The sequence below is a fragment of the Bacillus sp. D386 genome (assembly GCF_006346415.1).
Map to the genome: position 1 here is coordinate 57,672 of NZ_VEMV01000007.1, position 115,343 is coordinate 173,014.

Annotated in this window: 98 protein-coding genes and 1 other annotated feature (2 of these 99 cut by a window edge); of the genes, 75 read left to right on the forward strand and 23 right to left on the reverse strand. The window is 37.9% G+C overall.

Annotated elements, in window-relative coordinates:
• Nucleotides 1-1,587 carry the 3' portion of a type I pullulanase gene (gene pulA / locus FHY45_RS19040; protein ID WP_180350022.1) on the forward strand. 549 nt of this gene lie to the left of the window's left edge, so only the last 1,587 of its 2,136 coding nucleotides appear in the window; its start codon lies off the left edge, out of view; the stop codon is at nt 1,585-1,587.
• A 142-nt stretch (nt 1,588-1,729) separates the two neighbouring features.
• The gene (locus tag FHY45_RS19045; protein ID WP_066109102.1) at nt 1,730-2,506 is read left to right on the forward strand and encodes a phosphotransferase family protein; all 777 of its coding nucleotides are present in this window, start codon (nt 1,730-1,732) and stop codon (nt 2,504-2,506) included.
• Here the strand turns inward: FHY45_RS19045 and FHY45_RS19050 are convergent.
• The gene (locus tag FHY45_RS19050; protein WP_257469191.1) at nt 2,494-2,772 is read right to left on the reverse strand and encodes a YtzH-like family protein; all 279 of its coding nucleotides are present in this window, start codon (nt 2,770-2,772) and stop codon (nt 2,494-2,496) included. The genes FHY45_RS19045 and FHY45_RS19050 overlap by 13 nt on opposite strands.
• A 173-nt stretch (nt 2,773-2,945) precedes the next feature.
• Here FHY45_RS19050 and trmB point away from each other — a divergent pair, with 173 nt between their 5' ends.
• On the forward strand, nt 2,946-3,581 hold the full coding sequence (gene trmB, locus FHY45_RS19055; RefSeq protein WP_066109099.1) for a tRNA (guanosine(46)-N7)-methyltransferase TrmB: 636 nt from the start codon (nt 2,946-2,948) through the stop codon (nt 3,579-3,581).
• Between the two features lie 52 nt (nt 3,582-3,633).
• Nucleotides 3,634-4,485 (forward strand): YtnP family quorum-quenching lactonase, encoded by an 852-nt coding sequence (locus tag FHY45_RS19060; RefSeq protein ID WP_066109096.1) that lies wholly within the window; start codon nt 3,634-3,636, stop codon nt 4,483-4,485.
• 293 nt (nt 4,486-4,778) lie between these two features.
• Here FHY45_RS19060 and FHY45_RS19065 read toward each other — a convergent pair whose 3' ends face one another.
• A complete protein-coding gene (locus FHY45_RS19065; RefSeq protein ID WP_139892783.1) occupies nt 4,779-5,099 on the reverse strand; it encodes a hypothetical protein in 321 nt (106 codons plus the stop codon).
• A gap of 198 nt (nt 5,100-5,297) precedes the next feature.
• On the opposite strand from FHY45_RS19065, the gene FHY45_RS19070 reads away from it, so the two are divergent.
• Complete coding sequence (locus FHY45_RS19070; protein WP_066109090.1) at nt 5,298-6,374, forward strand: M42 family metallopeptidase; 1,077 nt, start codon at nt 5,298-5,300, stop codon at nt 6,372-6,374.
• Nucleotides 6,375-6,437: 63 nt separating this feature from the next.
• Entirely contained in the window at nt 6,438-6,962 is a 525-nt protein-coding gene (locus tag FHY45_RS19075) for a DUF84 family protein (protein WP_066109087.1), read from the forward strand.
• A 502-nt stretch (nt 6,963-7,464) separates the two neighbouring features.
• Here FHY45_RS19075 and FHY45_RS21045 read toward each other — a convergent pair.
• Nucleotides 7,465-8,853 (reverse strand): class I SAM-dependent methyltransferase, encoded by a 1,389-nt coding sequence (locus FHY45_RS21045; protein WP_306821567.1) that lies wholly within the window; start codon nt 8,851-8,853, stop codon nt 7,465-7,467.
• Between the two features lie 6 nt (nt 8,854-8,859).
• Nucleotides 8,860-9,546 carry a class I SAM-dependent methyltransferase gene (locus tag FHY45_RS21050; protein WP_257469193.1) on the reverse strand — a complete coding sequence of 229 codons (687 nt, stop codon included), beginning with the start codon at nt 9,544-9,546 and terminating at the stop codon, nt 8,860-8,862.
• Between the two features lie 849 nt (nt 9,547-10,395).
• Here FHY45_RS21050 and FHY45_RS19090 point away from each other — a divergent pair.
• The 5 genes from FHY45_RS19090 to murC all read left to right on the forward strand — a co-directional run bounded on the left by FHY45_RS19090 (nt 10,396) and on the right by murC (nt 17,805).
• The gene (locus tag FHY45_RS19090; RefSeq protein ID WP_139892784.1) at nt 10,396-11,598 is read left to right on the forward strand and encodes an MFS transporter; all 1,203 of its coding nucleotides are present in this window, start codon (nt 10,396-10,398) and stop codon (nt 11,596-11,598) included.
• Between the two features lie 64 nt (nt 11,599-11,662).
• Complete coding sequence (locus FHY45_RS19095) at nt 11,663-11,974, forward strand: thioredoxin family protein (protein ID WP_066109075.1); 312 nt, start codon at nt 11,663-11,665, stop codon at nt 11,972-11,974.
• A 217-nt stretch (nt 11,975-12,191) separates the two neighbouring features.
• The gene (locus tag FHY45_RS19100; RefSeq protein WP_066109073.1) at nt 12,192-13,001 is read left to right on the forward strand and encodes a DUF1444 domain-containing protein; all 810 of its coding nucleotides are present in this window, start codon (nt 12,192-12,194) and stop codon (nt 12,999-13,001) included.
• 116 nt (nt 13,002-13,117) lie between these two features.
• Nucleotides 13,118-16,186, forward strand: a complete 3,069-nt coding sequence (locus FHY45_RS19105; protein WP_139892785.1) for a DNA translocase FtsK — start codon at nt 13,118-13,120, stop codon at nt 16,184-16,186.
• Between the two features lie 317 nt (nt 16,187-16,503).
• The gene (gene murC, locus FHY45_RS19110; protein WP_066109068.1) at nt 16,504-17,805 is read left to right on the forward strand and encodes a UDP-N-acetylmuramate--L-alanine ligase; all 1,302 of its coding nucleotides are present in this window, start codon (nt 16,504-16,506) and stop codon (nt 17,803-17,805) included.
• A gap of 56 nt (nt 17,806-17,861) precedes the next feature.
• On the opposite strand, the gene FHY45_RS19115 is transcribed toward murC, so the two are convergent.
• Entirely contained in the window at nt 17,862-18,977 is a 1,116-nt protein-coding gene (locus FHY45_RS19115) for an aminopeptidase (RefSeq protein WP_066109065.1), read from the reverse strand.
• A gap of 164 nt (nt 18,978-19,141) precedes the next feature.
• Between FHY45_RS19115 and FHY45_RS19120 the strand changes: the two genes are divergently transcribed.
• Genes FHY45_RS19120 through ytxJ form a run of 3 tightly spaced genes read left to right on the forward strand, consistent with a single transcriptional unit; the run spans nt 19,142 to nt 20,741 of the window.
• The gene (locus FHY45_RS19120; protein WP_066109062.1) at nt 19,142-19,645 is read left to right on the forward strand and encodes a DUF948 domain-containing protein; all 504 of its coding nucleotides are present in this window, start codon (nt 19,142-19,144) and stop codon (nt 19,643-19,645) included.
• A gap of 28 nt (nt 19,646-19,673) precedes the next feature.
• On the forward strand, nt 19,674-20,378 hold the full coding sequence (locus FHY45_RS19125; RefSeq protein WP_066109059.1) for a YtxH domain-containing protein: 705 nt from the start codon (nt 19,674-19,676) through the stop codon (nt 20,376-20,378).
• A 36-nt stretch (nt 20,379-20,414) separates the two neighbouring features.
• Complete coding sequence (ytxJ, locus tag FHY45_RS19130) at nt 20,415-20,741, forward strand: bacillithiol system redox-active protein YtxJ (protein ID WP_066109056.1); 327 nt, start codon at nt 20,415-20,417, stop codon at nt 20,739-20,741.
• A 27-nt stretch (nt 20,742-20,768) separates the two neighbouring features.
• On the opposite strand, the gene FHY45_RS19135 is transcribed toward ytxJ, so the two are convergent.
• Nucleotides 20,769-22,877 carry a cell division protein FtsA gene (locus FHY45_RS19135; RefSeq protein WP_139892838.1) on the reverse strand — a complete coding sequence of 703 codons (2,109 nt, stop codon included), beginning with the start codon at nt 22,875-22,877 and terminating at the stop codon, nt 20,769-20,771.
• 266 nt (nt 22,878-23,143) lie between these two features.
• Between FHY45_RS19135 and FHY45_RS19140 the strand changes: the two genes are divergently transcribed.
• Both FHY45_RS19140 and ccpA read left to right on the forward strand, forming a co-directional pair.
• On the forward strand, nt 23,144-24,229 hold the full coding sequence (locus FHY45_RS19140; protein WP_066109050.1) for a bifunctional 3-deoxy-7-phosphoheptulonate synthase/chorismate mutase: 1,086 nt from the start codon (nt 23,144-23,146) through the stop codon (nt 24,227-24,229).
• Between the two features lie 301 nt (nt 24,230-24,530).
• Nucleotides 24,531-25,529: a catabolite control protein A gene (gene ccpA / locus FHY45_RS19145; RefSeq protein WP_066109047.1), complete on the forward strand. Its 999-nt coding sequence runs from the start codon at nt 24,531-24,533 to the stop codon at nt 25,527-25,529.
• A 184-nt stretch (nt 25,530-25,713) separates the two neighbouring features.
• Here the strand turns inward: ccpA and FHY45_RS19150 are convergent, their stop codons facing one another.
• From FHY45_RS19150 to FHY45_RS19160, 3 genes are read right to left on the reverse strand one after another with little or no spacing between them, the layout of a single operon-like run.
• On the reverse strand, nt 25,714-26,862 hold the full coding sequence (locus tag FHY45_RS19150) for an acetoin utilization protein AcuC (protein WP_139892786.1): 1,149 nt from the start codon (nt 26,860-26,862) through the stop codon (nt 25,714-25,716).
• Nucleotides 26,859-27,506 carry an acetoin utilization AcuB family protein gene (locus FHY45_RS19155; RefSeq protein WP_139892787.1) on the reverse strand — a complete coding sequence of 216 codons (648 nt, stop codon included), beginning with the start codon at nt 27,504-27,506 and terminating at the stop codon, nt 26,859-26,861. Before FHY45_RS19155 ends, FHY45_RS19150 begins: the two co-directional genes overlap by 4 nt.
• A 28-nt stretch (nt 27,507-27,534) precedes the next feature.
• The gene (locus tag FHY45_RS19160; RefSeq protein WP_066109036.1) at nt 27,535-28,167 is read right to left on the reverse strand and encodes a GNAT family N-acetyltransferase; all 633 of its coding nucleotides are present in this window, start codon (nt 28,165-28,167) and stop codon (nt 27,535-27,537) included.
• A 276-nt stretch (nt 28,168-28,443) separates the two neighbouring features.
• Between FHY45_RS19160 and acsA the strand changes: the two genes are divergently transcribed.
• The 4 genes from acsA (at nt 28,444) to FHY45_RS19175 (ending at nt 31,481) form a co-directional block, all read left to right on the forward strand.
• Entirely contained in the window at nt 28,444-30,162 is a 1,719-nt protein-coding gene (gene acsA, locus FHY45_RS19165; RefSeq protein WP_066109033.1) for an acetate--CoA ligase, read from the forward strand.
• A 116-nt stretch (nt 30,163-30,278) separates the two neighbouring features.
• On the forward strand, nt 30,279-30,764 hold the full coding sequence (locus FHY45_RS19170) for a GNAT family N-acetyltransferase (protein WP_139892788.1): 486 nt from the start codon (nt 30,279-30,281) through the stop codon (nt 30,762-30,764).
• Nucleotides 30,765-30,999: 235 nt separating this feature from the next.
• On the forward strand, nt 31,000-31,122 hold the full coding sequence (locus tag FHY45_RS21055; protein ID WP_257469196.1) for a hypothetical protein: 123 nt from the start codon (nt 31,000-31,002) through the stop codon (nt 31,120-31,122).
• A 23-nt stretch (nt 31,123-31,145) separates the two neighbouring features.
• Complete coding sequence (locus tag FHY45_RS19175; RefSeq protein WP_257469202.1) at nt 31,146-31,481, forward strand: NUDIX hydrolase; 336 nt, start codon at nt 31,146-31,148, stop codon at nt 31,479-31,481.
• 34 nt (nt 31,482-31,515) lie between these two features.
• On the opposite strand, the gene FHY45_RS19180 is transcribed toward FHY45_RS19175, so the two are convergent.
• Complete coding sequence (locus tag FHY45_RS19180; RefSeq protein WP_139892789.1) at nt 31,516-34,401, reverse strand: transglycosylase domain-containing protein; 2,886 nt, start codon at nt 34,399-34,401, stop codon at nt 31,516-31,518.
• A 150-nt stretch (nt 34,402-34,551) separates the two neighbouring features.
• Nucleotides 34,552-34,782 (forward strand) — a binding site (T-box leader).
• A gap of 59 nt (nt 34,783-34,841) precedes the next feature.
• Between FHY45_RS19180 and tyrS the strand changes: the two genes are divergently transcribed.
• Nucleotides 34,842-36,104 (forward strand): tyrosine--tRNA ligase, encoded by a 1,263-nt coding sequence (gene tyrS, locus FHY45_RS19185; protein WP_139892790.1) that lies wholly within the window; start codon nt 34,842-34,844, stop codon nt 36,102-36,104.
• A 126-nt stretch (nt 36,105-36,230) separates the two neighbouring features.
• Here tyrS and FHY45_RS21155 read toward each other — a convergent pair whose 3' ends face one another.
• Together FHY45_RS21155 and rpsD are read right to left on the reverse strand one after the other, a co-directional pair.
• Nucleotides 36,231-37,325, reverse strand: a complete 1,095-nt coding sequence (locus FHY45_RS21155; protein WP_139892791.1) for a CAP domain-containing protein — start codon at nt 37,323-37,325, stop codon at nt 36,231-36,233.
• Between the two features lie 768 nt (nt 37,326-38,093).
• Nucleotides 38,094-38,696 (reverse strand): 30S ribosomal protein S4, encoded by a 603-nt coding sequence (rpsD, locus tag FHY45_RS19195; protein ID WP_066109019.1) that lies wholly within the window; start codon nt 38,694-38,696, stop codon nt 38,094-38,096.
• A 418-nt stretch (nt 38,697-39,114) separates the two neighbouring features.
• Between rpsD and FHY45_RS19200 the strand changes: the two genes are divergently transcribed.
• The gene (locus tag FHY45_RS19200) at nt 39,115-40,986 is read left to right on the forward strand and encodes a sensor domain-containing diguanylate cyclase (RefSeq protein ID WP_066109259.1); all 1,872 of its coding nucleotides are present in this window, start codon (nt 39,115-39,117) and stop codon (nt 40,984-40,986) included.
• A gap of 42 nt (nt 40,987-41,028) precedes the next feature.
• Here the strand turns inward: FHY45_RS19200 and FHY45_RS19205 are convergent, their stop codons facing one another.
• Nucleotides 41,029-41,508 (reverse strand): GAF domain-containing protein, encoded by a 480-nt coding sequence (locus tag FHY45_RS19205; RefSeq protein ID WP_066109018.1) that lies wholly within the window; start codon nt 41,506-41,508, stop codon nt 41,029-41,031.
• A 352-nt stretch (nt 41,509-41,860) separates the two neighbouring features.
• On the opposite strand from FHY45_RS19205, the gene refZ reads away from it, so the two are divergent.
• Nucleotides 41,861-42,493, forward strand: a complete 633-nt coding sequence (refZ, locus tag FHY45_RS19210) for a forespore capture DNA-binding protein RefZ (RefSeq protein WP_066109013.1) — start codon at nt 41,861-41,863, stop codon at nt 42,491-42,493.
• A gap of 15 nt (nt 42,494-42,508) precedes the next feature.
• On the opposite strand, the gene hisJ is transcribed toward refZ, so the two are convergent.
• On the reverse strand, nt 42,509-43,321 hold the full coding sequence (hisJ, locus tag FHY45_RS19215; RefSeq protein WP_139892792.1) for a histidinol-phosphatase HisJ: 813 nt from the start codon (nt 43,319-43,321) through the stop codon (nt 42,509-42,511).
• Between the two features lie 195 nt (nt 43,322-43,516).
• Between hisJ and ezrA the strand changes: the two genes are divergently transcribed.
• The 5 genes from ezrA to mbcS all read left to right on the forward strand — a co-directional run bounded on the left by ezrA (nt 43,517) and on the right by mbcS (nt 49,731).
• Entirely contained in the window at nt 43,517-45,211 is a 1,695-nt protein-coding gene (gene ezrA, locus FHY45_RS19220; protein ID WP_139892793.1) for a septation ring formation regulator EzrA, read from the forward strand.
• Between the two features lie 131 nt (nt 45,212-45,342).
• Entirely contained in the window at nt 45,343-46,488 is a 1,146-nt protein-coding gene (locus FHY45_RS19225; RefSeq protein WP_139892794.1) for a cysteine desulfurase family protein, read from the forward strand.
• Nucleotides 46,488-47,690, forward strand: a complete 1,203-nt coding sequence (gene thiI, locus FHY45_RS19230; RefSeq protein WP_066109256.1) for a tRNA uracil 4-sulfurtransferase ThiI — start codon at nt 46,488-46,490, stop codon at nt 47,688-47,690. Before FHY45_RS19225 ends, thiI begins: the two co-directional genes overlap by 1 nt.
• Before the next feature lie 87 nt (nt 47,691-47,777).
• Nucleotides 47,778-47,978, forward strand: coding sequence for an alpha/beta-type small acid-soluble spore protein (locus FHY45_RS19235; RefSeq protein ID WP_066109002.1), 201 nt, complete (start codon nt 47,778-47,780; stop codon nt 47,976-47,978).
• Nucleotides 47,979-48,147: 169 nt separating this feature from the next.
• Entirely contained in the window at nt 48,148-49,731 is a 1,584-nt protein-coding gene (gene mbcS / locus FHY45_RS19240; RefSeq protein ID WP_066108997.1) for an acyl-CoA synthetase MbcS, read from the forward strand.
• Between the two features lie 75 nt (nt 49,732-49,806).
• Here mbcS and FHY45_RS19245 read toward each other — a convergent pair whose 3' ends face one another.
• On the reverse strand, nt 49,807-50,607 hold the full coding sequence (locus tag FHY45_RS19245; RefSeq protein WP_066108994.1) for an NAD kinase: 801 nt from the start codon (nt 50,605-50,607) through the stop codon (nt 49,807-49,809).
• A gap of 131 nt (nt 50,608-50,738) precedes the next feature.
• On the opposite strand from FHY45_RS19245, the gene sppA reads away from it, so the two are divergent.
• The 9 genes from sppA (at nt 50,739) to FHY45_RS19290 (ending at nt 58,025) form a co-directional block, all read left to right on the forward strand.
• Entirely contained in the window at nt 50,739-51,740 is a 1,002-nt protein-coding gene (gene sppA / locus FHY45_RS19250; RefSeq protein WP_066108993.1) for a signal peptide peptidase SppA, read from the forward strand.
• Between the two features lie 12 nt (nt 51,741-51,752).
• Nucleotides 51,753-52,238, forward strand: a complete 486-nt coding sequence (locus FHY45_RS19255) for an RDD family protein (protein ID WP_077248180.1) — start codon at nt 51,753-51,755, stop codon at nt 52,236-52,238.
• A 138-nt stretch (nt 52,239-52,376) separates the two neighbouring features.
• On the forward strand, nt 52,377-53,015 hold the full coding sequence (locus FHY45_RS19260) for a DUF2953 domain-containing protein (protein ID WP_139892795.1): 639 nt from the start codon (nt 52,377-52,379) through the stop codon (nt 53,013-53,015).
• 45 nt (nt 53,016-53,060) lie between these two features.
• Entirely contained in the window at nt 53,061-53,534 is a 474-nt protein-coding gene (gene ytfJ / locus FHY45_RS19265; protein ID WP_066108985.1) for a GerW family sporulation protein, read from the forward strand.
• Between the two features lie 122 nt (nt 53,535-53,656).
• Entirely contained in the window at nt 53,657-54,157 is a 501-nt protein-coding gene (tpx, locus tag FHY45_RS19270) for a thiol peroxidase (RefSeq protein ID WP_066108980.1), read from the forward strand.
• Between the two features lie 165 nt (nt 54,158-54,322).
• A complete protein-coding gene (locus FHY45_RS19275) occupies nt 54,323-55,309 on the forward strand; it encodes a class I SAM-dependent methyltransferase (RefSeq protein ID WP_139892796.1) in 987 nt (328 codons plus the stop codon).
• 203 nt (nt 55,310-55,512) lie between these two features.
• The gene (locus FHY45_RS19280) at nt 55,513-56,700 is read left to right on the forward strand and encodes an acetate kinase (RefSeq protein WP_066108974.1); all 1,188 of its coding nucleotides are present in this window, start codon (nt 55,513-55,515) and stop codon (nt 56,698-56,700) included.
• Between the two features lie 252 nt (nt 56,701-56,952).
• Complete coding sequence (locus FHY45_RS19285) at nt 56,953-57,786, forward strand: EcsC family protein (RefSeq protein WP_139892797.1); 834 nt, start codon at nt 56,953-56,955, stop codon at nt 57,784-57,786.
• A 47-nt stretch (nt 57,787-57,833) separates the two neighbouring features.
• Nucleotides 57,834-58,025, forward strand: a complete 192-nt coding sequence (locus FHY45_RS19290; protein WP_139892798.1) for a hypothetical protein — start codon at nt 57,834-57,836, stop codon at nt 58,023-58,025.
• A 30-nt stretch (nt 58,026-58,055) separates the two neighbouring features.
• Here FHY45_RS19290 and FHY45_RS19295 read toward each other — a convergent pair whose 3' ends face one another.
• Nucleotides 58,056-58,370, reverse strand: coding sequence for a hypothetical protein (locus FHY45_RS19295; protein WP_066108968.1), 315 nt, complete (start codon nt 58,368-58,370; stop codon nt 58,056-58,058).
• A 227-nt stretch (nt 58,371-58,597) separates the two neighbouring features.
• Between FHY45_RS19295 and FHY45_RS19300 the strand changes: the two genes are divergently transcribed.
• Nucleotides 58,598-59,806 carry an argininosuccinate synthase gene (locus tag FHY45_RS19300; RefSeq protein ID WP_066108966.1) on the forward strand — a complete coding sequence of 403 codons (1,209 nt, stop codon included), beginning with the start codon at nt 58,598-58,600 and terminating at the stop codon, nt 59,804-59,806.
• Entirely contained in the window at nt 59,803-61,176 is a 1,374-nt protein-coding gene (gene argH, locus FHY45_RS19305; protein WP_139892799.1) for an argininosuccinate lyase, read from the forward strand. The genes FHY45_RS19300 and argH overlap by 4 nt, the downstream gene beginning before the upstream one ends.
• Nucleotides 61,177-61,241: 65 nt before the next feature.
• Here argH and FHY45_RS19310 read toward each other — a convergent pair whose 3' ends face one another.
• Both FHY45_RS19310 and FHY45_RS19315 read right to left on the reverse strand, forming a co-directional pair.
• The gene (locus tag FHY45_RS19310) at nt 61,242-61,712 is read right to left on the reverse strand and encodes a universal stress protein (protein ID WP_066108961.1); all 471 of its coding nucleotides are present in this window, start codon (nt 61,710-61,712) and stop codon (nt 61,242-61,244) included.
• A gap of 260 nt (nt 61,713-61,972) precedes the next feature.
• On the reverse strand, nt 61,973-63,064 hold the full coding sequence (locus FHY45_RS19315; protein WP_066108958.1) for a M24 family metallopeptidase: 1,092 nt from the start codon (nt 63,062-63,064) through the stop codon (nt 61,973-61,975).
• Between the two features lie 132 nt (nt 63,065-63,196).
• Here FHY45_RS19315 and FHY45_RS19320 point away from each other — a divergent pair, with 132 nt between their 5' ends.
• Nucleotides 63,197-63,874, forward strand: a complete 678-nt coding sequence (locus FHY45_RS19320) for a metal-dependent hydrolase (protein ID WP_066108955.1) — start codon at nt 63,197-63,199, stop codon at nt 63,872-63,874.
• Between the two features lie 155 nt (nt 63,875-64,029).
• On the opposite strand, the gene FHY45_RS19325 is transcribed toward FHY45_RS19320, so the two are convergent.
• The gene (locus FHY45_RS19325; RefSeq protein WP_066108952.1) at nt 64,030-64,479 is read right to left on the reverse strand and encodes a hypothetical protein; all 450 of its coding nucleotides are present in this window, start codon (nt 64,477-64,479) and stop codon (nt 64,030-64,032) included.
• A gap of 251 nt (nt 64,480-64,730) precedes the next feature.
• Between FHY45_RS19325 and FHY45_RS19330 the strand changes: the two genes are divergently transcribed.
• Both FHY45_RS19330 and FHY45_RS19335 read left to right on the forward strand, forming a co-directional pair.
• Nucleotides 64,731-64,979, forward strand: a complete 249-nt coding sequence (locus tag FHY45_RS19330; protein WP_066108949.1) for a hypothetical protein — start codon at nt 64,731-64,733, stop codon at nt 64,977-64,979.
• 59 nt (nt 64,980-65,038) lie between these two features.
• On the forward strand, nt 65,039-66,346 hold the full coding sequence (locus tag FHY45_RS19335; protein WP_066108946.1) for a CBS domain-containing protein: 1,308 nt from the start codon (nt 65,039-65,041) through the stop codon (nt 66,344-66,346).
• A 69-nt stretch (nt 66,347-66,415) separates the two neighbouring features.
• Here the strand turns inward: FHY45_RS19335 and FHY45_RS19340 are convergent, their stop codons facing one another.
• Nucleotides 66,416-66,718 carry a YtpI family protein gene (locus tag FHY45_RS19340; protein ID WP_066108943.1) on the reverse strand — a complete coding sequence of 101 codons (303 nt, stop codon included), beginning with the start codon at nt 66,716-66,718 and terminating at the stop codon, nt 66,416-66,418.
• A gap of 147 nt (nt 66,719-66,865) precedes the next feature.
• On the opposite strand from FHY45_RS19340, the gene FHY45_RS19345 reads away from it, so the two are divergent.
• Nucleotides 66,866-67,813: a DHH family phosphoesterase gene (locus FHY45_RS19345; protein WP_139892800.1), complete on the forward strand. Its 948-nt coding sequence runs from the start codon at nt 66,866-66,868 to the stop codon at nt 67,811-67,813.
• A 43-nt stretch (nt 67,814-67,856) separates the two neighbouring features.
• Here the strand turns inward: FHY45_RS19345 and ytrI are convergent, their stop codons facing one another.
• Entirely contained in the window at nt 67,857-68,384 is a 528-nt protein-coding gene (gene ytrI / locus FHY45_RS19350; protein WP_373925506.1) for a sporulation membrane protein YtrI, read from the reverse strand.
• Complete coding sequence (ytrH, locus tag FHY45_RS19355) at nt 68,354-68,689, reverse strand: sporulation membrane protein YtrH (RefSeq protein ID WP_066108934.1); 336 nt, start codon at nt 68,687-68,689, stop codon at nt 68,354-68,356. Before ytrH ends, ytrI begins: the two co-directional genes overlap by 31 nt.
• Before the next feature lie 182 nt (nt 68,690-68,871).
• On the opposite strand from ytrH, the gene dnaE reads away from it, so the two are divergent.
• The 8 genes from dnaE (at nt 68,872) to FHY45_RS19395 (ending at nt 79,988) form a co-directional block, all read left to right on the forward strand.
• Nucleotides 68,872-72,228 carry a DNA polymerase III subunit alpha gene (dnaE, locus tag FHY45_RS19360; RefSeq protein ID WP_139892801.1) on the forward strand — a complete coding sequence of 1,119 codons (3,357 nt, stop codon included), beginning with the start codon at nt 68,872-68,874 and terminating at the stop codon, nt 72,226-72,228.
• A 102-nt stretch (nt 72,229-72,330) separates the two neighbouring features.
• A complete protein-coding gene (gene ystJ, locus FHY45_RS19365) occupies nt 72,331-73,569 on the forward strand; it encodes an NADP-dependent malic enzyme (protein ID WP_066108928.1) in 1,239 nt (412 codons plus the stop codon).
• Nucleotides 73,570-73,575: 6 nt separating this feature from the next.
• Nucleotides 73,576-74,214: a FadR/GntR family transcriptional regulator gene (locus FHY45_RS19370; RefSeq protein ID WP_066108923.1), complete on the forward strand. Its 639-nt coding sequence runs from the start codon at nt 73,576-73,578 to the stop codon at nt 74,212-74,214.
• Between the two features lie 373 nt (nt 74,215-74,587).
• The gene (accD, locus tag FHY45_RS19375; RefSeq protein ID WP_066108920.1) at nt 74,588-75,451 is read left to right on the forward strand and encodes an acetyl-CoA carboxylase, carboxyltransferase subunit beta; all 864 of its coding nucleotides are present in this window, start codon (nt 74,588-74,590) and stop codon (nt 75,449-75,451) included.
• Entirely contained in the window at nt 75,451-76,428 is a 978-nt protein-coding gene (gene accA, locus FHY45_RS19380) for an acetyl-CoA carboxylase carboxyl transferase subunit alpha (protein WP_066108919.1), read from the forward strand. The genes accD and accA overlap by 1 nt, the downstream gene beginning before the upstream one ends.
• A gap of 293 nt (nt 76,429-76,721) precedes the next feature.
• The gene (gene pfkA, locus FHY45_RS19385) at nt 76,722-77,681 is read left to right on the forward strand and encodes a 6-phosphofructokinase (protein ID WP_066108917.1); all 960 of its coding nucleotides are present in this window, start codon (nt 76,722-76,724) and stop codon (nt 77,679-77,681) included.
• A 29-nt stretch (nt 77,682-77,710) separates the two neighbouring features.
• Nucleotides 77,711-79,471 (forward strand): pyruvate kinase, encoded by a 1,761-nt coding sequence (gene pyk, locus FHY45_RS19390; RefSeq protein ID WP_066108914.1) that lies wholly within the window; start codon nt 77,711-77,713, stop codon nt 79,469-79,471.
• A gap of 124 nt (nt 79,472-79,595) precedes the next feature.
• Entirely contained in the window at nt 79,596-79,988 is a 393-nt protein-coding gene (locus FHY45_RS19395) for an FxsA family protein (protein ID WP_139892802.1), read from the forward strand.
• 52 nt (nt 79,989-80,040) lie between these two features.
• Here FHY45_RS19395 and ytvI read toward each other — a convergent pair whose 3' ends face one another.
• Nucleotides 80,041-81,168 (reverse strand): sporulation integral membrane protein YtvI, encoded by a 1,128-nt coding sequence (gene ytvI, locus FHY45_RS19400; protein ID WP_066108908.1) that lies wholly within the window; start codon nt 81,166-81,168, stop codon nt 80,041-80,043.
• Nucleotides 81,169-81,317: 149 nt separating this feature from the next.
• Here ytvI and FHY45_RS19405 point away from each other — a divergent pair, with 149 nt between their 5' ends.
• The 24 genes from FHY45_RS19405 to FHY45_RS19520 all read left to right on the forward strand — a co-directional run.
• The gene (locus FHY45_RS19405) at nt 81,318-81,776 is read left to right on the forward strand and encodes a DUF441 domain-containing protein (protein ID WP_066108905.1); all 459 of its coding nucleotides are present in this window, start codon (nt 81,318-81,320) and stop codon (nt 81,774-81,776) included.
• Nucleotides 81,777-82,100: 324 nt separating this feature from the next.
• Nucleotides 82,101-83,216 carry a citrate synthase gene (gene citZ, locus FHY45_RS19410; RefSeq protein WP_139892803.1) on the forward strand — a complete coding sequence of 372 codons (1,116 nt, stop codon included), beginning with the start codon at nt 82,101-82,103 and terminating at the stop codon, nt 83,214-83,216.
• Between the two features lie 149 nt (nt 83,217-83,365).
• A complete protein-coding gene (gene icd / locus FHY45_RS19415) occupies nt 83,366-84,637 on the forward strand; it encodes an NADP-dependent isocitrate dehydrogenase (RefSeq protein WP_066108900.1) in 1,272 nt (423 codons plus the stop codon).
• Nucleotides 84,638-84,700: 63 nt separating this feature from the next.
• Nucleotides 84,701-85,639 carry a malate dehydrogenase gene (mdh, locus tag FHY45_RS19420; protein WP_066108897.1) on the forward strand — a complete coding sequence of 313 codons (939 nt, stop codon included), beginning with the start codon at nt 84,701-84,703 and terminating at the stop codon, nt 85,637-85,639.
• Between the two features lie 177 nt (nt 85,640-85,816).
• Nucleotides 85,817-86,536, forward strand: coding sequence for a response regulator transcription factor (locus FHY45_RS19425; RefSeq protein ID WP_066108894.1), 720 nt, complete (start codon nt 85,817-85,819; stop codon nt 86,534-86,536).
• The gene (gene pnpS / locus FHY45_RS19430; RefSeq protein ID WP_066108890.1) at nt 86,533-88,302 is read left to right on the forward strand and encodes a two-component system histidine kinase PnpS; all 1,770 of its coding nucleotides are present in this window, start codon (nt 86,533-86,535) and stop codon (nt 88,300-88,302) included. Before FHY45_RS19425 ends, pnpS begins: the two co-directional genes overlap by 4 nt.
• Nucleotides 88,303-88,580: 278 nt before the next feature.
• Nucleotides 88,581-91,208 (forward strand): DNA polymerase I, encoded by a 2,628-nt coding sequence (gene polA, locus FHY45_RS19435; RefSeq protein ID WP_139892804.1) that lies wholly within the window; start codon nt 88,581-88,583, stop codon nt 91,206-91,208.
• A gap of 21 nt (nt 91,209-91,229) precedes the next feature.
• On the forward strand, nt 91,230-92,060 hold the full coding sequence (gene mutM, locus FHY45_RS19440) for a DNA-formamidopyrimidine glycosylase (RefSeq protein ID WP_066108883.1): 831 nt from the start codon (nt 91,230-91,232) through the stop codon (nt 92,058-92,060).
• Between the two features lie 70 nt (nt 92,061-92,130).
• A complete protein-coding gene (ytaF, locus tag FHY45_RS19445; protein WP_066108879.1) occupies nt 92,131-92,769 on the forward strand; it encodes a sporulation membrane protein YtaF in 639 nt (212 codons plus the stop codon).
• 16 nt (nt 92,770-92,785) lie between these two features.
• Nucleotides 92,786-93,382, forward strand: coding sequence for a dephospho-CoA kinase (coaE, locus tag FHY45_RS19450; protein ID WP_139892805.1), 597 nt, complete (start codon nt 92,786-92,788; stop codon nt 93,380-93,382).
• 172 nt (nt 93,383-93,554) lie between these two features.
• Nucleotides 93,555-94,583, forward strand: a complete 1,029-nt coding sequence (locus FHY45_RS19455; protein ID WP_066108875.1) for a glyceraldehyde-3-phosphate dehydrogenase — start codon at nt 93,555-93,557, stop codon at nt 94,581-94,583.
• A 313-nt stretch (nt 94,584-94,896) separates the two neighbouring features.
• The gene (gene speD, locus FHY45_RS19460) at nt 94,897-95,277 is read left to right on the forward strand and encodes an adenosylmethionine decarboxylase (RefSeq protein WP_066108871.1); all 381 of its coding nucleotides are present in this window, start codon (nt 94,897-94,899) and stop codon (nt 95,275-95,277) included.
• 249 nt (nt 95,278-95,526) lie between these two features.
• A complete protein-coding gene (nrdR, locus tag FHY45_RS19465) occupies nt 95,527-95,985 on the forward strand; it encodes a transcriptional regulator NrdR (RefSeq protein WP_066108869.1) in 459 nt (152 codons plus the stop codon).
• 72 nt (nt 95,986-96,057) lie between these two features.
• On the forward strand, nt 96,058-97,434 hold the full coding sequence (locus FHY45_RS19470; RefSeq protein ID WP_066108866.1) for a replication initiation and membrane attachment family protein: 1,377 nt from the start codon (nt 96,058-96,060) through the stop codon (nt 97,432-97,434).
• Nucleotides 97,435-97,451: 17 nt separating this feature from the next.
• Nucleotides 97,452-98,393: a primosomal protein DnaI gene (dnaI, locus tag FHY45_RS19475; RefSeq protein WP_066108861.1), complete on the forward strand. Its 942-nt coding sequence runs from the start codon at nt 97,452-97,454 to the stop codon at nt 98,391-98,393.
• A 271-nt stretch (nt 98,394-98,664) separates the two neighbouring features.
• Nucleotides 98,665-99,519: a putative sporulation protein YtxC gene (locus FHY45_RS19480; protein ID WP_254654738.1), complete on the forward strand. Its 855-nt coding sequence runs from the start codon at nt 98,665-98,667 to the stop codon at nt 99,517-99,519.
• Nucleotides 99,520-99,890: 371 nt separating this feature from the next.
• Nucleotides 99,891-101,819 carry a threonine--tRNA ligase gene (thrS, locus tag FHY45_RS19485; protein WP_066108853.1) on the forward strand — a complete coding sequence of 643 codons (1,929 nt, stop codon included), beginning with the start codon at nt 99,891-99,893 and terminating at the stop codon, nt 101,817-101,819.
• Nucleotides 101,820-102,390: 571 nt separating this feature from the next.
• Complete coding sequence (gene yicI / locus FHY45_RS19490; protein WP_139892806.1) at nt 102,391-104,703, forward strand: alpha-xylosidase; 2,313 nt, start codon at nt 102,391-102,393, stop codon at nt 104,701-104,703.
• Entirely contained in the window at nt 104,700-106,730 is a 2,031-nt protein-coding gene (locus FHY45_RS19495; RefSeq protein ID WP_066108847.1) for a beta-galactosidase, read from the forward strand. Before yicI ends, FHY45_RS19495 begins: the two co-directional genes overlap by 4 nt.
• A gap of 53 nt (nt 106,731-106,783) precedes the next feature.
• Nucleotides 106,784-109,117 carry a glycosyl hydrolase family 95 catalytic domain-containing protein gene (locus tag FHY45_RS19500; protein ID WP_139892807.1) on the forward strand — a complete coding sequence of 778 codons (2,334 nt, stop codon included), beginning with the start codon at nt 106,784-106,786 and terminating at the stop codon, nt 109,115-109,117.
• A gap of 13 nt (nt 109,118-109,130) precedes the next feature.
• Nucleotides 109,131-109,856, forward strand: coding sequence for a YesL family protein (locus FHY45_RS19505; RefSeq protein ID WP_066108846.1), 726 nt, complete (start codon nt 109,131-109,133; stop codon nt 109,854-109,856).
• Between the two features lie 75 nt (nt 109,857-109,931).
• The gene (locus FHY45_RS19510; RefSeq protein WP_139892808.1) at nt 109,932-112,727 is read left to right on the forward strand and encodes a glycoside hydrolase family 3 C-terminal domain-containing protein; all 2,796 of its coding nucleotides are present in this window, start codon (nt 109,932-109,934) and stop codon (nt 112,725-112,727) included.
• A gap of 245 nt (nt 112,728-112,972) precedes the next feature.
• A complete protein-coding gene (locus FHY45_RS19515) occupies nt 112,973-114,763 on the forward strand; it encodes a sensor histidine kinase (RefSeq protein ID WP_066108840.1) in 1,791 nt (596 codons plus the stop codon).
• A protein-coding gene (locus FHY45_RS19520; protein ID WP_066108837.1) for a response regulator transcription factor crosses the window boundary here: on the forward strand, nt 114,756-115,343 show its start. The gene runs 939 nt beyond the window's last position; 588 of the gene's 1,527 nt are visible here — the first part of the coding sequence; the start codon lies at nt 114,756-114,758; its stop codon lies off the right edge, out of view. The genes FHY45_RS19515 and FHY45_RS19520 overlap by 8 nt, the downstream gene beginning before the upstream one ends.

Consider the following 115,343-nt stretch of genomic DNA (forward strand, 5'->3'; position numbering starts at 1 on the left):
AAGGCTGTTTCTGTAAATGGCCAATACAGCGCTATTATAGATCCCGAAAAAATCGAAAGACATTCCTATAAAATTCCCACGTTAGACAGCCATGTCGATGCAATTATCTATGAAACACATGTACGCGACTTTTCTCATCATAACAACAGCGGCATGGATGCCAAGGGGAAATACTTGGCGTTTACAGAAGAAAATACGAAAACAAACAAAGGATATTCAACCGGGATCAGTTATTTAAAGGAACTTGGAGTTACTCATATTGAACTCTTGCCGGTTAATGATTTCTCAGGGGTTGATGAAACAGTCATTGGTAAGGAGTATAATTGGGGTTATAATCCGCGTCATTTTAATTCTCCAGTAGGAGTCTACAGTACAAATCCGCATCTGCCGTTCAATCGAATAGAAGAATTAAAGGAATTGATTAAGAGTCTTCATAAAAATGGACTTGGCGTTATTTTGGATGTTGTTTATAATCATGTATTTCAAAAGGAATTGTCTAACTTTGAGAAAATCGTACCTGGCTATTATTTCCGCTATGATTCAAACGGAATGCCTTCAAATGGCAGCGGCTGTGGAAATGATGTAGCATCAGAACGATTTATGGTCCGAAAATTCATTATAGCCTCCATTAAATATTGGTTGGAGTATTTTCAGGTTGATGGATTTAGATTTGATTTAATGGGCTTACTAGACTTGGATACGATGAAGGAAATAGAACGTGTGGTAAGAGAAATAAGACCGGATGCCATTCTCATCGGAGAAGGCTGGGATTTACACACAGCACTCCCTGCTGAGCAAAAATCAACGATTGCAAATGCTCATAAATTAACGGGTATTGGATTCTTTAATGATCGCTTTAGAGATACGATTAAAGGAAGTAATTTTGATTTAAAAGATAATGGCTATATTTCCGGTAAAAGAGTAGAGCCGCATGATTTCTTTGAGCTTGTGACCAATACAGGTACCGAATATCCATTGACACCGGTACAATCAGTCAATTTTGTGGAATGTCATGATAATCACACATTATGGGATCGCCTTCAGGTGGCTAATGGGTTGGAGTCAAATGAATTAAGGCAGCGCCGTCATCGTTTTGCTACAAGTATTGTCTTGCTTTCACAAGGTATTCCATTTTTGCATAGTGGACAGGAATTTTTTAGAACAAAACAAGGAATCGAAAATAGTTATTGTTCACCGGATTGGATAAATGAACTTAATTGGGATCTAAGAGAGCAACATGATGAAACAATATCTTATTTAAAATGCTTGATACAAATTCGAAAAAGCCATGGTGCATTCCGTTTTCGAACACGTGAAGAAATAGAAAGACATATGAAAATTGTCGATATTCATGTTAATTGTCATGCCCTGATGTATGAAAATGTCGGTGAATATGGAAGCTGGAAAAATATTTTAGTAATCTTCCACCATGCTGAAAAGGAAACAGCAATCACTCTGCCAAATGATACTGAATGGGATATTCTTTGTGATAGTTGTGCTGATGGACAAGGAGACCGTATAATCAGGAAAAGCATAAGAGATTATACCCTTGAACCTTTGCGAACATATGTGTTTGTTCAGGAATAATAGTCAGGAACACTTGACGAATGTGTCCCTAACCTACTAAAATTTAATAAGATGGCTATTGGAAAAAAGCAGTCAATGGCTGTCTTTTTTATTTTTACATACAACCATGCCAGAATAGATTAGATTATTGAAGGTGAATACCATGGATTATTTAGGGCAAGAGTGGGAGATAACCCCTGCCGGAGGAGCAACAGGTGAAGCGTTTATTGCCAGGCATGATGAGCAAAGACTATTTTTAAAAAGGAATTCGTCTCCTTTTTTAGCTGTGCTTTCCGCTGAAGGAATAGTGCCAAAACTGATTTGGACCAAGAGGCTTGAAAATGGAGACGTGATTACTGCTCAGGAATGGATGAATGGTAGAGAATTACATCCTACTGAGATGAGTGAAGAAGCGGTTGCTGAATTGCTTCAGAAAATCCATCTTTCTAAACCTTTATTAAACATGCTTCGACGCCTAGGTAAGACAGCCCAAACACCTACACAAATCCTAATGTCCGTAAAAAATTCCCTTGATAAGGAATTAGAAAATCATCCAAGTATTCAAAATACGATTGAATTTATGGAAAGACATATACAGGATGTCAACAGTGACCAGCAAGTTGTATGCCATGGTGATATTAATCATAATAATCTCCTTATTTCTGACAATGGTGATCTATATTTGATTGATTGGGACGGTGCAATTATCGCAGATCCGGCTATGGATATCGGTATGCTATTATATTCCTATGTTAAACAAGAGCATTGGAAGGAATGGCTATCCAAATACGGATTAGAGCTCACTGAAGACCTTAAGTTAAGGATGAAATGGCATGTGCTTGCACAGGTTATACAAAATATAGTCTTGCACAAACGAAAAAACCGGTTGCATGAAATGAACCGGTATATCGAATATTTAAAATTTGCTCAGGAATATTGATCAATGTCTCGAACCCAGCCAGAGAGTTGCTGCTGGTGTGCTTCTATATGACTTTCTAGGTTGGCGGCATGTATACCGCTTTGGCTGTATTGGTAAATCTCATCAAGTACAGCTTTTGTATTTACATCAAGACCGGGTTGAACCATCAGGGATTTAACAGTTCTCTCAAGCTGTTCAACTTCTGATTGTGAACCGCAGCAATCTTCTTGATGATTATTTAAAATATCTTTTACTAACATCCAATGATGATTTTGTGATAATGGCAAATTATCCACAACCCTTCTCTTCATATTCAATTTTAGGTTGTGAAAGTTTAGCCAAATTTATTCATATTTAACCGGCATATGCCGGTTTTTATTATGTTTTAACTAATAAGCATGGTATTTTATGAAATGTTATGCTACTCTTTTTTTACGTATTTTAGCGGAGGTGCACAAATTTGAGACAACGTTATAAACCATGGGCTAAGGATAAGCTAATGGCCAATCCTTATTATTGCATTCAGGAGCCGACTACTAAAAAGGGTTCATGGAATGAAGTGTTTGGGAATAATAATCCGATTCATATAGAAGTAGGTACTGGTAAAGGACAATTTATTAATGGTATGGCTGCACAAAATCCGGATATTAATTATATCGGTATTGAATTGGCAGAGCGTGTGATTGTTACAGCACTTGATCGATTGCTGGAATCTAATCTTCCAAATGTGAAGTTGCTGAATGTGAATGCCGAAGAGCTTCCAAATATTTTTGCAGAGGGAGAAGTTTCCCGTGTTTATCTGAATTTCTCTGATCCATGGCCTAAGAAACGTCATGAAAAGAGAAGATTGACGTATAAGACATTCCTTGATCTATATAAAGGAATTTTGCCGGAGCATGGCGAAATTCATTTTAAGACAGATAACAGAGGATTATTTGAATACTCACTTGTAAGCTTCTCGCATTATGGGATGACATTAAATGAAGTGAGCTTGGATTTACACAACAGTGATATGGAAGGCAATATTATGACTGAATATGAACAAAAATTTTCAGCAAAGGGCAATCCAATTTATCGTTGTGAAGTCTCCTTTTAATCCTATGGTTTTTTGATCTGTCAACACACTTATAAAAAGGGGCTTATAGATTATGGAAACTTTGCAATTTGGTAAGTTTACATTAACCTGGTTGAATGGCGGAGATACTCATATGGATGGTGGAGCCATGTTTGGAGTGGTTCCGAAACCATTATGGTCAAAACGTTATCCTGTTAATGAATTGAACCAAATAGAGTTAAGGTCGGACCCCATCTTAGTACAGACAGATCATAAAAATTATTTAATCGAAGCTGGCCTCGGCAAAGGGAAGCTGTCGGAAAAACAAATTAGAAATTATGGTGTCAGTGAAGAGTCCAAGCTCGAGGAATCCTTGAGCAGGCTCGGAATGACCTATTCGGATATCGATGCAATTCTGATGACTCATATGCATTTTGATCATGCCTGTGGGCTGACTGGTTATCAGGAAGGCGAATTGATCAGCCTATTTCCTGAGGCAACGATTTATACCTCGAAAATTGAATGGGAAGAACTTCAGAATCCCAATATTCGTTCCCGTAATACCTACTGGGAAGAAAATTGGAAGCCAATTGTTACACAGGTCGAAACATTTGAAGGTGAAGTATTAATCACTGAAGGACTGAGGATGATTCATACAGGCGGCCACAGTGACGGTCACAGCATTATCGTGCTCGAGGACAATAATCAACAATTAATTCATATGGGAGACCTTATGCCAACGCATGCCCATCAGAATCCTCTATGGGTGCTGGCTTATGATGATTACCCGATGGATTCCATACATGCAAAAGAGAAATGGATTAAACAAGGAATTGAAAATAAAGCATGGTTCACTTTTTATCATGATTATGCTTACCGTGCCATCAAATGGGATGCAGACGGAAAAGGAATAATCGAAAAAGTTGAGCGAAATCGACCAGAATAAAGGCTGTCCGGTAGGTCACTTGTTGGTGACTTATCGGCGCTTTTTTTTACGGGCTATTAGTTTAATGTGGTGGTATGCTGCGGTTATGAGGCATCCAATATCTAAAATTCCCGCTCAATCAATATCTTTTTCGCTCATAAGAGGGGAAATTCGCTCGATAAATTCTGCTTTCGCGCATAAAATAGGGAAAACATATAATTCTCCTTCAAAATTACTACTATCTTATTGAAACGCCTAATGAAATAAAAAAATAGAAGGGGGAAAAGTGATTTTCCTCCTTCTACCATTTTTAATTAATGTACTTGTTCGTAAAAATCGATGATTGTTCCTGTTGTTGCATCCGCTATAAATTCATACTGCGTAGATTCAAGGCCTTCTTGCTTTGTAAGCCCACCTTTGTATACATCATAATCCAATTCATTTTTTGTATACTTTTCAGGCTTCATCATAATCCATGAGCCTCTGATGGTCTCTCCGCCTTGTCCAAGTGTACTTTTAATAGTGGACAAAATCTTTTCAGGAGAAGTAATATTGCTTTGATTTGTTAATTCTTTAACGACATAACCTGCTGCAAATCCTGCTGCAACACCTGAAATAAATGTTTTCCAATTCACTTATATTCCTCCAATCAAATGGGTAATAGCTGTTATTTAACATTTGCTTGGTTAATCTATTCCCGTTCATTATACATTTTAAGCTTAAATAGTGCCATCTTTTAACCAACAAACTCCATGTATGTGGTATTTGGAAGTATGATTCTGTAGAATGAGAATAGAGATTATAGAAAATAACATGGTAAAGGGGATACATATATGAAGCAATCTACTCTAGATTTATTTAAGACTCTTACCGAGATTCCAGGAGCACCTGGATTTGAACATGAAGTTCGTTCGTTTATGAAAAAGGAATTATCCAAATACACAGATGAAATCATTCAGGACGGCCTTGGCAGTATTTTTGGTGTGAAACGCGGAAATGACCAAGGACCAAAAATTATGGTTGCCGGACATATGGATGAGGTTGGTTTTATGGTAACCTCTATTACTCCTGAGGGGTTACTTCGTTTTCAAACGCTTGGAGGCTGGTGGGGTCAGGTGTTGCTGGCACAAAGAGTGCAGGTATATACTGAATCAGGCCCTATTATCGGTGTTGTCAGTTCGATTCCGCCACATTTGCTGAGTGAGGCCCAAAGGTCCAAACCTATGGAAATCGGTAATATGCTGATTGATATTGGTGCTGATGATAAAGAGGATGCAATTGCAATGGGAGTGAAACCAGGTCAGCAAATCATCCCATATAGTGAATTCACTCAAATGGCCAATCCTAAAAAAATTCTGGCAAAAGCATGGGACAATCGGTATGGCTGCGGATTGGCGATTGAACTACTGGAAGAGCTTCAAAATGAGACATTGCCTAATATCCTATACAGCGGTGCTACTGTTATGGAAGAAGTCGGTACGAGAGGCGCGGGTACAGCGGCGACGATGATTGATCCTGATATCTTCTTTGCATGTGATGCAAGTCCTGCAAATGATATGTCAGGCAGTAAATCTGTATTCGGTTATCTCGGAAAAGGTCCATTACTTAGAATATATGACCGTACAATGGTCATGCATAAAGGGATGAGAGAATTTATCTTGGATACTGCGGAATCGAATCATATTCCGTATCAATATTTTGTTGCTCCAAATGGGGGGACAGATGCAGGGAAAGTACATATTACAAATCGCGGTATACCAAGTGCCGTAATTGGTATATGTTCACGGTATATCCATACGCATGCCTCCATTATTCATATTGATGACTATGCTGCAGCAAAAGAATTATTGGTTAAATTAGTTAGAAGCTGTGATAAAACAACCGTTGAAACGATTAAACAAAACGGTTAATAAAAGAGTTGAGAAGGCAGAGGCATCTATCTGTCTTCTTTTTTAAAGAAAGGATGCAGATTAATGGTTAAAATTGCTTTGGGCACTAAAAATCCGGCGAAAATTAAGGCTGGAGAATTAGCGGGCCGGGAGTTATCAGCTGAGCTTGTTCCGGTTAATGTATCATCTGAGGTAAATGAACAGCCATTCTCGGATGAAGAAACAATTGAGGGTGCTTTAAATAGAGCAAGAAATGCGATGAAGGAAGTTCAGGCTGAATTTGGGCTGGGTCTTGAAGGCGGAGTGGTGAAAACGCCTTATGGATTGTTTATATGCAATTGGGGAGCACTAGTCACGAAAGAAGGCAAAAGCTTTGTCAGTGGCGGTGCACGTATCAAATTACCGGAAAGTATTGCTGAGGAGTTATACTCGGGCAGAGAGCTTGGGCCGGTTATGGATGAATATACAAAGAAACAGGATATCAGGAAGTCAGAAGGAGCTGTTGGTGTATTCTCAAACGGCCGTATAACAAGAGATCGTATGTTTGAGCACATTATTGAATTATTAGTTGGTCAGTATGAGTATCATTTAACAGTAAAGAAGTCGTGATGAGGAGAGTTTAGGAGTCTTAGTATTTTTCATCTTCTGATAGACGCTGAATTTCTTCATGTTTCTTTATTTTGGAAGAGAAGAGCTTCGAAATAATAAACCCGACGAGGGAGATAATACTATTTTTCATGTAATTTCTCACCTTTATCTATGATTTTACTAGTATGATAACATAGGTGATAAAAAAATACTGCTAAAAACGTTGAGGACTGCCGAATTTTGTCAAATAAGGGTAGTTGCTTGTTTTTATCCTTTCTAAGGGCTATTAAGAGCTGGGAATATACTATATGATCTCTCATAGCTACTAAGAGTCAAAAGCCAAATCACCTTTTGATTGAAGAAGGTGATTCTACAACTCAGCGGGCTTTCGCATGATTGCTGCTCCTGGATAAAAGTTACGGATGTACAGCCACTTCCTTTCTGGAGGCAGTTGTTTCCATATAAATCCTTACGAAAGCAGCCATATAAAAAGAGGAGAGATAATTTCTCCTCTTTTCTTGTCTTATGTTTTCTCAATTACAATTAAACAGGTGCTGTCCGGTAGCGGTACAATCTCTCTTTTTTCATTCATAATTTTTACTTTAGGTAAAAGAAATTCTTCGTATCCGTTTTGTAAATAATGATGAAGCTTTATAATTTTTGCCTCTTTACCTAAAGATACATGAATAACTTCTTCATATTCACTTGGAGTAAAATACCCAAATTGTTCTTGTACCTCATGTGGATAAGCCTCTTCTCCCCAAGTATACGTATAGAGGAATTCCATTAAATCATTAACAGGCAGTTTGATAAGAAGACTCTCCAGTCTTTCATACCTGATAGTCCTTCCCTTAAAGTCATGAACATACCTTATAAAGAAGTCCATGCCCTTTGGGTCTTTAAATTCTAGTAGTCTCCATTGGTCTATAGGCTCAGTCATAATTCCGTCACGAATGATGATTCTTCCGCCTTTGTTTAATACTTCAAAAGAACTTTTCAATGCTTGGATAACTACATCTCGATTGAATTTCCTGCCTTTGTACGGAATATAAGAATACATTTCATGTAAGATAGAAGAAAACACAATGGTATCTACGCTTCCTGGCTCATAATAGTCTTTTAATTCCAAGGCGTTTGCCTGTTTTACGTGCCATGATTTATTTTCCCTGAATTTTCGCCTGTTTAATTCCTCTACTACATTAATTGAGATATCAATTCCGATTACAGTTACTTCCGGGTGATTTTCTGATAGGATATCAAGCATCACACCGCCACCAGCTCCAATGTCCAGCATTACCTTCCCTACAGCAAAATCAGATATGACCTTTTTATGATCTTGACCATTATTCATATCGGTTAAATAGTTTTCTTCATTCTGCAAGCGATCAAAAGCATCTTTCCTGAAACCAAAAAAGTCATAAAGTAAGATAATTGCTCTTTCATATATCGGAGACTTTTCGGCTTCCTGGCAAAATTCAATTAATTTCTGACCGGCACTTGAATAACTAAAATGAACCCCTACAATTTGACCTAGTAAGTCTGTGGATTCAATTTGAATTTGAACGTGTTCGTTTACAGGCATCTTTCCTTTTAGTAAATCCTCAATTGTAAACTCACTTAGGAATGTCTCGATAATTCTTTTTTTGTATAGATTAATTACTTTTTGCCCCTTGTAATCATAGTAAATATCCTTCATGAAAGACTCAAAGCTAACCTGTTGTATAGTAAGGGGATTAATTTTCTGGAATATCAATAAGAAAATTTTCAAAAACTCTTCTAAAGAAAACTCTTGTAAAGCAGATTCAAGATACCACATATCTATTTTTTTAAAGAACGATTCTATGTATCTAGCTAATTGATTGTTTTCGAAATACTGAATGTATAGATCATCGAAGTTTTCCCCTCGCTGGATTGAAGATTATCTTAATCTTCTCATCCGCTCTTTTAGGGGAAGCTCTTTTGCCTGTTCACCTTTGTTTATCCAGGATAGTACTTCTTCTACTTCTTTATTAACGTTGTTCCACAACTGATCCGAAACCGCTTGAATAACACACTGATTTAGGGAATAGAGAATCCTTTCTATGTTATATTCTAAGTTTTTATGTTCCTCGATCCAATAAATTAAGGGACGGAATTGAGAATAATGGATTTCTCCTCTGATAAATTGACCGGCTAACCCATGCGTTAATATGAGAAGATAAACAAGTTCCTCTTTTTCTAAATTGCGGCCGTGTAACGGCAGGTTCATTTGTTCATCAGCATAAATTTGAGCTGAACCAATATTATGGATGGCCAATTGGAACCCTTTTTTCTCCCACTCTCTACGTTTGTGCTTCAACCCGCCTTTTGATACCTCAGACCAAATCAAGACCTCTTCAATAATTGACCTTTCATTAATGGGAAGATTCATCTCGTTCAATAACCAAAGGGTTCGTTCTACATAGGATAGAACCGGGTTTGGCGGCAATTTCTCTAAAGATTCTACTTGCTCTAAATTTACGTGTTGTTCTTTTGTAAGGTAGAGAAAGTGTATCCACTTATGATTTCTTAATACCTTTGTATTTCCTATCTTTACTTCTTGTATACATTTTAGTGAGTTTAACAAATAAATCCGCCTTTCTAATAAAGCAGAATAATGGGGTGAAAACCATTCTGTTAGGATTATATCTTTATGCATGTTGTAGTTACTTCCATATTAATTCTTCAATGAACGGTGTATATCCTTTTCAGAATGGAAGATATTTGTGGTGAGGATAAAGGGGATTTCTTTATAAATTATAACTATTTTTCTCCCAGCTTATTTGTATTCAATAGCCGTTTATCCTATTAGAGAATGTCTATTGGATGTTTTCGTAAAGATTGTTGCTAATGCCATAAAAAGAGGCAGTGTTTTTGCTATCTCGGATATTCAACTAAAACCCCCTTAGTCAATAAGAACTAACTTCTCTTTCTCAACAATAAATAGAATATAAATCCACTAAGAGTAAATATAACCGTACCAACAAACACCTTTACTAATGAGACACCTATTTGAACAGTATCATCAGTTGCGTGTTTTATCACATTTACTGTCCACCAGTTATAAATTGAAGATTCATATATAGCGAAGTATAGCCACAATAAATAACAGAAGAAAACAAATAAAAAAACACGGATTTTTCTATTCATAACATTCCCCTTCTACAATAAATGTCTTTATAAAACATTAACACTGCCCTTAGTTAAGAAGCTATCTTTATTCTGGCGATATCACAGAATGGTGATTAACTTATTTATTCAGGAGGAACAATCTATGAGATAACAGCCTTGTAGAATCAAAGAGACTTAGACGAGTATTATTCTTTAGAAAATAATTTAAATAGTTGTTTACACCTGTCAAGACAGAAGTTAATATACAAATTAGAGATTTCATTTTAATAGTTTTCATTGAGATTGTGATGGGGAGGGTCAATGAATGGGGAAGGGAAAGGTAAAAGAACGGAAACTATTGGGGATTGCCGGGGTCGCTTGGCTATTCGATGCTATGGATGTTGGAATGCTTTCGTTTATTATCGCGGCTCTGCAGAAGGAGTGGAATTTAACCTCAGAACAAATGGGGTGGATAGGAAGTGTGAACTCTATCGGCATGGCAGTAGGTGCTTTAGTGTTTGGGATTTGGGCTGATCGTATCGGCCGAAAAAATGTATTAATTATTACGCTATTATTATTTTCCTTAGGAAGCGGATTTTCTGCTTTGACGACAAGCTTATCTATTTTTCTGGTTTTCAGATTTTTAATTGGAATGGGGCTTGGCGGTGAATTGCCAGTTGCTTCTACGTTGGTGTCGGAAAGTGTGCCTGCAGAGAGAAGAGGCAGAGTCGTAGTGCTGCTTGAAAGTTTTTGGGCTGCAGGCTGGCTGATTGCGGCGCTTATTTCATACTTTGTCATTCCAACTTATGGCTGGCAAATTGCTTTACTAATCAGTGCACTTCCTGCTTTTTATGCGATTTATTTAAGAATACATCTACCTGATTCTGAGAAGTTTCAAATGGTTAAGGAAAAGAAATCCATCTCAATCGTAAATTCGCTTAAGACACTATGGACTAAAGATTATGCGGTAAAGACTTTGATGCTCTGGATTCTGTGGTTCTGTGTTGTCTTTTCCTATTACGGGATGTTTCTGTGGCTTCCCAGTGTTATGATTTTGAAAGGTTTTACACTCATAAAAAGTTTCCAATATGTTGTTATGATGACCTTGGCGCAATTGCCTGGGTATTTCACGGCTGCCTGGTTTATAGAGAAATTTGGACGTAAATTTGTATTGGTTACATATTTGTTTGGAACAGCTGTAAGTGCTTATTTCTTCGGTAATGCAGAAACATTAACAGCCTTAATGATTTCAGGGTGTTTTCTTTCCTTTTTTAACCTGGGAGCTTGGGGAGCGCTCTATGCCTACTCACCTGAACAATATCCAACTATTATAAGAGGGACTGGCACAGGAATGGCAGCAGCTGTGGGGAGAATAGGAGGTATCCTTGGCCCGCTTGCCGTCGGAAACTTACTGGCTTCTCATACATCTATTGATAAAATCTTCTTACTTTTTAGCATTGCCATTATAATTGGGATGCTGTCTGTATTGATTCTTGGCAAGGAAACTAAAAATGTGACGTTAGAATAGCAATCCTCTGTAGATTTGGGTATGATAACTCATACAAGAGGCTACTCGAGAGGATGATTTTGATATGAAAAAATTAGAAAGTATGGAACATTATAATGAATTGATGTCAAATGGGAAAGTGATGCTTTTATTTTCTGCAAATTGGTGCCCGGATTGCAGATTCATCGAACCATTTATAGGTGACATTGAGGCCGCAAATAAAGAGTATACCTTTATCTATGTGGACCGCGATCAATTTCTTGATCTGTGCATAAAGCTGGATGTCTTTGGAATACCGAGCTTTATTGCATTTGAAGATGGAAAAGAGCTCGGCCGATATGTAAATAAGGACCGGAAGACTCAAGAGCAAATTGAAGATTTCATTGCTTCATTATGATAAACTATTATACTCCCCCCTATTCGGGGGATTTTTTTATTCCGTTCTTACTTCAAAAAAAGCAGAAAAAAGAACGATTAAGTGGAGATAATCGCCCGTATGAACCCGATTGACTCCGTTGGTGCTCTTTGGAATGAAGGAACCCAACCAACAAAGTTACACTTTATTTAGCAGCATGAGTTTAATTAAGCTATAGTAATGTTAAGGAGGAATCCCTATGAAAATGACGACTACTAAAATGAAATCTTTACTTATGGAAAGCTTAGCTGATACAAATTCAAAATTTAATTATAATCGTGATAAAGAGGAATTAAGAATTGAAAATGAAGAAACTGGCAAGGGAATAACAATTGGATTGGCGCCGCTTGTATCGAAGTATGAGCAATCTGGTCAAAAAGCGATTGATGAAGTCCTTTATTATATAAAAGAATCAACGAAAGTAATGGGTACGGAACAATCTTTGAAGGGAAATGAAAAATTAATTTACCCTGTTATCCGTTCGACTTCCTTCCCAATGGAGTCCCGTGAAAATACACCGTTTATTACAGATGAGCATACAGCCGAAACGAGAGTTTATTATGCTCTTGATTTGGGTAATACGTATAGGTTGATTGATGAGGAGCTAATGAGGAAAGAAGGCTGGGATCAAGATTCCATACGTTCAATGGCTATGTTTAATGTCAGGTCATTGCCGATTAAGTCTAAAAAAGACAGTGTACGCGGAAATGACTTTTATTTTATTAATCATAACGATGGATACGATGCTTCAAGAGTCCTGATTGATTCACAAATGAAAACATGGAAGGAAGATATGAAAGGGACAATGGCAGTGGCCATTCCACATCAGGATGTCTTAATCATTGCAGACATACAAAATGATGCAGGTTATGACATTTTAGCACAAATGAATATGCACTTTTTTACAAATGGAAATGTTCCGGTCACCGCTCTGCCATTCCTTTATGAAAATGGAGAATTGGAGCCAATCTTTATTTTAGCAAAGAATCGACCGGTAGAAGACCAATAATATAATAGGAAATTGATACCATTTACAAGGAATATGTCTTAAATGAGTAAATTTTTTGATAAAATAGATACTTGTAATACTAATTTATAACAACCATAGAAAGTGTGAGGAAGGCTATGAGCTTTTTCAAAAAAATCATTGATTGGTTCTATGAGGATGTAGAAGAGGAAGTAGAAGTAGAACCTCGTAATAGCCATGAAAACATTCAAAAAAAACCTAAACAAGTAAAAAGACAAAAAGAAAATCAAATTGAAATTGAAGCAAGAATTCAATATAGATACCCAAAGGATAATTTCAAATTCCCATTAATCTCAGATGAAGAGTTAATAAGATTAAAAGAACAAAAAAAGAAGCAAAATGAGTTGGGTGTGAAGAAGGAAGTGCACGTGAGGAGATTTGAGAAATCCCCGGCTGCTGTTCCTAAATTGAAAGTGTCTAATCAAAGAATAATACCTAAGCCAGAACCAAAACAGAACGAAGTTGTTCCGAATAAAAAGCCGTTTAGAAGAACAGAAATACCTTCGCCTATTTATGGATTTCAAAATCGACAGGCCGGCACTAAAAATCAAAAAACAGTCGAATACGAATTACCACCTGAAACGACCTTAGATTCCGTTCTTGCTTTAATGCATGGAAAGAAAGTGAATCCACCGAGTGTCAATCAAGAACCATCATTTGAAATGGAAAGACAGAATGAGCTGCCGCTGAATTCCGATTTCAAGCATTCAGATGAAGAGATAAAAGAGGAACAGCAAAAAGTCTCGACTAATGATGGAAATAGACATACGGAGGATATCGAGAGTGTGATTGCTCCGCTATTACCGGATACTGTTTCAGCAGAAGATACAGAGGTTGCAGCCACAAGTGAAATAGCATGGAATCCAGTCAGCGAGAATCAGATAATAGAGGAAATGAATGAAGCAATTTTGAACGCTGATTACGAAGATGAAATAACTCAAGAAGAAGGAATCGTGGAAGAAGATACGCTGATCATGCACTCTGGCTCACAGATGGAGCAGGAGGAATTTCAGTCGATTCCAATGATTCATCAGAATCTTGACGAACAAGCTGATGATGAAAATTTGGAGAACAACTTTGGATTACAACCGGAGGAACCAGTTGAAGATTACTACCATTCCCCTTCAGGCAGTGAGGTATATGAGGATATTGAGGAAGCTGATTCTGATATGGAGGAAGACCAACCATACAAGAGAGATGAAATTCAGCAAGCTCATGATTTAATCACGCAGACCCATGATTCTGTAATGAATATAGAAGAAAATCATCAGGTAAGCGGAAATGATGAGAAAAATATAGACATCAGTCACAATGAGAAAAATGGGCAGGATATCATTTTGCTTGACGGAACTGAGGATGAGTTTTCAATCAAGGACATTCAAACGAATGAGCCAGTTTCGAATGAATCTATAGCTTCGTTCGAAACGCAGACAATCGATCGAACTAATGGTTTGGAGAAATCCGCGCAACTGGATGATACGGAGAACCATATAGATAGAGAAGTCTCTTTATCAGAGCCGAACAGTCCAATGGAAGCAACAGTGACAAGCGATGCTATGGATGAAGAAGAGAGACGAAAAATAGAAAGAGAAAAGCGCATTAGGGAGCGCAGAAAACACATTCCTTTTAACGTTTTAATGCTTAAGAATGATAAAGATCATATTGCAGCAAATCGCAATCAAAAAACGATTGCCGGCAAAGAGGAAAAGCCTTCGGAGCAACCTAAAAAAAAACTGAATGATTCCTATCAATATCCGGATATTTCAATTTTGAAGCCACGAGTGGACATTAGAGAAGATGCTGATTGGCTTGCAGAACAAGCAGCATTGCTAGATGATACACTTGAACAATTCAATGTTAAGGCTAGAGTACATACGTATTCTCAAGGACCTTCTGTAACAAGATTTGAGGTTCAGCCGGATCCTGGTGTTAAGGTTAGTAAAATCACAAATTTAAATGATGATCTAAAACTAAGCCTGGCTGCTAAAGATATTCGTATAGAAGCACCGATTCCCGGGAAACGAATGATTGGAATTGAAATTCCCAATATAAATACACGTCCTGTTTATCTGCGTGAGGTTTTGGAGGAAAAAGTTTTTGCTGAGAATACCTCACCGCTTTCAGTGGCAGTTGGGTTGGACATTTCAGGAAACCCGATTGTAACAGATTTAAAGAAAATGCCGCATGGTTTGGTGGCAGGCTCTACAGGTTCTGGAAAAAGTGTATTTATTAACTCTGTTTTAATCAGTTTATTATATAAATCACACCCATCTGATGTCAGACTCTTATTAATTGATCCGAAAATGGTTGAACTTGCGCCATATAACAATATTCCGCATTTGGCAGCACCGGTTATTACTGATGTAAAAGCTGCAACAGCTGCACTGAAATGGGCAGTAGAAGAGATGGAACGGAGATATGAGTTGTTTGCCCATTCAGGAGTGAGAGATATTGTCAGATATAATGAAAAGGCACTATCATCCGGGCAAATGGAGCATAAGCTGCCTTATTTAGTTATCGTGATTGATGAGCTGGCTGATTTAATGATGATGTCTCCTGCTGACGTAGAGGAAGCGATCTGCCGTATTGCGCAGAAAGCCAGAGCATGCGGGATTCATTTACTGGTGGCAACACAAAGACCATCTGTAGATGTCATTACCGGGTTAATCAAAGCAAATATTCCTACAAGAATTGCTTTTTCCGTTTCTTCACAGGTAGATTCACGTACGATTTTGGACCAAAGTGGAGCTGAAAAATTACTTGGACGGGGAGATATGCTGTTTTTGGAAAATGGAACTTCTAAAACAGTTCGCCTGCAGGGAACTTTTGTAACTGATGATGAGATTGAGGATGTCGTAAAACATGTAATGGCTCAGGCTAAACCGTCCTTTATGTTTGAGCCAAATGAATTGGTAAAAACAAGTGAACATATAGAAGAAAAGGATGAACTCTATTACGAAGTGTGTGAATTTGCGGTTGAGATGGGAGGAGCATCCATATCCAGTCTGCAAAGGCGCTTTAGGATTGGTTATAACAGGGCAGCGAGGCTGATTGATATGCTGGAGAAAGAAGGTATTTTATCAGAATCAAAAGGAAGTAAACCTCGTGATGTGCTTATATCTGAATCTGATTTAGAGGCTATACATGAATCTCAATCCCCTTTTTGAACAGAGGAAAAATTTTTGTATAATAATTTAATTATGAGTATTTCCCAGAAAAGGTAATACTATATTTATGAGAAAATCAGTTAGAAAAATTGTACGAAATCGATTTATAGGTTTATAATCATACAAGTTATATCTTTAACGCAATGAAGATATTGATTGCATGTGCTCGTTATAATAGTAATCTAACTGGTTTTAAATACTTATATTGTTTCAATTAGTAAAGCCTAAACAGGCATAGCAGGCAAATTGCAATTAGCAAAAAAAAGAGACCGTCATATACTGTTTTACAGCATTGACGTATGTTGGAGGTTCATTCTATGACAGTTTATCACTTCGTAGGTATAAAAGGATCCGGGATGAGCGCGTTAGCCCAAATCCTAAATGATATGGGATATCAGGTACAGGGTTCAGATTATGAAAAAAGATTTTTTACCCAAATCGCACTTGAAAATGCCGGTATAAAAATATTGCCATTTAATAAAGAAAATATTAAACCAGGTATGACAATCATTGCAGGAAATGCTTTTCCTGATAGTCATGATGAGATTGTTCAAGCTTTAGAACTTGGTTTGCCAGTCATTCGCTATCCACGATTTCTTGGAGATTTCCTTAAAAAGTTCGTGAGCATAGCTGTTACAGGCGCGCATGGAAAAACATCGACTACCGGCTTAATGTCTCATGTAATCAGCGGAGCTGAGCCAACGTCATTTTTAATTGGAGATGGAACGGGTAAGGGAGAAGCAGATTCTAAATACTTTGTATTCGAAGCTTGCGAATACCGAAGACACTTTTTATCCTACGATCCGGATTATGCCATTATGACCAATATTGATTTTGACCATCCGGATTATTTTGCAAATCTTGATGATGTGTTCTCTGCCTTTCAAGAGATGGCACTGCAAGTAAATAAAGGAATTATTGCCTGTGGTGATGATGAGCAGCTACAAAAAATCCAGGCGAAAGTACCGGTCATATTTTATGGGTTTAACGAAGAAAATGATTTCCAGGCTAAAAATATTGTCACTTCAGAAGCTGGAACTACATTCGATGTGCATGTAAGAAATAATTATTATGAGACATTTACGATTCCAATGTTTGGGCGCCATACAGTTTTAAATGCGCTAGCTGTTATTGCACTTTGTCAATATGAGGATATTGATGTGGAGATCATTAAGGAACGCCTAATGTCATTTACTGGCGTTAAGAGACGTTTCTCTGAAAAACAACTTGATCATCAAATCTTAATTGATGATTATGCCCATCATCCAACAGAGATAAAGGCAACAATTGATTCAGCTCGACAAAAGTATCCTGATCGGGAGATTGTAGCTGTATTTCAGCCGCATACCTTCTCTAGAACTCAGAAGTTTTTGGATGATTTTGCTGAAAGCTTAAAAGAAGCAGATAAAGTATACTTATGTGAAATTTTCGGATCAGCAAGAGAGTTGAATGGGAAATTAACAGTTAAAGATCTTTGTAATAAGGTGGACGGTGCTCAAATTATTCAGGAGGAAGATCCGTCTATCCTTAAAAATCATCACAATGGTGTATTATTATTTATGGGTGCTGGAGATATTCAAAAAGTGCAAGCAGCCTATGAGAGCTTTATAACGAAATAAATGCACATAAAGACCCTTCGAGAGTAATCAGTAAGTACTCTTGAAGGGTTTTTTATTTATTTTAGATTTTCAGGATTTAATTTCTCTAATTCTGGGAGAACGAATCTGCCGTCTTTTCTAATTAGTCGATCATCAAAATATATTTCGCCGCCTCCATAATCTTTACGTTGGATATTAACCAAATCCCAATGAATGCTGGAGTGATTACCATTTGGCGCCTCATCATAGCTTTGACCCGGTGTAAAGTGAAAGCTTCCATCAATTTTTTCATCAAATAGAATATCCTGCATTGGATTGGTTATATATGGATTAACCCCTATCGCAAATTCGCCGATATAACGTGCGCCTTCATCACTATCAAATACCTTATTGATTCTTTCTGTGTCATTCGCTGTTGCCTTAACGATTTTTCCGTTTTCGAATGTTAGACATACATTTTCATATGTAAATCCCTGATATGGAGATGGGGTATTATACGTAATGGTGCCATTTACAGAATCACGTACAGGTGCGGTATACACTTCACCATCTGGGATATTACGCTCCCCTGCACATTTAATGGCAGGAATGCCTTTAATAGAAAAATGTAAATCTGTTCCTGGACCTGTAATGCGTACTTTGTCCGTTTGATTCATTAACTCGACTAGGCTGTCCATCGCCTCAGACATTTTGGCATAATCAAGATTACATACATTAAAATAAAAATCTTCAAATCCTTCTGTACTCATTTTTGCCAGCTGAGCCATTGAATTGGTTGGGTAACGAAGGACCACCCATTTCGTTTTTGGAACTCGGATGTCTCTATGTACTTTATTTTGTACGGTCTGTCCATAGATTTTCATTTTATTAGCAGGGACATCAGAATGTTCTGAAATATTATCGCCTGCACGAAGACCTATGTATGCATCCATTTTACTCATAACCTGTGATTCAAATTCGGCGATTAATCTATAGTGTTCTTCAGTTGCACCTAATAGTAACTGTCTTTCAATGGTTTGATCCTTTGTTGAAACGAATGGATATCCACCTGCCTCATATGCTTCACTTACCAATGCTTTAACCAATTCTGGTTGTATACCGAAATTTTCTATAAGTACTTTTTCACCTTTTTGTAATTTTACAGAATAGTTAATTAGATTATGAGCTAATTGCTGAATTCTTGGATCCCTCATAAAAAAAATCTCCTTTCATCTCTAAACTTTAATTTAATTGTATCTTACTTTAGTAATAATATTAAGGTGGAAGGAACATTGTGGATCAGAATAAATTCCTATATAGTTTAAATAAGGAGATAAAGGGTAAAAACTAATTATAATTTAGAGATGGAGTGAAGACGATGGAAATTATCTTATATTTAAGCGTGGCATTGATTGCCATAGCGTTCCTGGTTCTTGTTATTTATCTTTCAAGAACATTAAAATCCCTTCAAACAACAATGGAGAGTGTATCTAGCACATTAACAGGCCTAGAAACTCAGATGCAAGGCATAACAACCGAGACAACACTGCTGCTACATAAGACGAATGCTTTGGCTGAAGATATTCAGCATAAATCTGAGAATCTAAATACGGTTGTTGATGCAGTTAAAGGTGTGGGAGGATCGATTCAACGTGTGAATCAAACCATTGACCAGATTACAAACCGAGTTCAATTAGCAGCGAGTCAAAATGACGAAAAAATTACCCAAGTAGTTCAATGGGGAAATGCATGCATTGAGCTTGTGAATAAGTGGAAAAAGCATAAAGCTGAACAGAGTACAGCAATCTATACCGAATCTGAAGCAGGCAGAGATGTTACTTTACCTTCACAAGAAACCAGATATCAACGTTCTCAATCTTAATCAACCATAAAAAAGGAGATGTTTAAGAATGAATAATAAAAATGATAATTTTAATCAAGATAATGGTATGTCAACAAAAGATTTTGTAGTAGGAGCAATAGTAGGCGGGCTTGTTGGAGCAGCTACTGCACTGTTTTTAGCACCTAAGTCCGGTAAAGAACTTCGTCATGATTTATCTGAACAAGGCAGCGTTTTAATGGAAAAAGGAACTCCATTGATTGAAAAGGGTTCTGCTTTAAAACAAACGGCTACAGAAAAGGGATCTGCTTTAAAACAAACAGCCACTGAAAAAGGAATTGCTCTAAAACAAACAGCTCAAGAAAAAGGAACAGAATGGATTTCTGTCGCAAGAGAAAAAGGTGCACCATTAACAGAAGCGGTTAAGAAAAAGTTTGGAAGCACGACAAATGAAGAAAGCAACAGTCAATCATCTGATACAAAGGAAAATCAAACAGATAAGAAGATGGATAGTAATGTTGTAGTTGATTCCCCAGATGACGTTTATGTTGGAGAAGAAAACATAGACAGTAAAAATACTGCTAAAGAAGAAACGTATGCTTCTGAAAAAACTGGTTTCAATTCTACAGCCAGTGGAAATACATCTTCAGGTAAAACACCGTCCAATAGCTCGAATAATACAATAAAAGTTGATTTAGGTTCTAATTCTTCTAATTCAACTGGAAATAAAAATAATTCAGCAACCAATTCGAAAAACACAACGAATAAAAAATAAAAGTGGTTTGGAATAAACACAAATGGGGGGATATGGATGAAAAAGATTACTAACGAAGAGGAATTACAGCAACTTTTAGAGCATGATGTTTTTCTGCTTCTGAAGCATAGCCTTACATGTCCAATTAGTGGTGCAGCTTTTGATGAGTATTCCCAGTTTGTCGCTGAGCATCCTGCTATAGCTACAGCTTATCTAGCTGTACAGGAAGCCAAACCACTATCAGAGCATGTTCGAGATTTAACCGGAATTAAACATGAGTCACCGCAAGCTATATTATTTAAAAATAGTGAGGCTGTGTGGAATACATCTCATGGAAGAATTACAGCACAAAATCTAGAACAGGCACTTAAAGAATATATCTAAATAGAAACCGGTAAGGAATTTAATTCCTTACCGGTTTACTTTGGTCGGATAATTCTGTGAGTTGAACCAAACAATTTCAAGTTGATCACCATCTTGGATTTCATTGTAAAATGTGACTTCCTGTTTATTCCGCATAAGGTGAAAGCCGCCCGGATTATTCTTGGGAAGTTCTATTTCTATGTACCGAAATAGATCCTGGAATATAAAAGCGGATTCTTTATTAAAGTTTATTTTTAGTTGCTCCCCGTTAAAAAGGATATCTGTATCACTTAAGGACTTATCTTCTCGATAGACTGTATAGCTGTTATTTGTCAACGTAAGTGGTTGACCATTAAACGTAACAGATATTTGATTAATCTCTTCAGCCTTATAGACACCTATTAAATCTTTGACTGTGATTGCTTTTCTACGAACTAAGGTGAGGCGATCATGATCGGCTATCCGATGGTTAAAAGATACACCTTTTCCGTTAACATATATGGCACCTGAAAACGAGACGAAGCTTTCCAGCCGGCCATTGATAACTAGATTAAACGGGACAAGTTCGTCCAGTATAGAATTCAAGCCAGCGAACAATAGTGCATCCTGCACAGTCTCTGGCATTTTAAAAGCAATCCGATCACCATCATGAATATCTTCGTGGCCATCAGCAGGAAAACCATTCATAAATAGGGTACAAGGAATTTCATATTTCTCTTCGTTTATATAAATCTCCCTCATAGGCAGTTCATCAAGTAATTCTCTTAATATCACAGATGTTTCAGAACCGTCTTTTCCCTTATCTATCCATAGCTGATCTCCAGGGGTTAATGGGGAATCAAGAGAGCAAGACACATTATTTCTTTTGATTTGCGGAGGCTCTCCGTGTGTACCTGGTATGGTAATATTTCTGCCGTTAATACTAACAATCTTCGCATTTCCAGGTTTACCGTATAGCTTTGTTAAATGAAGTCCTGCTGCAAGCAAGGCATCTCCTATAGTCAGTTGCTTAAGATCAAATAAACGAACTGGGGTCCCATTTACTTCAACAGAAACATAATGAATTGGATTAACATCTGATGAAATGGCTATTCCAATGGGCGTAACGAGTTCGGGCCCTTTAATGTAATCTGACTCAATCACTAAATTTTTGATAGCGTCTATTCCGCGTATAGCAACTCTATTGGCAGGCAGATTTAATTTCTTTGCCAAAATATCTGGTAAGCGCGGTGTTAAGCTACCTCCGCCAATAAGCATAACGGCTTGCGGAGGCTTAGCATTATTCAGTTGCAAAATTTCTCGGCTAATGGAATCTGCTAATTTTTCAATGGCGGGATAGATGGCTGTAATCATTTCTTCTTTTGGGATCTCTGATTCGAAACCAAGAATATCACTGATTTTGACAAACTCCTGTTCATTTATGGATCTCTTGGTATCTTCCGCATTCGGGAAATCAAGTAAATACTGATCACTGATTTCCTCTGTTATCTCATCTCCAGCAACAGGGACCATTCCGTAGGCAATAACGGTTCGTTCATCTGTAATCGCTATATCAGAAGTACCAGCTCCAATGTCAACAAGGCATACGTTGAGCCTTCTCATAGAGGGTGGAATAAGGACATGAATTGCAGCAATTGGTTCAAGAGTAAGTGCTTCTAGCTCAAGATTTACTCTTTTGAGTGCAGCAAACAGTGATTCAACGACCACTCGCGGCAGAAAAGTAGCGATAATTTCTGCTTCTGCTTCATCCCCTTTTTGGTCAAGTAAATTTCCGATTTCCTGGCCATCAAGATAGTAATGGAGAACAGAATAGCCTACACAATAATAATGATAATTACTTTGGATGTCTTCTTTTTCAGCTACCTGAAACTGTGCTTGTTGTACAGCAGCTAATTCCAGATGAATGCGGTCATCGGCAGACAGGAGAGGCTTGCCGGATATGGGAATAGATGATCTCCCAATCTCTGTACGCAAAGCACGTCCTGCAGCTGCTACACATACTTTAGTAAGAGGACCGTGCTTTTTTTCAAGTGTAAGCTTAATATCGAGTATAACGTTGGAAACAGCTACGACATCATGAATCTGGCCATCCAGCATGGCACGCTCAGTATGTTCTCTAATGATGACGTCTGTAACGACATATTGATCGAGGCGCATTTCTAATATGATTCCTACAACTGAGCGAGTGCCAATATCGAGAGCAAAAATTTTTTTGGTCAAGAATTCGTCTCTCCTTTTATGCTTTAACACTTAAAAGCGGTTTATTGATAAAGGTTTAATAGTGACAATACCGAATTAATCCGTTATAATAGTTTCAATTATATACTGAAATGTAAAATATTTTACTAAGTGATTTAGAAATTTTTAAAATATATGAAACCCAGGCTAAAACATGCAATGCAGAACAGAGAGGATGAGTGATATTGAGTAATATGGAACTGGATGTATTAAGAGAACAACTGGATAATTTGAATTTGCAATTATTAAAGCTTATTAACGAACGAGGAAAAGTTGTACAACAAATCGGTGAATTAAAAGGTAAGCAAAGCCAGTATCGTTTTGATCCTGTTAGAGAAAGAGAAATGCTTAATACACTTATCCAAAATAATGATGGTCCATTTGAAAAATCAACCATTGAACATATTTTCAAGGAAATATTTAAAGCAAGCCTTGAACTACAGGAAGATGATCATCGTAAAGCATTGCTTGTTTCCCGTAAAAAGCATCCTGATGATACTATAATTGATTTGAAGGGTGAGAAAGTGGGAAATGGACAACCGTCCTTTGTGTTTGGCCCATGTGCGGTAGAATCCTATGAACAAGTAGCGACTGTAGCAAAAGCTGTTAAGGATAAAGGATATAAATTACTTCGAGGCGGAGCTTATAAACCGAGAACATCCCCTTATGATTTCCAAGGGTTGGGTGAAGAAGGATTAAAAATCCTGAAAAGGGTTGCTGATGAATTCGATTTGGCTGTTATAAGCGAAATTGTAAACCCGGCGGATATTGAGACTGCGGTTAAGTATATTGATGTGATCCAGATTGGTGCTCGTAATATGCAGAACTTTGAGTTGTTAAAAGCAGCGGGAGCGGTCAATAAACCCGTTCTGCTAAAAAGAGGGCTGGCAGCGACAATTGAAGAGTTCATTAACGCAGCTGAATATATAATGGCGCAGGGAAATGGAAATATCATATTATGTGAACGCGGAATTCGTACGTATGAAAAAGCTACACGGAATACATTGGATATTTCAGCTGTACCTATACTGAAAAAGGAAACGCATTTACCGGTAATGGTGGATGTTACGCATTCGACTGGCCGAAGAGATCTGCTAATTCCAACTGCTAAAGCTGCATTGGCAATCGGTGCTGATGGGGTTATGGCTGAAGTTCATCCGGATCCGGCAGTTGCTCTTTCCGATTCCGCACAACAGATGGATCTAAACCAATTTGATACGTTTGTAAACGAGATTAATCAATTTACCAAGCAGACAGGTATCAGAATTTAATAAATATGGAGTTGCTATTTGGCAACTCTTTTTCATTTTTCTCCAATAGATTAACGAATCAATAGTCCCTGAATTTTTCAGTGGAATTTTTATAATTTATTATTCAAATGCTATCATTTTAAAGAAGTACTGAGTTAGTCTTAGTGAAAATTGGATTTGTTATGTATACAATAGTAAGAAAATAGATAAAGTGTTTATTTGCACGAATTTAGAGGGTAGAGTATTATTATAATAACATACTAAATGGTACTTAATTGAATACTATTAGGATTAGAATAGAGAAATTTGGGCGGTGTAAAAAATGAATATTACAATTTATGATGTAGCTCGTGAAGCAAATGTTTCCATGGCAACTGTATCACGTGTTGTCAATGGTAATCCAAACGTTAAACCGGCAACACGTAAAAAAGTAAATGAAGTAATTGAAAGACTTGGCTACAGACCGAATGCTGTGGCACGCGGATTAGCAAGTAAGAAAACAACAACAGTCGGAGTTATTATCCCAGATATCTCCAGTATCTTCTATGCTGAATTAGCAAGAGGGATTGAAGATATTGCCACCATGTATAAATATAATATTATTTTAAGTAACTCGGATTCAAATGAAGAAAAAGAAAGCCGACTAATCCAAACGATGCTTGGCAAACAAGTCGATGGACTTGTCTTTATGAGTTCAAATATTACGGATGAGCATATTGAAGAATTCAAGAAATCACCGGTTCCTGTTGTATTGGCAGGTACAATTGAAGATTCTGCTCAAATTCCATCTGTGAATATTGATTATGAACAAGCAGTGATGGATGCGATTAAATCTTTTGCTGATCGTGGACATAAGAATATTGCCATGGTATCAGGATCTTTTCAAAATGCAATTATAGAGAAAAAAATGGTGCCGGGATACCGAAAAGCATTGGAGGCAGCTAATATTCCTTATAATGAAGAATATCTAGTAGAAACAGATGCATCCTATGATGACGGAATCGAAGCCTTGAACCAGCTAATGGAATTGGATAATAAACCGACAGCTATTTTTGTATGTTCAGATGAGGCAGCTCTTGGTATCATTCATGCAGCACAAGATAAAGGTATCTCCATACCGGAGGATCTTGAAGTAATCAGTTCGGATAGCACGAGATTATCTTTAATGGTGCGACCTCGCCTAACGTCGGTTGTTCAGCCATTATATGATATTGGTGCTGTTTCCATGCGCTTGCTGACAAAGCTTATGAACAAAGAAGAGGTAGATGAATCCTCCGTAATTCTGCCGTACAGAATTGAAGAGAGAGATTCAACAAAATAAAAAATAAAAAAAGCTGAGCCATTTTGTGAATAGTTCTACAAATGGTTCAGCTTTTTATTTTAGTAAAACAGGTAGTATACATTATATCCAGTCCTCATCTTTTTAGTGTGTAACTTGGTGTCTGTGACCAGTTATATAAGAAATTTAAATAATCAGGTATTTGAAATTCAGCAGATTCATAGGGTTAGGATAGAATCGTGTATAATGCCTTTTCTAGAGTTTTTGCATTTTTTTCAGTAATCTCAGCCTTACGTGGGATGGGCTTGTACATATCAGGTGGATCTTCCCATGTAGTGGGTAATGTAACGGGTGCTAATGCTGACCAATGATTGACCCAATCAACAGGCAACTCACCTGAACAATTCGAATTATTAGTCATTTCTAGCCATATTAGGGACCAGGCACGCGGAACCACTCTCCAGATATCATATCCGCCGCCACCAACTGCTATCCACTTACCTTGACAGTACTGGTGTGCAAGCTTATGGGCCAGTTTTGGGATGGATTGATAGATTGCAGTGGTAGCAGAAAGGTGCGTTAATGGATCATAGTAATGAGCGTCAGCGCCGTTTTGAGTTAAAATAACGTCTGGGCGAAAAAATTCTATGACAGATTTAAAGGATTTTTCATAGCACTCGAGCCATGATTCATCCTCCGTAAAGGCATCGAGGGGGATATTAAATGAATAACCATATCCTTTTCCATTTCCACGTTCAGTAATATTGCCAGTTCCAGGGAATAGGTAGCGACCTGTTTCGTGAATGGACAGTGTACAAACAGAAGGATCATCATAAAAAGTCCACTGAACACCATCTCCATGATGGGCATCCGTATCTACGTAGAGAACTCTGGCATTATATTTTTTTTGCATATATTTAATGGCAACAGAGCTGTCATTATAGATACAGAATCCGGAGGCTTTCCCTCTAAAGCCATGATGCAAACCACCGCCCAGGTTTATGGCATGCTGAGCACGCCCTTCCATTACTTCATCAACGGCAGACAATGTTCCTCCCACAAGCCAGGCGCTTGCCTCATGCATTCCAGAGAAAATGGGGGTGTCTTCGGTCCCAATTCCATAATTTAATGCTTTATCCTGGTCAAGCTTTCCTTGTCCGGCTAATCTAATCGCACTGATGTAATCGGGATCATGCACCAGGCTTAATTCCTCATCTGTTGCCATTCGTGGTTTGATGCAGTCATCCTCTTTCAGGGCATTCATTTTATTTAATAAGTCTACTGTTATTTGCAGCCGTTTTTGGTTAAAAGGATGGTTATCATTGAATTTGTAGGAAAGTAGATCGGTTGAATAAACAAATGAGGCTTCCTTCATAGAGTGCTCTCCGGTATATCTGGCCATAATACCTCATATCCGGATGACCGTAGGTCCTGTACGATTTTCAGCGGGTTCATTGTTTGAATCCTTAGTACCAAGACTTTAAATGCCGGGTCTTCTTTATATGGATAAATGAAAATGCTATTTACATTGGAATTGTGGCCTTTGATGACTTCGGCTATTTCACTGAGCGTACCTGATTTATTAGTGACCTTTACCTCTATTTGGGATGCAGGCTGATTTGAGCCAGTAAGTTCTACATATGTATGCAGAAGATCTGTTTCAGTAATAATCCCGACTAATTTGTTGTCGCTGATCACAGGCATACAAGATATCTTTTGTTCATAGAATACAAATGCAATCTCTTCAACGAAATCAAGTGGGTGTGCTGTATAAATATCGGTAATCATGATATCGCTTATTGGCTTTAGAAGGTCTTCCTTATATTCATCAAGATGGAAGATAGATGGAGTTGCAGAGCGGATATCGACATCACATAACAGGCCGATTAACCGTTGTTCATCATCTACTATTGGTATATGCCTGATTTTTTTTTGTTTTACTAAATCAATTGCCTGCTGGAGTGTAGCATTTTTTTGAAGCGTAATAACATCCTTGATCATGATATCCTCAATAATCACAAGTAGCCCTCCTCAAAACTCAGTTCGTTCAATACATATATCGATTCATGAATCGTAATTGATCGAATTTTTGAATACTCTCTTTTTTAACGTTTTTCCCGATTCTGGCCATTAAACAATTGGCTGGATGGGAGCAAATTTCAGGGTCATCAGTGGCATACCATTCCAAGCCACCGGCACTCATCATTTTCTCCATCATTTTTCGATATTCCCATACATTTAATCCGCTGCCTTTTAAATCCCAATGCCAATAATATTCTGTGGTAATAATAATGTAATTTTCCATCCACTCATCCATCATAGCCACGCGGATCAAGTTTTTCCCGACCGCACATCCGCGATATTCACGGATTACTTCAATAGCACCCAATTCCAGTAAGTCATCCATTTTCCCTTCAGACCATCTTTCAAGAGGATCTGGGTATAAATAAGTGACATATCCGACAATGACATCGCCGGCCCTCGCAATAATAATTCGGCCTTCAGGAAGGCTGCTGATTTGAATTAAAGCCTTATGCTGCTTCTCAGGAACCCTAAAGGCAACGAGACCCTCATGAAATTCAAGATTTTCTAATTGATCTCGAGATACCGGGCCCTCGATAACTAACGGCCCACATGGGGTTTGCAATTCCTTCAAATTATACGTTTTTTTATGCTCCATCCATACACCACCCAGGTCACATTTTAAAGCTATTATACAGCACTTTAAATCCATAAATGCTTCATGATATGAACTTTTTAAGTCATATGTAGTGGAAATTAAGAAGCTTACTGGCATAATTCTCTTAAACACTTAATGGGGATGTTATCTTAAAAACACTACAATTATAAAAATTGTAACATATTAGCGTAACTTATTAAATATTTTAAAAATTGAGATAAAATGGATTTTGTACTATACTATCAATATATTATCTTTGATCAGGGGGGAATAATTATGAAACTGGAAGCGCTTTCTGTTGTGCAAGGGGATTATAATTTAGCAAACTATGAGGAAATCTACAGATCATTTGACTGGAAGGATGTAGAGCAGGAATTCTCTTGGAATGAAACGGGTAAAGTGAATGCGGCATACGAATGTATTGACAGGCATACTGAAAATTTCAGGCGCAATAAGGTAGCATTATATTATAAGGACCCTAATCGCTATGAGAAGTATACATATAGTGATATGAAAGATTTATCGAATAAAGCAGGAAATGTTCTGAAGGAATATGGGAATGTAACAAAAGGTGACAGGGTATTTATTTTTATGCCGAGATCACCGGAATTGTATTTCACAGTGCTGGGTGCGATAAAATTGGGAGCTATTGTCGGCCCGTTATTTGAGGCATTTATGGAAGGGGCGGTTAAGGATCGATTGGAAGATAGTGAAGCCAGTGTAATCGTCACTACCCCTGAATTATTGTCTAGAATTCCTGCAGATGACCTGCCAGCATTGAAACATATTTTTGTAGTAGGAGATAATGTAGAGGAAACTGGTAAATATATAGATTTTAACAGCAAATATGAAAATGCATCTAAAAAATTAGATATAGAATGGGTAGATCGGGAAGACGGTCTGATTCTACATTATACTTCCGGTTCAACCGGTAAGCCAAAGGGTGTTCTGCATGCGCATAATTCAATGATTCAGCATCTGAAAACCGGACAATGGGTACTCGACCTAAAAGAAGAGGATGTATATTGGTGTACAGCGGATCCAGGCTGGGTCACAGGAACGTCTTATGGGATATTTGCTCCGTGGCTAAATGGAGCCTCTTCTGTGGTCACAGGTGGACGATTTAGCCCGGAAGCTTGGTATCAAACCATTGAAGATTTCCATGTAACCGTGTGGTACAGTGCCCCTACTGCATTCCGTATGCTGATGGGTGCAGGGGATGAGGTAGTAAAACAATTTGATTTATCCAGCCTTCGCCACTTACTAAGTGTAGGTGAACCTTTAAATCCTGAAGTTATTAAATGGGGACAAAAAGTATTCTCCAAACGTATCCATGATACATGGTGGATGACAGAGACCGGTGCACAACTAATCTGTAACTATCCAAGTATGGAGATTAAACCGGGTTCTATGGGTAAGCCAATTCCTGGAGTCGAGGCTGCCATCGTAGATGACCAAGGGAATGAAGTACCGCCTTATCGTATGGGCAATTTAGCAATTAAAAAAGGATGGCCATCCATGATGAGGCAAATCTGGAATAATCCACAAAAGTATGAATCCTATTTTATGCCATCAGGATGGTATGTTTCAGGCGATTCAGCTTATATGGATGAAGATGGGTACTTCTGGTTCCAGGGCAGAATTGATGATGTTATTATGACATCCGGAGAACGGGTAGGACCTTTTGAGGTTGAAAGCAAGCTGGTAGAACATCCGGCGGTTGCTGAAGCGGGTGTAATAGGCAAACCGGATCCTGTACGGGGTGAAATCATTAAAGCATTTATTGCCCTCAGGTCTGGATACGAGCCTTCGGATGAGCTGAAAGAGGATATCAGGCTATTTGTTAAACAAGGGCTTGCTGCACATGCTTCACCAAGAGAGATTGAGTTCAAGGATAAACTGCCGAAAACGCGCAGTGGTAAAATTATGCGCAGGGTATTAAAAGCTTGGGAGCTTGAATTGCCAACAGGCGACTTATCAACGATGGAAGATTAAAACAGGGGTGTTTATAAGGTGATTTAACCCTTATAAACACCCTTTTTTTTGGTTTTTACAAAGGATATGAGCAAATGGAATACATATCATTCCATTTAGCAGGAAGAGTGGGGGAAATGAAGAATATTAACCTAATGAAGTTTCAAGAAACCGATTTTAAGGATTATTATAGTTTGGTAAGTAATGAGAAGGTTATGGCCCAAATAACAGAACGGGCTCTGCCTTTAGAGGAGGCAAGGTTGAACTATCAAAAGATATTGCAACGTAATAAGAAACATGAAAACTTTGGGACTTTTAAAATTTTTGATGCTTCCGTTCAGAGATTCATTGGACTCGGATCTTTAATTTTAAATGAAAAACTTACTGACGAAGCTGAAATTGGCTATATGATTCTACCTGAACATTGGGGGCAACGGTATGGGACAGATATTGCCGAAGTATTAATTGGAAAAGTGAGGAAATCGGAATTGAAGAAATTAGTGGCGATAATAGACCCTAATAATATTCCTTCGAGAAAAATATTAGCTAATCTTGGATTCAAATCTGAAAAGGTCTGTGCGATAGATGGGTTACCAGGGGAAATTATGAGTAAACTTTTATAAAAAATCATTTACCAATTACATAAGTTTTTCAATTTTAATAGGATAGTAAAAATAGATAAATTGATAATTGATTAGCCAGAAAAGAAATGGAGTGATGCCGATGAAACTATTGAACAAATTACCTAAAAGCAATTGCATATAAATTGTTGAGTTATTTTTATTAAATGATGAAGAAAAGTAACATCATTTTGCTATATAGAAATTAAAGATTGTAGTTTAAAAGGGGCTTGATAAAGTGAAAGAATGGTTTGGTTCTTCAGGTCTATGTATCAATGACAATGGTCAATTGTTAATGGTTCTGCAGGGGAAACCTGAAGAGAAAAATTATGGTCTATTCCATCGGGCGGTAAAGAAGTAGATGAAAGTTTTGAACAGTGCTGTATTAGAGAGATGGAAGAAGAAACGGGATATTTAACAGAAATTGTTGAAGAAGTTAAGGTAAAAAGGGTAATATATGAAACACACTATATTACTGCTGAAGTTCGCTACTATATAGTGAGGATTATGGGTGGTGAAAGAAATATTCGGGATCCGGACGGTCTTATTTATGATATTGCCTGGAAAGACCTTGAGGAATTAAAAACACTGAAGTTAACATATCCTGAGGACAGAGATTTTCTTATTCAATATATAAAAAGGGATTCAAGTAATCCTATATATATTGGGGATTGCAAAAAAAAGTTGTTTGATAGATATAGAGAAAGGCTGTTCCGATAGTCGAGTGTGATACCGACCTGGAACAGCCTCTTTTTTATTCCTCTGTATTTTCATCATGCTCTTGTTCTTCGGCATGAACTGGTTTTTCATCTTCTTTTGGATCTTTCTTCTCTTCTTTTTTATCTTCTATGTCTTCTTTTTTATCTTCTGCCTTCTCTTTTTTTACTTCTTTAGACTTAGGTTCCGGCTTAGGAGCTGGTTTATATTCGATAATAGAGGATGGAGCAGATTCATTACCAGCTATATCCACTGCAGTAATGTAGTACTTTCCATTTCCATCTGTTTTAAAGCTGAGTGTATTGTCAGCTTTGATACTGGCTACTTTAGCACCATTTCTATAAACACGATATCCAACTATGTCAGAGTCACCAGAAGATTTCCAGTTGATGACTTTCTCCTTTGAAGTAACTGCCGGTGCTCCAGGTACTTTCCCGTTATCATTCATTTTCGAAGCTCCGATAGCTGCCCCTTCAAATTCAGAGCCTTTTGGCGTAATAGATGATTTATCAATAAGGTATTTTGCTCCTGTAATGTTAGAAAAGTCGGCATTGATCACAAGACCGGTTTCTGTGAATTCCTCTGGAGTAGACCCCAGTGCCACATATTTCTTACCATTTATGAACACATATCTTTCGCTTGATGTTGCCAAATTGCCGTTCTCAGATGAAGGAAGATATTTGGCATTGAAATAATCGGATTTTGCGAGTCCTGCATCTATACATGATTTGGATGCCAGGGAACTGGTCAATGTGCAATAGGATCTGGATACAATTCCACCTGGCATTTGGTGTCGCTTCGAAGTCCCGACTAAGTTTGGTGCAACATCATAAGCTGAATTAATTAATTGTGCCCATAATGTTTGATTTCGCTGTGAATAACTCATTCCATATGTATCCACAGATGCATTTGAATCATATCCCATCCAAACTCCAAATGTGACATTTGGATTGGTCGCGACCATCCAGGCATCATGAAAGTTCTGGCTAGTGCCGGTTTTGCCGGCCCAGTCGGCTGAAAACTTCAATTTACTGTTTAAACCTGCTGCTGTTCCAGAGGTGATGACATCCCTCATCATATCAATTGTTAAATAAGCTGTTTGTGGACTGAATACATCCGTCTTCGCTTTTTTATGTTGGTAAATGGTCTTTCCATTAGAATCTACTATTTTTTCGATCATATAGCTATCTACGAATTGTCCACCATTTGCAAATGTTGCATAGGCATTCGTATTCTCTTCTACGGTTACGCCTCTGGCTAATGCACCCAAAGACGTGGAAAGGTTTGTATAATCTTGCTTTTCTAAAGAGGTGAAGCCCATTTTTTCAAGATATTTTACTGGGTTGCGATTTATAATTTCCGCATATTGAACCGCTGCCGGTATATTATAGGATCTCTTTAATGCTTCACGTGCAGAGGTTATACCGGTAATTCCGCCGCCAGCATAGTTTCCTGGACTCCAACCGCGAATGTTCACAGGTGCATTGACCAAAGTTTTGCCTGGATAGGAAACTCCGTACTCCATTGCTGGTGCATATACAAGTAGTGGCTTCATTGTTGAACCATTTGAACGTACAGCTGATGTAGCATGATTAAGCTGCTCCCGTTTAAAATCACGGCCTCCAACGAAGCTGAGTATTTTTCCGGTAGAGTTTTCAATTAGCATGGCGCCAACTTCAATTGGTTCATTCTCTATATAGGTTTCTCCTGTATCCGGATTCTTTTTCTCCACCTGGCGGGTACCCTGATAATAAGGGTAATTTTTAGTGACTTTTTGCATATTGTCATACATTTTTTTGTTTATGGTTGTATGAATTTGATAGCCATTTTGTCGGATGGCCTGATCAGCCAGAGTATAGTATTGCTTATATAGGTCATCGTCTTTTTCTAAATCCTTGCTTGAAAGCCCATCGTTCTTTGCCAATATTGGCATCATGATTTCAATTGCTCTTTTTTCTACTTCATATGTTAAGTATGGATACTTTTCAGTAGGATATGTTTGTTTCTTTGCAAGGTCTTTCTTAATATCATATTTTAATGCTTTATCATATTCTTCCTTTGTAATGGCATCGTTGGTATACATTCTTTTAAGAACTGTTTTCATACGATTGATACCTGGGGAAAGGTCCTCCTTCACTTCACCGGATTGTGTAAATGGTGTATAAAGGTATGGATTCTTTGGTAATCCCGCAATAAAGGCAGCCTGTGGCAGAGTTAAATCTTTGGCATCTACCCCGAAAATGCCATCCGCTGCAGCCTGGACACCGGCAATATTACGGCCGGAGGAATTTCTGCCAAACGGTGAGACATTCAGATAAGCTTCTAAAATCTCATCTTTTTTCATGAATTTTTCAAGGCGTAATGCCAGCAGGATTTCCTTCGCCTTACGATCAAAGGAAACCTCATTCGTTAAGATTTGTTGTTTTATTAATTGTTGTGTCAGTGTGCTTCCTCCTGATTGGACAGAAGAATTTGTCACTTCCTGAAGTAAAGCTCGAATGATGGCTTTTGGTACAACACCCTTATGCTCATAAAAATAGGAATCTTCTGTGGAAATTAATGCTGTCTTAACGTAATCCGAAACATTTTCCAGTTTCACTGCTTTACGTTCAAGATCAGAACGCATTTTCCCCATATATACATTGCTTGCAAAATAAATCTCAGATGTTTCTTCATAACTGGACACACTTGATTTAAGCTGTTCCTTGCTCCTGATTGGTTCGTCTTTTACCATAGATGCAAAGTAACCAGCTCCAACTCCGCCAGCAAATGCCATCCCGATGACAGATACAATTAAGAAGATTAATAGATTATTCCAGATAACCTGATAGGAAATACGTGCTCTTCGCTGTACAACGGGTTTGTTTACAAAGTCCCACAATGGCGCAAGCCTTTCTTTAAGTTTTATAAAAATATCTTTCATTCATTCACTCCCCCAACAAATCACATACATTATAGCATAAGCAAGTGTTTCAGGTAGGTATAGTTTCTCTATATTAGCGAAACAATACAATTATTGGGTTTGACAAACAGTTTGTTATTATGGTAAAAAAAGCATAACCAATATTATATATTTGATGCGATAACAGGATTTCAGTAGTTAGTTCGCCAATGTTTAAGAGAGCCGGTGGGTGGTGTAAACCGGTACAAGCGAAATGATGAATTACCTCCTCGAGCAGCATTCGGGAATGCTTTATGTAAAGCTGTGTAGCGAATGCCGGAACCTTTCCGTTAAAAGGATAAGCGGCGAGACAGTTATATGTTTCGCAAGTTGGGTGGTACCGCGATAGTAATCGTCCCTTCATTTAGATGAAGGGGCGTTTTTTATTTTAATCTAATCTAAACAGTAAGAGGTGGAGAAGGATGAATATTTTAGATGATTTACGTTTTAGAGGTCTCGTGAATCAATTTACAGATGAAGAGGGATTGGAAAAATTATTACAGGAAGAAAGCGTGAAACTATATGCTGGCTTCGATCCGACTGCCGATAGCTTGCATATTGGTCACTTGTTACCTATTTTAATCCTGAAACGATTCCAGTTAGCAGGACATCAGCCAATCCCATTAGTCGGCGGAGCGACAGGTATGATAGGAGACCCAAGTGGTAAAAAAGCTGAGCGTACGTTAAATACAGAGGATGTTGTTCACCAATGGACTGCACGTATTAAAGATCAGCTTTCCCGTTTCCTCGACTTCGAAACTGGTGAGAATAAAGCAATCATGGCTAATAACTATGACTGGATTGGCAACATGAACTTAATTACGTTCCTTCGGGATATTGGGAAACATTTTGGACTCAACTACATGCTTGCTAAAGATTCTGTACAATCCCGTATTGAGTCTGGTATCTCGTTTACTGAATTCAGTTACATGATCATGCAATCTCTTGATTTCCTGAAGTTATACGAAACTCAAGGCTGCCGTTTACAAATCGGCGGAAGTGATCAATGGGGAAATATTACCGCAGGTCTGGAATTAATTCGTAAAACGAAGGAAGATGCAAAAGCCTTTGGTTTAACGGTTCCATTAGTTACAAAATCAGATGGAACTAAGTTTGGTAAAACAGAAGGCGGAGCGGTATGGTTAGATCGTGAAAAAACGTCTCCATATGAGTTCTACCAGTTCTGGATTAATACAGATGACCGTGATGTTATTAAATACATTAAATACTTTACATTCTTAAGCAAAGAAGAAATCGAAGCGCTTGAGAAAGAGGTTGCTGAAGCTCCGGAAAAACGGGCAGCTCAGAAGGCGCTTGCTGAGGAAGTAACGAAACTTGTTCATGGTAAAGAAGCTTTACAACAAGCAATCAATATTTCTAAAGCTTTATTCAGCGGTGATATTAAGCAATTATCTGTAGAAGAAATTCGCCAGGGCTTCAAGGATGTACCAAGCTTTGAAGTGGGCAGCAATGAGGAACTGCTCTTGGTAGATTTACTAGTAAATGCAAAAATTTCTCCTTCTAAACGTCAGGCGCGTGAGGATATCACAAATGGTGCGATCTACATCAACGGTGAAAGAGTCACAGACCTCGCTCATACGATGACAGAGGATGATAAGCTAGAAGGACAATTCACGGTAATTCGCCGCGGTAAAAAGAAATACACGCTTATTAAGTACGCATGATAGAAAGAAGAAAGGGCTGTCTCGGTTAGGCAGCCCTTTTAATGTATAGTAAGATATTTTTCTTATTGTGCTTTATTATAAATGGTTGAAAGAAATAAAATTGAAATGAATATTAAGTATTTTTACTTACTGTTTTAAAAATAATTGTGTCCAATAATGTTTCCATGAACCACCTTCGGCATACCCAATTCCGATATGGGTATAACGTGCATCGAGAATATTCGCTTTGTGCCCTGGGCTATTCATCCAACTGTTCACTACAGATGCAGGAGTAATTTGTCCAGCTGCAATATTTTCACCAAGCATCGTGAAAGAAATATTGAATTTTTTTACCATTTCTCCCGGAGACCCGTATGTGGGGCTTGTATGATTGAAATAATTGTTATCACGCATATCTTTTGATTTAACTTCGGCAACTTTCGAAAGACTATTTAAATTTTTCAAAGGTGCTATATTTACTTTTGCGCGTTCTTGGTTAACCAATCGAAGAACCTCGGTTGCATAATTAGATGCTTTAGTTTCTTTAGTACCTACTTTAATAATTTGATTCACTGCTTTTTTTGTTACTTTAGACGATATTTTTTTTGTGCTAATTAGCTTTCCATTTTTTAACGTTTTCTTGTATATGATCGTTTGATTTCCGTTGCTTCCTTTTTGGACGACTTTCGTAGTGCCTTTTGCTAAAGTATTGTCATTTTGTTTAATTGTTTTATATTTTATTGCTGCTTTTGAAGTTGTTGTAACTGTCTTCGAATCTTTCACTTTAGATTTTAAAATCCATCCCGTTTTTCCACCGTACTTTGCTTTGGCATATTTATCGGAAGTAGTTGAATAAACAATTATTGTTGCCTCTTTGTTAATCGTTTTCAGCGTGCCGGAGTTATTTTTTGCTAGCTTTTTCAGGGTTGTTTTTTCAGTAGTGTACATTGTTTTATTTGTTACGGGAGCCTTGGATGTTAAATAATTTATTGATACCCATCCATTTTTTTTGTTAACTTTGACATATCCCCAGTTACCGCTCTTTTTAGTTACAATCAATTTTGTATTTTTCTTTACGGCCGTAATAATTTTTGACGATGATGATGCTTTCTCCCTCACATTTAAATTGTCTGCAGTTACGTACATCGTTTTGGAAGCAGCCTCAACCTGATTACTATTCGTTAAAAATAGTACAGTAAAACTTAAGAAAACAGTTAAAATTCCAGCAATATATTTTTTCATCTTAGTTGTTGGTATTCCTCATTAAAATTAAGAAGCCAACAAATTCCCCTCCTCTTTGTTAGTAATAATTTACACAATTAACTATATTATCACAATTTTTGATTAGTTTGTTAATAAAATATTAAATAAACTATTATATTTTTTCTGATTTTTATTTTTTTCATTTTTCATTTTCTCGCCTACTACAATATGTATAGATTGGTATAAGTATCAGTTACTCTAATAGTTGGGATAGTCTTGAAATGAAGGAGGTAACAAACCGTTATTCTACTGTACTGTCTAATAAGTGAATGATAAATTTGATCCACAATATAGTTCTTTTATAATACATCTGAAGAGGTGACTAATTTCTATTTGTAGATAAAGTTAGAGGGGATTTAATTTCCGATTTTTAGTGAGTTTGATGCTGGCTTTTACTTTATGTGATTGAAAAGTATTCCAAAAGAAATTGATTTAATAGATATGTCCACAGCTATGTTAAGTACACCAAAACAGATCTTGTTAGGATGAAAAACCTAAGATCCGTTTTAGGTTTGGAGTCCCGTTTAATGGTGTTTACAGATGATGTCATGGTAAATTTTTAAGGTATTGCCTGGTCTTCGTTTTTCCAAAAACAAAGAGAGAATTAAGTGTCATTTGCTTCATAATTCCTATAAATAATATTTCGAGTCTGATTATAAGTTTAGTAATTATATTTTCTACACAAATAAAAACCCTGGAAACAAGGTTTCCAGGGTTTTTGAATACGCTATTTACAAAGCGTATTAATTAACGAGAGTAGAACTCAACGATAAGAGCTTCGTTAATTTCAGCTGGTAATTCAGAACGCTCAGGTAAGCGAGTGAATGTACCTTCTAACTTGTCAGCATCGAAAGTTAGGTAGTCAGGTACGAAGTTGTTTACTTCCATAGCTTCCTTGATGATATCAAGGTTACGGGATTTTTCACGTACTCCGATTACTTGACCAGGAGCTAAACGGTAAGATGGGATGTCAACGCGACGTCCATCAACCAAGATGTGTCCGTGGTTTACAAGCTGACGAGCTTGACGACGAGTACGAGCTAAACCTAAACGGTAAACAATGTTATCAAGGCGAGAATCAAGAAGAATCATGAAGTTTTCACCTTGTTTACCAGGCATTTTAGCAGCACGATCGAACATTGTGCGGAATTGACGTTCGTTCACACCGTACATGTGACGAAGTTTTTGTTTTTCTTGCAATTGCAAACCGTATTCGGAAAGCTTTTTGCGTTGGTTAGGACCGTGTTGTCCTGGTGCGTAAGGACGCTTTTCTAATTCTTTACCTGTACCGCTTAGGGAAATTCCTAAACGACGGGATAGTTTCCAGCTTGGACCTGTATAACGAGCCATAAGAAGACTCCTCCTTGAATGTTTTTATTTTTGTAAAATAAAAACTGATGTTTACAAACATTACTGCCATTTCATTTTCATGTACCTTCGCCCTAGCAGCAGCGGGTTACAAGATACACCTCATGGTAGAGGAATGAAATGAACGAATAAAGATGTGAACATAAGCTGCGATATTTTACACAAAGAATATTGTATAATTTATTGTTACATAAGTCAAGGGATTCTCTTAAATGGAATCGTTACAATATGATGCTTCCTTCACAGGTTTAAATAAAAAATGTAATTATATTGAAAGAAAGTAATGATTATTTTAGCATATATTGGTAAAATGCAGGTATAAAGTATTATTTTTTAAAAAATCAATCTAAATTTATAAAAAATACGAAATAAAATATGACAACAGGTGTTGATTAATGTGATGGTAGATAATCAATTAAATCTGAGCTGGGAAACAAATTTAAAAAGTCTATTTGTTGAATGTATGATTAAAGATGATAATGAACTCTTTTTAGATAGATTTACAGATAAAATGGTCGACTTCTTATTGGAATTATTAAGGGTGGATGAGATTGCCTGTTATTATAATGATCCTTGGAAACAAAAGCTCTATCTGGAAAAAGCGGCTTCGAAAACAGAACTCCAAAATCAGTTTGCTAGCACCATTTCACTTGATGCTTTACTAAACTCCTCAATGAAAGATTTATGTACGGAAGCCTGTGTATCATTAACTGATACATTATACCCCTTGGGAATTCCTTTATATCATGAAGGAGAATTACTGGGACTATTTGTAGTTCTTTCTGAAAATAAAGAGTTGAAAAATGATAATAGAATTGATTTATCTGAATTGAGGACAGTGATAGGAGAATTACTGCACAAGGCAATTGCAATTTCAGAACGAAAAAAGGAAGAGAAACGATATAAACTATTGCAACGGATTACGACAGAGTTTCATTCCTCTATGAATATGCATTCCGTTTTGGCGGAGGTAATAGAAACCCTGCGTGAAGTATATCCGTCCTTTGTTTACTATTTGCTAATGTCTCAGGATAGCGATAACACATTAAATCTTCCAATTAAAAGTTTGGAAATGGATGGGGAAAATTTATCTGCCATGCAGGCATATGTTTCCGGTCGTGTTCAATTTGAGGATTCAATGGAAGTGAAAAATTCTGTGTTGTATGCGCCTTTATTAGGCAAGCAGGGTGTTTATGGGGTTTTACAAGTTATTGCACCTGAAGCAGTCATATTTCCTGATACGGAAATCGAATTCATCTCTCTCCTCGCGAATACGGCAGGCGGGGCACTGGAGAATGCCCAATTATATGAACAATCCAAACGCTTAATTGCGGATTTACGTCTGATTAATGAAACATCGCATCGTCTAAATTCTACCTTGAGGCTTAGTGAAACAGTTAGTTATATGAAGCAACAAATAAATAAATCATTCCTCGCAGACGAAGTAGGCTTTTTTATGATTAGGAATGGACAGACAAAACTTGTCCCGGGAAGTTCACCTTTTTTCACTGAAGAGACATCTAAACACTACATCCAATATGTCAAAGGCAGCTTAGAGCAGGATCGGGAGGCTTTATATATTGGGGATATGGATTCGGATAAAGTCGGGCAGGATGGCCCTTATAAATCCCTTATGGCTTTCCCTATGATACATAGTGGAAAGATGGATGGTTTTTGTATTGTTCTTCATCGAGTACCGTATCATTTTACATTTGATATGTTTAAATTAATGCAGTCTCTTATTCATCATTCTTCGATGGCATTTGTGAACTCAATATTAAGAGAAGAGCTTGAAAAGATGGTCATAACTGATTATTTAACAGGTCTATATTCGAGAAATTATCTTGAAGGAAGAATGCTTGAACTGATAAATTCTGAAACTGAGGGAACGTTTATATTAATAGATATAGATAATTTCAAGCTGACAAATGATACATATGGGCACCAAAAGGGAGACGAGGTCCTTATTCAGGTAGCTGATTTAATTAAAAATAGTATTAGAGACACCGATATAGGTACAAGGTGGGGCGGGGAAGAACTGGCTATTTTCCTTCCAAAGGCACCGATAGAGGCTGGTAAAGCAGTTGCGGAAAGACTTGTTGAAAAAGTAAGAAAAGAAACAAATCCTCCGGTTACCATTTCTTGCGGTGTATCGTATTGGGAATCCAATCAGAAAAATAACAATACGATTAAAAACCTTTTCAAGCGGGCAGATGATGCCCTGTATACAGCTAAGCGATCAGGTAAAAATCAGATGATTGTATCCTGTTAATACAAAAGGGCTAAGCTCATTTTTGGCTTAGCCTTTTGTTTTTTAAATTGATTGGACAAGTATATCAACAAATTGTTTTAATCCATGTTCATCTTCTTTGTCAAAACGATTCTTTGATGGACTGTCTATATCAAGTACACCAATCAGACGGCCATCCTTCAGAATCGGCAAAACGATTTCTGATTGAGTGGCAGCATCACAGGCGATGTGTCCAGGGAATTGATGTACGTCCATTACCCTGATTATTTCTCTTTTTTCTGCCGCTGTTCCGCATACTCCCTTGCCTAAAGGAATTCGAATGCAGGCTGGGAGACCTTGAAATGGTCCAAGTATCAGTTGCTCCTCTTCATATAGGTAGAATCCTACCCAGTTCACGTCGTCCAAAAATTGATTTAAAAGGGCAGAAGCATTGCTCAAATTGGCAATTAAATTTGTTTCACCATCTATTAGGGCTTCCAGCTGTTTGCTAACCATTTGATAGTTTTCTGGTTTCGTTTTTTTATATTTTCCGACTTGAAACATCATCATTCTCCTTTCATTGTTACCCTCAATAGAGAATAACCTCTAACCATAGTCAGTACTGTCTTTTTTGTCGAGAAGTTATAGAAGGATAAGTCTCTAAAAAGAAGAACTACTTCATGTATAAGAGAAAATCCATGTGAACGCACAGCTTATGCTAGAACGGCTTTTATTCCTTTCAAATTAGCACGAAGACTTCACTTCTATTACGGTTCTGTGTAGGTCTTAGCGCAATATCCCCGATTGGTTCAACGAATACTCGGTGTTGGATGAAAGAACTCCCCGCCGAGCAAGGTTTCACTTTGTCATCTGACATTCCTAGAGAATGTTAATCATAAAGGGGGAAGATAAATTTATGGATAAACTATCGAATAAAAAAGATGATATTTTTGAAGCTGCTGTCTATTTATTCTATATGAAAGGTTATTCAGCAACTTCAATCAGAGATATCGCTGGCCGTGCCGGAGGTAATTCAGCAAATATAGCTTATCACTTTCAGCATAAGCAAGGTCTCCTTGAATATTGTTTTACAGATTTCTTCGAAGGCTATATAAGCGGTATTGAAAATATCGCTGAACAACTCCCACTCATTGGTCCGAAAGAATGTGTCTTAAAGTATACCAAATTTTGCTTGCATTATTACAGAGAAAAGTTCCTATTAACACGTCTTGTATTAAGAGAAATATCAGTAGACTCAAGCCTGAACAGAGAAATCTATACAACCTATTTATCGAAAGAAAAATTTTATATTAATTTATTCCTTGATGCTGGTATGGATTGCGGTGAATTAAAAAAGATTAATCCATCTATGTTTGTCATGAAGCTAAAAGCATTACTGAATGAACCCTTTATTCAGGCCCAATACTTCAGTGAGGTTTGGCAATTATTTACGAACGAATTGTATTTTATAAACAAGTATCAGTTAGAGATTGAACGATTTCTTAATGACTGCTTATTTGAGGAGCGTGTTTGCCCTGTCCCCATCTGACTGGATGCTAAGCGATTATTCGTTTGTTAAGATTTTTGTTTTTAGTACATCTAATCCTCTTCCAAGATCTTCCGGATGGTGAGCGTCAGATCCATAACAGAGAGGGATCCCCATTTTTATGGCTGCCTGAATAAAGGGGATGGGAGGGTACGTCTCACCGCACAAGGGTTTAAAAAGGCCGGCCGTGTTTAAATCCAGTTCATACCCACGTTCTTTTATTAATGAAAGTATTGGTAGTAAATAGGATTCTAATGGGGCATTGCTTGGATACTTTTTCTGGAATTTTGTAATTAGAGAAATATGGCCTACCCGTTTGGGCTTAAATGTCCCCAAATCACTTATAATCGATTTTTGAAGGGTATGGTAATAAGCCTTATATAGTTGATCAACAGATTGGTATTGTTCTATCATATGACCGAATTCTGTTTCACTATAATCCAGGCAATACCAGTCGTTTTGATTCTTTAAAAAGTGAACCGACAGAATCGAGTCATCCAAATAAGGGCCAATTTCATTCAGGAATTCTGTTGTTTCCTGTTCCCAGCCATCTATATAATCCACTTCCAAACCAATATTAATAGCAACCTTCGCCTTATACTTCTCTTTACAACGCCTTATTTCCTCTATATATGTGAATAACTGATCCATTTGTATGGAACTATCCCGTGTTGGAGCCGGATCAATAAACCCTTTTGGTAAAGGAGCGTGTTCGGTAAAGGTGATTTCTTCGTACCCCAGCGCTATCGCTTTTTCAATATAAGCAAAAACGGGTTCATCTGTTCCGTGCGGACAATATGGGGTATGTACATGTCCGTCCTTAAATTTCATCGAGAAAGCCTCCTTTTCGACAAATATTTTAAATAAAATATATTTTCTGGATATTAAAAGAGGGCATTGAATAATTTTTTGTAGAAAAAGTAGATTTTATTAGTTAAAAATACTTTATACCATGTTATCATTAAATCATTGATATTGAACTTATTTATATATATTATCTGTCTCGTTTTGAATAGGAGGCTTCATATGGAGTATGTAATAGGGATATTGGTGATTATCTTTATTGCCTTTATTATTGGAATATTGGCAAGGAAGAAACACTACAAAGAAATAGATAGACTTGCAGAGAAAAAAATTGACATCATGAACAGGCCGATAGCAGAAGAATTAGCCAGGGTAAAAAGTTTGAATATGACTGGTCAAACAGAGAGAATGTTTGAAAGATGGCGTAACGAATGGGATACAATCCAAACGGATCGCCTTGCCGATGTTGAGACCCTGCTGTTTGATGCAGAAGAATATGCTGACAAGTACCGATTTAATAAATCAGTGCAGGTTCAAAAGAAGATTGAGCATATTATTGAAGAAATCGAAATTACACTTTCAGCGATGCTGCATGAATTAAATGAATTGGTGGGCAGCGAGGAGCAAAATAAAAAATTAGTTGAAGAGCTTTTATTAGCTTATCGTGAACAGAAGAAACGTTTATTGGCACACCGTCATTCATTTGGTGAAGCTGCGGGTAAATTGGAAGAGGAATTTGATAAGCTTGCTCTGGATTTTGACACATTCAATAACCAAACAGAATCAGGTGATTACTTAGAGGCTAGAGAGCAAGTACTGGGCATCCAGGCTAAATTGCAAAACCTGAAAGAAAAATTGGATTTGATTCCTGATTTAATTGGGCATTGCCAAATACATATACCGGGACTTTTGCATGAACTTAAAATGGGATATGCGGAAATGTGTGAGCAAGGATATCCGTTAAGTCATATGTTTTTTGAAAATGAAATTGAAAAAATGGAAGAAAATCTAGAAAAATATAAGGAATATATTGTTGACATAAACACCGAAGAAGCTGCAAAAGGAATCGAGGAATTAAACGAATCCATTCAATCCTATTATGATTTGTTGGAAAAAGAGGTTGTGGCACGTCAGTATGTTTTATCAGTTAAGGATTTGTATCAGCAAAAGCTAGATAAATCAATTGATCAGCTTGAGAGACTTGATGAAGAGACAGAATTGGTGAAACAAATCTATCAAATGCCGGAGAAGGAACTTGATGCACGTTCTAATCTTGATAAAACACTGATTACATTGAAATCAAAATGGGAAATGCTTAAAGAGAAAATATACGAAAGAGAGACAGCTTATACGGTATTAAAAGAGGACATCGTTGAGCTTGAATCCAAATTGGATGAACTGAAAGACTTACAAAAAGAATTTGAAGAGAAATTAAATACTCTGCGTAAGGATGAATTGGAATCAAGAGAAACGATAAGGAAGTTGCATCAAAGCATGACGGAATCCTTACGAATCATCAAAGGAAGCAATTTACCGGGTCTTCCAACTTCTTATGAATTAATGGTTATACAAGCAAAAGAAAGCATTGAAGAAGTAAAAGAGAAATTGGAAGAAAAACCATTGAATATGAATGCAGTCATGCACCATCTGGATATTGCAAGTGTTGCGGTTAGTCGTGTTCAGGAGGCTACTGTTGAATTGACTGAACAAGTAATGTTGGCCGAGAAGGTTATTCAATACGGCAATCGATATAGAAGCAAATTCCCTTCAGTTGCTATTGCCCTGACCGAAGCAGAAAAGCAATTCCGCAATTATCAATACCAAGATGCTTTAGAGCATGCAGCTGAGGCAATTGAAAAAGTTGAACCGGGTTCGTTAAAAAAAATCCAAGAGTATCTTGAACATAGCAATGTATAGACCAGTCTGGACTTACCAGTCTGGTTTTTTTCTTTGTTCAATCCAGCATAAGATAGAGGCATAAGAGAAAATTACTTTATAAACAGGACAGGATATGCTACATTTTCTTATTGATAGGAAGGGGAAAAAGCATGATTTATTTAGATAATAGCGCGACAACAAAACCCTATAAGGAAGTGATTGATTCCTTCGCAAAGGTTACTGCCGATTTCTGGGGGAATCCATCCTCTTTACATGGCTTCGGAGGGAAGTCAGAAAAACTGTTAGCACAGGCTAGAGAACAGGTCACGGGTCTTCTGGGAGTAAAGGCTACAGAGATTATCTTTACTTCAGGAGGGTCTGAAAGCAATAATCTGGCCATAAAAGGAATAGCAGAAAATTATCGAAACAGAGGGAAGCATATTATTACCACCTCAATCGAGCATCCTTCCGTAAAAAGACCGTTTGAACAGCTAAAGGAACTTGGCTATGACGTAACCTACTTGCCTGTTAATCAAGATGGCAGAGTTGAAATTGAGCAAGTTAAGGAAGCAATCCGAGAAGATACAATATTGGTGTCAGTTATGCATGTTAATAACGAAGTGGGAACTGTACAACCAATTTATGAAATAGGACATTTTTTGAAGAGTTATCCTAAAATACATTTTCATGTAGATGGGGTTCAGGGCTTTGGTAAAGTCGAACTCTCTTTACGTGATGCTCATATCGATTTATATTCTTTATCAGGACATAAATTCCATGGATTAAAAGGCACCGGAATTCTATTTGCCAGAGAGGGAATTACACTTTCACCGTTAATTGCCGGGGGGAACCAAGAAAGAGGCATGCGCAGTGGGACGGAAAGCTTGGCTGGGGCCGTATCTTTGGCAAAAGCAATGAGATTGGCAATCGAAAAGAGCAGGGACGGCAGTAGAAGAATGAACGAGTACCGTACTCTGATACTTCAAGAGCTATCCAAAATGGAGAATGTTGTCATCAATTCACCTATAGAACATGCAGCTCCACATATTATTAATTTTTCAATTCCGGGACTTAAATCAGAGACATTCGTTCATACTTTGGGTGAGTTTGGAATCTATGTCTCAACAAACAGTGCTTGTTCATCAAAGAAAAAAACGGTTAGCCAAACACTTCTCGCTATGGGAAAAAATGAGCAAATAGCCGGCAGTTCCATACGAATAAGCTTAGATTATGATCATTCGAAGGAAGAAATAGAGCAGGCACTTAAGGAAATTGAAAGAGCAATCCAAATGTTAAGTGAGGTAAGAAAGAAATGATAAGATTTGATCATATCGTAATCCGCTATGGTGAGATTACATTGAAGAAAAGGAATCGTAAAGGCTTTATTGTTCAATTACGTAAAAATATAAAAAAAGCATTGTCAGATTATCCGGAGGTTCGTATTGAGGCGCAGCACGAGAGAATGTATGTTCACTTACAAGGTGCAGATTACAAGCCGATTATGGATATTCTCAAAAAAATATATGGCATTTCTTCGATAAGTCCGGCTTTAAAGGTTGATAAAGAAATCTCAGCCATTCAGGAATCAGCTTTGTTTTATATAAATCATCTAACAACAAAAATTCGTACGTTTAAAATTGATGCTAAGCGTGCTGATAAAACCTATCCCTATTCAACATATGATTTAAATGGCTTGGTAGGGGGATATTGCTTGCAGCATGTAGACGGTTTAACGGTCGATGTTCACAATCCAGATTTGAAATTGAGAGTCGAAGTACGCCAGGATGCTGCTTATATTACGGGTGAAAAAATTATTGGAGCTGGCGGATTGCCAATAGGAAGCAGCGGCTCAGCAATGCTCATGCTTTCTGGAGGGATTGATAGCCCGGTTGCGGGATATTTAACGATGAAAAGGGGAGTAGAGATTGAATGTGTACATTTCTACAGTCCTCCCTTCACAAGCGAACGCTCGAAACAAAAGGTAATTGATTTAGCGAATAAGCTGGCAGAAGTCAATGGACGTATGGTACTGCATGTTGTGCCATTTACCGAAATTCAAAAATTGATTCAAAAGCAAATACCTGATAACTACACAATGACAACCACACGCAGATTGATGCTGCGAATTACTGATGCAATCAGAGAAAAACAAAATGCGCTCGCGATTGTGACTGGTGAAAGTTTAGGCCAAGTAGCCAGCCAGACGATGGAAAGCATGTTTACAATTAATGAGGTTACAAATACACCAATTCTGAGGCCGCTTATAGCAATGGATAAAACAGATATTATTGAAATTGCAGAGAAAATTGATACTCATGAGATATCCATACGTCCTTTTGAGGATTGCTGTACGGTGTTTACACCAGCTAATCCCAAAACTAAGCCAAAAAGAGAAAAAGTCGGTCATTATGAGAGCTATGTCGATTTTGAACCTTTAATTAAAGAGGCATTGGATAAAACAGAAATGTTAGTTTTCACAGGTAAGGAGAAAGAATCGGAAACAGAGGATTTATTCTAAATTTATTTGTGAACAATTACCATTTTAAATCCGGAATGAAGATATGTGTTTTTACACACTCTATTATCACAAGGAGGTGAAAAACACATGTCAAATAACTCAAACAATCTTTTGGTACCAGGAGTTGAACAAGCTCTTGACCAAATGAAATATGAAATCGCTTCTGAGTTCGGTGTACAACTTGGAGCAGAAACAACTTCTCGTGCTAACGGTTCTGTTGGAGGAGAGATTACTAAGCGTCTTGTTCAAATGGCTGAACAACAATTGGGTGGAGGATTCTCCAGATAATTAAATAACATGGCTACAAGAAAGCGGATTTTTAGTCCGCTTTCTTTTTTTTTGTATGTTGAAAGCCATTGTAAGAGCCAATCTTTTTCCACTCTCTTAATCCATTATTTGTAAAACAATGTATAATAGAGTTTGATTAACATTATTTGTTTTAAGGGAGGAGAAGGATATGAATCAACAGAACCTGATCGCACCAGAACAATATAATCTAGTCAGCGAGGTAGAAAATAACAGTAAGAACGAAACCAAAATCGCTTTGATTTGGGAAAATGAATACGGGGAAACACAAAAAATTACGTATGGAGAATTGATTAAAAGGGTGAATAGAGTTGGCAATATTTTGTTAGAGGAAGGGTTGAGGGAGGGGGATAAAATTCTCGTCATGATTCCTCGCTTTATTGAAGCGTATGTGATTTACTTAGCTGCTTTAAAAATAGGTACAGTGGTCATACCATGTTCTGAAATGCTTCGAGAAAAAGATCTTGTTTATCGAAGCAAGCATGCAGAAGCAAAAGCGGTAATTGTTCATAAGCCTCATACCTCTTTATTTACAGAAATTATATCGGAGGATTCACTGAAATCATTTGTTATAAATGGAAATGAAGATGGGTGGATTCAACTGGATGAACGAATGAAAGACGCTTCAGAAGAGTTACAAATGGTGAAAACCATGGGAGATGATATGGCCTTTTTATCCTATACTTCAGGTACAACAGGGCAACCAAAGGGAGTTGTCCACACTCATAGCTGGGCCTATGCACATCTCAGAACAGCTGCCTCAAACTGGTTATCAATAGGTGAAGATGATGTTGTATGGGCTACAGCCGGACCTGGATGGCAAAAGTGGATTTGGAGTCCCTTTTTATCTGTTCTTGGATCGGGAGCTACTGGGTTTGTATATCACGGAAAGTTTGAAGCAGAGAAATATTTAAAATTAATTGATCAGCATTCAATTACTGTTTTATGCTGTACCCCTACGGAATATCGATTGATGGCGAAGGTAGACAGCCTCGATCAATATAGCCTGGGAAGCCTACATAGTGCCGTTTCAGCAGGTGAGCCGCTTAATAGAGAAGTGATCGATACGTTTCAAAACTATTTCGGGGTCACCGTTCGTGATGGATACGGGCAAACAGAAAATACCCTTCTGGTCGGTATCATGAAGGGGATGGATGTGAAGCCGGGTTCCATGGGGAAACCAACCCCTGGAAATAACGTAGAAATTATTAATGAGGAGGGGCAGATTTGCCAACCTGGCGAAGTAGGCGATATAGCTGTCCACATTAAAACTCCCGCGTTGTTTAAAAATTACTATAAGGATCCGGAACGGACAGCAATGCAGTTTAGAGGCGATTTTTATATTACAGGAGATAAAGCTAAAAAAGATGAGGACGGGTATTTTTGGTTTGAAGGACGCGGTGACGATATTATTATCAGTTCGGGTTATACCATTGGGCCATTTGAAGTGGAGGATGCACTTGTTAAACATCCATATGTGAAGGAGTGCGCTGTAGTAGGGAGTCCGGATGAGGTAAGAGGGCAAATCGTAAAAGCGTTCGTAGTCTTACAAGATAGCGTTGATGTCAATGATCCTCAATTGGTGCAAACCTTGCAGAACCATGTTAAAGAGCTTACAGCCCCATATAAATATCCAAGAAAAATTACTTTTGTGGAAGATTTGCCGAAAACAATCAGCGGCAAAATAATGCGTGTCGAATTAAGAAATAAGGAGAAAGAAGTATATAAGGCGTAAACAAAATCCTCTTTCGTCAAAAAAAGATGATTCCGACCAGCGGAATCATCTTTTTTGTTTCCTTCGTATGAAAATTTAAAGGAATGTCCTGTGGACTTTTTCCCAAAAAGAATTATTACGTAACTTTACCGTCTTGATATATCTTCCGCTCAGTTTAATATCCAATCGTTCGGTAAGATGAATACTCATCGCTTCATTATCCATCCCGATAATCGGGTAATCGTTTTCATTATCTAATACTTGAAGAGAAAGAGTACGATCTGGAGCCAAAATAAATGAAGCACCAAGCGTACGATAATGATTATTATTCATCGATGCTATTTCGCTCACCTGCATACAGTCAAGCAAAGGGTCTACAACTGCACCGTTGACCGATTTGTTGTAGGCAGTACTTCCAGTAGGTGTAGAAATTATCATCCCATCCCCACGGAATGTTTCAAATAATATGTCATCAATGTGAACATCGATAGCCATTGTTTTAATTAAAGCAGAACGGAATGTGCATTCATTTAAGCAATCAAAACTTATTTGGTTATCAACCGTTACTTCAATTGTAGGATATTTTCTTACTTCAATGACGGGCTTTGTGACTGCTTCCACCATATTTTCCGTATCATTTATGTAGAAATCACAATACATATTTAATTGCTTGTTTAATGAAATGCCTGCATACAGGCAATCCTCTCTGAAGCCTGTCTTACGTACTGCCTGAAGAAATGTTCCGTCATCTCCTACACTAACGATAATATTAGCATCTTTATGTTCATCTACAAGTTCGAATCCGTAGTTGCTTGCATTATCCTTTAATTTATTGACCTGATCCACCATTTCTTGACCTTGCTTGTAATAAAAAAAGATATTTCTGCGTTCCCCCATTTTGTTCCCTCCTTGTAGGTTAGTATTGGTACTCCTGATTATAGGTTTACCAAAATAAGGTGCTATAATAATTCTATCATGAATAATAAGAACATTAAAACTACTTAAAGCATGATTGGGGGACAATTTGTATGAGTAAAAAAAGATGGTTGGCACTTGGAATAGCAGCGGTGATATTTTTTGTATCCGTTCTTATGAATGCTATCTCAACATTTTCAAGTGAAGAGTCTGCTATGACAAATTTGTTTGAGGATACATTATTTGAGGAGGATATCATTGAAGAAGGGGATGTGAACAGTCAAATTGTTGTCATGGATGTAGAAGGAGTCATTCAGGACACAGGTGAGGAAGAAAGTTATTTTACGGCTGAAGCCTATAATCACCGATCCTTTATGGAAAGATTGAATGCCATTAAGGACAATGATACGGTCAAAGGAATTATTTTACGCGTCAACAGCCCAGGTGGAGGTGTCGTGGAAAGTGCGGAAATACATAATAAGTTAATGCAAATTAAAAAGGAAACAAAGAAACCAATATATGTATCAATGGGTTCACAGGCTGCATCTGGAGGTTATTATATTTCAACACCGGCCGACAAGATATTTGCCAGTCCGGAAACAATGACAGGGTCACTCGGAGTCATTATGCAAAGCTATAACTTTGAAGGGTTAGCTGAAAAGTATGGAATCGACATGGTCACTATTAAAAGCGGTAAATTTAAGGATCTTATGAATCCATTTAGAGAAGTGACAGAGGATGAAAAGGAAATTCTTCAATCGATGGTTACCAGCTCCTATGATCAATTCGTGAAGGTCATTGCGGAAGGGCGCAGTATGCCTGAGGATGAAGTAAGAAAAATTGCTGATGGGCGTATCTACGATGGCCGTCAAGCAAAGGAGATTAATTTAATTGATGAGCTTGGTTATTTAGAGGATGTAATTGCCGATATGAAAAAAAGTGAAAATCTAAAAGGTGCACAAGTGGTTCGTTTAGTTGGATCAGATAGCCTAAGCTCATTATTTTCGATGAAAATGCAGCAATGGGCAGGCGTGAATGATGAGGTAAGCACGATCAAAAGCCTAATGACTGAAAATCAATCGCCACGGATGATGTATCTATATTCTGCGAATTAAGGAGGGTGGAAAATGGAAGATTATCAAGAAGAACTGACTTTAGACGAACAGATACAGCCTCCTGACTCTATTCCAAACCATCTGCGTGCAGGATTTTGGATGAGATTCTGGGCTTATCTCATCGATCTTATAGTAATTGGCAGCATAAGTCGATTATTTATCAATCCGATATTCAGACTGTTTGATATTTCTATGGATAATACGGGTATCTTCTCAGCTTATACCATAGTTGATTCGATAGTATTTTTCGGGTATTTCATTCTTACTTCCAAATTTTTAGCCCAATCTCTAGGAAAAATGATTATGGGTCTTAGAGTGGTATCATTGGATGGAACGCCTTTGGATTGGAAAACAGTAATTTTTAGAGAATGGATTGGCCGATATATCTCCGCTGTACTTATGCTCGGTTATATCGTTATTGCATTTAATCCAAAGAAACAGGGCTTTCATGATATGTTCAGTGATACAGTTGTTGTGTTGGAAGAGCGCGGTAAATAAATACAGGTTATAAAGGACTCCTTCTGTTAGAAGGGGTCTTTTTGCTATCTCGACGTTAAAAAAGTCAATGAGAAGTTTAGATTCAGTTATGATTGACCATACTGTTTGTTTGATGACGTACTCGGGAGGATATAAACGATGAAGCTTTTATTACTGATTTGTATAGTTGTGCTAATCCTTATATCCGTCTTTTTGCTTTCGAAAGTAACGATACATATTGAATATCATCACACTCAGGAAAAGAATAAGGCAATTATAAAGATTCAATTATGGAGAGGCCTTATCCACTATTCTAAAGTAGTACAGCTGTCTGACGAAAAATATCAGCCTTCTTCTTATCGAGAAAGTACTTATCGACAACAAAATCAATCAAACCAAAGTGAATCCTCTGCTGATGAATCTTTATCTATGGATGGTGTTCAAGCTGCCTTTCAGAATCTGAAGGAAATGCTTTCACAATTTAGAAGTTATCAAGAAACTGTAAAAAAATTCACCTCTAAAATACAAATGACAGATTTGCAAATGGAAATTCATTACGGTACAGGTGAAGCATCAACAACAGCAGTGGCAACCGGAGCATTATGGGGGTTAACTGGCGGAGCTATTGGTATCATCAGTCAGTATTTTTCATTAATGATACCTCCTAAAATCGATATTATCCCATATTTCTCAGTCAAGAAACCATTTGAAACGAAAATCGAATGCATAGCCCGTGTCCGAATGGCAAAAACTATAGTTGCAGGATGGAAGCTAGCGCGTTTAATGCTAAGGGAATAGGAAATGAAAATTTGAAATAAGCAAAACTATGCAGGAGGTTATAAAATGTCCAATCATCCAATTGAAGGTCTTATGAATTCAGCAATGGAAAACTTAAAAAGTATGATTGATGTTAATACGATTATTGGTGATCCCGTAGAAACTCCTGATGGCAGTGTGATAATGACTGTGTCAAAGGTTGGATTTGGCTATGCAGCTGGAGGCAGTGACTATCAAATTAGCCGAGGAGGAAGCCAGGGTACTGGCGAGGAGAAGCGTCATCCATTCGGTGGAGGAGCTGCAGGTGGTGTTTCAATCACACCGATTGCGTTTCTAATTGTTAATGCTCATGGTGTAAAAATGCTTCATCTTAATGAGAGTACACATCTAATCGAAAAAATTCTTGATTCAGCTCCGATTGCTATGGATAAGGTAGAATCAATGATTTCGAAGGTAGGGAAAAACAATAAAAAAAATAACTCTAATTCTCAGGATGCTTCAGATTCCTCTTCCAATGAATCAGGGAATAGCTTTATGTGATTGTTAGTAAAGTTTTATCATAACCACATTCCATGCGAATGTGGTTATTTTTTTACAAAGAGTTTGAATATCTCTATACTTAAGAATGTAGAGAATATATCGGAATATAAGGAGGAATTGGTGTGGCAACAGTAACATTTAAAGGTAATCCGGTTACATTGATTGGTAAGGAAGTAAAAGTAGGTGACACTGCACCTGATTTTACAGTGTTGGCTAATGATTTATCCCCAGTAACATTGAAAGATACAGATGGAAAAGTAAGAATTATTAGTGTCGTACCTTCTTTGGATACAGGCGTTTGTGATACTCAAACAAGAAAATTCAATGAAGAGGCAGCAAAAGCAGGGGATGTTGTTGTAATGACAGTAAGTATGGATCTTCCTTTTGCTCAAAAACGCTGGTGTGCAGCAGCAGGTTTAGAAAACGTCATAACGGTTTCTGATCACCGAGACGCTTCTTTTGGAGAGGCTTACGGAGTACTAATGAAAGAATTACGTTTATTGGCACGTGCTGTTTTTGTAGTTGACAGCAATAATAAAGTGACATATGTGGAATATGTACCGGAAGGCACTACGCATCCGCAATATGAAGCAGCGCTTGAAGCAGCTAAAGCTGCAAAGTAAAAAGCTCTATATAAACTTTCTGCCCCTTAAAGTTAGACAGGCTTTTCTAACGTTTAAGGGGCGTTTTTAATGAACGTATTTTTTTTGAATGATTAGACTTGTCCTTTATGAAACGTAATACTACAATGGGGAAAGTAAAATGCACAAAAGCTGGAGGAACTTAAAATGATCACAACAAATGTTGAATCTATATACGAATTGATAACATCTACCGCAACTATAATACAGGACGAACTAGGGATTACAGAGTTGGAAGCCATCGCTGAAACAGGAGAAAATTGGTTCCATAATGCCGTGCTTCAGGAAGAATTGAGTGAACTGGCAGTCAAACGTTTGAAAAACAGCTATCAGGATAAACCTTTGGAGCAGTTTAGTAAAGAAGATATCCGTAAAGGTTGGCAATTGGCAGTATTGAAATCCAGCAGATCTAATGTTCAGGCAAATCATCAAATGACTCCGGATGCCTTGGGATTTCTATTTGCTTATCTGCTCGAAAAATTCACCAAAAATCAAGATACGTTAACGATTACTGATTTGGCAGTCGGAACAGGTAACCTTCTGTTTTCTATTTTAAATTCACTGGATAAAAAGGAGCTAGATGCTACAGGTGTTGAGGTCGATGAAACTTTAATTCGACTCGCCTATTGTGGAGCTAATCTCATCGGCCATCCTATCCAATTTTTACATCAGGATAGCCTGCAGCCGTTGTTTATTAACCCTGCAGATGCAGTAGTTTGTGATTTACCGGTAGGCTATTATCCAAACGATCAGAGAGCAGCCGATTTTAAAGTGAAATCTGAAAATGGTATGTCATATGCCCATCATTTATTAATTGAACAAAGCTTCACGTATTCAAAAGAAGGGGCATATCTATTTTTCCTGATTCCTAATGATCTTTTCAACACAGTTGAAGCAAAGGCTCTTCATCAATTTATTAACGAAGAGGGATATATTCAGGGGATGATTCAGCTGCCTGAAAGTTTATTCCAATCGAAGCAATCGGCTAAAAGTATTCTTATCCTGCAGAAAAAAGGGAAAGATATAAAAGCACCAAAGCAGGTTTTGCTCGTCAATATGCCGAAGCTATCTGACAGGGCAGCTACAGCTTCCATGTTAAGTAAAATTGATGCATGGATAGAAGAAGAAAAGTAAAAGAAAGTTTTATTACCGTTATATAAATTTTTTGACAAGTTAGAATTGTTTAAATAAAATAATATTATTGTGAAAACGGTAACAAAGTAATTTCGGCTTGCGAGAACGCTTGTTCAATGTTTTAATTGGAATCGAGAACATATAAAATAAGCAGTTACCGTGTAACATCGATGCTATTCATAAATGTAAGGAGCAGAGAATATATGTCAAAAATAATCGCGATTAATGCTGGGAGTTCCTCTTTGAAATTTCAATTATTTGAGATGCCTGAGGAAACTGTAATCACTAAAGGGATTGTAGAAAGAATCGGACTTCAAGACTCCATTTTTACAATTACAGTAAATGGAGAAAAGAAAACGATGGTTACAGAAATACCTGACCATTCCGTTGCTGTAAAGCTTTTGCTTGAAAAGCTTACTGAATATAAAATCATCAATTCCCTTGAAGAAATTGAAGGAATTGGACACAGAATCGTACATGGCGGAGAAATCTTTAAGGATTCTGCTGTTATTACGGATGAAGTATTGGAGCAAATTGAAGACTTGGCTGAATTAGCGCCGCTTCACAATCGTGCGAACGCAACTGGTATCAGAGCTTTTCGTGAAGTATTGCCAAACGTACCAGCGGTTGCTGTTTTCGATACAGCATTCCACCAAACAATGCCTGAAAGCTCTTATCTGTACAGCTTGCCATACGACTATTATAAAGAATACGGAATCCGTAAATATGGTTTCCACGGAACTTCTCATAAATATGTATCCGAGCGTGCAGCTGAGCTATTAAAACGTCCTCTTGAGCAATTGCGTTTAATCTCCTGCCACTTAGGTAATGGAGCAAGTATTACCGCAATTGAAGGCGGAAAATCTATCGATACAACTATGGGATTCACTCCATTGGAAGGTTTAACAATGGGAACAAGATCCGGAAGCTTAGACCCTGCCTTAATCCCATTCTTAATGGCTAAAACAGGTAAAACAGCTGATGATGTAATCAATATTCTTAATAAAAAATCCGGTATGCTTGGTGTTTCCGGTTTCTCCAGCGACTTACGTGATATTGAACAAGCGGCTGAAGAAGGTAACGAGCGCGCTGAATTGGCTATCTCTAAATTTGCTGATGGTATTCACAAATATATTGGATCCTACGCAGCGAAAATGAACGGGGTAGATGCAATTATCTTCACAGCTGGTATTGGTGAAAATAGTTCTGAAATCCGTGCGCGTGTATTAAAAGGTTTAGAATTCATGGGCGTATATTGGGATCCAGCTTTAAACAATGTACGTGGAAAAGAGCAATTTGTGAACCATCCATATTCACCAGTTAAAGTTATCATTATCCCAACTGATGAAGAAGTAATGATTGCCCGTGATGTGGTACGTTTAACACATTAATAACTTGCATAATTTTAGTTTAATGATAAAAGGAATTCGGACTAGAGCTTTATAGCTCCTAGTCTGAATTCCTTTTTTGTGTTTAGTGCTATTAAATTCACTCAGGAGTATTCAAATGGATGATGTTATCTTGCGTTATTCTTATATCTGTTCATTCATAGGACTTCTGTACAGCTATTTTCGAGAATATAGGAATTGGTACGATATGTGATATACTTTTTGTATCAGACCATTTAAAGAGGTGATCATTATATGGCGTTGACGAAACGGGATCAGGAAATTTGGATGGAAATAAAAGAGTGGGAAGCGGAGATGAAGGCAAGTGAGCCAACCGATTTTGAAACATATTATGATCGGTGGATAGAGAATATGTTCACGCTGTTGCCGGAGAGTACACAACAGGAGTTTTTCTCGAAAATGGATAATTGGTTATTTCACCTGCACTCCATGATTCATGAGTCTCAATTCCAACTTGATGCAAGGAATCGTATACTTACAAATGCCCGCGTTTTTGATGAAAATATATCAACACTAAAAGACTTAAAAGAGCTTTCCATTGATCAGTTGGCCTATATCGCTGAACAGCAAGTGGCCAGACATCGGATGTATTCTCTCGTTCAGGGAGGTATTTCGGCTGTAAATGGAGGGGTGGCTTTAGCAGCGGATTTGCCGGCTCAAATGGTGATCAATTTAAGGAGTATTCAGCTGATTGGAATTTCATATGGTTTTGAAATGAACACCCCATATGAAATTATGATTTCACTAAAGGTATTCCATGCTGGTACAATGCCAGAACGTATGCAAAAGTATTTCTGGGAGACCTTAATGGAGGATTTGGATCATTCACCTTCTTATTTCTATGAAGGGGAAGATGAGTTGAGCAATGTTTTTTGGTTTGATCAGCCTATTAAACAAATGATGAAGGTGATGGCTATATATTTCTTTAGGAAAAAGGTATTTAAGGGAATACCAATTCTAAGCATGGCTATCGGTTCAGGTGCTAATTATCGTCTAACAAAAAAAGTTACGGATTTTGCAGATAAATTTTATAAATATCGTTACTTAAGTGAAAAAGAGAACCTTTGATAGATGTATCAACCGTGTGTAGCTACATATAGGGAGTAAGCTCTCGAATGGATATGGTTGTAACTGATATAGGTCTTCAGCAGATTTCAACTGATTTATTTAAAATACCCGGATCTAAAAAAGTTTGTAAATTAGTATTGGAGAAATTAACTTTCCAGAGCATGGACATTTCATCGGGAAGTAAGGGAAGATTAAATTGCATAATTTATGAATATTATCAAAAAAACCGCCCACAATAATGGGCGGTTTTTTTGATAATAGACCACAAATTATAAATGTTTTTTTCCTGTTAAATCCTGTTCAGTTCTGTACCAAATCCATAAATCATTTATGATTGAGGCATGTTCAGCAATTTCGTAATTTAGAGTACATGAAACCTCAAAATCATCTTCATCATTTAACTGATTTAATTTATGATTAATAATCCGTTCAATATCCTGTATACGCTCTGGGATCTCCCCTCTAATTTGTTCCCAACGGTTTAGGATGGCTTTTTGTACAATAGGAGGGTAGACAGCAAAGTCCAATTTCAGGTGAGGAATCGGTATACCCAGACGTTCATCGTATATGAAAAAATCCTCCATTTTAATTCACTCCCAATGTTCATTCATACAAATAGTTTACACAATCTGGCTAATATATACGAATTTCTTTTGTAATTTATAATAGCGGAAAGTTACAATGATTCGGCATAAAATAAATTTTCAGGAAATACTTGAAAAAGTCACATAATGTTGGTAAAGTGAATAACATATTCTAATTGCATAAAAACATTTTTATTTGAATAAATATACATCGGAGGGGAACGTTCATGAATAAAAATAAAGTAGTACTTGCCTATTCAGGAGGATTAGATACATCAGTTGCTATTTCCTGGTTAAAACAAAAGGGGTATGACGTGGTAGCATGCTGCCTGGATGTAGGCGAAGGCAAAGATTTAGATTTTATAAAAGAGAAGGCTATTAAGGTTGGTGCCTGTTCTTCCTATGTTATAGATGCCAGAGAAGAATTTGCTAATGATTATGCGTTAGTAGCTCTTCAGGCGCATGCAATGTATGAGGGGAAATATCCATTGATTTCTGCTTTATCCCGACCATTGATTGCAAAAAAACTTGTTGAAGTAGCGGAAAAAGAAAATGCTGTTGCTGTGGCACATGGCTGTACAGGAAAAGGGAATGATCAAGTACGTTTTGAAGTATCAATTCAAGCTTTGAACCCTAACTTGAAGGTACTTGCACCGGTTAGAGACTGGAGCTGGTCTCGCGAGGAAGAGATTGAATATGCAAAACAAAATAATATTCCTGTACCGATTAATTTAGATAGCCCATACTCAATTGACCAAAATTTATGGGGACGCAGTAATGAATGCGGAGTTCTTGAGGATCCCTGGGCAGCCCCTCCGGAGGGAGCGTATGATTTAACAACAGCTCTTGAACATACTCCTGATACACCAGATATTATTGAGATTACGTTTAAAGAAGGAGTACCTGTTGCATTAAATGGAGTTGAATCTCCTTTAGCCGCATTAATCCAGAATCTTAATAATCTTGCTGGTAAACATGGTGTTGGCAGAATTGATCATGTGGAGAACCGTTTGGTTGGAATTAAGTCAAGGGAAGTATACGAGTGTCCTGGTGCATTAACTTTAATTAAAGCGCACAAAGAACTGGAAGACCTAACAATGGTTAAAGAATTGGCACATTTTAAGCCTGTAATTGAGAAGAAATTAACTGAACTCATTTATGAGGGCCTATGGTTTTCACCGCTGAAAGATGCTTTGATTGCCTTTTTGAAACAATCTCAAAGCTTCGTGACTGGCGTAGTACGTGTGAAATTATTTAAAGGTCATGCTATTGTGGAAGGTAGAAAGTCTGAATACTCTCTTTATAATGAAAACCTGGCAACCTATACTTCAGCTGACGAATTTGACCATGCGAGTGCGGTTGGATTTATCAATCTATGGGGACTGCCTACAAAAGTAAACAGTCAGGTTCACAATCAAAAGAAGGTGACAGTGTGAAAAAACTGTGGGGAGGCAGATTTACGAAAACTGCCGAAGAATGGATTGATTCCTTTGGCGCCTCCATCGCGTTTGATCAAGAATTAGTGATGGAAGACCTCGAAGGAAGCCTTGCTCATGTGACAATGCTTGGAGCCTGTGAGATTCTCTCGAAAGAGGAAGTCGAGTTAATTAAGAATGGATTGTACTCTTTAAAAGAAAAGGCGGAAAAAGGAGAGCTCTCTTTTTCTGTAGATTTTGAAGATATCCATTTAAATTTGGAAAAATTACTTATTGATGAAATTGGGCCGGTTGGAGGTAAATTGCATACTGCCAGAAGCCGTAATGACCAGGTGGCAACGGACATGCATTTATATTTACGTTCCCAGGTCAATGAAATCATCGGCGGAATTACAGAATTCCAAAACACGCTGATTCAGGTGGCCGAAAGGCATATCGAGACAGTTGTTCCGGGATATACTCATTTACAAAGAGCCCAGCCTATTTCATTAGGGCATCACTTTATGGCCTATTTTTGGATGCTTCAGCGAGATAAAGAACGTTTACAGGACAGCCTGAAAAGGATTAATCTCTCGCCTCTTGGAGCAGGCGCGTTGGCTGGTACAACATTCCCAATTAATCGGGAATTGACTGCTCAGCTGATGGGGTTTGATGGAATCTATGAAAATAGCTTAGATGCTGTAAGTGATCGTGACTTCATCGCAGAGTTTTTGAATAATGCATCATTGATCATGATGCATCTATCCAGATTCAGTGAAGAAATTATTTTGTGGTCCAGCCAAGAGTATCGGTTTATCGAATTGGATGATACGTTTTCAACAGGATCAAGTATTATGCCACAAAAGAAAAATCCGGATATGGCAGAGTTGATTCGCGGTAAAACCGGACGTGTGTATGGAAATGCCTTTGGGTTATTAACTCTCTTAAAGGGCTTGCCACTGGCTTACAATAAAGACATGCAAGAGGACAAAGAAGGCATGTTTGACACGGTTATCACACTAAAAGGATCTTTGAAAATTTTTAATGGAATGATAGAGACTATGAAGGTTCATACAAATGTGATGAAGGAAGCAGTTTATAACGATTTTTCAAATGCGACCGAGTTGGCTGATTACTTGGCAGCTAAGGGAATCCCTTTTCGTGAAGCGCATGAAATTGTCGGTAAATTAGTTCTATATTGTATACAAAAGGGGTACTATCTACTCGATCTTCCATTAGAAAAATTAAAAGAAGCATCCAATCTAATTGAGGAAGATATCTATGAAGCTTTGAAACCGGAAGAGGCTGTGAGAAGAAGAAACAGCTCTGGTGGTACTGGCTTTAATCAGGTAAGACTGGCTATTGATAAAGCAAAGAGTTTAGTGGAATAAGAGCCTCATACAATAAAAATCCCATGCGCAGCGCATGGGATTTTTATTGTTAATTACGTGTATACTTACTTTGCTGCAGCTTGATCCACAGGTTTATCATCGGAACGAATAACCATTACGTCGCATTTTGCATAACGAATAATATGTTCAGATACGCTTCCGATAAAGAAACGCTCAACAGCATTTAAACCGGTTGCGCCACAAATAATTAAGTCAACATTAAAAGATTTAGCGATATCTTTAGGAATTTTTACTTTTGGAGATCCAAACTCAATAGATAGAGCTACATCTCTAACACCAGCATCAAGAGCAATTTGTTTATATTCCTCTAAAAGGTCTTTTGCATATTGCTCAGCGCTCTCAGAAATAGAAATGCTGTATGCCTCAACTGCAGCAAATGTACGGTTGTCGACAACATGAGCTAAAACTAACCTAGCGTCATTTCTTTTTGCTACGTCAATAGCTTTTTTGAAAGCCCATTCTGCCTCCTGTGAACCGTCAACTGCCACAAGGATATTATTATAGGTTAATGCCATATTAATCTCCTCCTTTAAGTATATTTATATTATACTATAAATTACACGAAAAGTCGGAATATTATATGAACATATTTTGAAATGAATTATAAATATTATAAATAATACAATAACGAATATCTTAATTTATTGAATATTATTTTGAAATACTTAATGATTCAAGAAAGATAATGTCTCTCAATCCGATTAGTATTCTTTTTTAATACATAATAAAAACAGCGAGTTATCCCCGCTGTCTGTTGGTTTATTATATAGTGCTCTTAAATAGTTACTAGTTCTTTCGGGAATTTAGTAAGAATTTCTACCCCGTTTTCAGTCACATATAGATCATCCTCTATGCGAACGCCGGCTTTGCCAGGAACATAAATACCCGGCTCAATCGTAAAGACCATTCCTTCCTGAAGAGACAGTGTATTGATTTCGGTCAAGGAAGGATATTCGTGAACGCTAATTCCAAGGCCATGACCAAGACGATGAGGGAAATAGTCACCATATCCCTTATTTCTAATAATATTACGTGCTGTTAAATCTATTTCGGCACAAGTTTTTCCAGGTCGGCATGCTTCAACTGCAGCAATTTGAGCCTCAAGAACAGTGTTGTAAATTTCCCTTTGTTCTTCATTAATTTGTCCGAAAGCAACTGTACGTGTAATATCAGAACAATATCCATCTACCACAACACCTAAGTCGAATAGAACCAGGTCACCTTTTTTGACTTTCGTTTGTCCAGGAACTCCATGAGGGGAAGCGGCGTTTTCACCAGTTAGCACCATTGTTGCAAAGGACATTTCGGATACGCCTTCTCTTTTCAATTGATACTCCAAAGCAGCCAGGATTTCCATTTCTGTTTTACCCTCTGCAATTTCTTCAGTTCCGATTTTTATGGCATAGTCAGCAAGACGGCAAGCTTCTTTAATGATTTTTAATTCAGATGGACTTTTAATCATACGCAGTTGACGCATTTTTTCTTCCGCCGATATATATGTCGGCTGGTTTAAAATTGAATTAAGTCCTTCAAGTCGTTCCATAGTTAAATGTTCTTTTTCCACTGCCAGAGTTTGAATAGAAATGTTTCTTTTTTTCAGTGTTTCTTTAATAACTTCCCATGGATTTTGGGTATCAGAAATGCCAAGCACTTCATACCCCCAGCCAGCCTGTTTTGCGTCTGAAACCTCCATTTGCGGGCAAATTAAAATAGGTTCTTCAGTAGGGAAAGTAATTACTGCCAATAAGCGTTCATGAGGATCGCTATAGAACCCACTTAGGTAAAAAACATTTTCTGTAGACGTTATAAAAGCAGCATCAGCCTGTTTTTCGGTAAGCCAATTTGCCAAGTGATTTAAGTTACTCATATTGGACCTCCATAATATTTTATGTAAATGTTACTATGAAAGTAGAGTATCAATTATGCAGGATAATGTAAATTGTTAGAAAACTTAATTTAACGGGTATTTATTGAAAAAACAATGAAAGGACTGAAGGAGATGAAAGTATCTTTTCATGGCCATTCCGTAGTGAAAATCGAAACAGAGGGAAAACAATTGCTGATTGATCCATTTATTACGGGAAATGAATTGACAGATTTAACAGTGGAGGATGTAAATCCAGATTATATTTTAATTACACATGGACATGATGATCATTTGGGTGATACGGTTCAGTTGGCCAAAAAACATGATGCGCTGGTAATCTGTAATTTTGAATTAAGTACATACTTGGGATGGAAAGGTGTAAAAACACATGGCATGTCCATCGGTGGAGCTTATGAGTTTGATTTTGGAAAAGTGAAATTAACCCAAGCTTTTCACGGAACGGGGTTTGAGGATAATGGCCAATTAATTTATGGAGGGATGCCTGCAGGGTTGTTGATTACAGCGGAAGGTAAAACGATTTACCATGCCGGAGATACAGGCTTATTCTCAGATATGAAGTTGATTGGTGACCGTCATCCGATTGATTTAGCATTCCTGCCGATTGGAGATAATTTCACGATGGGGCCAGAAGATGCTGCGCTGGCTGCAGAATTCCTGCACCCTAAACAAGTTGTTCCAATTCACTATAATACGTTCCCACCGATTAAGCAGGATCCATATTATTTTGCTTCCTTATGTGATTCAGAACTCGTTCGGGTTCTGAAACCGGGAGAATCTATTGAATTATAAAAATAGAGTTTTATGTGAACGGATTGGTTTTTAGAAAATGCTAAATATCAGAATAATTAATACTAGAATTAGCATTAAAATCTAACCATTTTTCATAGTGTAACCAAGAAAAGCATCGGTACTATGCCGATGCTTTTTAACGTGATTTATTTTAACTAGCGGATTTCTATTACAAAAGCATAACTTGAGTCGCCCTTTTCCCATCTTGCCGATACATCGTAAACATATATCCCTTTTTCTTTTGGCAATACGATCTTATTATCCCGAATATGTACATTCGCTGTTTTTTCATTGGTAAGCCATTGATTTACATTTAATGTATTTTCTTGCGGTGTGTTTTTGAATTCTATGTTCAATTCGGATTCAGGTGATGCAACCACAGGTTTGAATTCGTGATCTTTAATAATTTCTGGAGGAGAAGGCATATCAACACAACCAGCATTTATGAGTCCATTCCAGCAATATGAGCCTTGCGCGGTCTCTACATTTTTATCTTCAACAGTTATGGTTGGTGAAGGTGGTGTTACGTTTAATAGTCCAATAAGAAAATAGCCACCCATACTTAAAGTAATCAATACAATCAATGTAACCAAGTACTTTTTCATACGCTTCCCTCTTAATGGAATAATTTACTAATCAATCACTAAAATAGTTTAACATAAATTTCTAAAACACTTAGAATTCAACTGAAAAAATCCTTTATTGCACGCAAAAATGAGCAAATTCAATGTGAATTGAATTTACTTCTGCATGTATCCATAATTAATTTTGTTCTTAAAACCGAACCTGTTAGTTTTATGTGTACTTCTTTTTTTTTCGTTTATTCATATATTTATCTTATAGGAGGGATAAATCTATGAAAATTCGTTGTGGTATCAGTTTGGTAATTGGCCTGGCGATGTTATTATGGGCACTTCCATATCTATCATTTGAAGGTAATATGGAAGAAACCATTTTTTCATTCGCATGGCTTGCGCTCGCATTTAGTGTTTTGGGAGGGAACCTTTCAGCTATTTTGTACAGTGTGGGTAATAAACGAACAATTGCGCAGTCAAAAGGTACAAAAAATCCCCATATTTCCAGACAATATAAAAGGTCACATTGATTGATTGGAACGTTTCCCATTATAATAGTAATAATGGATAACGAAAAAGGGTGAATAGTTTGGCTACTAAGCATGAACAAATATTGGCATATATTGATGAACTACCGATTGGCCAAAAAATCTCTGTACGGCAAATTGCAAAAGCACTGACCGTCAGTGAGGGAACCGCCTATCGAGCAATTAAAGAAGCTGAAAATAAAGGGTATGTCAGTACGATTGAAAGAGTTGGAACCATTCGTATTGAACGGAAGAAAAAAGAAAACATAGAAAAACTGACATTTGCTGAGGTTGTTAATATCGTTGATGGACAGGTCCTCGGTGGTAGATCAGGGCTTCATAAAACTCTGAATAAATTTGTCATAGGGGCTATGGAGCTTGAGGCGATGATGCGTTACACAGAGGCAGGCAATCTTTTGATTGTCGGGAACCGTGTGAAAGCACATGAACTTGCATTAACCACAGGGGCAGCTGTGCTCATCACCGGTGGATTTGATACAGCGGATTCAGTTAAAAAACTTGCGGATGAATTGCAAATGCCTGTGATCTCTACGTCTTACGATACCTTTACTGTTGCAACAATGATTAATAGAGCAATCTATGATCAGCTGATTAAAAAAGAGATTTTACTTGTCGAAGATATTCTTATTCCAATTGAGAAAACAGAAGTACTGAAAGCAGGAAATACAGTTGAACGTTGGACTGAACTGAATAAAGCGACAAAGCATAGCCGTTTTCCGGTGGTAGATGATAATTTGCGCCTGCAGGGAATGGTTACATCTAGGGATATTCTTGGGGTTGATGCTTCCGTACAGATTGATAAAGTTATGACTAAAAATCCTATCTTTGTAGGTGAAAAGACGAGTGTAGCATCTGCCGCTCATATGATGGTTTGGGAGGGTATTGAGCTCTTGCCAGTCATTGATAACCGCAATCTTTTAATCGGAATTATAAGCAGACAAGATGTTTTAAAGGCATTGCAAATGAGCCAGCGGCAACCACAGGTCGGTGAGACGATTGATGATGTCATCGCCAATCAAATGACGGCTGTTCAGGGTAATGATAGTTATCAGTGTGAGGTGACACCTCAGATGACTAATTACTTGGGAACGATCTCGTATGGTGTATTTACAGCTATGGTAATTGAAGCAACGAATAGAGTGCTGCGAGGATATAAACGCGGTGATTTAGTTGTAGAGAATATGACGATCTATTTCTTAAAGCCTGTTCAGCTTGAGAGCAAACTCGAAATTGTACCAAAGGTACTGGAAATTGGACGGAAGTTTGGAAAAGTAGATATAGAAGTCTTCAATGAAGGAAAATTGGTCGGTAAGGCCATGATGACCTGCCAGTTATTGGAGCGTAGTTAACGATAAAAAATTGCCTTTATAGGAGCTATAAAGGCAATTTTGCATATTCACGTAATGATTATGATACGATTATTTTAGTGCCGCCTGATATTCTTCCTCAGCAAGGGGAGCATAATATTTATACATTCTTACACCGCCATATATACTCCATCCGCCAACTATGATAAAAATAGCAGCGACGATATAGGTGACAGTTGTATGAAAAAGGAATAGCTGATTAAGACCGAAAAGAGCAACAAATACACCTAAAGAGATGGATGATTTACCGGACAGATATGCTCTTTGCATAGGTAACTTGGTTCTGAAGTATTTTGTCTTATAGTAAATAAAAAACGAAAAAGACATTACAATTAAAAATACAAATATTATCATGCACTGTGCCTCCAATTGGGTTGTATGCCTATATTGTACAAGATATTGAAATATTGTACCAATTTGGAATTCGATTCCTTATCCTTGGTTGCGGGTATCATATGCATGACCATACATAAAAAAACAAAAGATAAAGGGAGAAAAGTGATGAAGGAACAGATTATAGATGCAATCAAAAAATACAATACGATTATTCTGCACAGACATGTTCGGCCAGACCCTGATGCATATGGATCACAATGTGGATTGGGAGAAATCATTAAATATTCCTTTCCAGAAAAACAAGTATTCATGGTTGGTCAAGAAGAGGAATCTTTACATTTTCTAAAGCGACTTGATGTGATTCCGGATGAAGCATATGAAGGAGCATTAGTGATTGTTTGTGATACAGCCAATCAGGAAAGGGTCTGTGATCAACGGTATACGAGGGGGGATCTTTTGATTAAAATAGATCATCATCCAAATGAGGATCCTTACGGAGATTTTTTGTGGGTTGATACATCAGCAAGCTCTTGCAGTGAAATGATTTATGAATTATATGAGTACGGTAAGGATAAAGGATTACGAATGAATCAGGAGGCAGCGCGATTATTATATGCAGGAATCGTAGGTGATACGGGTAGATTTTTATATCCAAGTACTACCGATAAAACATTTCTGTATGCCGGCGAGCTTATTCAGTACGGATTTAATCGCACGGATATATACGATGATATGTATGATGTTGATGAAGCGGTCGTTCGTTTGAATGGCTATGTTTTTGAAAACTTTAAAATAATTGATTCAGGAGTTGGGGTAGTCGTAATTACGAAGGAAGTCATGGAACGATTTGGTGTAAAATCCTCCGGAGCATCTTCACTTGTCAGTACTTTGGGATCTGTAAAGGGAATCAAGGCATGGGTATTTTTCATTGAAGAAAATGATGAAATTCGAGTTCGTCTCAGATCGAAAGGCCCTGTTATTAATGGTGTAGCTATGAAATATAATGGAGGCGGGCATCCCTTAGCATCTGGCGCAACCATTTACAATTGGGAGGACATGAATAATGTCCTTGCAGATCTCGTACAGGTTTGTTCCAACTATGGATCCAAATAATTAAGTGGAACAGCCAGGTACCCAGAGGAGTACCCGGCTGTTCTTAAATTTGTTTGAGCGACAATGAAATTTCGATATGCGTGTATAGAATTAATTCCTGGACTTCCAATTGATAGTGCCTGCCGTTTAATTTGATATTCTTATTAATAATTGCTCTTTTAAGGAGTTCTTTTCCATGACTCACACTTTCCAAATCCTTACCTAATAAGCTTTCGAAATCTTTCTTAATACTTTGCTCTACCTCAAAAATACTGAGTGGATCCAATCTGTATTTTTTATAGTTTGTAATATGAACGGTTACTTCCTGTACGAGTAATTTACTCTCATTTTTTTTATTTAAAATTTCGTATTCATTTTGCCATATTTCAAGCTCATCGTGTAAATCTTTAATAGCATCCTGCTGTGTTTCTATTAACTGAATTTGCTTTTCCTGCAGATCACCGAACATATACAAAAAAAGCCCCCAGCTTATGATCGCCCCTATAATAACTCCTGCGAAAAAGCGTTGCCATAAGGGATTTCGATAATATGGAGGGATTCTCATGGATTTAACTGCTCCTGTGTCAGCCATTGGATAATGAGAGCACCGGCTTGAGCTCCTCCAAGGGCTGAAATAATAATCAGGATTTGTTTGAATAAATCTTTTGTCGCACCATGAAAGATTCCTCGTTCAAATGAATAGACCGCATCGAAAGTTCCGCCAATAGCTGCCACAATAGCCCAAATTCTTAAACCCTCGGATAGGCGAAACACTTGAGTTAATGGGGGTTGACCTGTTATGAAAGCAGCCAGTCCACCGATCAAAGATCCGCCAAGCAGTACGCCAAATGAAATGAAGAAACTGTTTATAAATGCTGGTAAGAAAGCCTGGTTCATTTACCTCGTCCTTTTTGTTTTTTACATATATATGAGGGAGGGATGAGTAATATGTAATTAGGCTAAAAAGTTTTTCAACTTGCATCGAACATATTTTCTTTTTGAGCATTGGACTTCTATAATAGAGAATAAGAGAGAATTTCTCCTAAATACAAAAATGATAACAAGGATGTGACGAAAGAATGTCATTAATCCATCTTCATGTATATAGCGCGTATAGTCTTCTGGAGAGTACGTTATCAATCAGGGATATCGTTACCTCGGCAAAGAATAATGGTTTCAGCAGTATCGCATTAACAGATCGAAATGTTATGTATGGGGCTGTGTCTTTTTACAAGGAATGCATGGAACAGGGAATCAAGCCAATCATAGGTTTGACTGCAGATATATTTGATGATGAAGAGCATAAAAGTTATTCTCTTATTTTGCTGGCTAAAAATAATGAAGGATATCATAACCTAATGAAGATATCGAGTGCAATTCAAACGAAGTCTCCTGATGGTTTGCCATTCAGATGGTTGAAAGGATATGCAAGAGGCCTCATTGCCATTACACCGGGAATAGAAGGTGAAATTGAAAGTACACTTTTCCACAATGAGCAAGCTGCAGAAAAAGTCCTCTTGAAATATAAAACCTTGTTTGGTAATCAATCTTTTTATCTTTCATTGCCTAAACCGTCTACGGAAGGAATGGAGAGGGCGAAGATCAAACAACTGGCTGACAAAACGAACACCCAGCTTGTTGCAGCTCACCATATTTGTTATTTGAAGCCAGAAGATTCACTGGCTTATCAAGCATTGACTTGTTTAAAAGATAATATAAAGATAGAAGAATTGGATAAAATCGAGTTGTCTGAGAATGAAAGGAAGCATTTTGCGAGCCGTTCTGAAATGATGGAGTGGTACTCATCCGATGTGGCTGCTCTTGAAAATACGATTCAAATAGCCAAAGAATGCTGTGTAAACTTAGAGTTTAATCAAAAATTACTTCCAAAGTATCCCGTTCCCAATGATTTGTCCGCACATCAATATTTGATAGAGATTTGCAAAAAAGGATTTGCCAAGCGTTATCCAACTCCCGATAAAAAGCACTTTGAACGATTGGAATATGAATTAACTGTAATTGCTGATATGGGGTTCAGTGACTATTTCCTGATTGTCTGGGACTTTATGAATCATGCTAATAAACAAGGGATATTAACAGGTCCTGGACGTGGATCTGCTGCAGGTTCGATGGTTGCTTATGTGCTTGGAATTACCAATGTCGATCCTATTGAATACAATCTATTGTTTGAAAGGTTTCTGAATCCGGAAAGGATTACGATGCCTGATATAGATATCGACTTTCCAGACAATCGCAGAGAAGAAATGATACGGTACGTAGCAAAGAAATATGGACCCATTCATGTGGCACAAATTATAACCTTTGGTACATTTGGAGCAAAGGCCGCTTTGCGAGATGCGGGCAGAGTTTGTGGATTGAACACGAAGGAGTTGGACCAGCTATCTCGTTCGCTTCCTCCTATTAACGGACTGACCATACAATTGGCGCAATCTGAATCCAGCCGTTTCCGTACATGGATTGCAGAATCTGCACTTCATAAGCGGATTTTTGAAATCGCCAAGAAGTGGGAAGGGCTTCCAAGACATACATCCATACATGCCGCAGGGGTAATTATTACCGATCAACCGCTGACCGATTTAATTCCGATTCAGGAAGGGCATGAGGGTGTTTATTTGACCCAGTTCCCGATGGAAATTTTAGAAGAAATTGGTCTTTTGAAAATGGATTTTCTCGGACTCCGAAATTTAACTTTGCTTGATCAGATTGTGAGACAGGTAAATCGTTCATCGGGTAAGAAGATTCAGTTAAGTCAGATTCCATTGGATGACACGGCCACATTTGAGTTATTAAGTAAGGGACTAACCTCGGGGATTTTTCAGTTTGAATCAGCTGGCATGCAAAATGTCCTTAAAAAGCTAAAACCCACTGTTTTTGAGGATTTGGTAGCGGTCAATGCCCTGTATAGGCCGGGCCCTATGGATAATATCCCGACATTCATAAATCGTAAACATGGAATTGAACCTATTACTTTTCCTATTACTGAATTGGAAACAATTCTGAAGCCTACCTACGGGATCATTGTGTATCAGGAACAAATTATCCAGATTGCTTCGACAATGGCCGGTTTCAGCTTAGGAGAAGCTGATTTGCTGAGAAGAGCTGTAAGTAAGAAGAAAAAAGACGTTCTCGATGAACAAAGAGCTCATTTTGTAAAAGGGGCTATGGCTAGAGGGCACGAACAGCATACGGCAAATGAAGTATATGACTTAATCGTCCGGTTCGCAAATTATGGGTTTAATAGGAGTCATGCAGTCGCTTACAGCCTAATTGCATATCAGTTAGCCTATTTAAAGGCAAATTATTTGCGCAGCTTTATGGCAGGGTTGATGACATCTGTAATTGGCAACGATGATAAAATAGCTCAATACGTTCAGGAATTAAAGTCAAAAGATTATATAGTCTATCCGCCATCAATCAATAAAAGTCATTTCCCGTTTATTCTTGAAGGAGATAAAGGGGTGCGTTACAGTCTGGCAGCTGTGAAGGGCATTGGAGCTTCCGTCTTAAAAGAACTGGTTGCAGCTCGTAAGAATGGCCCATTTGAAGATCTATTTGATGTTTGTATACGTATTCCTTCCCGTATCATAAATAGAAAAGTATTGGAAAATTTATGTTACGCGGGTGCATTTGACGAGTTTAAAATGGATCGTGCAAGTATTTTGGCAAGCATAGATGTGGCACTGGAGCATGCTGAATTGGTTCGTCCTGATTCAGGAGAAGTTGGTTTTTTTGATGCTGATGATATGTTCATTAAACCGAAATATGTAGTAGTCGACCCGATGCCAACGGACAAAAAGTTACAAAAAGAAAAAGAAGTTCTCGGCTTATATTTATCCGACCACCCAATCAGCGGTTCAAGACCTTTATTAAAACATGCAGGAGCACTTCCTCTGTCCAATTTTCCACTGAATTCAACAGGATTTGTTGGTGCTTATATTCAATCTGTTAAACTGATCCGTACAAAGAAAGGCGAAAATATGGCTTTTCTGCTTCTAAGTGATGAAACGGGTGATATGGAAGGGGTTACTTTTCCAAATGTGTACAAGCAATATTCATCCATTTTAAAAGAAGGAAATTTAGTTTTAATAGAAGGAAAGCTGGAGGAGCGCAATGGGAAGAAACAATTTATCACACAAAATCTTTATGATTTAGAGAATGATATACCGAAAATAAAGGAACTTTTTAAATCCGTCTATATTAAGGTTGCTCCAAATGTTCAAACCAATAAAACCTTAACAGCTATTCGTAATGTTTTGATTCAATATCGTGGGAACACAAAGGTGTATATATATTACGAAAAAGATACAAAAACTATTCAATTATCCAAGGAAAACTGGGTGAACCCTACTCCCGCCCTACTGAAAGATTTAGAAAGAATTATAGGAGAAGGAAATGTCCTGATTAAAGAAGATTAACTATGTACAAGACAGAATATTGTGATATATTTACAGTATAATTTTGGTCATACCAGAAGTGGGATAAAATGTATCGTATGATAAAAAGTGGGGTGTGGGTAATTGACTTTAAGAGAAGAAGCGTTGCATATGCACCGTTTAAATAAGGGGAAATTGGAAACAGTGGCCAAGGTACCTCTGCGGAATGCACACGATTTAAGCCTGGCATATTCTCCAGGTGTAGCTGAACCGTGTAAAGCTATACATGATAAACCGGAAACAGTATATGAATATACTTTCAAGGGCAATATGGTAGCCGTAGTATCAGATGGTACAGCAGTGCTTGGACTCGGCAATATTGGTCCGGAAGCTGCCCTCCCTGTGATGGAAGGAAAAGCATTATTATTTAAGGGGTTTGCAGGAGTCGATGCTTTTCCAATCTGTCTAAATACGAACGACGTAGATAAAATTGTGGAGACAGTAAAATTACTTGAACCAACTTTTGGCGGAATTAATTTAGAAGATATTGCGGCTCCAAATTGTTTTGTCATTGAAGAAAGATTGAAAAAAGAAACGAATATCCCTGTTTTCCATGACGATCAGCACGGTACAGCAATTGTAACGGTTGCAGGTCTTGTTAATGCCTTGAAGCTTTCCAATAAGAAAATGTCTGAGATTAAAGTGGTTGCAAATGGCGCTGGTGCTGCCGGTATTGCCATTATTAAGCTACTATATCACTTTGGTGTACGCGATTTAATTATGTGTGATAGCAAGGGTGCGATTTATGAAGAACGCCCATATGGTATGAATGCTGTAAAAGCAGAGGTGGCTAAATATACAAATCGTGATCATTTGGAAGGCAGTCTTGAGGACGTCATTAAAGATGCAGATGTTTTTATCGGTGTTTCGGTTGCAGGCGCGCTAACTCCTGAAATGATTAAATCAATGGCCTCAGATCCAGTCATTTTTGCGATGGCCAATCCAGTTCCCGAAATTATGCCGGAATTGGCTAAAGAAGCAGGTGCGGCAGTCGTAGGAACTGGTAGATCCGATTTCCCCAACCAGGTAAACAATGTTTTAGCCTTTCCGGGAATTTTTCGAGGGGCTCTGGATGTAAGAGCAACTCATATTAATGAGAAAATGAAAGTTGCAGCCGTTGAGGCGATTGCAAATCTAATTACAGATGAAGAGCTGCAAACGGATTATGTAATCCCTGCTCCTTTTGACCCGCGAGTTGCTCCGGCAGTAGCTGCTGCAGTAGCAAAAGCGGCGATGGAAACAGGGGTTGCAAGATTAAAAGTTGATCCGGAAGAAATCAGAAAGAAGACAGAATTACTATCATCCATTGGAAAAAGTGAGTGATGACAGATGGAATTACAAACTGAAGGACAGCCAAAAGTATATTTAGAAATAGTTCGCAAGCTGCAAAGAATGATTGAAGAGGATCATCTTGTTCCAGGTGATAAAATCCCCTCTGAACGGGAGCTGTCTGACCGCTTAAATGTTGGCCGTTCCTCAGTCAGAGAAGCTTTAAGAGCGCTGGAGCTTTTGGGATTGATTGAAACAAGAAGAGGAGAAGGAACATTCATTCATGATTTTCAAGAGCATAAGCTTGTTGAATTACTTGGCTCATTTTTCATTTTAGAAGGTAAAACAAAAGAAGATTTGATTGAAGTGAAATTGTTGTTAGAAAAAGATTGTATACGTATAATGTCCGAATACAACCGTAAAAATCCTGAGACTATTAAAGATCTATATAATTGGGCTAGAACCAACTCATTTACGGACGAGGCTTACTTCTCTCAATTAGCCAGTTTGACTGACAATCGATTGATGGAAAGAATTTGGAAAACGGTAAACAGTTACTGTAAAGCATCTGGCTATGAATTCTCCATTCAAGACCGAAAGCAATATATTATTTTAGCTGCTTTAATGGAAAACGGGGAAAAAGATCAAGCACTTGAAATATATGATACAAAAATCAGAGCTACTGCGAAAAGTGAATAATAGATATCTGTAGTATATTGGCCTTATATAGGTACGTTTTGTAAACTATATAAGGCCAATTTTATAAACTTTCCATTGCTTGCAATTAAGGTTTATAGATTTACTAAGACATAAGGGTTAATGAAGATGCATATGATTTGTCCTATTGGTCGGTAAGGATATGATTTTTCAAAGATGTGTTTCTTGTATGTAGATAAGATAGGACTTCAATAATGTGCAAGTAGTTTGTCCTATTACCATAGTCTGTATATATCTGATGGGATGGCAGGTATAATGGACAAGGTGGTTTCAGTAATCACTGGCTGATGAGAAAATCAGTAAGGTTTATTTATGAACCATTGATGTACTGTATTACGAAAGGGGATCGAGAGTTTTGTTGAAAGACATGTTTTCTCGTACAAAAAAGAAAAAGTATGCAACCATTCCTTCTGATAAAGCAAATCAAGATGTGCCTGAAGGAATTATGATGAAATGTCCGTCTTGTAAAACTATTAAATACTCTAAAGAAATATTAAAAAATGATAAAGTTTGTCCTAAATGTGGTTATCACCACCCGATGAGTGCAGTTGAACGTTTAAGCAATTTAATGGATAAAGGGTCTTTTGAGGAGTACGATCGGGGGATGATATCGGAAAATCCACTGAACTTTCCCGATTATACAGAAAAGCTCGATAGAGATCGAAATAAGACAAAACAAAATGAAGCTGTAGTAACAGGAATAGGTCGAATTAGTGGTCATACCACTGTGATTGCTGTAATGGACTCTACATTTCGTATGGGCAGTATGGGCTCTGTAGTTGGTGAAAAGATAACCCGGGCCATTGAAAAAGCTGATGAATTAAAGGTACCTTTTATTATATTTACCGCATCCGGAGGAGCCAGAATGCAAGAGGGAGTTATAAGTCTCATGCAAATGGCAAAAACAAGTGCAGCCTTAAAACGTTTCAGTGAGCATAGCGGTTTGATTATATCGGTTATGACTCATCCAACTACCGGTGGGGTATCAGCGAGTTTTGCTTCTCTCGGAGATTATAACCTTGCAGAACCTAAAGCTTTAATTGGATTTGCCGGCCGTCGAATAATCGAGCAAACAATCCATGAAAAGTTACCGGAAGATTTTCAAACTGCTGAATTCCTTCTAAAACATGGTCAACTGGATGCAGTAGTGCCGAGAAATAAAATGAAAGATACACTGGCTGCAATTATCGATATTCATACATCAGGGGGGAGTAAATAATGCCGGGTGAATTGTCATTTGAAAAACCAATACAGGATTTACAAAAAAAAATAGATGAATTAAAGAAAATGACTTCACACTCTGATGGAGAGTTTACAGAGGAAATTAATAAGCTGGAGGAACGCTTGGGCCAATTGGAAAAAGAGCTGTATCTAGATATTAAGCCTTGGGATCGAGTTGAAATAGCCCGGCACTCATTACGCCCTACAACCTGCGATTACATAGAACACTTATTTACATCGTTCTTTGAATGTCATGGGGATCGACTTTTTGGTGATGATGAAGCAATAGTGGGCGGCATAGCTAAGTATCATGGGATGCCGGTGACTGTTATTGGTCATCAGCGAGGTAAGGATACAAAGGATAATATACGACGGAATTTTGGCATGCCTCATCCAGAAGGATATAGAAAAGCTTTACGACTCATGAAGCAAGCGGAAAAATTCAGGAGGCCAATTATTTGTTTTATTGATACAAAGGGAGCCTATCCTGGTAAAGCGGCAGAAGAAAGAGGTCAAAGTGAAGCTATTGCTAGAAATTTATTCGAAATGGCCGGTTTAAAGGTGCCAATCGTTTGTATAGTAATTGGAGAAGGAGGAAGTGGCGGAGCTTTAGCACTTGGTGTGGGAGACCATATTCATATGCTTGAAAATTCAACTTACTCAGTTATTTCTCCTGAAGGAGCTGCATCCATCCTCTGGAAAGATGCATCCATGGCAAAGAAGGCAGCGGAATCCATGAAAATTACGGCACCAGATTTAAAAGAGTTAGGCATTATAGATCAAATTATTCCTGAAGTACTTGGCGGTGCTCATCGCTCGGTTAAAGATCAGGCTGAAGAGATTGATAAAATATTAAAAAATTCGCTTGATACATTAAAAAATATGAGTGAGGAAGAGCTAGTCAATAAAAGATATGAAAAATATAAAAATATTGGCAAGTACGGATTTTCGACTCAATTTGTAAAGAATCATTAAACGTACATGAAAATGTACGTTTCTTTTTTGTTCAATAGGGAAAAATACACACGATGTACAATTTTTTTTAATCCCTTGATAATAATGAGAATCTCTCAATGTGATAGCGTTTTCATATAAAATTCCTTGGTACAAAGGGCTTTACGAAAGGATTTTGTTATCATAGAATAAGGATGCGATTATGAATAAACGGAAACAACTATATTTCGTGATTGTGTTTCTGTCTGTCTATATACAGATGCTATAAACAGATGTGTACTCAATGAAGATAATACTAAACTTGGGGTGATATCATGAAAAGAATAGGTGTATTAACAAGTGGGGGAGATTCACCAGGCATGAATGCCGCAGTACGTGCCGTTGTAAGAAAAGCGATTTACCATAATATTGAGGTTTATGGGATTTACAACGGATACCAAGGTCTTTTAAATGGGAACATAAAAAAGCTTGAGATCGGATCTGTAGGAGATATTATACATAGAGGCGGAACGATGCTGTATACGGCTCGTTGTCCGGAATTCAAGGAAAGAGATGTTCAATTGCAAGGTATAGAACAATTGAAGAAATTTGGAATTGAAGGACTTGTTGTTATAGGTGGAGATGGTTCTTATCGTGGAGCCAAAGCTTTAACAGAACATGGATTTCCATGTATAGGTGTACCGGGCACGATTGATAATGATATTCCAGGAACCGAATTCACAATTGGATTCGATACTGCCTTGAATACCGTTATTGATTCTATTGATAAAATCAGAGATACAGCTACTTCACACGAAAGAACATACGTTATTGAGGTAATGGGAAGAAATGCCGGAGATCTTGCACTATGGGCAGGACTTGCAGGCGGAGCGGAATCTATTCTTATCCCCGAAGAAAACTATGATATGAATGATATCATTAATAAGCTGAAGCGTGGGCATGATAGAGGAAAGAAACATAGTATTATTATTGTTGCTGAAGGTGTTGGCAGTGGTATGGAAATCGGTGAAGATATCCAGAAACGCACTGGCTTCGAAACGCGTGTGACAGTTCTAGGACATGTTCAGCGCGGTGGATCACCAACAGCGACAGATCGCGTATTAGCCAGTCGATTGGCTGCTAATGCAGTTGAATTGCTCCTTGATGGAAAAGGCGGCCGCGCAGTAGGGATCGTTAACAATAAATTGGTTGATTATGACATTATTGAGGCATTAAAGATACCTCATGTGGTTGACAAAAAAATGTATGAATTATCTCAGGAGCTTTCAATTTAATTAAGAAATAGTAAATAGGAGGATACAACGTGCGTAAAACAAAAATCGTATGTACAATTGGACCAGCCAGTGAATCATTAGAAAAGTTAAAAGCATTAATGGAAGCAGGAATGAATGTTGCCCGTCTAAACTTTTCTCATGGTAGCCATGAAGAGCACCGTGCAAGAATTCAAACTATTCGCCAGGCTGCAGAAGAAACTGGTAAAACAGTTGGGATTTTACTTGATACAAAAGGACCGGAAATTCGCACTCACAACATGGAAAATGGTGGGTTCGAATTAGTAGCAGGTCAAGATGTTACCATTTCTATGACTGAAGTACTTGGTACTCCGGAGAAATTCTCAATCACTTATGAAGGCTTAATTGATGATGTTCATGAAGGATCCAGAATCCTTGTTGATGATGGTTTAATTGGTCTTGAAGTAACTGGTTTAGATAAAGATAAAAAAGAAATCTATACAAAAGTTCTTAACACAGGAATGATTAAGAATAAAAAAGGTGTTAACGTACCAGGAGTTTCTGTCAAATTACCAGGAATTACACAAAAAGATGCGGAAGATATCGTATTCGGTATTCAAGAAGATGTTGATTTCATTGCAGCTTCCTTTGTAAGAAGAGGAGCGGACGTTCTTGAAATCAGAGAATTGCTTGAAAATCATAATGCAGGTCATATCCAAATCATCCCGAAAATCGAAAACCACGAAGGTGTAGAAAATATTGAAGAGATCTTAGCGGTTTCTGATGGTTTAATGGTTGCGCGTGGGGACCTTGGCGTTGAAATTCCTGCCGAAGATGTACCTCTTGTTCAAAAAGATTTAATTAAACGCTGCAATACAGTGGGTAAACCGGTTATTACAGCAACGCAAATGTTAGATTCAATGCAACGTAATCCTCGTCCAACTCGTGCGGAAGCAAGTGACGTAGCGAATGCAATTTTTGATGGAACAGATGCAATCATGCTTTCAGGTGAAACAGCAGCTGGCCAATATCCAGTTGAAGCTGTTCAAACTATGCACAACATTGCTAGTAAAGCAGAAACAGCTTTAAATTATAAAGCAATTCTTTCTGCCCGCAGTAAAGATCATGATTATAATGTAACTGATGCAATTGGGCAATCTGTAGCACATACAGCATTAAACTTAAATGTTTCAGCTATTATTACACCGACACAAAGTGGATCAACAGCACGTGTAATTTCCCGTTACCGTCCTAAAACACCTATCATCGCAATCACATCTGATGAAAGAGTGATGAGAAGATTAGCGTTGGTATCTGGTGTATATCCAATTCTAGGAACTAGTACTACTACTACAGATGATATGCTTGAAAATGCAGTTCAAGCAGCAACTGAGAAAAACTTAGTAAAACCTGGTGAATTGGTTATTATCACAGCGGGTGTACCAGTGAATGAATCAGGCACAACTAATATTATGAAAATCCACTTGATCGGTTCTGTTTTAGCAAGTGCTCAAGGAATTGGAAGAAAGTCTGCTTCAGGCCGTGTAGTTATTGCTAACAACGCTGAAGAAGCGATTGCTAAAGCAAAAGAAGGTTGTATTTTAGTTACAAATGCAACGGACAAAGATATGATGCCAGCGATTGAAAAATGCGCAGCATTGGTAACTGTAGAAGGCGGTTTAACAAGCCATGCTGCAGTAGTTGGTTTAAGCCAGGGTATTCCGGTTATTGTTGGATTTGAAAATGCTACAACAGTGTTACAGGACAACCAGGTTATTACTGTAGATAGCCGAAGCGGCCGTATTTACGAAGGTAATACAGGAATTCTGTAATAAACATGATGGAGCTGTTTGCTTAGCTGTTTGCTAATTTAAACAGCTCTTTTTTCTATCCACTTCTATCAATTATGCTAAACTAAAGGAAAATGCCAGACACTTTGCAATAAGGAGGTTCCTAATGAAGCTCTCAACCATATTTTTCATTCTGATACCAATTATTGAAATTATTGTTTTGTTGGTGTCGGGTTCTTATTTGGGTATTGGCTGGACGGTTTTCCTCATCTTTTTTACTGGGATCATCGGAGTATTCTTGGCCAAAAAACAAGGCTTGCAGGTCATCCAGCGCGCAAAGGACCAGATGAGTAAAGGATTTATGCCCGGTGAAGAAGTATACAGCGGGATCTGTATTCTAATTGGAGGCTTCCTGTTATTACTGCCTGGTTTTATCAGTGATATAGTGGGGTTCCTGCTGCTAATGCCATTTACAAGGAAAGCCTTTAAGCCAATCCTCTATGCACTGCTTACAAAGTATATGAGTAAATCACGCAAAACGATTACGATTATTCGATAAATGAGGGGCTGCTTCTGACGATGGAAAAATCGTTGGATGCAGCCTCCTCCTTTTATTTAGGAGGAGGGGGCTGAATTCCCATAATATAATCTTTTAAATCATGAAGGATATGCAATTTATATAATGTACTCAATATCACTAAGATAATGGGACCTAAAATAAAACCTAAAAACCCAATTAGCTTAAATCCGACAAAGATAGCAACTAAAGTAGCCAATGGATCCAGACCGATGCTTGAGGAAAGGATTTTCGGTTCCATGAATTGCCTTTGAACAATCACTACCGTATATAAAATACCAAGACCAAGTGCAAATCCGAAGTTGCCGATAATCAACTCGTATATAATCCATGGAACGAAAACTAAACCTGTACCCAGATAGGGCAATAAATCAACAAATCCAATTATAAGGGCGATTGTAATGGCATAATCAACCCGCAGAATTAATAAACCAACCAGAACAATTAAGGCTGTTATTGATATTAACGTCAGCTGTGCTCTTATAAAACCGAATAATGCTTTCTCCAACTCTTTCATGACGTTCTTAAGATTGTACATGGTTTTATTCGGTAGCATTTTTTTACTGTAATTAATAAATCTATCCCATTCCTTCGCAATAAAAAATGTGGCCAGTAAAGTAAAGATAGCCCCTGTTCCTACACTTGGAAGCCAGCCAATAACAACAGGCAAAAAAGCTAAAAACGATTGTAGAATCGACACAATGGTATTACCAGCTTCTTTCCCTAGCTGTTCTATATTTGACAAAATGGTATCCTGTTGCCCTGTATCAAGAGTATTAAAGAAGGATATGATTTTCTCGTAGAATGGGATGAAGTGATTTGTAATGTAATTTTGTGTATATACTACCATCGTATTTAAATGTTCAGGCAATGCTTCTGACAGATAGGTTATCCCGGCAACCATTTCAGCTACAAGAAAGGTAATCAAACCAGCAATAAGCGCAACCGTAACAAGCATAGAGAGAATAACAGATAAACTTTTTGGTATTTTAAGTTTATTCGTTAAGAACGTAACAAAAGGTTTAAGCAAGTAGGCAAACGAAAAACCTATGATAAATGGGTATGTATATTTAGCTATGATAAGCAGTAAATAAACGGATAGATAAATCCCGATAATAACGACTAAGAAGCGTAAAACTCTATAAAGGTGTTCAAGGTTCATATAAGCCTCCTTTATTTGGCTTTCTGAATTTAATTATATTCTTTAAGATCATTAAAAGAAAGTTCATATATTAACCACAAGTGGTATTTTTTGAAATTATCAGTCTTTTTATACTTGATATACATTTTCAACAGGAAGGATGAAACATCATGTATGGTCCATACATATTTTTAGTTATTCTTTTGGCGATAGGGATATTTGCGAAAAACAGTTCCCTTACATTTGCAGTTCTTTTTTTGCTTGTATTTAAAATTGTCGGTTTAGATGGAAAAATGTTCAGTTATATTCAGTCTAAGGGGATTAATTGGGGTGTTACGATTATTACCATTGCTGTATTAGTGCCGATTGCCACAGGCCATATAGGGTTTAAGCAACTGACGGAAGCAATGAAATCGCCGTATGCCTGGATTGCTATGTTATCTGGAATAGCCGTTGCATTAATTGCGAAGAATGGTGTGCAGCTTTTGGTAAGTGATCCTCATATTACGGTGGCACTCGTTTTTGGAACGATCCTAGCTGTCGGTCTTTTTAATGGGGTAGCAGTAGGTCCATTAATCGGAGCTGGGATTGCATATCTTGCCATGCAGCTTATTGATTTTTTCAGATAATTATTAAGATAAAATACTTTTGGATTTTTATAAGGTGTTTTTGTTTCACAAATTTTAAATAATTGTTTATAATTGAAAACAGGGCATAGATTTCACAGATTTGTAAAAAATTTCTTGTGAAATCTATTGTTATTCTGAGCAATCGTTCAACGAGGGAGATGCTGGGTGAAATTTACGCTCTTATGATAACGCTTACTTACAAGTAAGAGATATAAATGTGATGAAAGCATATAGGCAATACATACATTACAGTGAAGCGGTAACCCAATTCGTCAACCAAAATCAGGAACATAGGGGAGATTTCTAGCAAAGGAGAGAAAAACCATGTCTGTTACAAAGGGTCTTGAAGGAGTAGTGGCTACATCATCTTCAATCAGTTCTATTATCGATGACACATTGACATATGTCGGTTATGATATCGATGATTTGGCTGAAAACGCAAGTTTCGAAGAGGTTATTTATTTGTTATGGCATCGCAGATTACCCAACAAGCTAGAATTGGAAGATTTGAAGAATCAACTTGCTGCAAATGCAGGACTTCCTAATGAAATGATTGAACATTTCAAAATGTATCCGATTGATACGATTCATCCAATGGGAGCATTAAGAACAGCTGTATCTTTATTGGGGTTATATGATGAGGAAGCCGATATTATGGATGAAGAAGCAAATTTCAGAAAAGCAATACGTTTGCAAGCTAAAATCCTATCCATTGTGACGGCTTTTTCACGCATTCGTAAAGGCGAAGAACCTATTGCGCCACGTAAAGATTTTGGCTATGCACAGAATTTTCTTTATATGCTGAATGGCAAAGAACCTGAACAGATTGAAATTGAGGCATTTAACAAAGCATTAGTTTTACATGCGGACCATGAATTAAATGCATCTACATTTACTGCGCGTGTATGTGTAGCTACATTGTCGGATATTTATTCGGGTGTCACAGCAGCAATTGGTGCCTTAAAGGGACCATTGCATGGCGGGGCTAATGAAGCAGTTATGAAAATGCTATCTGAAATAGGCTCTGTTGAAAATGTTGATAGCTATATAAGTAATAAATTAGCAAATAAAGAAAAGATAATGGGCTTTGGACATCGTGTCTACAGAAAAGGAGATCCACGTGCAAAGCATCTTCGTGAAATGTCCCAAAGACTCACGAACTTAACGGGTGAACCGAAGTGGTTTGAAATATCTTCCAAAATTGAAGAGCTAGTTACTTCAAAAAAACCGCTTCCTCCAAATGTAGATTTTTATTCTGCTTCTGTATACCACAGTCTGGGGATTGATCATGATTTATTTACACCTATCTTTGCGGTTAGCCGTATGTCAGGATGGATTGCCCATATTCTGGAGCAATATGAAAACAACCGATTGATTCGCCCGCGTGCTGAATATGTGGGACCAGGAATGCAAAAATATATACCAGTTAATAATCGTTAATAAGAGGTCAAATTATCTGAAAATTAATAGTAGGATGATTTGTTAATTAACTTCTGGATAGTTATACTTAAATTTATAGATTTAGAGAAAAGGTTAGCTGAAACGGACTGTTTCACTAACCTTGTATATTGATGTTGGAGGGGATTTGAATGAGTATGGGAGAAAAAATCACAGTTGTCGATGGAGTACTGCAAGTGCCAAACCAGGCGATTATACCATTTATTGAAGGGGATGGAACAGGTCCTGATATTTGGGCAGCTGCATCAAGAGTGTTGGAAGCGGCAGTAAACAAAGCATACAATGGGGAAAAAGAAATAGTTTGGAAAGAAGTACTTGCTGGTGAGAAAGCATTTAATCAAACAGGAGAATGGCTTCCTAAAGAAACGCTTGACGTTATTAAAGAATATTTAATCGCGATTAAAGGACCGCTTACAACACCGGTTGGCGGAGGTATTCGTTCTTTAAATGTAGCTTTGCGCCAAGAACTTGATTTATATACTTGCTTGCGCCCGGTTCGTTATTTTAATGGAGTTCCATCACCGGTTAAAAGACCACAGGACACGGATATGGTTATCTTCCGTGAAAATACAGAAGACATTTATGCAGGAATTGAATATGCAAAAGGATCTGATGACGTTAAAAAATTATTAACCTTCCTGCGTGAAGAAATGGGTGTTTCCAAAATCCGTTTCCCTGAGACTTCCGGACTTGGAATCAAGCCGATTTCTGAAGAAGGCACAAAACGTCTTGTCAGAGCTGCACTTAATTATATAATTAAAGAAGGACGTAAATCCCTCACGCTTGTTCATAAAGGAAATATCATGAAGTTTACAGAGGGAGCCTTCAAAAACTGGGGTTATGAAGTTGCTGAAGAAGAATTCGGTGATCAAGTATTCACTTGGGCACAGTATGACCGCATTAAAGAAGCAGAAGGTACAGAGGCTGCAAACAAAGCACAGGCAGATGCAGAGGCAGCTGGTAAAATTATTGTTAAAGATTCCATTGCAGATATCTTCCTGCAGCAAATCTTAACAAGACCAAGAGAATTTGATGTAGTTGCAACCATGAATCTAAATGGAGATTATATCTCTGACGCTCTTGCAGCACAGGTTGGTGGAATAGGTATTGCGCCTGGTGCCAATATCAACTATGTTACAGGCCATGCAATTTTTGAAGCAACACACGGAACAGCACCTAAATATGCTGGTCTTGATAAGGTGAATCCTTCATCAGTAATCCTATCAGGTGTATTGATGCTTGAGCATCTGGGCTGGACTGAAGCTGCTAATTTGATTACACAATCAATGGAAAAAACGATAGAAACAAAAGTGGTTACATATGACTTCGCCCGTTTAATGGATGGAGCGAGTGAAGTGAAATGTTCTGAATTTGCTGATGAGCTCATAAAAAATATGGATTAATAATTCACGAAAGGGGTAATCTCGAAAAAGGTTACCCCTTTTAAAAACTGGGGGTAAATTCGAATGGTATTTAACCGAAAAAAAATATCTGTCATTGGCAGTGGTTTTACAGGAGCAACGACCGCGTTTCTTTTAGCTCAAAAAGAACTTGGGGATGTAGTGTTGGTTGATATTCCGCAATTGGAAAATCCCACAAAGGGCAAAGCTTTAGATATGGCAGAAGCAGGCCCTGTAATGGGATTTGATGCATCCATTACTGGAACATCAAATTACGAGGATACAAAGGATTCTGATCTGGTTATTATTACTGCAGGAATTGCGCGTAAGCCAGGGATGAGCCGGGATGATCTAGTTCAAACGAACCAAAACATTATGCGCTCAGTAGCTAAAGAGATTGTAAAATATTCTCCTGACAGTTATATTATTGTTCTTACTAATCCAGTTGATGCAATGACCTATACGGTATTTAAGGAAACCGGATTCCCCAAAAATCGTGTGATCGGTCAATCGGGTGTATTGGATACGGCTAGATTCCGTACATTTATCGCTCAGGAATTAAATTTGTCAGTTAAGGATATAACAGGTTTTGTGTTGGGTGGACACGGCGATGATATGGTACCACTTGTTCGATATTCATATGCTGGCGGCATTCCTTTAGAAGCTCTTCTGCCAAAGGAACGTCTAGAGCAAATAGTCGAACGGACGAGAAAAGGCGGCGGAGAAATTGTTAGTCTTCTTGGTAATGGAAGTGCATATTATGCCCCTGCTGCTTCACTTGTAGAAATGGCAGAAGCTGTATTAAAGGATCAGCGGAGAGTGATTCCTGCAATAGCCTATTTGGAAGGTGAATATGGATATAGCGGAATATACTTAGGTGTTCCAACTATTTTGGGGGCAAATGGCATAGAGAAAGTAATTGAGCTTGAATTACTTGATGAAGAAAAAGCAGCATTGGATCAATCTGCTGAAGCAGTTCGAAACGTTATGTCTGTACTTGCTTAATAGTCTTATTATATAAATCGGAGAGTATTACTTTCCGATTTTTTTTTGCATTTTCCAGGAGAGACTATATGGGGGTATCCCAAATAATGCAATCGGTTAGTGACGTATCCTAGACTACCCAAAAGCGTATGTTCATATATAATGGTTAGTATAGTGAAAAAATAGCAGGAGGGGCCAATGAGTAAAAAAGTCCTTGTAGTGGAAGACGAACAATCAATTATTACCTTACTAACCTATAATCTGGAACAAGCCGGCTATCAGGTTATTAAAGCAATGGATGGTGAGACAGGTAAAAGAATGGCTATAGCTGAGTCACCAGATATCATTATTCTAGATTTGATGCTGCCTAAACTGGATGGCATTGAGGTATGTAAAATCTTGAGACAAAATAAAATTATGACTCCAATTCTTATGTTAACAGCAAAGGATGAGGAATTTGATAAAGTACTTGGGCTAGAATTGGGAGCAGATGATTATATGACAAAGCCATTTAGCCCGAGAGAAGTTGTGGCCAGAGTGAAGGCTCTCCTTAGGAGAGCTGGGATGGGAAATTCCGGGCAGGATACTTCTTTAGAAAAACAAGAAACAAGCAATTTGAGAATTGGAGAGTTACAAATATATCCGGACAGATATGAAGCATATATGAGAGAGGAGTTACTTGAGCTAACTCCGAAGGAATTTGAGCTGTTAGAGTATCTTGCGAGGAATAAATCCAGAGTTCTGACAAGAGATCAGCTCCTTAATGTGATATGGAACTATGATTTTGCCGGAGATACTCGAATTGTCGATGTCCATATTAGTCACTTGCGTGAAAAAATTGAACAAGATACGAAAAAGCCTGATTATATTAAAACCGTACGCGGGTTGGGATATAAACTTGAGGAACCAAGGCAATGAAAAAGTTCAAGCTTAAAATAACTGCAGAGATAGCAGCCATCACTATTATTATACTTCTATGCTTTGGTTTGTTAATTGGGAAATTACTTCTTTATTATTATGATAAGTCTGTAATGAATCACCTTAAGGAAGAAGGGCAATTGGTAACTCTATACCTGGGTGATGCTGATAACGGCAATGATTTAGAGATGAAGTCTAATAAGTTGAACAATCATTTGCGCTCATCCTTTCTAATCATGAATAAGGAAGGGCGTATCCTGTATAAAACAGACAAGCCTTCGGGCTGGAAAAACTGGGATGATTCAGCATCCCTTACAGAATATATGGGAGATATAAGAACGGACAAGCAAATAGGAAAGAAATCCGATATCAGAACAGGGCCATCCTATTACTATATGGACGATTATTCGTTGGATACTGGGGAAACAGGCCATTTCATATTGGTTTCAAATGAAGATTCCTCTCTATATACAAAAGTATGGTTTATACTCTTGGGCTGTTTGGGATTCGCCTGTGTGATGATCGTCCTGTTTGTATTTCAGTTAATCAAGAAGTTTGCGATTCCTATAGAAAGTGCTACAAAAGCTGCTCTGGAATTAACGAGAGGTAACTATCGGGCCCGTTCTTATGTCGGTAGAAATAATGAAAATGGAATTCTTAATCATTCTATTAATACTGTTGCCCGAAATTTGCAGGAAATGAAAATTGCTCATGAAATCCAAAAAGACAGATTGAGTACACTGATTGAAAATATGGGTAGCGCCCTGTTATTAATCGATGATAAAGGGTTTATCAGTATGATTAACCATGCCTATATTGATCTTTTCAAGGTAGAGGAAGAAGAATATTTATCTGAACTCTATTATAAAGTGATCAAACATGAAGAAATTAATGCGATTATTGAAGAGATCTTTATGGCTGAACAAAAATTAAAGAAACAAATCGTATTGACGATTGGAATTGAGCGGAAGAATTTTGAGGTATACGGTGCACCAATTATGGGACCTAAGGGAGAATGGAAGGGTATTCTACTTGTTTTCCATGATATCACTGAGCTAAAGAAATTAGAGTCAGTAAGGAAACAATTTGTTGCCAATGTGTCTCATGAACTGAATACACCGGTTACATCTATTAAGGGATTTTCGGAAACGCTCCTTGATGGAGCCATGCATGATCCGCAGGCATTAGAGCACTTCTTATCTATTATTTTAAAGGAAAGCGACAGGCTGCAGGCTTTAATAAAGGAATTACTGGAGCTTTCAAAAGTGGAGCAACAAGGCTTCCGGCTCGATATACAGGAAATTGATATTGTTCCTGTTTTATCCGATACGTATGCCATGCTTGAGAAAAAAGCATCGAAGAAACATATTCAGTTCGAGATCCAGGATTTTAAAAAGCCTATTATGTGTGAAGCAGATACATTCAGGCTTAAACAAGTATGCCTTAATCTTGTTAGTAACGCGATTTCCTATACCCCGTCATATGGGAAAGTACAAATAACTGCAAAAGAAGAATCTGATAAAATTTATATTGCTATCGAGGATACCGGAATTGGCATAGAGGAAAAGGAGTTTCCTCGTATATTTGAAAGATTTTATCGAGTGGATAAAGACCGTAGCCGGGAATCAGGAGGAACGGGATTGGGACTTGCAATAGCTAAGCATATTATGGAGGCACATGAGGGAGAAATAACGGTAGAAAGCCAAAAGAATGTAGGAACCACTTTTACAATCATACTTCCTAAATACCAGGCCAAGCATACATAGGCCTGATGACTTCCAGCTTAAAAGAGTCCTATGACAAATCCAAACCGGTGTAATTGAATAAATAGAACTGAACCGTCATTTTTCTTTCAAACTCTAGTCATGATAAAATAGAGTGGATAAGTGAAGTGACGGTTTTTATCAGGCCTGAATCAGTAAAATGTCTCAAATCCTGATAAAAGCATTTATAAGGCACACCTGTTATGATGAATGATTCGGTGGCCGTATTTAAATTATGCTATATGTTAATGAAAATATATATATGGATACTGGAGGTAACCATGAAGAAAAAATTGATTTTAATCGATGGAAACAGCATTGCCTATCGGGCGTTTTTTGCATTGCCATTACTGAATAACGAGAAGGGTGTACACACAAATGCCATCTATGGTTTTGCGATGATGCTCAACAAAATCATTTCAGAGGAAAATCCTACTCATATATTAGTTGCTTTTGATGCCGGGAAAACAACGTTCAGACACAGTACATATAAAGAATACAAAGGCGGACGTCAAAAGACGCCACCTGAATTATCAGAGCAATTTCCTTTTATTCGAGAATTACTGGATGCATACGGAATCTCTCGCTATGAGTTAACGAATTATGAAGCCGACGATATTATCGGAACACTTGCTCTTGAAGCTGAAAAAGGGGATTATGAAGTACAAATTATCTCCGGCGATAAAGATTTAACCCAGCTTGCTACGGATAAAACGACTGTACGTATTACCCGTAAAGGGATTACGGATATGGAGGATTATACACCGGAGCATATTCGTGAAAAGTATAACTTAACGCCGAATCAAATAATTGATTTAAAAGGATTAATGGGGGATGCTTCAGATAATATTCCTGGAATCCCGGGTGTAGGTGAGAAAACTGCCTTAAAATTGTTGAATCAATTTGGAACAGTTGAGAAGGTAGTGGCTTCCCCTGATGAAATCAGCGGAAAAAAACTAAAAGAAAAAGTGGAAGAATTCAAGGACCAAGCTATTTTAAGTAAGCAGTTGGCAACAATTGAAACAAATGCTCCAATTGAGGTAGAGCTTGAATCAATTGATTATGCGGGTGCAGACCAGGAAAAGCTGCTGTCTATCTATAGGGAGCTTGGATTTGCAACCTTAATTGAAAAAATGGAACCAGCTGCAAAAGAAGAGATGGCCGTCCTTGAAGAGATTGACTATAAGGCAGTGGAAGAAGTGACGGAAGATATGCTGACAGCAGAGTCCTCACTCTATCTAGAACTACTTGATCCGAATTATCATACTGCAAAAGTAATTGGCATAGCTATTTCAAATGAAAATGGAACATTCTTTATCGATAAGGACAAGGCTGCAGGATCCCCTCTTTTCAAAGAGTGGGCAGAGAATCCTGAATATAAAAAAACAGTGTATGATGCCAAACAAAGTATTGTGGCATTAAGCCATGATGGGATTGCTTTAAAAGGAATTGAATTTGATGTTTATCTGGCATCCTATGTTTTAAATCCAGCTGAACCGGATGTTGATATGGCGGATCTTGCTAAAAAACATAATGCCGGACATATTCAAACAGATGAGAGTTTTTATGGAAAAGGAGCGAAACGTTCAATTCCGCCGGTTGCTGAATTGGGTGAGCATATTGCCCGGAAAGCTTTATCGTTAACACTGATTAAGGAAAGCCTGGAAAGACAGCTGGAGGAATTCAATCAAATAGGATTGCTGCAGGATCTAGAACTGCCGCTTGCTCTTATCCTGGCTGAAATGGAAATTACGGGTGTGAAGGTCGATGAGAACCGTTTGAAAGAAATGGGAGCTGAACTTGCAGGCAGATTAAAGGACATCGAAGCTAAAATTTATGAAATGGCCGGTGAATCCTTTAATATTAATTCACCGAAGCAGCTTGGAGTTATCCTGTTTGAAAAATTAAATTTACCTATTATTAAAAAGACGAAGACAGGCTATTCCACATCAGCAGATATACTTGAAAAATTAGAGAGCAAGCATAGTATTGTCCGGGAAATTCTTCATTATAGACAGCTGGGGAAATTGCAATCAACCTATATTGAGGGACTTTTAAAAGTTATACATGATGATCAGAAGGTTCATACGAGGTTCAATCAGGCATTAACTCAAACTGGACGACTTAGTTCAACAGACCCTAACCTGCAAAATATTCCGATCAGACTTGAAGAAGGCAAAAAAATCAGACAGGCTTTCGTTCCATCTGAAGAAGGCTGGGTCATTTTTGCGGCTGATTATTCTCAAATTGAACTGCGTGTTCTGGCCCATATAGCGGGAGATGAAAACCTGATAGATGCCTTTAACTCAGATATGGACATCCACACAAGAACGGCTATGGATGTATTTCATGTGGATGCTGATCAGGTGACATCAAATATGAGAAGACAGGCTAAAGCGGTGAACTTTGGAATTGTGTATGGTATCAGTGATTATGGACTATCGCAAAGTCTTGGAATTACCAGAAAAGAAGCTGGAATCTTTATTGATCGCTATTTAGAGAGCTTCCCTGGTGTTCAGCAATACATGAAGGATATTGTAGAAGAGGCGAAGGAAAATGGATATGTAAGTACTTTATTGCAGCGCCGAAGATATATACCTGAAATTAATAATCGGAACTTCAATGTTCGTGGTTTTGCAGAAAGAACAGCTATGAATACACCAATTCAGGGCAGTGCTGCAGATATTATCAAATTGGCGATGATTCGAATGAATGCCAGATTAAAGAAAGAAAATTTACAGACTAGAATGCTGCTTCAGGTGCACGATGAATTGATTTTTGAGGCGCCACCTGAAGAGTTGGATATATTAAAGAAAATTGTTCCGGAAGAAATGGAAAATGCAATTGAATTAGCGGTTCCATTAAAAGTGGACTATTCTTTTGGCAACACCTGGTATGATGCTAAATAGGAATAAAAGGGGTGAAAAGGTATGCCTGAATTACCTGAGGTCGAAACAATCAGAAGGACCCTCGAAGTTTTGGTACTTGGAAAAACAATTGATGATGTGGATATACGCTGGGCAAAAATTATAAAAGAGCCGGATGATGCTGAACTGTTTCGTATGCTTTTAAAAGGGCAAACCATTCATGAGATTGGGAGGCGAGGTAAATTCCTGATTTTCCATTTAGATGATTACAGTCTTGTTTCCCATTTACGGATGGAAGGGAAATACGGTCTTTATGATGAAACGGAACCGGCAGATAAGCATACGCATGTTATATTCAAATTTACGGATCAAACGGAATTGAGATACAGAGATGTCCGTAAGTTTGGCACGATGCATCTGCATACAAAGGGGACAGAATTGGAAGTATTGCCACTTTCAAAAGTAGGACCTGAGCCTTTTTCAGATGAATTTACACCAGATTACTTAAGCACAGCACTCAGTAAGACAAATCGTTTTATAAAAACGGTATTATTGGATCAAAGAGTAGTTGCAGGTCTTGGTAATATCTATGTGGATGAAGCATTGTTCCATTCCGGTATCCATCCTGAACGGCCGGCATCCACATTGACAAAAGAGGAAATAGAAAAACTATATACATCCATTAAGGAAACTCTTGCTACCGCCATTGAAAAAGGTGGAAGTACAGTACGATCCTATGTGAATTCACAGGGCCAAATCGGCATGTTTCAGCTCGAGCTGTTTGCATATTCGAGAAAAGGACAGCCTTGTAAAATTTGCGGAACAAACATGGAAAGAATTATTGTTGGAGGCAGAGGGACCATCTACTGTCCTGAATGTCAGCCATTAGCCTAACTGAATATGAACATAAGATGGGCTCCTTTCATATAGTAGGGTATTGATTATGGAAAGGAGTCCCTATGAAATGGAGCACATAGCATCAATAGTATTATTGGCATTGGCAGTGAGTCTGGATAGTTGCGGTGTGGGAATAACCTATGGAATGCGAAAAGTAAGTATACCGATTCGCTCCATCATCATCATTGCCGGTTGCTCTGCATTAAGCCTAGCATTCGGTATGTTAATGGGATCGTTAAGCGAGCATTTGATGGCACATTCCTGGACCGGTAAGCTAGGAGGATTTATCTTGCTGGTGCTTGGAATTTGGACACTTTCAAGTTACTTCAAGCGAAATGAAGATAATTGTCCCTATGTGGATGAAAGAACCTTATTCCAATTAGAAATAAAGTCTATTGGGCTGGTTATTCATATACTTAAAAAGCCATTAAGTGCAGACTTTGACCGTTCCGGGACCATTACTGGATTAGAGGCTTTCTTTCTAGGATTAGCCTTATCATTAGATGGATTTGGAGCTGGAATAGGTGCTGGTATACTTCATTATCCCCTGTTTATTCAGGTGACTCTCTGTTTTGGTATGAGTGCTTTATTAATGACTGTGGGTATAAAAGCGGGAAAATATCTGCAGGATTCCATTATGGCAAAGGTCTTTTCATTTATTCCGGGTTTAGTACTTATTTTTCTTGGGTTAACCAAAATAATTTAATAGGGAATGGAATGCTATGGGGAAAATATTCGGAGTTACAGGAGGGATTGCCAGTGGAAAGAGCAGCGTCAGCAAATGGCTCATTTCCAAGGGTTACCCTGTTATTGATGCAGATATCGCAGCAAGAAAAGTCGTCGAGCCTGGTATGCCAGCATTAGAGGAAATTAAAAATGTATTTGGTCAGGATATTTGTTTACCTGATGGGACATTAGACCGAAAAAAATTAGGTTCCATCGTATTTTCAAACTCTGAAAAACGGCAAATGTTAAATGGAATTGTTCATCCGGCAGTCAGGAAATGGATGATGGAAGAAACGGAGAAAGCGTTACACCAGGAGAAAGAACTCGTTTTCATGGACATTCCCCTATTGTTTGAAAGTAATTTGACTCATATGGTAGAGGGTATTATTCTTGTGTATGTAAAGCCCGAGGTCCAGTTAAAGAGATTAATGGCGCGGGATCATTTTACTGAGGAAGAAGCACTTGCGAGAATACGAGCACAAATGCCAATTGATGATAAGAAAAAATTGGCCGATTATATTGTTGACAATAACGGAGAATTTTTTGAGACGGAAGAGCAACTCATTGATCTAATTAAACAATTGAATGTATAACCAATAAAAAGGCTATCTGAGGGATAACGACCCTGGGATAGTCTTTTTTTGTATAAAATTCCATTTAATTTGGATAATTTGGGTATTTAAACCATGCAGCATTTTATTCAATGTGTTATACTAATTACATCATTTTTATAATAAGTATAACTTATATATAGGGGGAAGTTAAATGAGTGCAAGAGTTGCTATCAATGGGTTTGGCCGAATTGGCAGAATGGTTTTCCGAAAAGCAATATTGGATGAGCATCTTGAAATCGTAGCCATTAATGCTAGCTATCCGCCTGAAACATTAGCACATTTAATTAAATATGATACGAATCATGGTCCGTTTAATGGTGATGTACATGCTATGGATGATCATTTATTGATAAATGGTAAAAAAGTTCTTTTGCTAAATAATCGCAATCCTGAATTCCTGCCTTGGAAAAATCTTGGGATTGATATCGTAATCGAAGCAACTGGGAAATTTAATCATCGTGATCAAGCAGCTCTTCATTTAAATGCCGGTGCAAAACGAGTCGTTTTAACAGCTCCCGGGAAGAATGAGGACGTCACGATTGTAATGGGTGTTAACGAGGATACATTGGATATCAATAAACACCTTGTTATTTCTAATGCATCCTGCACAACTAACTGTCTCGCTCCTGTTGTAAAAGTACTCGATGAACAATTTGGAATTGACAATGGTCTTATGACAACCGTTCATGCATATACAAATGATCAAAATAATATCGATAACCCGCACAAAGATTTACGCAGAGCTCGTGCCTGTGCACAAAGTATCATACCTACCACAACTGGAGCAGCCAAAGCACTCTCACTGGTGCTTCCTCATTTAAAAGGAAAACTCCATGGTATTGCGTTGAGAGTACCAACTCCAAACGTCTCTTTAGTTGATTTGGTAGTAGATTTAAAAAGAGAAGTTACTGTTAATGAAATCAATCAAGCGTTTAAAACAGCAGCTGAAGGATCATTGGCCGGTATTATCCAATACAGCACAGAGCCGCTTGTTTCGATTGATTTTAATACGAATCCACATTCGGCTATTGTAGATGCACTCTCAACAATGGTGATTGGTGCAAATAAAGTGAAAGTGCTTGCCTGGTATGACAATGAGTGGGGATACTCATGCAGAGTGGTAGAATTAGTAAACCATGTGGCACGCCTTCTTCAGGAGGATAAGGTGAAAGTAAGTTAATAATAATAAACAATATCTATTACGGTCTGGCTGTCTTTCTAAAAAAAGGCGGTTCAGGCCGTTCTTTGATTCATATTCTAGAATAAACTAAGAAAAACAATTAATGTACATTTAGTGGTAATTATTAACTAATATTGAATTGTATGATTGCTTTTGAAATATAAACCATATATACTAAATGTCGTAAACTTCATCATCCTGGCAGTACTACTTAAAGGGTTAGGACCTCTCAGGACTAACTTTCCCCCGTGGTAGTAAAGGCCAGAAACGAAGATAATTATAATTCGTTTAAATGCTAAAGGGGGAATTGAACATGCATACAATAGGTCGTCATGTCATTTCTGAATTATGGGGCTGTGATTTATCTAAATTGAACGATGTTAATCAGATTGAACAAATATTCGTGGACGCTGCTTTACGATCTGGAGCTGAAGTTAGAGAAGTAGCCTTCCATAAGTTTGCGCCACAGGGAGTAAGCGGAGTAGTCATTATATCTGAATCACATTTAACCATTCATAGTTTTCCGGAACATGGTTATGCGAGTATTGATGTATATACATGCGGTGACTTAGATCCTAATGTGGCTGCTGATTTTATAGCTGAAGCCTTAAACGCTCAGGTTAGGGAACACATTGAAATCCCGCGAGGCATGGGTCCGGTTGCTGTCAGCCATGTTCTTGCTAAAGCATTATAAATAAAAAATATTAAAGAGATGTCCTTTTGTGTTGACTCAAAAAAGCTAGATTCAAACTCTAACTTTTAGGGGTGCAGTACATATGCATCTCTTTTTTTTGTGGCAAACGTCTTTTACTTGCCCATTATTTACTTTTCTCCGATAGTATTGGCCGTATCATAGATAAAAAATAGCATTTTATGCAAACAGACTTGTCCTATTCGATTTGTTTTAATAAGATAGAACTATAGAAAAGGACGGTGCTAATCTATGATATGTCCAACGTGCCAACATAATGGGACAAGAGTGCTGGATTCCCGCCCTGCGGATGAAGGACGTTCAATACGTAGAAGAAGAGAATGCGAATCCTGTAGTTATCGTTTTACTACATTTGAAAAGGTAGAAGAAATTCCGCTAATTGTGGTAAAAAAAGATGGCGCACGGGAAGAATATAGCAGAGAAAAAATCCTAAGAGGTTTAATCCGAGCTTGTGAAAAGCGTCATGTTGCTCTTAAAGAACTGGAAGAGATTGCAACTGATGTTGAAAAAGAAATAAGAAATCAAGGATTTTCTGAAATAAAAAGTGATTTAATAGGTGAAATGGTTATGGATAGGCTGGCTGAGTTGGATGAAGTGGCCTATGTCCGTTTCGCTTCTGTGTATCGTCAATTTAAGGATATAAATGTCTTTATTGACGAATTGAAAGAATTAATGAAAAAAGAGGATTAAGTAGAGCTGAAGACAGTTTCTTTAGCTCTTTTTTCAACTATAAAAACCCGAAGTACGAAAGGTTTGTAGACAATGCAATTTTCATGGAAGTTTGTAAATCCTAAAGACAGATATGTTGTACTATATAAAGAAAAGCTATCAGAAATGGACCATAAATCGATTCAATATTTATATCAGCCACTTGTAGGAGGATTGGCTGTTTCTTTGTATATGACCTTATTAAACGAAGTCAATACAGGTAACATGTATTCCAGACAAACGACACATCGTTGGTTAATGGATGTACTTGGTTTACCTTTGGATGAGATATTTCAATACCGAAAAAGGCTTGAAGGAATCGGGTTATTAAAAACATATAAAAAAGCAACTCCGGAAGGTAATGTTTTTATATATGAGATTCTTTGTCCTTTAAGTCCGGATAAATTTTTCCATGATGATTTGCTGCCTATTTATCTGAAGCAAAAACTAGAAGAGAGACATTACGAACGGCTGCTCACGATGTTTGCGGATAAACGTATACCGGATGATTATGAGGAAATAACACAATCGTTCAATGAGGTGTTTGCATCTGAATTTCGCAATCCAAAAGAAATCATCAGCTCGGAAACTGATCAAAACATGCAATTCTTCTCAAAGGACCCACAGGGATATAGCCATAATTTAATGGAGCAATTTGATTTCGAGTTATTATTTGCGACGGCTAAAAACAGCTTTATATCGAGAAAAGCGTTTACTCCAAATGTGATGGAATCCATCGCGATGCTATCGTATTTATATAAAATTAATGTAATGGATATGAGCAAGTTGATTTTACGCTGTCAAAATCAACATAATGAAATTGATATAGACGAACTTAGAAAATGTGCAAGGGAGTTTTTCCACATCAATCATGGTGAAGAAATGCCGACACTGATTGAACAGAAACAGCCTGAGTATGAACGTACGATCATAGAACCTAAAACACCCGAGGAGCATTTGCTGTATACTTTTGAAACAACCTCTCCGTTGGAATTTCTAGTTAGCCTTTCGCAAGGCGCAATGCCTTCCGACAATGATCTGGCACTTGTAGAAAAGGTCATGGTCAATCAAAAGCTTCCTCCTGGAGTCGTTAATGTCCTTCTGCACTATGTCATGTTAAAATCAGATATGAAATTGCAATCAAACTATGTGGAGACAATTGCTTCGCACTGGGCGAGGAAAAATATCACCACCGTACGTGAAGCCTATGAAATGGCTTTGAGTGAGCATAAGAAATACCAAACCTGGGCTAATGAGAAAAAGACGAAAACAAATAAATCAACACGCCGCACATCGGGTAATGCGAGGAAGGAAATCGTTCCTGACTGGCTGGATGAAACAAAGAAGAAAGAGCCAGTTGCTCAATCCACCGAAATTGCTGAGCGGGTAAGAAAACTCAAGGAAAAATTGCAAAATGAAAATTCTAAATAAACAGGAGGTGTATAAGGATGAAAAATATACAGGATGCACTGAATCAGCTCGGGAAGCGTGAAAACTTTCAACAAAGATTGGATGAAATGAGAAATATTGTTTTAAAAGATCCTGATGTCCGTTTATTTATAAATGAACATAGCAGTCAGCTGACAAGCGACATGATTGAAAAAAGCATGAATAAGCTCTACGAGTTCTCCACTCAAACGAAGACATGTGACGAATGTCCTTCTTTATCTGAATGTAAAAATCTTCTTCAGGGTCATCATCCGCACCTGTTTATTCAGGGGAAACGGATTGATGTTCGGTATGAACCCTGTCATAAAAAACGCAGGCAGGAAGAGAAGAATCGATTACGTAAGCTGATCCGTGCCAGCCATGTACCAAAAGAAATTGTGGAGGCTTCTTTTTCTAATTTGATTTGGGATGAGTATACGACCGAAGCACGTGTGGAGGCAGTCGAAAAGGCAAAGAATTTTGTTGACTCATATATAAATGGTGCTGGTCATAAAGGGCTCTATTTATACGGTGAATTTGGGGTAGGTAAAACCTATTTGCTTGGTGCGATTGCAAATGCACTGTCTGAAGAGGGCGTTTCATCACATATTGTGTACTGGCCTGAATATTTAAGAGAATTAAAAGGGTCCTTCGCGGAAAATTCCTATAACCAAAAGGTGGATGCCTTAAAGGAAGTTCCTATTTTGATGATTGATGATATTGGAGCAGAAACGATGAGTGCCTGGTCGCGTGATGATGTACTGGGACCGATCCTTCAATATCGAATGCATGAAAATCTTCCAACCTTTTTCACCTCCAATTTTAACATGAAACAATTGGAACACCATTTCACGTATTCTCAGCGTGGAGATGAAGAACTGGTTAAAGGTAAAAGGATCATGGAGAGAGTCCGTAATTTAACGGAGCCAATTGAAATGGACGGAAAAAATCGTAGAGATTAAAGAGAATAAAAGGTTTGGCAAAGAGGCAGCTCGCAAAAAAGGGGCTGTCTCTTTTTAGATATTACTATTCCTTAATAAGCTAACAGACCTGGCATGAAATAAATTGACTGGAATTCATATGATATGTAGGCAATAGTACAGCGGCTCTGTACAGTCTGCCATGATGCTTTTATTTTACATCTAATTTTATCCATCCATTCTAAAGGGTTGCCATGTCCCATATACATAAAACTAGGAGTTCCGATAGTCTGGAGGGATAGGGTTGCTTACGATGTATTTTGATTCACAGGAAGAACAGGCTAATTGGCATGTTCGATTTAAGAACAGCGATTTTTTTATCCGACAGGCAATTCATTCTGTTCATAAGGATGGCCAAAAGTCTGTCTCCTTTCTTTGGGACCCGGATCAGGAGGAAATTTTTTGTCACGCACTCATTGATGCTTTATATACATTTTTCTCTACCTATCATCTGGAATGCAAAATTCGGGATGTGATTCGGGAACGCTTTTTATATGAGGATGAAGATGAAATTAGCCAGATTGCAGAAATCGCATTGCTCATGTGGGATGGTGAAGCTGCCTACTGCGGTAGCCATCACCTTTCAGAACAATTAAAAAAACAAGTCAAGTATCTCCTGCAGGAAGTAGTTAAACAAAGAATTGATTTTTCGTTTCGATCCTTATGGAATTTCCGTTTAAGGGATATCCATGAATCGCTTGTTACATTAGTTGGATTTGCGATTGATGAGTATAAGCTTGAGCAGGATTATCAGGAATTTATCTCTGTGCTAAGACGATTGATAGAGGAGCGGAATCCACAGATTGATGAAATTCATTTAGTTTATCATGAAGAATTTCAATTTTATAATCGATATTTTGAGCCAATTTCTAAACAAGATATTCTTAAAGTGATTGACCGTAAATTGATGGCTGAGAATCCTATGTTTATTGATTCAAACACCATTGCACCGCTGGTTTCCTTAGCACCGAAACGAATTCATATTTATGCGGATGATGAGGATAATCGTGTAATCACTACATTGAGGAAAATTTTCGAGGAAAGAATCCTTTTATTCCGAATCAGTTACTTCCATGAACAGGTTAAAAAGGTAGAAGAGCGTTCATAATGATAAAAGAATAGAAAGTGACTTGCTTTTGTCCTCATAAGCTTTTATAATAACCTACATACAAGTTTATAATTCGATAGGTTACGATAAGGACATGAGTGTTTTAAAAAGCTGTGAACAGAGAGGGAAGCCAGTGGCTGCAAGCTTCCTCATAGACTTGAAATGCTTACCGCCTTTGAACTTCAGCCAGGAAAACATATTTGGGTGATTATTGGCTGACGGGAACTCCGTTAAAAGATACAAGTGCCGGAAAAGCTGAACCATCAGCACCGGAATTTGGGTGGAACCGCGGGTTTGTTTAGTATACAATAGCTCGTCCCTTAATTTATCAGGGACGGGCTTTTTATTATGTAGAAAAAGGAGTGGCTCACATGGCTGAAATGATCAAAATTACATTTCCAGATGGCGCGGTAAAGGAATTTGAATCTGGAATTACAACTGAGCAAATTGCTTCTTCCATTAGTTCTGGATTAAAGAAAAAAGCAATTGCAGGAAAGGTAAACGGAGCATTATATGATTTGCGCCGACCAATTACAGAGGATGCGTCAGTAGAGATTGTGACTCCGGATCAACCGGAAGCCCTGGAGGTATTGCGCCACAGTACAGCGCATTTATTAGCACAGGCAGTTAAACGTATTTATAAAGATGTTAAATTCGGTGTAGGCCCAGTAATTGAAGGCGGCTTCTATTATGATATGGATTTAGAGAAATCCATTACACCGGAAGACCTTCCTTTAATCGAAAAAGAAATGAAGAAAATCATTAATGCGAATATTGATATTGTCCGTAAAGAAGTCAGCCGTGCTGAAGCGAAGCGTCTATTTGAAGAAATTGGCGATGAGTATAAGCTGGAATTGATTGATGCGATTCCTGAAGAGGAAACTGTAACGATTTATGAACAAGGTGAATTTTTTGACCTTTGCCGAGGTGTTCATGTACCTTCAACTGGCAAAATTAAAGAATTTAAGCTATTGAATATTGCGGGGGCCTACTGGCGTGGAGACAGCGATAATAAAATGCTTCAACGTGTGTATGGAACTGCATTTTTCAAGAAAGAAGATTTGGACGAGCATTTACGTCTGTTAGAAGAAGCGAAAGAACGTGATCACCGTAAAATTGGGAAAGAGCTTGATTTATTCATGAACTCTCAATTAATTGGACAAGGCCTTCCGTTATGGCTTCCAAAAGGTGCAACGATTCGCCGCGTCATTGAACGCTATATTGTGGATAAGGAACAAAAGCTTGGCTATGACCATGTGTATACACCAATCATGGGAAGTGTTGACCTCTATAAAACTTCCGGCCACTGGGATCACTATCAGGAAAATATGTTCCCAGTAATGGATATGGATAATGAACAGCTGGTTCTTCGTCCAATGAACTGCCCGCATCACATGATGATTTATAAAAACGATATTCACAGCTATCGTGAGCTTCCGATTCGGATTGCTGAATTGGGTATGATGCATAGATATGAAATGTCCGGTGCATTGGCAGGCCTGCAACGGGTACGTGGAATGACATTAAATGATGCTCACGTATTTGTACGTCCTGACCAAATTAAAGATGAATTCAAACGTGTTGTTACTTTGATTCTGGAAGTATATAAAGACTTCGGCATGGAGAACTATTCCTTTCGTCTTTCTTACCGTGATCCGGCGGATAAAGAAAAATACTTTGATGATGATGCAATGTGGGAAAGAGCTCAATCCATGCTGAAAGAAGCAATGGATGAGATGGGTCTTGACTATTTCGAAGCAGAAGGCGAAGCTGCTTTCTACGGACCTAAATTGGATGTTCAAGTTAAAACAGCGCTTGGAAAAGATGAGACTCTTTCCACAGTACAGCTTGACTTCTTGCTTCCTGAACGTTTTGACCTTACGTACGTTGGAGAAGACGGCAAACAGCATCGCCCAGTTGTTATTCACCGTGGGGTTGTTTCAACTATGGAACGTTTCGTTGCGTTCTTAATTGAGGAATACAAAGGAGCTTTCCCTACTTGGTTAGCACCAGTTCAGGTTCAGGTTATTCCAGTATCTCCGGATGTTCATCTTGATTATGCAAAAGAAATTGAAGCGAGCCTTCAACGTGCAGGTTTACGTGTAGAAGTAGACCTACGCGATGAAAAAATGGGCTATAAGATTCGTGAAGCTCAAATGCTAAAAATCCCTTACATGCTTGTGGTGGGAGATCAGGAACAAGAAAATGGTAATGTTAACGTTCGTAAGTATGGAGAACAGAAATCAGAGACTATGCCATTTGATGAGTTCTTGACTTTGATTAAAGGTGAATTGAAATAAAACTCTAGATGATAAGGGGCCTATCCGAATTTGGATAGGCCCTTTTTATTAAGAAACCAGCTTTTGTGGTGGATTATATTATAATTTGCTATAAAGAAGAGCGCCTATGCTCTTCGTTTTTATACTTAAATTTCAAGGTACCTTCATGATTTACCGGCAAACTTGAAAGAGGGTTAAAAGCTGGTTTTCCCCATTATCCTTATCCCCATGATGAACATCTATCTAATAATAATAAGATTACTGCAAACTCAGCCTCTAGGCATTTTTCGCCATTCTGTACTATATGTGAAATTTTTTACGATAATTAACAAACAATAATCTAATTTTGTCCTGATTTTTTCTTTAATTCACAGGGTGTTCACTCCTGATTTCCCTCTGTAAAATGGAAGAGAGCTAGTTGATACAAAAAAATGTAAGCGCATTAATTTTGTTCGACAGATGAAAGTTCTAATAATTTAGTAACAGGTAAATGCAATTGGCTCATTCTAATCAGATTACTCAAATTCGATTTTTTGATCTACTTTTTTAAAGAGGTATGCTGCAACTCAATTTTTGAAAAGGGTGATTATATATGAAATTTAGCAATGGGAATTGGCTGGATAAGGAAGGCTATCAGCTTCATTATCCAATGGAAGTCTACGATGTGGAAAAGGATGATAATAAACTATCGATTTTTGCTCCGTTTACAAAAATTCTACATAGAGGAAAAACATTGGACGGAGGGTTAATGACCATTGTTTTATCTTCACCTCTTGAGGATGTTATTTCTGTCAAACTGCTTCATCATATTGGAGCACCGATGAGAGGGCCGGAATTTGAACTGGCAAAACAGAATCCAGACGTTTATATAGAGGAAGCGGATGAAGAGATATCGTATCAGAGCGGAAATCTGCGGGCTTCTATTAGAAAAAAAGGGGATTGGAATATTGATTTCTTTTCTGGGGATGAACGAATTGTATCCAGTCAAAGTATGGGGATGAGCTATATTTTGACTGATAAAAAAGAGCCCTATATGCGAGAACAATTAACATTAGATGTTGGGGAATTAATTTATGGATTAGGAGAAAGGTTTACACCGTTTGTGAAAAATGGACAAACGGTTGATATATGGAATGAAGATGGCGGTACAAGCAGTGAACAAGCTTATAAAAATATACCGCTTTATCTAAGTAATAAAGGCTATGGAGTTTTTGTGAACCATCCAGAGAAAGTATCATTTGAGATTGGATCAGAAAAAGTCTCTAAAGCACAATTTAGTGTACCAGGTGAAAGTCTGGAGTATTTTATTATAAATGGATCGACAATGAAGGATGTACTAGAAAAGTATACAACTTTAACAGGGAAGCCAAGCCTACCACCGGCATGGACATTTGGTCTATGGTTAAGTACGTCATTTACAACAGATTATGACGAAGAGACTGTAAATCATTTTATCGATGGAATGCTGGAAAGAGATATTCCATTGGATGTTTTTCATTTTGATTGCTTTTGGATGAAGGAATTTGAATGGTGTAATTTTGAGTGGGATAAGCGCGTTTTTCCTGAACCGGAAAGCATGTTGAAAAGGCTGAAGGATAAAGGGTTAAAAATCTGTTTGTGGATTAATCCATATATCGGACAGAAATCTCCATTATTTAAAGAGGGACTGGAAAATGGTTATTTCATTAAGCGTAAGGATGGACATGTTTGGCAATGGGATAAGTGGCAGCCGGGGTTGGCGGTTGTAGATTTCACTAATCCTGAAGCATGCAAATGGTTTGAGGAAAAGCTTGAAGCTTTAATTAATATGGGGGTAGATAGCTTTAAAACAGATTTCGGTGAGCGGATTCCTACGGATGTTGTCTATCATGATGGTTCTGACCCGCAGAAAATGCATAATTACTATACGTATTTATATAACAAAATCGTCTATGAGTTATTAGAAAGAAAGCTTGGAAAGGGAGAAGCAGCTGTCTTTGCCCGATCAGCTTCTGTTGGAAGCCAGAAATTCCCTGTCCATTGGGGCGGAGATTGCTGGTCCACTTATCCATCAATGGCAGAATCATTACGAGGGGGCTTGTCTTTCGGCTTATCAGGATTTAGTTACTGGAGCCATGATATTGCGGGCTTTGAACATGGAGCTACACCTGATTTGTATAAGCGTTGGACTCAATTTGGCTTGTTATCCTCTCACAGCCGTTATCATGGTAATACTGAATATAAGGTTCCTTGGATCTATGATGAAGAAGCGGTGGATGTCACACGAACTTTTACAAAATTAAAAAATTCATTAATGCCTTATTTATACAGAATGGCACGTGAGTCAGCGGAAACCGGTGTTCCTATGATGAGGCCTATGATCCTTGAATATATGGAGGATGAATCGTGCCATTATTTAGATCGCCAATATATGTTAGGAGATTCTCTATTAGTTGCTCCAATCTTTAATGAAGATGGAAAAGTAACATACTATTTGCCAAAGGGTAAATGGACAAACTTCCTGACAAATGAGGTCGTCGACGGAGGAACATGGCAGGCGGAGGAACATGGGTATATGACATTACCATTAATGGCAAAACCAAACTCTCTTATTGCGGTAGGCTCTGTTGATTCTACAGCAGTTTATGATTATGCAGAGGAAGTAACTTTTCATTTATTTGAACTGGAAGAAGGTAAAACCGTAAACTCACATATCTATAACCAAAATGGTGAGAATGTGTGCAGGATTACGATTTCCCGCTCAGGTAATACGTTAATCGTAGAAGGGGAGAGAGTTTCCAAACCATATTCACTCGTCATTCGAAATAGAAAAAGCGTCTTAGCTGTTAAGGGCGGGGAAAGTATAGAAACAGAACAGGGTGTATGTATCCATCCAAATGAAAATAGGGTAGTGATTGAACTATGATTCACCAACAAATTAAAAAAATTGTTTATGGCGGAGATTATAATCCTGAACAATGGCCTGAAGAGATTTGGCAGGAGGATATGCGGATTACAAGACTCGCAGATATAGACATCATGACAATTAATGTATTTGCCTGGGCTATGCTGCAGCCTAAAGAGGATGAATACGATTTCTCATTGCTTGATAGAGTGATGGATTTGTTGGCAGAAAATAAGATTTATGCATGTTTAGCAACAAGTACGGCTGTTCATCCAGCTTGGATGGCCAGGAAGTATAATGATTTGTTACGTGTGGATTTTGATGGCAGAAAACGAAAATTTGGATTACGCCATAATTCTTGTCCGAACAGTTCTTCCTACCGCCACTTTTCAGCAAGACTAGTAGAGGAAATTGCTAAGCGTTATCAAAACCATCCTGCTCTCACACTATGGCATGTCTCTAATGAATATGGAGGGGATTGTTATTGTGAAAACTGTGAAAAGGCATTTCGAGTTTGGCTGAGAAGAAAATATAACACGTTGAATGAATTAAATCGGGTCTGGAATACACGATTTTGGGGACATACATTCTATGACTGGGATGAAATTGTCCTGCCAAATAATTTAAGTGAGCATTTAGGAAACTCAGATTACACAGCCTTTCAGGGGATTTCACTCGATTATCGCCGTTTTAACTCTGATAGTATGCTGGAATGCTATAAATTGGAATATGACATTATCAAAAAATACACTCCTGATATAAAGGTAACCACTAATTTAATGGGAACATACAAGCCGTTAGATTATCAAAAGTGGGCGAACTATATGGATATTATCTCGTGGGATAATTATCCTGAGGTAGGATCTCCGGTAAGTAAGGAAGCAATGCGGAATGATTTAATGCGAGGGTTGAAGCAAGGAGAACCGTTCATGTTAATGGAACAAACACCGAGTGTAACAAATTGGCAGCCATATAATGCGCTAAAGCGGCCTGGTGTCATGCGCCTGCAAAGTCTTCAGGCTGTCGCTCATGGAGCAGATAGTGTGATGTTTTTCCAAATTCGTCGCTCTATTGGCGCCTGTGAAAAATTCCATGGAGCCGTAATTGATCATGCCGGACACGAACATACACGTGTATTTAAAGAGTGCGCTGAGCTGGGGAAAGAATTGACTGCACTTGGGGATACAATTATCGATTCAAGAGTGAAAGCGAAAGTCGCGATTGTTTTTGACTGGGATAACTGGTGGGCCGTGGAACTTTCAAGTGGTCCAAGCAGAGATTTGAATTATGAACAAGAGGTATGGAAATTTTATCATGCGTTATTTGAGCAAAATATTCAGGTTGATATCATAGCTGAGAATGATGATTTTAACTCGTATGAGGTTGTCATTGCGCCCGTTCTCTATATGACCAAGGCTGGTTTTAAAGAGAAAGCGGAAGCGTTTACTGAAAATGGGGGTTCCTTTATCACTACTTTTTTCAGCGGCATAGTCGATGAACATGATTTAGTCATAGGAGGAGGATATCCAGGCCATTTGCGTCATTTACTTGGGATTTGGGTGGAAGAAATTGATGCTTTGCCGCCTGGAAAAACGAATCATATTTTAATGGCTTCCTCTCAAAAAGATATATACCAGCCATCCTATTCATGTTCATTGCTTTGTGATCTTCTCCACCTTGAAGGGGCTGAGGCATTAGCTTTCTATGGTGAAGATTTTTATAAAGGAATGCCAGCAGTTACTCGGAATCAATATGGTAATGGGTATGCCTACTATATTGCATCCAGTGTGGATCCTGAGTTTCTTCGTGATTTCCTGGCAAATGTATGCAGAGAGCGAAATGTGAAGCCGGTGCTTACTGCTCCAAAAGGAGTTGAAGTATCAAAACGCGAAAAGAATGGTGAAGAGATCATTTTTATATTGAACCATAATGAAAATGAGGAAATGATTCAGGTGGATGACTCCTATTTTGATTTGATTCATCAACGGGAATACTCCGGTTCAATAGCAATCTCAGGCAGAGATGTTGTTATTTTATCTAAGATTTAATGGAGAGAGGACAGGAAGCTGTCCTCTTCTTAGTAAGAATGGGGTGAAGGAAAGTGGGAAGTGAACCATTGAGAGGCTTCAGCAGGCATTGGACATATAGCGATAAGCCTGCTGATAAGTGGGAATTTGCGAATGTATGTGGAAATGGAGAGCTAGGAGCCATACATTTTGGGCAGCCAAACAAGGAAACGATTATTGTGAACCATGCGGAATTATTTCTTCCAACCGGCTCGCCACAGACCATGCCAGATATGTCCTTTTATTTAGAAGATGTGAGAAGAATCAGCAAGAGTGATGGTTATAGAGCATCCCATCAATTCTTTATTGAAAAAGGGGAAGAACTGGGACATACAATCGTGGACACAGACCCATTCCATCCTGGATTCTTTCTAAATATTGAACAAAGCCAAACGGAAGGATTGCGTGAATACTGCCGTTATACAGATTTTGAAAAGGGAGAGATTGGTTCTTCATGGGAGAATGATGGAAATAGGTTTCAGCGCCGCCTTTTTTCCTCAAGAACCGATCAGCTTATAGCATTAAGTATTAAAATGGATGAACATCTGCCGTTAACTTGTTTAACCATAGATGAAAACAATCATCCTTTAATAAAGTCTAGATATGAATGCCTCCCTAATGACGTGTTAGTTGGAACTCATGATTACGTACATGGAAAAGGCGGATACTATACCTTTGTGCACATAAAAAATTGTGATGGAACGATACAGTGCACGCCTACTTCAATTGAAGCAAGGAATGCCAGTAAGTTACTGATATTAATGAAAATTATTCCATTCGCCGAACACAATGAAGATATGGTGAGAGAGGTATCGTCCTTATTTTCCGGTTTTTCCGATACATATGAAGCATTATTCGATTCTCATCAAGTAAAACACTCAGAAGTCTTTAACCGTGTCTCCTTAAATTTAAATGGCGGAGAAAAAAGAGGCTGGAGTACCGATCAACTACTGGCGGATGTTAAGGAAACTTCCAGTGTACCACCGGCATTATTAGAGAGATTATTTGATGCAGGAAGATATATGTTTATCTGCAGTGCCGGTGTACGTCCGCCAAATCTTCAGGGGATATGGACGGGAACATGGGAGCCTTCCTGGTCATCTGATTATACGTTAGATACTAATTTGCAATTGGCCATGGCTTCTGTTTTTAGCTGTAATATGCTTGAAGGCATTCACCCATATACAGCCCTGCTCGATTCTTATATGGAAGATTTTCGTTATAATGCCAGGATGCTCTTTGGATGTAGAGGCATTCTCTCAGGTGTTCGGGCTTCAAGCCATGGAAGGCATTTGCACTGGGGAGAATCTTCCTGGGGAGATCGAGAATGCGATACGTTTTTTGGCGCTTTTTGGACGTGCGGGGGAGGATGGCTTGCTCATTGGCTGTATGACTATTATTTGTATACTGGAAATCAGCAGTTCCTACGAGAACATGCATTACCGTTTATGTTAGAAATCATAGCCTTTTATGAGGACTTTTTATATGAGGAAGAAGGAATATATGTCTTTAATCCCTCTTATTCCGCTGAAAATGGAATCGCGTTTAATAGTACTCAGGATATTGCCGTAGCGAAAGAGGTTTTAAATCATACAATCGAGGCTTGCAGGGAGCTTGGAATTTATCAAGAATCTATACCGCATTGGCAGCAAATGATAGAAAAAATGCCGCCGTACCTGATTAATGAGGATGGGGCATTGAAGGAGTGGGCTGTATGGGATCATGATGATAACTATAACCATCGGCATTTTTCTCACCTATATCCGCTTTTTCAAAGCTATGAATTTTCCGATACCGAGACTCCTGAACTTTGGGAGGCATCCAAACGGGCATTGGAGCTAAAAATGGAACATTGGCTATATAACCCTGACACCGATACCTCGTCTCATGGCCGTATGCATGCAGGATTATCGGCTGCCAGATTAGGAATGGGAGATGTTGTGATTGATATTATCCGGATGATGGCAGCTGGCGGAGCTATCTATCCTAGTTTAATGACAGCTCATTATGACCATTTTAATGTGTTTAATGTTGATGCAAATGGATGTATTCCTGAGCTTCTGGTAAATCTCCTGGTTTTTTCATTGCCTGGGAAACTTGAATTGCTGCCAGCTATCCCTAAGAACTTAACAAAGGGAGCAGTCGAGGGCATTTTATGTCGTAAACGAATGAAGATATCGACTATGGAGTGGGATTTAGAAGAAGGAATTCTTTCCTGTACCTTACTTTCAGATATAAATCAGGAAATCTCTCTTTCAATTGAAGAAGAAAAAGGAAATTGGTTTTTAAACAATAATCAAAGAGATACATGGAAAATAAATTTAAAAGCAGGAGAAAATACTACACTTACATTTAAACAAAAGGAATAAGGAGGGACGGGTAATGAATTCAGGAGTTTTGGGTGGGACATATCGAGTATGCTTATGGGTTGTCAGACTGGCTTGGTCAAATATCATATGGATTTTCTTAAATCTTCCTGTTTTATATTTTTGTTTAAGCTTATTGAATGCTGAATATTTAAATATCACGTATATTCTTCTTTTAATCATGGGGTTAGTGCCAATTTTCTCTTTCCCTTCCACTGTCGCTTTGTTTGGAGTTGTACGGAAATGGGTGATGGGAGAAAGCGATATTCCGATTGCCACTTCCTTTCTTCGTTATTATAAGGAAAACTATTTCAGGAGTTTCATAGGGGGAATCGTGTTTACCCTTATGTGGGCTGGCTGGATTATGAATTATATTAGTTTTGTCAGTCAACAGTCCGTTATATTTCTTGTTCTCTATGCTTTTTTTACGATGATTCTCCTAACATGGACTTTATATTTTTGCTGCTATACCGTTCATATTCACGATCGGCTCTTACAATCTATCAAAAATTCTTTCATCATGTCCGTTGGACGACCGATTTCAACCCTTGGGGTAGTCATGGTCACTGCGATATTAATTTATATTAGCATTGGTTTTACGTTTTTATGGCCATTCTTTACCGGAACGATATTGGCGTTTTTATCCTTTAGCTTTTTCTATCGGATTATTGAGAAAACCATACACTATCAAAATCAAACTAGAGATAGTGGCTTAGACACAATAGAAGAAAAAACAACCTAAATAAAGGCTGGGCTTTTAATCGATTATTTGTTTTTGATAAGAAAAAGAATCTGTTGATGGGAGTTGGAGTTGAAGATGAAGACGGAATATACATATCTCTTTCAGAATATAAAAGCTTTACTAGAGGACAGGGTGAAAGATCTGGTGTCTCAGCTGACATTGGAAGAAAAAATTAATCAAATGTGTCAGTACCAAGATGCTGTTCCGAGATTGGGAATAAAAAAATATAAGCATGGAACAGAAGGAGCTCATGGTATTGCTTGGCTGGGGGAAGCTACCGTGTTCCCGCAAAATATCGGCTTGGCCTGTACATGGAATGTAAATCTAATGAAGGAAATTGGCTCTGTCATTGGAGATGAGGCGAGAATTTTTTATCAAAAGGATCCAGAACATAATGGATTAACAATTTGGTCTCCAACGGTTGATATGGAAAGGGATCCAAGATGGGGTAGAACCGAAGAGGCCTATGGGGAAGATCCTTGCTTAACTGGTAAACTGACAACAGAATTAATCAAGGGTATGCAGGGGGAACATCCATTTTATTTGAAGACAGCCGCTACATTAAAGCATTTTCTGGGAAATAATAACGAGGTTAACCGTGGAGAGTGCTCAGTCAGTCTCGATCCCCGTAATTTAAATGAATATTATCTGAAAGCTTTTGAAAGGCAAATTAAAGAAGGAAAAGCACAATCGATCATGACTGCCTATAATGCTGTTAATGGAACTTTATGTAATATGAATCCTGATGTTAACGAGATTATAAAAAAGGAATGGGGAATGGATGGCTTTGTTGTAAGTGATGCTGGAGATGTACTTGGTTCAGTTAATGAGCATCACTATGTTGAATCCTATTCAAAGGCGGTTGCATACTCCATTAAAAATGGAATTGACAATATCACAGATGATAAGGACATAACGGTACGAGCCATCCGTGATGCTTTGGAACAGGAATATCTATTGGAAGAAGATTTGGATAAGGCTCTTTGCAACACCTTTAGGGTGAGATTTCGTCTTGGTGAGTTTGATTCTGATGGGGAGAATCCTTATTCATATGTTTCTGCAGAAAAATTAGCCAGTAAGGAGCATTATGAGCTATCTTTGAAGGCTGCCCGGGAATCTATTGTATTGCTTAAAAATAATGGAATCCTTCCATTGAAAAATAAAAAGGTTGCCGTAATCGGTCCTTTGGCAGATGAAGTGTTAACCGATTGGTACAGCGGTACACCACCTTATTCAATCACACCGCTTAAAGGTATCAAGGGAAAAATCGGTGAAACAATTCCCTACGCTGATGGAAGCAATCGCATAAGGCTCAGTATTACGGAAAGCGGAAAATCGATAGGGGTTAACCCTGATACCGGCTTCTTGCTTGCAAGTGAGAATGAAGGAGATGTATTGATTCATACGGACTGGGGATGGGGGAGTGAGACGCTTCGCTCTGAGAAAAATGGCAAATTCATTACCGTAGATGACGATCTTCATTTAAAGGCTACCGCTGATGAAGCAAAAGGGTGGTTTGTAAAAGAAGTATTTACTTTTTCTCAAAAGGAAGAAAGCATGGAGATTCTTTCCTGGGATAAGCAGCCTATCCAATTGTCTGATGATGGATCCATTATTCAGGCCGAAGGTATGCCTGCCGCATTGTTCTCCTATAACATAACCGAGGATGGTATCCAAAAAGCTGTGGAAGAGGCAAGCAAAGCAGATACAGCTATCATTTTTGCTGGTAATAATCCTTTTATAAATGGAAAGGAATGCATTGATCGTCCGGATTTGACATTGCCGCCTGCTCAGGAAAGGCTCATCCAAGAAGTACTTAAGGTTAATTCCAATACTGTCGTTGTTATTGTTGGAAGCTATCCTTATGCTGTTAACTGGGTTAATGCACATGTTCCTGCCATTATATATACATCTCATGCAGGACCGGAACTAGGCCGTGCAATAGCTGATGTGTTGTTTGGGGATTATAATCCAGCGGGACGTTTACCAATGACATGGTATCAATCTGTCAATCAGCTGCCTGAAATTATGGATTATGACATCATAAAAGGAAAGCGTACCTATCAGTATTTTGATGGGGAAGTATTGTACCCTTTTGGACATGGATTATCTTATTCACAGTTCGAATATAAAAATTTGGAACTATCGAAAGAAAGTGTAACGAAAGAAGAAGTTTTACATGTGACAGCAGAGATCAGCAATAGAAGTAATCTGGATGGTGATGAAGTGGTCCAATTGTATGTGCGGTGTAATCAGTCTAAAGTAATTCGGCCTATTAAAACGTTAAGGGACTTTGAACGGGTGCATATTAAAGGCGGAGAGACTAAAAAAATAATCTTATCAATAGAGGTAAAGGATCTGGCATACTGGGATGTGGCAGAAGAACGTTTTCTATTGGAGGATGGAACATATACAGTCATGCTGGGCAGTTCATCCAAAGCTATTCAGTTGGAAAAAACAGTTGAAATAACAGGAGAAACCCGTACAGAAAGAACATTGAAGGGCAAAGTAAACTCTGTTCATTATGATGATTATTACTCAGTCAAAATGGTTGAGTGCTTAGAAGGACGGCATGCAATTCAAAGTATTGGCTCTAGTGGTTGGATTATGTATAAAGACGTTAAAATAAAAGCAAATAACAGAATGATGAAAATACGTTTGGCCAATGGCGGAAAGCAAACCGATATTGAAGTGAGGACATGTAAGCCGAATGGAAAGCTTTTATGTACCCTTCAAGCTCCAAGTACAGGTGGGTATCAAGCTTGGACTACAGTGGAAAAATCATTCATGGACATCGAAGAGGACAAGGTAGAAGATATCTATCTCTTATTTAAAGATGAAGTGGCTATTCATTGGCTAACAATAGAGTAATAAGAGACAAAAAACACTATAGTCAAATATAGTGTTTTTTTACGTTTATCGATAATTGGTATAGAGTGAGCATGTGGATAAATATAAAATAAATGGGAGTTATTACCGTGAGGTTTTGCGTAATCACTAATTATGACATGAAAAATCATAAAAAATATACCACTTTATTTGGAAAATTCTTTAAAAAATCTCATGTATAATATATTTATATATGTAAGCGCTTACTATTTGTTGGAGGTTCGTTGATGATAGCGTATATTACTCGCAAATTAAATAATATGAAATTAAGAGATAAGTTGATTATATCCCTGGTTATTCTGGTAGCGATTCCGATTAGTATAGTTGGTCTATATTTAACTCAGCAATTGCGAAATGGAGCTATTGAAGACGCCATCAGTGAATCGAAAATGAATATGGAACGAATGAAAAAGAGAACGGCTGAGGTTTTAAAAGTACCAATCTATATATCTGACAACCTTCAGTTTGATCAGCAGCTGGATACGGTCGCAAATACCTCTTATGATTCGCGTTATCAGGTTGTAGAAGCCTATGAAAATTATAAGCTATTTACATATTACCTTGAATACTATAATGAAATCTCGACAATTCGATTTTTCATGGATAATCCAACGATGTTAAATAATTGGGAATTTATACCTATTGATGAAGAGGTAAAAAAAGAAGAATGGTATCAGGAAACAACGAAAAATCCTGATTTAATGAGATGGTATTACGTCAATGATTCAACTAAGGATAATGGGCCCTATTTATCACTTGTGAGACGTATTAATTTTCTTAAGACTAATACATACGGGGCGCTTGTTATAACAGTGAATACTTCAGAGTTGGAATGGATATTGAATCAGGAGACCCTGAGGGCAATGATTGTTGATGAGGAGAATAATATTGTAGCCTCCAATCAGAAAAAGCATATGGGACAAAAGCTTTCCAGTGTCATCCCTTCATTAGAAAAGGTAAGTGAAGAGGATGGATTCAAAGTTTATGAAGGTAAATTAAATGGCAAAAAATCTGTGGTTATGGAGGATTCCTTACTGGAACAAAGTCAAGATCATTTACGGATTATATCAGTTATGACAGAAGACCAAATGATGAAAGATGCCAATAACATCAGTATGATGGGTTTTTTTGTTACCCTGCTTGGATTTACATTAGCTGGCGTATTAATTTCCATTGTATCAATCCTTTATTCTAAGCGGGTTTCTAAATTGAGCAAGCAAATAGATTTGGTTTCAGCCGGTGATTTATCAAGCATGATTGAAGTGGATGGGGAAGATGAAATTGGTACATTATCCAAGCAATTTAATCGAATGGTGGCAAATCTGCGAGAGCTCATTGCCAAGGTGGAGGAAACGAATAGGCAGAAAAGTCTGTTGGAAATTAGGCAAAATGAAATCAAAATTAAAATGATGGCCAGCCAGATAAACCCGCATTTTTTATTTAACACATTAGAGTCTATTCGGATGAAAGCCCATATGGAGGGAGCGAAGGATGTGGCGAATGTTGTAAAAATGCTTGGCAGAATGATGCGCCACAGCTTGGAGATTCAGGGTCAAAAAATTCCTCTGTCAAAAGAATTGGAAATGGTGAATCTCTATTTGCAAATACAGAAATTCCGCTATCAGGACAGGTTGGAATATGAGCTGGATATAGAAGAAGAAGCTTTGACCGTGCTGATTCAGCCATTAATCATTCAGCCCTTGGTTGAAAATGCTGTTATTCATGGATTCGATTTATTAGATAACGGTGGAAAAGTGTGGGTGACAATCGAGAAAAAAGAGTGTGATTTAGAAATCATCGTTTCTGATAATGGGATTGGTATTTCGGAACAGAGGTTAATGGATATTCTTCAATCCATTAACCATCAAGAAGAGGGGAAACATATAGGGCTGAGGAATGTCCATCAAAGGATGGTGCTCATTTATGGAGAAGAATATGGTCTTTCTATTCAAAGTGAGCTTAATAAAGGAACCGTTATACAATTTAGAATTCCAATAGGGAGAGATAGCCATGTTTAATGTATTGATTGTTGACGATGAACCTATGATTCGTGAAGGCTTAAAAACTCTGATCAATTGGGAGGAATACGGTTTTCGAATCATTGCATTGGCTAGAAATGGAAAGGAAGGCTATGAGGAATACTGCCGGTGTAAACCCGATTTAATGATTGTAGATATTCGTATGCCAGAGATGGATGGTATTTCCCTTATTGAGTTAATACGTGCAGAGGATAATGATATTTCTTTTATTGTTCTGAGTGGCTATTCAGATTTTGCTTATGCCAAAAGGGCAATCAAAGCAAAAACAGCGGGTTATTTGCTTAAGCCAATTGACGAGGAGGAGTTGATTCAGTACCTGATTGACTTGCGTCAAAATATTGAGGAAAGGAAACAATGGTCCAGTTTGATTCAGGCTGAGTACTGTCACGAAAGGGATGAATTTCTCGCTTCCTTATGTCTGAATGATTTTAAAGAAATGGCTAATGTTCAAGAAAATCTTCATAAGTTTGAATTGGAGGATAGCGGATGTCAAATTTTATTAATTCAGTGCTATGAGAATGGGCAGAAAAAAATAAAATCAGAGTTAGTATCCTTCTTC

What these genes read in the sequence shown, in the direction of transcription:
- FHY45_RS19045 (WP_066109102.1), top strand. Translation starts at nt 1,730, where the DNA reads ATGGATTATTTAGGGCAAGAGTGGGAGATAACCCCTGCCGGAGGAGCA.
- FHY45_RS19060 (WP_066109096.1), top strand. Translation starts at nt 3,634, where the DNA reads ATGGAAACTTTGCAATTTGGTAAGTTTACATTAACCTGGTTGAATGGC.
- FHY45_RS19070 (WP_066109090.1), top strand. Translation starts at nt 5,298, where the DNA reads ATGAAGCAATCTACTCTAGATTTATTTAAGACTCTTACCGAGATTCCA.
- FHY45_RS19075 (WP_066109087.1), top strand. Translation starts at nt 6,438, where the DNA reads ATGGTTAAAATTGCTTTGGGCACTAAAAATCCGGCGAAAATTAAGGCT.
- FHY45_RS19090 (WP_139892784.1), top strand. Translation starts at nt 10,396, where the DNA reads ATGGGGAAGGGAAAGGTAAAAGAACGGAAACTATTGGGGATTGCCGGG.
- FHY45_RS19095 (WP_066109075.1), top strand. Translation starts at nt 11,663, where the DNA reads ATGAAAAAATTAGAAAGTATGGAACATTATAATGAATTGATGTCAAAT.
- FHY45_RS19100 (WP_066109073.1), top strand. Translation starts at nt 12,192, where the DNA reads ATGAAAATGACGACTACTAAAATGAAATCTTTACTTATGGAAAGCTTA.
- FHY45_RS19105 (WP_139892785.1), top strand. Translation starts at nt 13,118, where the DNA reads ATGAGCTTTTTCAAAAAAATCATTGATTGGTTCTATGAGGATGTAGAA.
- murC (WP_066109068.1), top strand. Translation starts at nt 16,504, where the DNA reads ATGACAGTTTATCACTTCGTAGGTATAAAAGGATCCGGGATGAGCGCG.
- FHY45_RS19115 (WP_066109065.1), bottom strand. Translation starts at nt 18,977, where the DNA reads ATGAGGGATCCAAGAATTCAGCAATTAGCTCATAATCTAATTAACTAT.
- FHY45_RS19120 (WP_066109062.1), top strand. Translation starts at nt 19,142, where the DNA reads ATGGAAATTATCTTATATTTAAGCGTGGCATTGATTGCCATAGCGTTC.
- FHY45_RS19125 (WP_066109059.1), top strand. Translation starts at nt 19,674, where the DNA reads ATGAATAATAAAAATGATAATTTTAATCAAGATAATGGTATGTCAACA.
- ytxJ (WP_066109056.1), top strand. Translation starts at nt 20,415, where the DNA reads ATGAAAAAGATTACTAACGAAGAGGAATTACAGCAACTTTTAGAGCAT.
- FHY45_RS19135 (WP_139892838.1), bottom strand. Translation starts at nt 22,877, where the DNA reads ATGCGCCTCGATCAATATGTCGTTACAGACGTCATCATTAGAGAACAT.
- ccpA (WP_066109047.1), top strand. Translation starts at nt 24,531, where the DNA reads ATGAATATTACAATTTATGATGTAGCTCGTGAAGCAAATGTTTCCATG.
- FHY45_RS19150 (WP_139892786.1), bottom strand. Translation starts at nt 26,862, where the DNA reads ATGAAGGAAGCCTCATTTGTTTATTCAACCGATCTACTTTCCTACAAA.
- FHY45_RS19160 (WP_066109036.1), bottom strand. Translation starts at nt 28,167, where the DNA reads ATGGAGCATAAAAAAACGTATAATTTGAAGGAATTGCAAACCCCATGT.
- acsA (WP_066109033.1), top strand. Translation starts at nt 28,444, where the DNA reads ATGAAACTGGAAGCGCTTTCTGTTGTGCAAGGGGATTATAATTTAGCA.
- FHY45_RS19170 (WP_139892788.1), top strand. Translation starts at nt 30,279, where the DNA reads ATGAAGAATATTAACCTAATGAAGTTTCAAGAAACCGATTTTAAGGAT.
- FHY45_RS19180 (WP_139892789.1), bottom strand. Translation starts at nt 34,401, where the DNA reads ATGAAAGATATTTTTATAAAACTTAAAGAAAGGCTTGCGCCATTGTGG.
- tyrS (WP_139892790.1), top strand. Translation starts at nt 34,842, where the DNA reads ATGAATATTTTAGATGATTTACGTTTTAGAGGTCTCGTGAATCAATTT.
- FHY45_RS21155 (WP_139892791.1), bottom strand. Translation starts at nt 37,325, where the DNA reads ATGAAAAAATATATTGCTGGAATTTTAACTGTTTTCTTAAGTTTTACT.
- rpsD (WP_066109019.1), bottom strand. Translation starts at nt 38,696, where the DNA reads ATGGCTCGTTATACAGGTCCAAGCTGGAAACTATCCCGTCGTTTAGGA.
- FHY45_RS19200 (WP_066109259.1), top strand. Translation starts at nt 39,115, where the DNA reads ATGGTAGATAATCAATTAAATCTGAGCTGGGAAACAAATTTAAAAAGT.
- FHY45_RS19205 (WP_066109018.1), bottom strand. Translation starts at nt 41,508, where the DNA reads ATGTTTCAAGTCGGAAAATATAAAAAAACGAAACCAGAAAACTATCAA.
- refZ (WP_066109013.1), top strand. Translation starts at nt 41,861, where the DNA reads ATGGATAAACTATCGAATAAAAAAGATGATATTTTTGAAGCTGCTGTC.
- hisJ (WP_139892792.1), bottom strand. Translation starts at nt 43,321, where the DNA reads ATGAAATTTAAGGACGGACATGTACATACCCCATATTGTCCGCACGGA.
- ezrA (WP_139892793.1), top strand. Translation starts at nt 43,517, where the DNA reads ATGGAGTATGTAATAGGGATATTGGTGATTATCTTTATTGCCTTTATT.
- FHY45_RS19225 (WP_139892794.1), top strand. Translation starts at nt 45,343, where the DNA reads ATGATTTATTTAGATAATAGCGCGACAACAAAACCCTATAAGGAAGTG.
- FHY45_RS19235 (WP_066109002.1), top strand. Translation starts at nt 47,778, where the DNA reads ATGTCAAATAACTCAAACAATCTTTTGGTACCAGGAGTTGAACAAGCT.
- mbcS (WP_066108997.1), top strand. Translation starts at nt 48,148, where the DNA reads ATGAATCAACAGAACCTGATCGCACCAGAACAATATAATCTAGTCAGC.
- FHY45_RS19245 (WP_066108994.1), bottom strand. Translation starts at nt 50,607, where the DNA reads ATGGGGGAACGCAGAAATATCTTTTTTTATTACAAGCAAGGTCAAGAA.
- sppA (WP_066108993.1), top strand. Translation starts at nt 50,739, where the DNA reads ATGAGTAAAAAAAGATGGTTGGCACTTGGAATAGCAGCGGTGATATTT.
- FHY45_RS19255 (WP_077248180.1), top strand. Translation starts at nt 51,753, where the DNA reads ATGGAAGATTATCAAGAAGAACTGACTTTAGACGAACAGATACAGCCT.
- FHY45_RS19260 (WP_139892795.1), top strand. Translation starts at nt 52,377, where the DNA reads ATGAAGCTTTTATTACTGATTTGTATAGTTGTGCTAATCCTTATATCC.
- ytfJ (WP_066108985.1), top strand. Translation starts at nt 53,061, where the DNA reads ATGTCCAATCATCCAATTGAAGGTCTTATGAATTCAGCAATGGAAAAC.
- FHY45_RS19275 (WP_139892796.1), top strand. Translation starts at nt 54,323, where the DNA reads ATGATCACAACAAATGTTGAATCTATATACGAATTGATAACATCTACC.
- FHY45_RS19280 (WP_066108974.1), top strand. Translation starts at nt 55,513, where the DNA reads ATGTCAAAAATAATCGCGATTAATGCTGGGAGTTCCTCTTTGAAATTT.
- FHY45_RS19285 (WP_139892797.1), top strand. Translation starts at nt 56,953, where the DNA reads ATGGCGTTGACGAAACGGGATCAGGAAATTTGGATGGAAATAAAAGAG.
- FHY45_RS19290 (WP_139892798.1), top strand. Translation starts at nt 57,834, where the DNA reads ATGGATATGGTTGTAACTGATATAGGTCTTCAGCAGATTTCAACTGAT.
- FHY45_RS19295 (WP_066108968.1), bottom strand. Translation starts at nt 58,370, where the DNA reads ATGGAGGATTTTTTCATATACGATGAACGTCTGGGTATACCGATTCCT.
- FHY45_RS19300 (WP_066108966.1), top strand. Translation starts at nt 58,598, where the DNA reads ATGAATAAAAATAAAGTAGTACTTGCCTATTCAGGAGGATTAGATACA.
- FHY45_RS19310 (WP_066108961.1), bottom strand. Translation starts at nt 61,712, where the DNA reads ATGGCATTAACCTATAATAATATCCTTGTGGCAGTTGACGGTTCACAG.
- FHY45_RS19315 (WP_066108958.1), bottom strand. Translation starts at nt 63,064, where the DNA reads ATGAGTAACTTAAATCACTTGGCAAATTGGCTTACCGAAAAACAGGCT.
- FHY45_RS19320 (WP_066108955.1), top strand. Translation starts at nt 63,197, where the DNA reads ATGAAAGTATCTTTTCATGGCCATTCCGTAGTGAAAATCGAAACAGAG.
- FHY45_RS19325 (WP_066108952.1), bottom strand. Translation starts at nt 64,479, where the DNA reads ATGAAAAAGTACTTGGTTACATTGATTGTATTGATTACTTTAAGTATG.
- FHY45_RS19330 (WP_066108949.1), top strand. Translation starts at nt 64,731, where the DNA reads ATGAAAATTCGTTGTGGTATCAGTTTGGTAATTGGCCTGGCGATGTTA.
- FHY45_RS19340 (WP_066108943.1), bottom strand. Translation starts at nt 66,718, where the DNA reads ATGATAATATTTGTATTTTTAATTGTAATGTCTTTTTCGTTTTTTATT.
- FHY45_RS19345 (WP_139892800.1), top strand. Translation starts at nt 66,866, where the DNA reads ATGAAGGAACAGATTATAGATGCAATCAAAAAATACAATACGATTATT.
- ytrI (WP_373925506.1), bottom strand. Translation starts at nt 68,384, where the DNA reads ATGGCTGACACAGGAGCAGTTAAATCCATGAGAATCCCTCCATATTAT.
- ytrH (WP_066108934.1), bottom strand. Translation starts at nt 68,689, where the DNA reads ATGAACCAGGCTTTCTTACCAGCATTTATAAACAGTTTCTTCATTTCA.
- dnaE (WP_139892801.1), top strand. Translation starts at nt 68,872, where the DNA reads ATGTCATTAATCCATCTTCATGTATATAGCGCGTATAGTCTTCTGGAG.
- FHY45_RS19370 (WP_066108923.1), top strand. Translation starts at nt 73,576, where the DNA reads ATGGAATTACAAACTGAAGGACAGCCAAAAGTATATTTAGAAATAGTT.
- accA (WP_066108919.1), top strand. Translation starts at nt 75,451, where the DNA reads ATGCCGGGTGAATTGTCATTTGAAAAACCAATACAGGATTTACAAAAA.
- pfkA (WP_066108917.1), top strand. Translation starts at nt 76,722, where the DNA reads ATGAAAAGAATAGGTGTATTAACAAGTGGGGGAGATTCACCAGGCATG.
- FHY45_RS19395 (WP_139892802.1), top strand. Translation starts at nt 79,596, where the DNA reads ATGAAGCTCTCAACCATATTTTTCATTCTGATACCAATTATTGAAATT.
- ytvI (WP_066108908.1), bottom strand. Translation starts at nt 81,168, where the DNA reads ATGAACCTTGAACACCTTTATAGAGTTTTACGCTTCTTAGTCGTTATT.
- FHY45_RS19405 (WP_066108905.1), top strand. Translation starts at nt 81,318, where the DNA reads ATGTATGGTCCATACATATTTTTAGTTATTCTTTTGGCGATAGGGATA.
- citZ (WP_139892803.1), top strand. Translation starts at nt 82,101, where the DNA reads ATGTCTGTTACAAAGGGTCTTGAAGGAGTAGTGGCTACATCATCTTCA.
- icd (WP_066108900.1), top strand. Translation starts at nt 83,366, where the DNA reads ATGAGTATGGGAGAAAAAATCACAGTTGTCGATGGAGTACTGCAAGTG.
- mdh (WP_066108897.1), top strand. Translation starts at nt 84,701, where the DNA reads ATGGTATTTAACCGAAAAAAAATATCTGTCATTGGCAGTGGTTTTACA.
- FHY45_RS19425 (WP_066108894.1), top strand. Translation starts at nt 85,817, where the DNA reads ATGAGTAAAAAAGTCCTTGTAGTGGAAGACGAACAATCAATTATTACC.
- pnpS (WP_066108890.1), top strand. Translation starts at nt 86,533, where the DNA reads ATGAAAAAGTTCAAGCTTAAAATAACTGCAGAGATAGCAGCCATCACT.
- polA (WP_139892804.1), top strand. Translation starts at nt 88,581, where the DNA reads ATGAAGAAAAAATTGATTTTAATCGATGGAAACAGCATTGCCTATCGG.
- mutM (WP_066108883.1), top strand. Translation starts at nt 91,230, where the DNA reads ATGCCTGAATTACCTGAGGTCGAAACAATCAGAAGGACCCTCGAAGTT.
- ytaF (WP_066108879.1), top strand. Translation starts at nt 92,131, where the DNA reads ATGGAGCACATAGCATCAATAGTATTATTGGCATTGGCAGTGAGTCTG.
- coaE (WP_139892805.1), top strand. Translation starts at nt 92,786, where the DNA reads ATGGGGAAAATATTCGGAGTTACAGGAGGGATTGCCAGTGGAAAGAGC.
- FHY45_RS19455 (WP_066108875.1), top strand. Translation starts at nt 93,555, where the DNA reads ATGAGTGCAAGAGTTGCTATCAATGGGTTTGGCCGAATTGGCAGAATG.
- speD (WP_066108871.1), top strand. Translation starts at nt 94,897, where the DNA reads ATGCATACAATAGGTCGTCATGTCATTTCTGAATTATGGGGCTGTGAT.
- nrdR (WP_066108869.1), top strand. Translation starts at nt 95,527, where the DNA reads ATGATATGTCCAACGTGCCAACATAATGGGACAAGAGTGCTGGATTCC.
- FHY45_RS19470 (WP_066108866.1), top strand. Translation starts at nt 96,058, where the DNA reads ATGCAATTTTCATGGAAGTTTGTAAATCCTAAAGACAGATATGTTGTA.
- dnaI (WP_066108861.1), top strand. Translation starts at nt 97,452, where the DNA reads ATGAAAAATATACAGGATGCACTGAATCAGCTCGGGAAGCGTGAAAAC.
- FHY45_RS19480 (WP_254654738.1), top strand. Translation starts at nt 98,665, where the DNA reads ATGTATTTTGATTCACAGGAAGAACAGGCTAATTGGCATGTTCGATTT.
- thrS (WP_066108853.1), top strand. Translation starts at nt 99,891, where the DNA reads ATGGCTGAAATGATCAAAATTACATTTCCAGATGGCGCGGTAAAGGAA.
- yicI (WP_139892806.1), top strand. Translation starts at nt 102,391, where the DNA reads ATGAAATTTAGCAATGGGAATTGGCTGGATAAGGAAGGCTATCAGCTT.
- FHY45_RS19495 (WP_066108847.1), top strand. Translation starts at nt 104,700, where the DNA reads ATGATTCACCAACAAATTAAAAAAATTGTTTATGGCGGAGATTATAAT.
- FHY45_RS19505 (WP_066108846.1), top strand. Translation starts at nt 109,131, where the DNA reads ATGAATTCAGGAGTTTTGGGTGGGACATATCGAGTATGCTTATGGGTT.
- FHY45_RS19510 (WP_139892808.1), top strand. Translation starts at nt 109,932, where the DNA reads ATGAAGACGGAATATACATATCTCTTTCAGAATATAAAAGCTTTACTA.
- FHY45_RS19515 (WP_066108840.1), top strand. Translation starts at nt 112,973, where the DNA reads ATGATAGCGTATATTACTCGCAAATTAAATAATATGAAATTAAGAGAT.